104 protein-coding genes, 1 tRNA gene and 1 pseudogene (2 of these 106 running past the window's edge) are annotated in these 115343 nt (G+C 58.0%); 72 read left to right on the top strand and 34 right to left on the bottom strand.

What is annotated here, in order from left to right; translation table 11 throughout:
* From AVCG78_RS14680 to lpdA, 20 genes are all read left to right on the top strand, one after another.
* On the top strand, positions 1-437 hold the 3' end of the coding sequence (locus AVCG78_RS14680) for an NAD(P)H-dependent glycerol-3-phosphate dehydrogenase (RefSeq protein WP_071202979.1). It extends 553 nt beyond the left edge of the window; only the last 437 of its 990 coding nucleotides appear in the window; its start codon lies off the left edge, out of view; it ends in the stop codon at positions 435-437.
* Between the two features lie 18 nt (positions 438-455).
* On the top strand, positions 456-749 hold the full coding sequence (locus AVCG78_RS14675) for a YciI-like protein (protein WP_015917408.1): 294 nt from the start codon (positions 456-458) through the stop codon (positions 747-749).
* Between the two features lie 5 nt (positions 750-754).
* Entirely contained in the window at positions 755-1186 is a 432-nt protein-coding gene (locus AVCG78_RS14670) for an EVE domain-containing protein (RefSeq protein ID WP_071205395.1), read from the top strand.
* A gap of 11 nt (positions 1187-1197) precedes the next feature.
* Positions 1198-1842, top strand: coding sequence for a class I SAM-dependent methyltransferase (locus AVCG78_RS14665; protein ID WP_071205396.1), 645 nt, complete (start codon positions 1198-1200; stop codon positions 1840-1842).
* 119 nt (positions 1843-1961) lie between these two features.
* Positions 1962-2372 (top strand): hypothetical protein, encoded by a 411-nt coding sequence (locus AVCG78_RS14660; protein WP_139191490.1) that lies wholly within the window; start codon positions 1962-1964, stop codon positions 2370-2372.
* Positions 2373-2510: 138 nt separating this feature from the next.
* Positions 2511-2903: a succinate dehydrogenase, cytochrome b556 subunit gene (gene sdhC / locus AVCG78_RS14655; RefSeq protein ID WP_015917404.1), complete on the top strand. Its 393-nt coding sequence runs from the start codon at positions 2511-2513 to the stop codon at positions 2901-2903.
* A gap of 12 nt (positions 2904-2915) precedes the next feature.
* A complete protein-coding gene (gene sdhD, locus AVCG78_RS14650) occupies positions 2916-3296 on the top strand; it encodes a succinate dehydrogenase, hydrophobic membrane anchor protein (protein ID WP_015917403.1) in 381 nt (126 codons plus the stop codon).
* A 6-nt stretch (positions 3297-3302) separates the two neighbouring features.
* The gene (sdhA, locus tag AVCG78_RS14645) at positions 3303-5159 is read left to right on the top strand and encodes a succinate dehydrogenase flavoprotein subunit (protein WP_015917402.1); all 1857 of its coding nucleotides are present in this window, start codon (positions 3303-3305) and stop codon (positions 5157-5159) included.
* 15 nt (positions 5160-5174) lie between these two features.
* Positions 5175-5954, top strand: a complete 780-nt coding sequence (locus AVCG78_RS14640) for a succinate dehydrogenase iron-sulfur subunit (RefSeq protein ID WP_015917401.1) — start codon at positions 5175-5177, stop codon at positions 5952-5954.
* A gap of 390 nt (positions 5955-6344) precedes the next feature.
* A complete protein-coding gene (locus AVCG78_RS14635; protein WP_015917400.1) occupies positions 6345-6857 on the top strand; it encodes a protease inhibitor Inh/omp19 family protein in 513 nt (170 codons plus the stop codon).
* A gap of 81 nt (positions 6858-6938) precedes the next feature.
* A complete protein-coding gene (gene zapE / locus AVCG78_RS14630; protein ID WP_071202973.1) occupies positions 6939-8102 on the top strand; it encodes a cell division protein ZapE in 1164 nt (387 codons plus the stop codon).
* A 179-nt stretch (positions 8103-8281) separates the two neighbouring features.
* Positions 8282-9244, top strand: a complete 963-nt coding sequence (mdh, locus tag AVCG78_RS14625; protein ID WP_174096755.1) for a malate dehydrogenase — start codon at positions 8282-8284, stop codon at positions 9242-9244.
* 123 nt (positions 9245-9367) lie between these two features.
* Complete coding sequence (gene sucC, locus AVCG78_RS14620; protein ID WP_015917397.1) at positions 9368-10564, top strand: ADP-forming succinate--CoA ligase subunit beta; 1197 nt, start codon at positions 9368-9370, stop codon at positions 10562-10564.
* A 4-nt stretch (positions 10565-10568) separates the two neighbouring features.
* Positions 10569-10949: a hypothetical protein gene (locus AVCG78_RS14615; RefSeq protein WP_015917396.1), complete on the top strand. Its 381-nt coding sequence runs from the start codon at positions 10569-10571 to the stop codon at positions 10947-10949.
* Complete coding sequence (gene sucD / locus AVCG78_RS14610; RefSeq protein WP_060718671.1) at positions 10949-11851, top strand: succinate--CoA ligase subunit alpha; 903 nt, start codon at positions 10949-10951, stop codon at positions 11849-11851. Before AVCG78_RS14615 ends, sucD begins: the two co-directional genes overlap by 1 nt.
* Before the next feature lie 172 nt (positions 11852-12023).
* Positions 12024-15020 carry a 2-oxoglutarate dehydrogenase E1 component gene (locus tag AVCG78_RS14605; protein ID WP_071202971.1) on the top strand — a complete coding sequence of 999 codons (2997 nt, stop codon included), beginning with the start codon at positions 12024-12026 and terminating at the stop codon, positions 15018-15020.
* A 57-nt stretch (positions 15021-15077) separates the two neighbouring features.
* On the top strand, positions 15078-16307 hold the full coding sequence (gene odhB, locus AVCG78_RS14600; protein ID WP_087729387.1) for a 2-oxoglutarate dehydrogenase complex dihydrolipoyllysine-residue succinyltransferase: 1230 nt from the start codon (positions 15078-15080) through the stop codon (positions 16305-16307).
* Positions 16308-16419: 112 nt separating this feature from the next.
* The gene (locus tag AVCG78_RS14595; protein WP_071202967.1) at positions 16420-16833 is read left to right on the top strand and encodes an MAPEG family protein; all 414 of its coding nucleotides are present in this window, start codon (positions 16420-16422) and stop codon (positions 16831-16833) included.
* A gap of 33 nt (positions 16834-16866) precedes the next feature.
* Entirely contained in the window at positions 16867-17508 is a 642-nt protein-coding gene (locus AVCG78_RS14590; RefSeq protein ID WP_071202965.1) for a LysE family translocator, read from the top strand.
* A 109-nt stretch (positions 17509-17617) separates the two neighbouring features.
* Positions 17618-19024, top strand: coding sequence for a dihydrolipoyl dehydrogenase (gene lpdA / locus AVCG78_RS14585; RefSeq protein ID WP_071202963.1), 1407 nt, complete (start codon positions 17618-17620; stop codon positions 19022-19024).
* 153 nt (positions 19025-19177) lie between these two features.
* On the opposite strand, the gene AVCG78_RS14580 is transcribed toward lpdA, so the two are convergent.
* Complete coding sequence (locus AVCG78_RS14580; protein ID WP_071205397.1) at positions 19178-20260, bottom strand: TraB/GumN family protein; 1083 nt, start codon at positions 20258-20260, stop codon at positions 19178-19180.
* Positions 20261-20372: 112 nt separating this feature from the next.
* Positions 20373-21308 (bottom strand): tyrosine recombinase XerC, encoded by a 936-nt coding sequence (locus tag AVCG78_RS14575; protein ID WP_071205398.1) that lies wholly within the window; start codon positions 21306-21308, stop codon positions 20373-20375.
* A 344-nt stretch (positions 21309-21652) separates the two neighbouring features.
* Here AVCG78_RS14575 and AVCG78_RS14570 point away from each other — a divergent pair, with 344 nt between their 5' ends.
* From AVCG78_RS14570 to AVCG78_RS14490, 17 genes are all read left to right on the top strand, one after another.
* Positions 21653-23989, top strand: coding sequence for a methyl-accepting chemotaxis protein (locus tag AVCG78_RS14570; RefSeq protein WP_156612369.1), 2337 nt, complete (start codon positions 21653-21655; stop codon positions 23987-23989).
* Positions 23990-24088: 99 nt separating this feature from the next.
* Complete coding sequence (locus AVCG78_RS14565) at positions 24089-26308, top strand: primosomal protein N' (RefSeq protein WP_071202959.1); 2220 nt, start codon at positions 24089-24091, stop codon at positions 26306-26308.
* Positions 26309-26500: 192 nt separating this feature from the next.
* Positions 26501-26896, top strand: coding sequence for an AGROH133_08824 family phage infection protein (locus tag AVCG78_RS14560; RefSeq protein WP_070164324.1), 396 nt, complete (start codon positions 26501-26503; stop codon positions 26894-26896).
* A gap of 251 nt (positions 26897-27147) precedes the next feature.
* Entirely contained in the window at positions 27148-27729 is a 582-nt protein-coding gene (locus AVCG78_RS14555; protein WP_081355237.1) for a F0F1 ATP synthase subunit delta, read from the top strand.
* Positions 27729-29255, top strand: coding sequence for a F0F1 ATP synthase subunit alpha (gene atpA, locus AVCG78_RS14550; RefSeq protein ID WP_015917383.1), 1527 nt, complete (start codon positions 27729-27731; stop codon positions 29253-29255). The genes AVCG78_RS14555 and atpA overlap by 1 nt, the downstream gene beginning before the upstream one ends.
* Before the next feature lie 30 nt (positions 29256-29285).
* Complete coding sequence (locus AVCG78_RS14545) at positions 29286-30167, top strand: F0F1 ATP synthase subunit gamma (RefSeq protein ID WP_015917382.1); 882 nt, start codon at positions 29286-29288, stop codon at positions 30165-30167.
* A 24-nt stretch (positions 30168-30191) separates the two neighbouring features.
* Complete coding sequence (gene atpD / locus AVCG78_RS14540; protein WP_015917381.1) at positions 30192-31649, top strand: F0F1 ATP synthase subunit beta; 1458 nt, start codon at positions 30192-30194, stop codon at positions 31647-31649.
* Between the two features lie 68 nt (positions 31650-31717).
* Entirely contained in the window at positions 31718-32125 is a 408-nt protein-coding gene (locus AVCG78_RS14535) for a F0F1 ATP synthase subunit epsilon (protein ID WP_015917380.1), read from the top strand.
* 820 nt (positions 32126-32945) lie between these two features.
* Positions 32946-33878: an L-lactate dehydrogenase gene (locus AVCG78_RS14530; RefSeq protein WP_071202954.1), complete on the top strand. Its 933-nt coding sequence runs from the start codon at positions 32946-32948 to the stop codon at positions 33876-33878.
* Between the two features lie 133 nt (positions 33879-34011).
* On the top strand, positions 34012-34323 hold the full coding sequence (locus AVCG78_RS14525) for an ArsR/SmtB family transcription factor (RefSeq protein ID WP_139191336.1): 312 nt from the start codon (positions 34012-34014) through the stop codon (positions 34321-34323).
* A 77-nt stretch (positions 34324-34400) separates the two neighbouring features.
* Positions 34401-35336: a LysR family transcriptional regulator gene (locus tag AVCG78_RS14520; RefSeq protein ID WP_071202950.1), complete on the top strand. Its 936-nt coding sequence runs from the start codon at positions 34401-34403 to the stop codon at positions 35334-35336.
* Between the two features lie 92 nt (positions 35337-35428).
* Positions 35429-35908, top strand: coding sequence for a formate dehydrogenase subunit gamma (locus tag AVCG78_RS14515; RefSeq protein WP_071203277.1), 480 nt, complete (start codon positions 35429-35431; stop codon positions 35906-35908).
* An 8-nt stretch (positions 35909-35916) separates the two neighbouring features.
* Positions 35917-37473: a formate dehydrogenase beta subunit gene (locus tag AVCG78_RS14510; protein WP_071203276.1), complete on the top strand. Its 1557-nt coding sequence runs from the start codon at positions 35917-35919 to the stop codon at positions 37471-37473.
* Positions 37474-37478: 5 nt separating this feature from the next.
* Entirely contained in the window at positions 37479-40358 is a 2880-nt protein-coding gene (fdhF, locus tag AVCG78_RS14505) for a formate dehydrogenase subunit alpha (protein WP_071202948.1), read from the top strand.
* Positions 40359-40410: 52 nt separating this feature from the next.
* The gene (gene fdhD / locus AVCG78_RS14500) at positions 40411-41226 is read left to right on the top strand and encodes a formate dehydrogenase accessory sulfurtransferase FdhD (protein ID WP_409065481.1); all 816 of its coding nucleotides are present in this window, start codon (positions 40411-40413) and stop codon (positions 41224-41226) included.
* Positions 41216-41488, top strand: a complete 273-nt coding sequence (locus tag AVCG78_RS14495) for a formate dehydrogenase subunit delta (RefSeq protein WP_071202946.1) — start codon at positions 41216-41218, stop codon at positions 41486-41488. The genes fdhD and AVCG78_RS14495 overlap by 11 nt, the downstream gene beginning before the upstream one ends.
* A gap of 283 nt (positions 41489-41771) precedes the next feature.
* Positions 41772-43430 carry an OFA family MFS transporter gene (locus AVCG78_RS14490; protein ID WP_071203247.1) on the top strand — a complete coding sequence of 553 codons (1659 nt, stop codon included), beginning with the start codon at positions 41772-41774 and terminating at the stop codon, positions 43428-43430.
* Positions 43431-43561: 131 nt separating this feature from the next.
* On the opposite strand, the gene AVCG78_RS14485 is transcribed toward AVCG78_RS14490, so the two are convergent.
* The 5 genes from AVCG78_RS14485 to AVCG78_RS14465 form a co-directional block, all read right to left on the bottom strand.
* Positions 43562-44041 (bottom strand): chemotaxis protein CheW, encoded by a 480-nt coding sequence (locus AVCG78_RS14485; protein WP_015917370.1) that lies wholly within the window; start codon positions 44039-44041, stop codon positions 43562-43564.
* Positions 44042-44154: 113 nt separating this feature from the next.
* Complete coding sequence (locus AVCG78_RS14480) at positions 44155-45834, bottom strand: methyl-accepting chemotaxis protein (RefSeq protein WP_080517008.1); 1680 nt, start codon at positions 45832-45834, stop codon at positions 44155-44157.
* A gap of 718 nt (positions 45835-46552) precedes the next feature.
* The gene (locus tag AVCG78_RS14475) at positions 46553-50767 is read right to left on the bottom strand and encodes a translocation/assembly module TamB domain-containing protein (protein ID WP_071202940.1); all 4215 of its coding nucleotides are present in this window, start codon (positions 50765-50767) and stop codon (positions 46553-46555) included.
* 43 nt (positions 50768-50810) lie between these two features.
* Complete coding sequence (locus AVCG78_RS14470; protein WP_409065480.1) at positions 50811-52763, bottom strand: autotransporter assembly complex protein TamA; 1953 nt, start codon at positions 52761-52763, stop codon at positions 50811-50813.
* A 177-nt stretch (positions 52764-52940) separates the two neighbouring features.
* Positions 52941-53204 carry a glycine zipper domain-containing protein gene (locus AVCG78_RS14465; RefSeq protein WP_015917366.1) on the bottom strand — a complete coding sequence of 88 codons (264 nt, stop codon included), beginning with the start codon at positions 53202-53204 and terminating at the stop codon, positions 52941-52943.
* Positions 53205-53892: 688 nt separating this feature from the next.
* Between AVCG78_RS14465 and hemA the strand changes: the two genes are divergently transcribed.
* On the top strand, positions 53893-55107 hold the full coding sequence (gene hemA / locus AVCG78_RS14460) for a 5-aminolevulinate synthase (protein ID WP_015917365.1): 1215 nt from the start codon (positions 53893-53895) through the stop codon (positions 55105-55107).
* 124 nt (positions 55108-55231) lie between these two features.
* The gene (locus AVCG78_RS14455) at positions 55232-56464 is read left to right on the top strand and encodes a serine hydrolase domain-containing protein (RefSeq protein ID WP_156582682.1); all 1233 of its coding nucleotides are present in this window, start codon (positions 55232-55234) and stop codon (positions 56462-56464) included.
* A gap of 66 nt (positions 56465-56530) precedes the next feature.
* Here AVCG78_RS14455 and dxr read toward each other — a convergent pair whose 3' ends face one another.
* Positions 56531-57724: a 1-deoxy-D-xylulose-5-phosphate reductoisomerase gene (dxr, locus tag AVCG78_RS14450; protein ID WP_015917363.1), complete on the bottom strand. Its 1194-nt coding sequence runs from the start codon at positions 57722-57724 to the stop codon at positions 56531-56533.
* Positions 57725-58470: 746 nt separating this feature from the next.
* Here dxr and AVCG78_RS14445 point away from each other — a divergent pair.
* The 13 genes from AVCG78_RS14445 (at position 58471) to visR (ending at position 71023) form a co-directional block, all read left to right on the top strand.
* A complete protein-coding gene (locus AVCG78_RS14445; protein WP_234665146.1) occupies positions 58471-60105 on the top strand; it encodes a globin-coupled sensor protein in 1635 nt (544 codons plus the stop codon).
* Positions 60106-60241: 136 nt separating this feature from the next.
* Complete coding sequence (locus AVCG78_RS14440) at positions 60242-60538, top strand: STAS domain-containing protein (RefSeq protein WP_071203273.1); 297 nt, start codon at positions 60242-60244, stop codon at positions 60536-60538.
* Entirely contained in the window at positions 60535-60900 is a 366-nt protein-coding gene (cheY1, locus tag AVCG78_RS14435; RefSeq protein ID WP_006726298.1) for a chemotaxis response regulator CheY1, read from the top strand. Before AVCG78_RS14440 ends, cheY1 begins: the two co-directional genes overlap by 4 nt.
* A gap of 15 nt (positions 60901-60915) precedes the next feature.
* Complete coding sequence (locus AVCG78_RS14430) at positions 60916-63165, top strand: chemotaxis protein CheA (protein ID WP_071203240.1); 2250 nt, start codon at positions 60916-60918, stop codon at positions 63163-63165.
* Positions 63166-63169: 4 nt separating this feature from the next.
* Positions 63170-63637 carry a chemotaxis protein CheW gene (locus AVCG78_RS14425; RefSeq protein ID WP_015917359.1) on the top strand — a complete coding sequence of 156 codons (468 nt, stop codon included), beginning with the start codon at positions 63170-63172 and terminating at the stop codon, positions 63635-63637.
* Positions 63634-64542, top strand: coding sequence for a protein-glutamate O-methyltransferase CheR (gene cheR, locus AVCG78_RS14420; protein WP_015917358.1), 909 nt, complete (start codon positions 63634-63636; stop codon positions 64540-64542). The genes AVCG78_RS14425 and cheR overlap by 4 nt, the downstream gene beginning before the upstream one ends.
* Positions 64539-65576 carry a protein-glutamate O-methylesterase CheB gene (gene cheB / locus AVCG78_RS14415; protein ID WP_015917357.1) on the top strand — a complete coding sequence of 346 codons (1038 nt, stop codon included), beginning with the start codon at positions 64539-64541 and terminating at the stop codon, positions 65574-65576. Before cheR ends, cheB begins: the two co-directional genes overlap by 4 nt.
* Positions 65576-65965 carry a response regulator gene (locus AVCG78_RS14410; RefSeq protein WP_015917356.1) on the top strand — a complete coding sequence of 130 codons (390 nt, stop codon included), beginning with the start codon at positions 65576-65578 and terminating at the stop codon, positions 65963-65965. Before cheB ends, AVCG78_RS14410 begins: the two co-directional genes overlap by 1 nt.
* The gene (gene cheD / locus AVCG78_RS14405; protein ID WP_015917355.1) at positions 65962-66516 is read left to right on the top strand and encodes a chemoreceptor glutamine deamidase CheD; all 555 of its coding nucleotides are present in this window, start codon (positions 65962-65964) and stop codon (positions 66514-66516) included. Before AVCG78_RS14410 ends, cheD begins: the two co-directional genes overlap by 4 nt.
* A 334-nt stretch (positions 66517-66850) precedes the next feature.
* On the top strand, positions 66851-67180 hold the full coding sequence (gene cheT / locus AVCG78_RS14400; RefSeq protein WP_049777318.1) for a chemotaxis protein CheT: 330 nt from the start codon (positions 66851-66853) through the stop codon (positions 67178-67180).
* Between the two features lie 278 nt (positions 67181-67458).
* Entirely contained in the window at positions 67459-69147 is a 1689-nt protein-coding gene (gene fliF / locus AVCG78_RS14395) for a flagellar basal-body MS-ring/collar protein FliF (RefSeq protein WP_041697162.1), read from the top strand.
* Positions 69148-69478: 331 nt separating this feature from the next.
* Positions 69479-70132, top strand: coding sequence for a transcriptional regulator VisN (gene visN, locus AVCG78_RS14390; protein WP_234617693.1), 654 nt, complete (start codon positions 69479-69481; stop codon positions 70130-70132).
* 135 nt (positions 70133-70267) lie between these two features.
* Positions 70268-71023, top strand: a complete 756-nt coding sequence (gene visR, locus AVCG78_RS14385; protein ID WP_015917351.1) for a transcriptional regulator VisR — start codon at positions 70268-70270, stop codon at positions 71021-71023.
* An 84-nt stretch (positions 71024-71107) separates the two neighbouring features.
* On the opposite strand, the gene AVCG78_RS14380 is transcribed toward visR, so the two are convergent.
* From AVCG78_RS14380 to AVCG78_RS14370, 3 genes are all read right to left on the bottom strand, one after another.
* Positions 71108-72208, bottom strand: coding sequence for an AI-2E family transporter (locus tag AVCG78_RS14380; protein ID WP_234627075.1), 1101 nt, complete (start codon positions 72206-72208; stop codon positions 71108-71110).
* Positions 72209-72407: 199 nt separating this feature from the next.
* Positions 72408-72484: transfer RNA gene (locus tag AVCG78_RS14375), tRNA-Arg, on the bottom strand.
* Between the two features lie 58 nt (positions 72485-72542).
* Positions 72543-73706 (bottom strand): M20 aminoacylase family protein, encoded by a 1164-nt coding sequence (locus AVCG78_RS14370; protein WP_071202931.1) that lies wholly within the window; start codon positions 73704-73706, stop codon positions 72543-72545.
* 176 nt (positions 73707-73882) lie between these two features.
* Here AVCG78_RS14370 and AVCG78_RS14365 point away from each other — a divergent pair, with 176 nt between their 5' ends.
* The gene (locus AVCG78_RS14365) at positions 73883-74983 is read left to right on the top strand and encodes a D-alanyl-D-alanine carboxypeptidase family protein (RefSeq protein WP_071203271.1); all 1101 of its coding nucleotides are present in this window, start codon (positions 73883-73885) and stop codon (positions 74981-74983) included.
* A gap of 141 nt (positions 74984-75124) precedes the next feature.
* Complete coding sequence (locus AVCG78_RS14360) at positions 75125-76294, top strand: CobW family GTP-binding protein (protein WP_174089725.1); 1170 nt, start codon at positions 75125-75127, stop codon at positions 76292-76294.
* A gap of 24 nt (positions 76295-76318) precedes the next feature.
* On the opposite strand, the gene AVCG78_RS14355 is transcribed toward AVCG78_RS14360, so the two are convergent.
* From AVCG78_RS14355 to AVCG78_RS14335, 5 genes are all read right to left on the bottom strand, one after another.
* Positions 76319-76570, bottom strand: coding sequence for a sulfurtransferase TusA family protein (locus tag AVCG78_RS14355; RefSeq protein WP_071202929.1), 252 nt, complete (start codon positions 76568-76570; stop codon positions 76319-76321).
* A complete protein-coding gene (locus AVCG78_RS14350) occupies positions 76567-77919 on the bottom strand; it encodes a L,D-transpeptidase family protein (protein ID WP_071202927.1) in 1353 nt (450 codons plus the stop codon). The genes AVCG78_RS14355 and AVCG78_RS14350 overlap by 4 nt, the downstream gene beginning before the upstream one ends.
* Positions 77920-78271: 352 nt before the next feature.
* Positions 78272-79225, bottom strand: a complete 954-nt coding sequence (locus tag AVCG78_RS14345) for an acetyl-CoA carboxylase carboxyltransferase subunit alpha (RefSeq protein ID WP_071202925.1) — start codon at positions 79223-79225, stop codon at positions 78272-78274.
* 207 nt (positions 79226-79432) lie between these two features.
* A complete protein-coding gene (locus AVCG78_RS14340; protein WP_071202923.1) occupies positions 79433-80431 on the bottom strand; it encodes a site-specific tyrosine recombinase XerD in 999 nt (332 codons plus the stop codon).
* A 42-nt stretch (positions 80432-80473) separates the two neighbouring features.
* Positions 80474-80626, bottom strand: coding sequence for a hypothetical protein (locus tag AVCG78_RS14335; RefSeq protein ID WP_015917342.1), 153 nt, complete (start codon positions 80624-80626; stop codon positions 80474-80476).
* Between the two features lie 346 nt (positions 80627-80972).
* Here AVCG78_RS14335 and AVCG78_RS14330 point away from each other — a divergent pair, with 346 nt between their 5' ends.
* On the top strand, positions 80973-81566 hold the full coding sequence (locus AVCG78_RS14330; protein ID WP_139191332.1) for a shikimate kinase: 594 nt from the start codon (positions 80973-80975) through the stop codon (positions 81564-81566).
* Entirely contained in the window at positions 81563-82708 is a 1146-nt protein-coding gene (gene aroB, locus AVCG78_RS14325; RefSeq protein ID WP_071203233.1) for a 3-dehydroquinate synthase, read from the top strand. The genes AVCG78_RS14330 and aroB overlap by 4 nt, the downstream gene beginning before the upstream one ends.
* Positions 82709-82710: 2 nt before the next feature.
* Here aroB and AVCG78_RS14320 read toward each other — a convergent pair whose 3' ends face one another.
* Positions 82711-82992, bottom strand: a complete 282-nt coding sequence (locus tag AVCG78_RS14320; RefSeq protein ID WP_071203267.1) for a BolA family protein — start codon at positions 82990-82992, stop codon at positions 82711-82713.
* A 134-nt stretch (positions 82993-83126) separates the two neighbouring features.
* On the opposite strand from AVCG78_RS14320, the gene AVCG78_RS14315 reads away from it, so the two are divergent.
* The 4 genes from AVCG78_RS14315 to AVCG78_RS14300 all read left to right on the top strand — a co-directional run bounded on the left by AVCG78_RS14315 (position 83127) and on the right by AVCG78_RS14300 (position 87770).
* Positions 83127-83753, top strand: a complete 627-nt coding sequence (locus AVCG78_RS14315) for a J domain-containing protein (protein ID WP_041697155.1) — start codon at positions 83127-83129, stop codon at positions 83751-83753.
* 89 nt (positions 83754-83842) lie between these two features.
* Complete coding sequence (gene cobS / locus AVCG78_RS14310) at positions 83843-84835, top strand: cobaltochelatase subunit CobS (protein ID WP_071202919.1); 993 nt, start codon at positions 83843-83845, stop codon at positions 84833-84835.
* A gap of 17 nt (positions 84836-84852) precedes the next feature.
* Complete coding sequence (gene cobT / locus AVCG78_RS14305) at positions 84853-86754, top strand: cobaltochelatase subunit CobT (protein ID WP_071202917.1); 1902 nt, start codon at positions 84853-84855, stop codon at positions 86752-86754.
* Positions 86755-86792: 38 nt separating this feature from the next.
* Positions 86793-87770 carry an esterase-like activity of phytase family protein gene (locus AVCG78_RS14300; RefSeq protein ID WP_409065479.1) on the top strand — a complete coding sequence of 326 codons (978 nt, stop codon included), beginning with the start codon at positions 86793-86795 and terminating at the stop codon, positions 87768-87770.
* An 11-nt stretch (positions 87771-87781) separates the two neighbouring features.
* On the opposite strand, the gene AVCG78_RS14295 is transcribed toward AVCG78_RS14300, so the two are convergent.
* Positions 87782-88414 (bottom strand): queuosine precursor transporter, encoded by a 633-nt coding sequence (locus tag AVCG78_RS14295; protein ID WP_071202913.1) that lies wholly within the window; start codon positions 88412-88414, stop codon positions 87782-87784.
* A 180-nt stretch (positions 88415-88594) separates the two neighbouring features.
* Complete coding sequence (gene rpmB / locus AVCG78_RS14290; protein ID WP_015917333.1) at positions 88595-88885, bottom strand: 50S ribosomal protein L28; 291 nt, start codon at positions 88883-88885, stop codon at positions 88595-88597.
* Positions 88886-89108: 223 nt separating this feature from the next.
* Here rpmB and AVCG78_RS14285 point away from each other — a divergent pair, with 223 nt between their 5' ends.
* On the top strand, positions 89109-89921 hold the full coding sequence (locus AVCG78_RS14285) for a DUF3108 domain-containing protein (RefSeq protein WP_139191330.1): 813 nt from the start codon (positions 89109-89111) through the stop codon (positions 89919-89921).
* A 25-nt stretch (positions 89922-89946) separates the two neighbouring features.
* Complete coding sequence (yddG, locus tag AVCG78_RS14280) at positions 89947-90831, top strand: aromatic amino acid exporter YddG (protein WP_071202912.1); 885 nt, start codon at positions 89947-89949, stop codon at positions 90829-90831.
* 3 nt (positions 90832-90834) lie between these two features.
* On the opposite strand, the gene AVCG78_RS14275 is transcribed toward yddG, so the two are convergent.
* The 3 genes from AVCG78_RS14275 to gloB all read right to left on the bottom strand — a co-directional run bounded on the left by AVCG78_RS14275 (position 90835) and on the right by gloB (position 92724).
* A complete protein-coding gene (locus tag AVCG78_RS14275; protein ID WP_197434944.1) occupies positions 90835-91401 on the bottom strand; it encodes a cytochrome b in 567 nt (188 codons plus the stop codon).
* A gap of 121 nt (positions 91402-91522) precedes the next feature.
* Positions 91523-91954 carry a cupin domain-containing protein gene (locus AVCG78_RS14270; protein WP_071202910.1) on the bottom strand — a complete coding sequence of 144 codons (432 nt, stop codon included), beginning with the start codon at positions 91952-91954 and terminating at the stop codon, positions 91523-91525.
* Positions 91954-92724, bottom strand: a complete 771-nt coding sequence (gloB, locus tag AVCG78_RS14265; protein ID WP_071202908.1) for a hydroxyacylglutathione hydrolase — start codon at positions 92722-92724, stop codon at positions 91954-91956. Before gloB ends, AVCG78_RS14270 begins: the two co-directional genes overlap by 1 nt.
* 137 nt (positions 92725-92861) lie before the next feature.
* On the opposite strand from gloB, the gene AVCG78_RS14260 reads away from it, so the two are divergent.
* The 3 genes from AVCG78_RS14260 to AVCG78_RS14250 all read left to right on the top strand — a co-directional run bounded on the left by AVCG78_RS14260 (position 92862) and on the right by AVCG78_RS14250 (position 95736).
* A complete protein-coding gene (locus AVCG78_RS14260) occupies positions 92862-93623 on the top strand; it encodes a class I SAM-dependent methyltransferase (RefSeq protein WP_015917327.1) in 762 nt (253 codons plus the stop codon).
* Between the two features lie 71 nt (positions 93624-93694).
* Positions 93695-94801, top strand: a complete 1107-nt coding sequence (gene hisC, locus AVCG78_RS14255; RefSeq protein ID WP_071203229.1) for a histidinol-phosphate transaminase — start codon at positions 93695-93697, stop codon at positions 94799-94801.
* A complete protein-coding gene (locus AVCG78_RS14250) occupies positions 94801-95736 on the top strand; it encodes a prephenate/arogenate dehydrogenase family protein (RefSeq protein ID WP_071202903.1) in 936 nt (311 codons plus the stop codon). The genes hisC and AVCG78_RS14250 overlap by 1 nt, the downstream gene beginning before the upstream one ends.
* Positions 95737-95752: 16 nt before the next feature.
* Here the strand turns inward: AVCG78_RS14250 and AVCG78_RS14245 are convergent, their stop codons facing one another.
* Complete coding sequence (locus tag AVCG78_RS14245; RefSeq protein WP_071202902.1) at positions 95753-96712, bottom strand: DUF2125 domain-containing protein; 960 nt, start codon at positions 96710-96712, stop codon at positions 95753-95755.
* A gap of 226 nt (positions 96713-96938) precedes the next feature.
* Between AVCG78_RS14245 and AVCG78_RS14240 the strand changes: the two genes are divergently transcribed.
* A complete protein-coding gene (locus AVCG78_RS14240; RefSeq protein ID WP_015917323.1) occupies positions 96939-97478 on the top strand; it encodes a gamma-glutamylcyclotransferase in 540 nt (179 codons plus the stop codon).
* Here AVCG78_RS14240 and AVCG78_RS14235 read toward each other — a convergent pair.
* The 4 genes from AVCG78_RS14235 to ftsE all read right to left on the bottom strand — a co-directional run bounded on the left by AVCG78_RS14235 (position 97473) and on the right by ftsE (position 100868).
* Positions 97473-98276, bottom strand: coding sequence for a lysophospholipid acyltransferase family protein (locus AVCG78_RS14235; protein ID WP_071202900.1), 804 nt, complete (start codon positions 98274-98276; stop codon positions 97473-97475). The genes AVCG78_RS14240 and AVCG78_RS14235 overlap by 6 nt on opposite strands.
* Positions 98277-98355: 79 nt before the next feature.
* Positions 98356-99066 carry a YdcF family protein gene (locus tag AVCG78_RS14230; RefSeq protein WP_041697142.1) on the bottom strand — a complete coding sequence of 237 codons (711 nt, stop codon included), beginning with the start codon at positions 99064-99066 and terminating at the stop codon, positions 98356-98358.
* Positions 99067-99139: 73 nt separating this feature from the next.
* On the bottom strand, positions 99140-100090 hold the full coding sequence (locus tag AVCG78_RS14225; protein WP_015917320.1) for a cell division protein FtsX: 951 nt from the start codon (positions 100088-100090) through the stop codon (positions 99140-99142).
* Positions 100091-100208: 118 nt separating this feature from the next.
* Positions 100209-100868, bottom strand: a complete 660-nt coding sequence (gene ftsE, locus AVCG78_RS14220; protein WP_041697140.1) for a cell division ATP-binding protein FtsE — start codon at positions 100866-100868, stop codon at positions 100209-100211.
* Between the two features lie 281 nt (positions 100869-101149).
* Here ftsE and AVCG78_RS14215 point away from each other — a divergent pair, with 281 nt between their 5' ends.
* The 3 genes from AVCG78_RS14215 to AVCG78_RS14205 all read left to right on the top strand — a co-directional run bounded on the left by AVCG78_RS14215 (position 101150) and on the right by AVCG78_RS14205 (position 103148).
* Positions 101150-101839, top strand: a complete 690-nt coding sequence (locus AVCG78_RS14215; protein ID WP_071202898.1) for a hypothetical protein — start codon at positions 101150-101152, stop codon at positions 101837-101839.
* A 68-nt stretch (positions 101840-101907) separates the two neighbouring features.
* Positions 101908-102456 carry a hypoxanthine phosphoribosyltransferase gene (hpt, locus tag AVCG78_RS14210; protein WP_015917317.1) on the top strand — a complete coding sequence of 183 codons (549 nt, stop codon included), beginning with the start codon at positions 101908-101910 and terminating at the stop codon, positions 102454-102456.
* Positions 102457-102788: 332 nt separating this feature from the next.
* Complete coding sequence (locus AVCG78_RS14205; RefSeq protein ID WP_015917316.1) at positions 102789-103148, top strand: response regulator; 360 nt, start codon at positions 102789-102791, stop codon at positions 103146-103148.
* A gap of 107 nt (positions 103149-103255) precedes the next feature.
* Here the strand turns inward: AVCG78_RS14205 and AVCG78_RS14200 are convergent, their stop codons facing one another.
* From AVCG78_RS14200 to argH, 4 genes are all read right to left on the bottom strand, one after another.
* The gene (locus AVCG78_RS14200; protein WP_071202896.1) at positions 103256-105964 is read right to left on the bottom strand and encodes a TIGR02302 family protein; all 2709 of its coding nucleotides are present in this window, start codon (positions 105962-105964) and stop codon (positions 103256-103258) included.
* Between the two features lie 188 nt (positions 105965-106152).
* Complete coding sequence (lysA, locus tag AVCG78_RS14195; protein WP_071202894.1) at positions 106153-107424, bottom strand: diaminopimelate decarboxylase; 1272 nt, start codon at positions 107422-107424, stop codon at positions 106153-106155.
* A gap of 10 nt (positions 107425-107434) precedes the next feature.
* Positions 107435-107626 carry an LPS translocon maturation chaperone LptM gene (lptM, locus tag AVCG78_RS14190; RefSeq protein WP_071202892.1) on the bottom strand — a complete coding sequence of 64 codons (192 nt, stop codon included), beginning with the start codon at positions 107624-107626 and terminating at the stop codon, positions 107435-107437.
* Between the two features lie 94 nt (positions 107627-107720).
* Positions 107721-109124, bottom strand: coding sequence for an argininosuccinate lyase (gene argH, locus AVCG78_RS14185; protein WP_071202889.1), 1404 nt, complete (start codon positions 109122-109124; stop codon positions 107721-107723).
* A 24-nt stretch (positions 109125-109148) separates the two neighbouring features.
* On the opposite strand from argH, the gene tlpA reads away from it, so the two are divergent.
* Together tlpA and AVCG78_RS14175 are read left to right on the top strand one after the other, a co-directional pair.
* Positions 109149-109811 (top strand): thiol:disulfide interchange protein TlpA, encoded by a 663-nt coding sequence (gene tlpA / locus AVCG78_RS14180; protein ID WP_071202887.1) that lies wholly within the window; start codon positions 109149-109151, stop codon positions 109809-109811.
* A gap of 31 nt (positions 109812-109842) precedes the next feature.
* Positions 109843-110462 (top strand): annotated as a pseudogene (locus AVCG78_RS14175) (glutathione S-transferase family protein).
* 12 nt (positions 110463-110474) lie between these two features.
* Here the strand turns inward: AVCG78_RS14175 and AVCG78_RS14170 are convergent.
* Positions 110475-111347, bottom strand: coding sequence for a 3-hydroxybutyryl-CoA dehydrogenase (locus tag AVCG78_RS14170; RefSeq protein ID WP_071203225.1), 873 nt, complete (start codon positions 111345-111347; stop codon positions 110475-110477).
* Positions 111348-111806: 459 nt separating this feature from the next.
* Here AVCG78_RS14170 and AVCG78_RS14165 point away from each other — a divergent pair, with 459 nt between their 5' ends.
* Entirely contained in the window at positions 111807-114254 is a 2448-nt protein-coding gene (locus tag AVCG78_RS14165) for a methyl-accepting chemotaxis protein (protein ID WP_174089720.1), read from the top strand.
* Positions 114255-114347: 93 nt separating this feature from the next.
* Here the strand turns inward: AVCG78_RS14165 and AVCG78_RS14160 are convergent, their stop codons facing one another.
* Positions 114348-115277 (bottom strand): electron transfer flavoprotein subunit alpha/FixB family protein, encoded by a 930-nt coding sequence (locus AVCG78_RS14160; protein WP_071202883.1) that lies wholly within the window; start codon positions 115275-115277, stop codon positions 114348-114350.
* Positions 115278-115301: 24 nt separating this feature from the next.
* Positions 115302-115343, bottom strand: the end of a protein-coding gene (locus AVCG78_RS14155; protein WP_071202881.1) for an electron transfer flavoprotein subunit beta/FixA family protein. It continues 708 nt past the right edge of the window; 42 of the gene's 750 nt are visible here — the last part of the coding sequence; the start codon falls outside the window, past its right edge — the gene reads right to left on this strand; its stop codon occupies positions 115302-115304.

The raw sequence follows: 115343 nt of genomic DNA, 5'->3' as shown, positions 1-115343 counted from the left end.
TGCAACTGGGCGGGGCGTTGAAGAATGTGCTGGCGATAGCCTGCGGCATCGTCGAGGGCCGGGGACTGGGCGAATCAGCCCGTGCGGCGTTGATCTCGCGTGGCCTTGCGGAAATGTCGCGGCTGGTCGTCGCCATGGGTGGCAAGGCGGATACGGTGCGCGGCCTGTCGGGCCTTGGCGATCTGGTGTTGACGGCCACCAGCCATCAATCCCGCAACCTGCGCTATGGTATTTCCCTTGCCAAGGGCGAGCAAAGCCAGCTTGGCAGCGGTGGTTTGGTCGAGGGTGCCTTTGCGGCTGCCGTCGCGGCCCGCCTTGCTGAACACCACGCTATCGCCATGCCGATTACCCAGGCCATTGCCGCCATCATCGATGGTGTGCTGGATATCGACCGGGCGGTTGATGCGCTGATGACCCGCCCCATTACCACGGAATAATTTTTGAGGAGACGAGCCATGCTGTTTGCCGTGATCTGCGCCGATAAGCCCAACCATCTTGATCTTCGAATGGCGACCCGCCCGCCGCATGTGGAGTGGCTGAACGGCTTGAATGCCGACGGGGTGTTGAAAATCGGCGGGCCTTTCCTGGATGCCGATGGCAAGCCCTGCGGTTCGATGCTGCTGATCAAGGCCGATGACCTCGCCGCCGCTAAGGCGATCGCTGCTGAGGACCCCTATGCCAAGGCTGGCCTGTTCGAAAGTGTCGAGATCAAGCCCTATAACTGGGTCTTCAACAATCCCGAGGCATGACGCGCATGGCTTTCTGGCTTTACAAATCTGAGCCCTTCAAATGGTCCTGGGCCATGCAGAAGGATGCGGGCGAGGCGGGTACCGAATGGACCGGAGTGCGCAATTATCTGGCCCGCAACAATATGCGGGCGATGCAGATTGGCGACAAGGGACTGTTCTACCACTCCAACGAGGGGTTGGAAGTGGTCGGCATTACCGAGGTTTGCGCGCTCTCCCATCCTGATTCGACCGCTGAAGGCGATGCCCGTTGGGACTGCGTCGACATTCGCGCTGTGCGCGATATGCCAAAGCCGGTGACCCTGAAAGACGTCAAGGCCAATCCGAACCTCGCACAGATGGCGCTGGTGACCTCGATGCGGCTTTCGGTGCAGCCGGTGACCGAGGAGGAATATTTCGAGATCTGCCGGATGGGCGGGCTTGAAAACCCGCCGGTGTGAGCGTTTCCCCTGTGAAGATCGATCCCCGGCGCTTCATTCTCGACAATACCGATCTGATCGCTCCGCCGCATGTGCCGGAAATCCGGCTGCATCTGGCCAGTGAAGTTCATGATCTCTGGCTGAAAACCGAGGACGATCTGGCGGAAATCGGTCTGCCGCCGCCGTTCTGGGCCTTTGCCTGGGCCGGTGGCCAGGGCTTGGCGCGTCATATCCTTGATAATCCGCAGCTTGTGGCGGGCAAGCGTGTGGTGGATTTCGCCAGTGGTTCCGGTCTCGTTGCCATCGCCGCCGCCAAGGCTGGTGCTGTTTCGGTGCTGTGCGTGGACATCGATCCGTTCGTACAGGCGGCAATTGCCCTCAATGCGGCTGAAAACGGGGTGGAACTTGGTTTTTGCGGCAAGGATCTGATCGGCCAGACACTGGATGCCGACCTGCTCCTGGCTGGCGATGTTTTCTACGACAAGAGCTTTGCCGACCGCCTGGTACCCTGGTTTTCAACGCTATGCGGGCAGGGGATCGATATCGTGGTCGGCGATCCAGGTCGAAGCTATTGCCCAACTGATCGGATGCAGGCCTTGGCGACCTATCAGGTCCCGGTCACGCGGATGCTTGAAGACAGCGAGGTGAAGAAAACCACCGTCTGGAAGTTTTGCTGATGGGTCCGCATCGGTCAGGGGCGTATGATGCAAACACCTGCTTCATATGTGCAGGGCGAGGTTTCCAGCTGCGCTTTGATGTCGATGATCTTGGCCTTTGGAGCCAGAGGGGTGGAGTTTTGGCCACTCCTATCGGTGCGCCAGGCAGAAACACCGAAAGTATAAGTGCCACCGGGGGTGCCGATCCCGATGATCGATCCCGCCGCAGAACCGGTATGCGACCTTCTCTGCTGGCCATGGTAAGCGGAACCATCATTTGTGCCGCCCGCATAGGCGGCCTGGGCCAGCAAACATCCGCAGGCCAGGGCCAGGGCGGCTGCTTTTATACGGGTGATTTTACCAGTGGCAGGCAAGGTTTTTTCTCCGGTCCCCATCAAAACGTGGTTAATAAGAGATTAATTCGAACCATGGGAAAATCAAGTCATTCCAGCTATCTGGTCGATTTTCTTAAGAACTGCTGTTTATTGTCGCGCCGTACGTCTTTGGTTGGAGAGGCGCATGATCAGGGACTTGCCAATCGATTAAATTGAAAGCCAGTTTCAAATCCGCCTTGTCCTGCATCAATCGGAGGATTAAAGGTCCAATTTGACGCACTGCACTCCATCAAGGAGCGCCCTATATCCCTTCCATTCCAAAGGTGGAATGCACTTGAACGCCGTGAGGACGAGATGGCGAACGTGACAAAACAACGGCCTTTGTCGCCGCATCTGCAAATCTACAAGCTTGTTCCGACAATGTTGATGTCCATCGTGCATCGCATTACCGGCGGAGCCTTGTATTTTGGGACCGCGCTGGTTGCTTGGTGGCTGATCGCCGCCTCGACGGGAGCGGATTATTACGATTGGGTCTCCTGGTTCATGGGGACGTTCATCGGCAAGATCATCCTGTTCGGCTTCAGCTGGGCGCTGATCCACCACATGCTGGGTGGCATGCGCCATTTCGCATGGGACCTGGGCTATGGTCTGGAGAAACACTTCAACACCAAGCTCGCCAAGGCGACAGCCGTTGCATCCGTCGTCCTGACCGTTCTGGTCTGGGTCGTCGCGTTCATCATCCGCTGAGGGATTTTAATCATGGATATGCGTACACCGCTCGGTAAAGTTCGCGGTCTCGGCTCCGCAAAGGACGGCACGGAACACTTCTGGCGCCAGCGCCTGACGGCCATCGCCAACGTGCCGCTCATGCTGTTCTTCATCATTTTCATGCTGACCCATGCCGGCGCACCCTATGCCGATGTCGTGTCCGCTTTGTCGAACCCTCTCGTGGCTGTTATCATGGGACTGGTCGTGCTTTCCGGCCTGATCCACATGAAGATCGGCATGCAGGAAATCATCGCCGACTATATTCATAACGAAGTTATGAAGATGGGGCTGATGATGCTCAACACATTTTTCGTGGTCATCACGGGTGCGCTCTGTCTTTTCGCCATCCTCAAGATCGCGTTTGTAGGATAATTCATCATGGCAGCGACAAGTTCTTCTTCCAAGGCCGGCCCAACCATCAATGGCCGCAGTTATACCTATGTCGATCACGCTTATGACGTGGTCGTTGTCGGCGCCGGTGGCGCTGGCCTGCGCGCCACGCTCGGCATGGCCGAGCAGGGGTTCAAGACCGCCTGTATCACCAAGGTTTTCCCGACCCGCTCCCACACGGTTGCAGCCCAAGGCGGCATCGCAGCTTCGCTCAACAACATGACGCCAGACTGCTGGCAGTGGCATCTTTACGATACCGTCAAGGGCTCGGACTGGCTGGGCGATGTGGACGCCATGCAATATCTGGCCATGGAAGCGCCAAAGGCGGTCTATGAGCTGGAACATTACGGCGTGCCGTTCTCGCGTAACGAAGAAGGCAAGATCTATCAGCGCCCCTTCGGTGGCCATATGCAGAATTACGGCGAAGGCCCGCCGGTACAGCGCACTTGTGCTGCCGCCGACCGGACCGGCCACGCCATTCTGCATACGCTTTACGGTCAATCCCTGAAGCATAATGCCGAATTCTTCATCGAATATTTCGCCCTCGACCTGATTATGGCCGAGGATGGCCGTTGCACCGGCGTCGTGGCCTGGAACCTCGATGACGGCACGATCCATCGCTTCTCCGCCAAGATGGTGGTGCTGGCGACCGGCGGTTACGGCCGCGCCTATTTCTCTGCAACATCGGCCCATACCTGCACCGGCGATGGCGGCGGGATGATTGCCCGCGCCGGTCTGCCGCTTCAGGACATGGAATTCGTTCAGTTCCACCCGACCGGTATTTACGGTGCTGGCTGTCTGATCACCGAAGGCGCGCGCGGCGAAGGCGGCTATCTGGTCAATTCCGAGGGTGAGCGTTTCATGGAACGCTATGCCCCATCGGCCAAGGATCTTGCCTCGCGTGACGTGGTTTCGCGCTGCATGACTTTGGAAATCCGCGAGGGCCGCGGCGTTGGCAAGAACAAGGACCATATCTACCTGCATCTCGACCATCTCGATCCCGCCGTTCTGCATGAGCGCCTGCCGGGCATTTCCGAGAGCGCCAAGATTTTTGCCGGCGTCGATGTGACCCGCGAACCGATCCCGGTTCTGCCGACCGTTCACTACAATATGGGTGGCATTCCGACCAATTACTGGGGCGAAGTGCTGAACGCCGATGCTGAAAACCCCGAGCGGATCGCACCCGGCCTGATGGCTGTCGGTGAAGCCGGTTGCGCTTCGGTGCATGGCGCCAATCGTCTTGGCTCCAACTCACTGATCGACCTCGTGGTGTTTGGCCGTGCTGCGGCCATCCGTGCCGCCGAGGTCATCGACCGGGTCTCGCCAATTCCGGCGCTGAACGTCGCTGCCTGTGATAAGATCATGGAGCGGTTTGACGCCATCCGCCATTCCAGCGGCTCGACGCCAACAGCCGTGCTGCGTGACAAGATGCAGCGCGCCATGCAGGAAGATGCTGCGGTGTTCCGCACCCAGGAAGCCCTGGAAAGTGGTTGCCGTCGGATCTCGGAAATCTGGAAGGAAATGCCCGACATCAAGGTCACGGACCGGTCGCTGGTGTGGAATTCCGATCTGGTGGAAACCCTGGAACTGCACAATCTGATGGCCAATGCCATTACCACGGTTTATGGCGCAGAAGCCCGCAAGGAAAGCCGTGGTTCGCATGCCCGCGAGGATTTTGTTGACGGCCCTTATGGTGGTCGCGACGACGTCAACTGGCGTAAGCACACACTGGCCTGGGTCAATGAAGCAGGCGATGTGAAGCTGGATTACCGTCCTGTACACACCGAGCTTCTGGCTGATGGGATCGATCCCAAGAAGATCGAGCCCAAGGCCCGCGTTTATTGATGTGAGGATATCGACATGGTTGAACTGACGCTTCCCAAGAATTCTCAGATCAAGCCGGGCAAGGTCTGGCCAAAGCCTTCAGGTGCCAAGAACCTGCGGGAATACCAGATCTATCGCTGGAGCCCCGATGACGACAAAAATCCAAGCCTCGACACCTATTATGTCGATATGGACGATTGCGGTCCGATGGTTCTCGACGGTCTTCTCTATATCAAGAACAAGATCGATCCGACGCTGACGTTCCGCCGGTCCTGTCGTGAGGGCATTTGCGGCTCCTGCGCGATGAATATCGATGGCACCAACACGCTGGCCTGCACCAAGGGGACCGACGAGGTGAAGGGGACCGTGAAGGTCTATCCTCTGCCGCATATGCCTGTGGTCAAGGATCTAGTTCCCGACCTGACCAACTTCTATGCCCAGCACCGCTCCATCGAACCCTGGCTGAAAACGGTGTCTCCGACGCCGGTTAAGGAATGGAAGCAGAGCCATGACGACCGGCAGAAGCTGGACGGCCTTTATGAGTGCATTCTGTGCGCTTGCTGCTCGACGTCTTGCCCGAGCTATTGGTGGAATGGCGACCGCTATCTTGGCCCCGCCGTGCTGCTGCAAGCCTATCGCTGGTTGATCGACAGCCGTGACGAGGCCAAGGGCGAGCGACTGGATAATCTGGAAGATCCCTTCCGGCTCTATCGCTGCCATACGATCATGAATTGCGCGCAAGTCTGTCCAAAGGGCCTCAATCCGGCCAAGGCGATTGCCGAAATCAAGAAAATGATGGTCGAGCGCCGCGTTTGACGCAGGTTGCCCGACGCAGTCAAGCCCAAGGCGAAGATGCTCAGGCATCCTCGCCTTGAAGGCATTCCAAATATCTCAAATGCATTGCTTGCTTGAGATATTTGCAAAAGAAACAGGATGATCCATCTTCAATGTCTCATCATGTGAGTGGCGCGGGCGGGCTGCTGTCGCGGTTGCGACAGTCTCTGGCGGCGCTATTGGCTGCATCTCACGCGGTTTTGTAATGAAAATATCGATCTTCTGGACGCAAACCCGCTATTTGCTTGCCGTTGAAGAGGCTTCTGCCTTGATTTCAAACCAGCTTTGGCGCTAGTTTCCGGGCGTTTGGTGCATGATAGCTGCCGCTGAAAGGCGAAAGCTGACGATGATGAAGCAACCGGGAGTGTTAGGATGAAACTGAAATTTGCGGCGACGGGTTTGATGGTCGTGCTTTCTCTTGCCGGGTGTCAGCGTACGTCAAGCGATTACGGTTCCTCGTCACTGCCGCCTTTGCAGGCGCAACCGGTGCCTCAGGTTCAATCGGGGCAATTGCCGCCTCCAGGTGCAAGCCAGTTTCCGGTCGCTCCCACGTCTAACCAGAGCGCTGCCTTGACACCGAATGCGCCGCCGCCGGGTAGCTCTCTCGATTTCACCAAGGAACAGATGGTTGGCAATTGGCGTGTGGCCAATGGCCAGTCCAGTTGCGACATGTTCCTGACCCTCACCAATCTGGGTGGTGGATCGCGCGGCGGTACGCGCGGTTGCGTCGGCCCCCTGACGACGATGGGCGCCTGGGACGTCGCCAACAAGCAGTTGATGCTGAAGGATCGCGACGGCAATGTGATCGGTACTCTTTACAAGACAGCAGACAATCGCTTCAACGGCTCCACCAGCGCTGGCCAGCCTGTCAGCCTCAGCCGGTAAGGGTGGCTGAGCCGCCTTTCATTCTGAATTCCCGCCCTTTGATGCGATAGGGGCGGGCCTATATCCTCCGCGGAGTTCGACATGCAGCCTGTGCCCGATTATGCCCTCAGCGTCAGCGAGGATCTGAAGGCGCGGACCCTGTCGGGGGAGCTGATGGCCGACCCCGCCCAGATGGCGGTCGCAGCCCGGCTCGATCGCATCCTTCTCCAGTTGAAAGAACGCAAACCAGCGAAGAAGTCCTCGGCGCTTGGCTGGATCTTTGCACGGCATCGCGCGCCCCAAACCAAGATCATGGGGCTTTATGTCCATGGCAGCGTCGGGCGCGGCAAAACCATGCTGATGGACCTGTTCTTTCGCATGGCGCCCGTGGAAAAGAAGCGTCGGGCGCATTTTCACGAATTCATGGCCGATGTGCATAATCGCATTCACATCCATCGGCAGAAACTCAAAAATGGCGAGACAAAACAGGCCGACCCCGTGCCGCCGGTAGCTGAGCAACTGGCTGCTGAAGCCGGGCTTTTGTGCTTCGATGAATTCACCGTTACCGACATTGCCGATGCAATGATCCTGTCGCGGTTGTTTACCGAACTTTTCGCCCGTGGCTGCATTCTGGTGGCGACCTCCAACGTTGAGCCGGACAATCTCTATCTGGATGGGCTGAATCGGGGTCTGTTTGTGCCGTTCATCGGCTTGCTCAAACAATATGTCGAGATCCTCTCGCTCGATTCGCCGACCGATTACCGGCTGGAAAAGGCCGATCAGCTTCCGATCTATCTTTCTCCGGCCGATGCTGTAGCGGATCGGGAAATGGACCGCGCCTGGAAAATGATGACCGCAGGCCGTCTTGAAAAGCCGCTGGATATCGAGATGAAAGGCAGACTTTTGCCGGTGAGGCGAGCCGTTGGAAAAATGGCGCGCTTCACGTTTGCCGAACTTTGCGAGCAGCCGCTGGGTGCCTCCGATTACTTGGCGCTTGCCGACCGGTTTCACACTATTTTCATCGATCATATTCCCTATCTCGGGCCTGAAAAGCGCAATCAGACAAAGCGCTTCATCATCCTGATCGACGCACTCTATGACCATCATGTGCGGGTGCATGCCAGCGCTGCCGCCGAGCCCGAGGCCCTGCTGACAGCGAGAAAAGGAACCGAAGGGTTCGAATTCGACCGGACGGCGTCGCGGCTGTTTGAGATGCGTAGCCGTGAATATCTCGAAGCGCATGCAGCCCGCATTGCGGAAATGTGAAGAATTGATGACTTAATATCTTACCTTTACGTAAGAATTTTATAGTCTAAACGATTGAAAAATATGCTATCATAAATATCGGTTGCGCTTTTTTCCAGGTCGCGCTATGCGAATGGCCCAAAGGCCGGTCACTCTATTGGAGGGCCGACTTGGTTTTGGATCTAAAAGGAAGCACTTCAATGGCGCGCAACAAGATCGCACTTATTGGTTCTGGAATGATCGGTGGTACGCTGGCCCATCTGGCCGGCTTGAAGGAACTGGGCGACATCGTCCTGTTCGATATTGCCGATGGCGTACCGCAGGGTAAGGGTCTCGACATTGCGCAGTCGTCGCCCGTTGAAGGCTTCAATGCCAAGCTGACCGGTTTGAGCGACTACGCCGCCATCGAAGGTGCGGATGTCTGCATCGTCACCGCTGGTGTGCCGCGCAAGCCCGGCATGAGCCGCGACGACCTGCTCGGCATTAACCTCAAGGTCATGGAACAGGTTGGCGCTGGCATCAAAAAATATGCCCCCAACGCCTTCGTGATCTGCATCACCAATCCGCTCGATGCCATGGTCTGGGCGTTGCAGAAGTTCTCCGGCCTTCCGGCCAACAAGGTTGTCGGCATGGCCGGCGTTCTCGACAGCTCGCGTTTCCGCCTGTTCCTGGCTGAGGAATTCAACGTTTCGGTTCAGGACGTCACGGCTTTCGTGCTTGGCGGCCATGGCGACACGATGGTGCCGCTGGCTCGTTACTCCACGGTTGGCGGTATCCCGCTGACCGATCTGGTCAAGATGGGCTGGGTCACCGCTGAACGCCTGGAAGAGATTATCCAGCGCACCCGTGATGGCGGCGCCGAAATCGTCGGCCTGTTGAAGACCGGTTCGGCCTTCTATGCGCCAGCCGCTTCGGCGATCGAAATGGCTGAATCCTACCTCAAGGACAAGAAGCGCGTTCTGCCTTGCGCTGCACACCTGACCGGTCAGTACGGCGTCAAGGACATGTATGTCGGCGTGCCCACGGTGATCGGTGCTGGCGGCGTCGAACGCGTCATCGAGATCGAACTGAACAAGGACGAGGAAGCCGCCTTCCAGAAGTCAGTCGGCGCTGTCGCCGGTCTCTGCGAAGCCTGCATCAATATCGCTCCGGCTCTTAAGTAATCGCCTTTGGCGGCTGCGCCTTCATCTGCGGATGATGGCGCAGCCGCGCATGGTTTTAACGCAGTTCTAAGCCGGGCGGCATGACCGCTGGTTCTGGAATTGCTCCGAACACAGGACCAGACGATGAATATTCATGAATATCAGGCCAAGGCTCTGCTGAAGAGCTTTGGCGCACCGGTTGCCGAAGGTGTGGCAATCTTTTCCGCCGATGAAGCCGAGGCGGCCGCAAAGCAGCTTCCTGGCCCGCTTTATGTCGTCAAGAGCCAGATCCACGCTGGTGGTCGCGGCAAGGGCAAGTTTAAGGAACTCGGCCCTGATGCCAAGGGCGGCGTTCGCCTGGCTTTCTCGATCGACGAAGTGAAGTCGCATGTTGCTGAAATGCTCGGCAACACGCTGGTGACCAACCAGACCGGCCCTGCCGGCAAGCAGGTCAACCGCCTGTATATTGAGGACGGTGCTGATATCGAGCGCGAGCTTTATCTGTCGCTGCTCGTCGACCGCGCTGTTGGTCAGGTTGCTTTCGTGGTCTCCACCGAAGGCGGCATGGACATTGAAACGGTTGCTCACGACACCCCGGAAAAGATCATCAGCGTTGCGATTGATCCAGAAGCTGGTGTAACGGCTGCCAATCTCGAAGCCCTGACTGCGGCTTTGCTGCTCGAAGGCGAAGCCAAGGCTGACGCTGAAAAGCTGTTCCCAATCCTGTACAAAGCCTTTGTCGAAAAGGACATGGCGCTTCTGGAAGTGAACCCGCTGATCGTGATGAAGAACGGTCGTATGCGCGTTCTCGATGCCAAGATGTCCTTCGACGGCAACGCCCTGTTCCGCCACGAAGACGTTGTGGCTCTGCGCGACAAGACGGAAGAAGACGCCAAGGAAATCGAAGCCTCCAAATATGATCTGGCTTACGTTGCCCTCGACGGCAATATCGGCTGCATGGTCAATGGCGCAGGTCTTGCCATGGCAACCATGGACATCATCAAGCTCTATGGCGCTGAGCCGGCAAACTTCCTCGACGTTGGTGGCGGCGCGACCAAGGAAAAGGTCACGGCAGCCTTCAAGATCATCACTGCCGATCCGGCTGTGAAGGGCATTCTGGTCAACATCTTCGGCGGCATCATGAAGTGTGATGTGATTGCCGAAGGCGTTCTGGCTGCCGTCAAGGACGTCGGTCTCACCGTTCCACTCGTCGTTCGCCTCGAAGGCACCAATGTCGAACTGGGCAAGAAAATCATCAACGAATCCGGTCTCAACGTCATTTCGGCGGATGATCTGGACGATGCTGCGCAGAAGATCGTCGCAGCCGTGAAGGCAGCGTGATCTGATGGCTGATACATCCAAGACCGTGAAGCGCCAGCCTTTTGGCCCGAATGAGACAGATATCAATCTGTGCTACTTCGTCTGCTTTGACAGCGAGCTTCCAACCGATGGCGACGTCGCCGAACGCTGGGTGCATTTCAACGATAATGACGATGCGCTCGCCTATTTCGCTGACAAGTCCAAGGACGCGAGCCTCTTTGTCTGGAAGGGCGAACTTGCCATTGCCAAGGGCGACGGCCAGTTCGATTGGTTCTTTACCCAATGGTCCAAGAGCCTTGAGAAGCAGCTGACGCAGAAGCCGGCCAAGGGCATGGGCTATCGCTTTTCCAATGACGCCTTTGAGGCATTTGAACCCCTCGAATTCGAGGAAGAGGAAGCCGAGTAATGTCGATTCTGATCAATAAAGACACCAAGGTTCTCGTACAGGGCCTGACCGGCAAGACCGGCACTTTCCATACCGAACAGGCGCTTGCCTATTACGGCACCAAAATGGTCGGCGGTATTCATCCTTCCAAGGGTGGCAGCAACTGGACCGGCTCCAAGGGTGAAACCCTGCCGATCTTCGCTTCCGTTGCTGAAGGCAAGGACGTCACCGGCGCCAATGCATCGGTGATCTACGTGCCGCCAGCTGGCGCTGCTGCTGCGATCATCGAAGCCATCGAAGCTGAAATTCCGCTGATCGTCTGCATCACGGAAGGCATTCCGGTCGCCGACATGGTCAAGGTCAAGGCTCGCCTCGACAAGTCCAAGTCGCGCCTGATCGGCCCCAACTGCCCAGGCGTGATGACGCCGGAAGAATGCAAGATCGGCATTATGCCGGGCTCGATCTTCCGCAAGGGTTCGGTTGGCGTGTTGTCGCGTTCCGGCACTTTGACCTATGAGGCTGTTTTCCAGACCTCGAATGAAGGCCTTGGCCAGACTTCGGCTGTCGGTATCGGCGGCGACCCGGTCAAGGGCACCGAGTTCATCGACATTCTGGAAATGTACCTCGCTGACGAAGCCACCAAGTCGATCATCATGATCGGTGAAATCGGTGGTTCGGCTGAAGAAGAAGCCGCACAGTTCCTCAAGGACGAAGCCAAGAAGGGCCGCAAGAAGCCGATGGTTGGCTTCATCGCCGGTCGTACGGCTCCTCCCGGTCGCACCATGGGTCACGCAGGCGCTGTGATCTCCGGCGGCAAGGGCGGCGCGGAAGACAAGATCGAAGCCATGGAATCGGCTGGCATTCGGGTTTCGCCCTCGCCAGCCCGCCTTGGCAAGACGCTGGTTGAAGTTCTCAAGGGCTGAGACCACATAGGGATGAGCGGGCAGACGTCTTTATGGCGTCTGCCCGTGCAGGCATTTCAAGTCCAGCCGAGCGCAAGCCTTGACTGGCAGATATTCGACAAACCGAATATTCGGTCGAATAGTTCGGTGATGACCTCAAGTCGGGAGGCGGGCACGAGGCCCGCAAAAAACCATGGCAAGGCAAGAAGCCAACGAGCAGTTTCAGATCACCTCGTTCCTGGACGGATCGAATGCGATCTATATCGAGCAGCTTTATGCGCGTTACGAAGACGATCCGAATTCGGTATCGCCTGAGTGGCAATCCTTCTTCAAGGCGCTGGGCGATAATCCAAGCGACGTGAAAAAGGCGGCCAAGGGAGCCTCCTGGCAGCGGAGCAATTGGCCGCTGACGCCTCGTACCGATCTGGTATCGGCGCTGGATGGCAATTGGGGTCTGGTCGAGAAGGCCATTGAAACCAAGGTCAAGGGCAAGGCAGAAGCCGCAGCCGCAACGTCAGGCAAGCCGGTTTCTGAAACCGACGTATTGCAGGCGACCCGTGATAGCGTGCGCGCCATCATGATGATCCGCGCTTATCGCATGCGCGGTCATTTGCACGCCAAGCTCGACCCGCTGGGCATCGCTACCGCGGTTGAAGATTACAACGAGCTGTCACCATTGTCTTACGGCTTTACCGAAGGCGATTTTGATCGCAAAATCTTCATCGATAACGTTCTGGGGCTGGAATATGCCACCGTGCGTGAGATGATCGAAATTCTTGAGCGCACCTATTGCTCGACGCTCGGTTTCGAATTCATGCACATCTCTAATCCGGAAGAAAAATCCTGGATTCAGGAGCGCATCGAAGGCCCCGATAAAGGCGTGGATTTCACTGTCGAGGGCAAGAAAGCCATTCTGCAAAAGCTGGTTGAGGCTGAAGGCTTCGAGCAGTTCATCGATGTGAAGTACAAGGGCACCAAGCGTTTTGGTCTGGATGGCGGCGAATCGCTGATCCCGGCGCTGGAGCAGATTATCAAGCGCGGTGGTCAGGAAGGTCTCGAAGAGGTCGTGCTCGGCATGGCGCATCGTGGCCGTCTGAACGTGCTGACCAATGTGATGCACAAGCCGCATCGCGCCGTGTTCCACGAGTTCAAGGGCGGTTCGTTCAAGCCTGATGAAGTTGAAGGCTCCGGCGACGTGAAGTACCATCTGGGTGCCTCGTCTGACCGCGAATTCGATGGCAACAAGGTTCACTTGTCGCTGACGGCCAACCCGTCACATCTGGAAATCGTTAACCCCGTGGTGATGGGCAAGGCCCGCGCCAAGCAGGACCAACTGGCCAAAGTCTGGGAAGGCGACGTGATTCCGCTGAAGGAGCGCGCCAAGGTTCTGCCGCTGCTGCTGCATGGTGACGCTGCCTTTGCGGGTCAGGGCGTTGTGGCTGAAATTCTCGGCCTGTCTGGTCTGCGCGGTCACCGCGTGGCTGGCACGATGCATGTGATCATCAACAACCAGATCGGCTTTACTACCAATCCTGGCTTCTCGCGCTCCTCGCCATATCCATCGGATGTGGCCAAGATGATCGAAGCGCCGATCTTCCATGTGAATGGGGATGATCCGGAAGCTGTGGTTTATGCCGCCAAGGTGGCCACCGAATTCCGCATGAAGTTCCACAAGCCTGTGGTTGTAGACATGTTCTGCTACCGTCGCTTTGGCCATAATGAAGGGGATGAGCCTTCGTTCACTCAGCCAAAGATGTACAAGGAAATCCGCGCCCATAAGACGGTTGTTCAGGTCTATGGTGATCGTCTGATTGCTGAAGGCGTGATTACCGAAGGCGATCTTGAAAAGATGAAGGCCGATTGGCGCGCCAATCTTGAGCAGGAATTCGAGGCCGGCCAGTCCTACAAGCCCAACAAGGCTGACTGGCTGGATGGCGTCTGGTCCGGTCTTCGCGCCGCCGACAATGCCGATGAGCAGCGTCGCGGCAAGACAGCCATGCCGATGAAGTCCCTGAAGGAGATCGGTCGCAAGCTGTCGACCATCCCTGATGGGTTCAAGGCGCATCGCACCATCCAGCGCTTCATGGAAAACCGCGCGCAGATGATCGAGACCGGCGAGGGCATCGATTGGGCGATGGCCGAGGCACTGGCTTTTGGTTCGCTGGTTGTCGAAGGTCACAAGATCCGCCTGTCTGGCCAGGATTGCGAGCGCGGCACATTCAGCCAGCGTCATTCGGTACTCTACGATCAGGAAAGCGAAGATCGCTATATTCCGCTGGCCAACCTGGCGCCTAACCAGGCCCGCTACGAAGTCATCAATTCGATGCTGTCGGAAGAGGCTGTGCTTGGCTTTGAATACGGCTATTCGCTGGCCCGCCCGAATGCGCTGACCCTGTGGGAAGCCCAGTTCGGTGACTTCGCCAACGGTGCCCAGGTGGTGTTTGACCAGTTCATCTCGTCGGGTGAACGCAAGTGGTTGCGCATGTCCGGTCTCGTCTGCCTTCTGCCGCATGGCTATGAAGGTCAGGGACCGGAACACTCTTCGGCTCGTCTGGAGCGCTGGCTGCAAATGTGCGCCGAAGACAATATGCAAGTGGCCAATGTCACGACGCCGAGCAATTATTACCATATCCTGCGCCGTCAGGTGAAACGCGACTTCCGTAAGCCGCTGATCCTGATGACGCCGAAGTCGCTGCTGCGCCACAAGCGGGCCCAGTCTACCCTGGCGGAAATGGCAGGTGAAAGCTCGTTCCATCGCCTGCTGTGGGATGATGCCGAGATCATCAAGGACGGTCCGATCAAGCTCCAGAAGGATGCCAAGATCCGCCGCGTGGTGATGTGCAGTGGCAAAGTTTATTATGACCTGCTGGAAGAGCGCGAAAAGCGTGGCATCGATGATGTCTACCTGCTGCGTATCGAACAGCTCTATCCGTTCCCGGCCAAGGCGCTGATCAATGAGCTCAGCCGCTTCCGCAATGCGGAAATGGTCTGGTGCCAGGAAGAGCCGAAGAACATGGGGGCATGGTCCTTCATCGATCCTTACCTGGAATGGGTGCTGGCGCATATCGACGCCAAGTATCAGCGCGTGCGCTATACCGGTCGTCCGGCTGCTGCCTCTCCGGCAACAGGCCTGATGTCCAAGCATCTCGCCCAGCTGCAAGCCTTCCTGGAGGACGCACTCGGCGGCTAATGCTGCCGGGTCCACCCTTTCGCTCGAAATCCATATCGATCAACGGAATTTATCATCATGGCCACTGAAATCCGCGTCCCCACTCTGGGTGAATCCGTCAGCGAAGCCACCGTCGGCACCTGGTTCAAGAAAGTCGGCGATGTCGTCAAGGCGGACGAGCCGCTCGTGGAACTGGAAACCGACAAGGTTACGGTTGAAGTCCCTTGTCCTGCTTCGGGCGTTCTGACCGAAATCGTCGCCCAGAACGGTGAAACGGTTGGTCTCGGCGCTCTGCTCGGCCAGATCGCCGAAGGCGCATCGGCTGGTGCGGCTGCACCTGCTCCTGCTGCTGCCCCGGCGCCTGCTGCTACACCTGCCCAGGCGGCCCCTGCCGCCCCGGCTGCGGGTTCTGCCATGCCGGCAGCGCCTGCTGCGGCCAAGATGCTGGCTGAAAATAATCTCTCCGCCGATCAGGTGGATGGCTCCGGCAAGCGTGGCCAGGTGCTGAAGGGCGACGTGATCGCCGCCGTCGCCAAGGGTGCGTCGGCGCCTGCCGCTGCTCCGGCCCCGGTTGCTGCACCGCGTCCGGTCTCGTCTGCCGACGATGCATCCCGCGAAGAGCGCGTCAAGATGACCCGCCTGCGCCAGACCATCGCCAAGCGCTTGAAGGATGCGCAGAACACGGCTGCCATGCTGACCACCTATAACGAGGTGGACATGTCGGCGGTGATGAGCCTGCGCAACAAATACAAGGACATTTTCGAAAAGAAGCATGGCGTCAAGCTGGGCTTCATGGGCTTCTTCACCAAGGCTGTTACCCACGCCCTGAAGGAACTTCCTGCCGTCAACGCTGAGATCGACGGCACCGATATCATCTACAAGAACTACTGCCATGTCGGCATGGCCGTCGGAACCGACAAGGGCCTGGTCGTTCCTGTGATCCGCGATGCCGACCAGATGTCGATTTCGGAAGTCGAAAAGGATCTCGGTCGTCTTGCCAAGGCTGCCCGCGATGGTTCGCTCTCGATGGCTGACATGCAAGGCGGCACGTTCACCATTACCAATGGCGGCGTCTACGGTTCGCTGATGTCCTCGCCGATCCTCAATGCGCCGCAATCCGGTATCCTGGGCATGCACAAGATCCAGGATCGTCCGGTTGTTGTTGGTGGTCAGATCGTCATCCGCCCGATGATGTATCTGGCACTGTCCTATGACCACCGGATTGTTGACGGCAAGGAAGCCGTGACCTTCCTCGTGCGCGTCAAGGAAAGCCTGGAAGATCCCGAACGTTTGGTTCTCGATCTCTAATACACCGAATGAGATCGTCTTCCGCTGCCAATAGGTGGCGGAAGATGTCAGATACAAAATGCGATGCGGCATTCCATCGGGAATGGTGTGAACCAAAAAGTGGAGCATGAACATGCAACCGACTTTTCTTGCCGCTTCGCCTTTTTTGCCGCTGATTGGTATCAGTGTGCTTCTGTTGATCGTCCACATCATGCTGCAAGGCATGACGGCGACAAAAGAACTCGGAACGAACTGGAATGCCGGGCCGAGGGATAATGACAGGAAACCGACCGGTCAGCTCGCGGGCCGTGCGGCGCGGGCCTCCACGAATTTCAGGGAGACCTATCCCGGGTTCATTGCCCTTGCATTCGGCCTCATTCTGGCTGGTGATCCACATGGGTTCGGCCTGATCGGTGCGTGGGTCTGGCTGGTGTGCAGGATTATCTACATTCCGCTTTATCTGGCGGGAATTCCCTATATCCGGTCGCTGGTATGGGTGGGCTCGATGGCAGGTCTGGTGGCGATGCTGTTGGTCCTGTTGTTTTAAGCGGCTGCTTATGGCGCGGAGTGAGGAAAGTCGATGCATCCCTATCTGTTTGAACTCGCATCCCTGATGGCTATTTTCGCCTTCGCTATCGTCTCTCCCGGTGCTGATCTGGCTATGGTCATGCGCCAATCCCTTGTACATGGACGGCGTGAGGCGATCATCACCAGTTTCGGTGTTGGTTCGTCGCTGATGTTTCATGTGACCTACACCATTCTCGGCCTTGGCCTGATCATTTCCCAGTCGATCTACCTGTTCAATATCGTCAAATGGTGTGGTGTCGCCTATCTGCTTTACATTGGTGTGAAGTCATTGCGGGCGGGTAAATCCGATATGACGGCGCAGCCGACTGTGGAGGCGGGCGATCGAAAACGCCAGTCGATCTCCAAGTCCTTCTTTCTGGGTTTTGCAGCCAATGCCCTCAATCCAAAACCGGTGTTTTTCTTCCTGTCGATCTTCTCCACGGTTGTCAGCATTCACACGCCGATCGCGGTTAAGTTCGGCTATGGCCTAGTGATGGCGACCTGCCTGATCACCTGGTTTGTCGGCGTCAGTATTTTCATGACGACGCCGAAAATGCGTGCGGCCTTTTCACGCGCCAGCCAATGGATCGACCGCATCAGCGGTGCGGTCTTCATTGTGCTTGGTTTGAAGCTTGCGACGGAAAAGGCCAGTTAATGTGAGCGCTTTGCGCTTGTCTCATGCGGGCCTTGGCCCTGTCTGTTCGTGATTTTGCCGGTACCCACAATGATGGGCGGCATAACGTTTGATGTGAAGGAATGATTGAATGGCATATGATCTTGTTGTCATCGGTAGCGGCCCCGGCGGTTATGTCTGCGCGATCAAGGCTGCCCAGCTTGGAATGAAGGTGGCTGTTGTCGAGAAGCGTGCCACCTATGGCGGCACCTGCCTCAATATCGGCTGCATTCCATCGAAAGCCCTGCTGCATGCGTCCGAAATGTTCCACCATGCCGCCCATGGCATGGCTGAGCTCGGTGTGGATGTCAGCGCGCCGGTGCTGAACCTGCCGAAGATGATGGCGCACAAGGATGCGACCGTGAAATCCAATGTCGAAGGCGTGTCCTTCCTGTTCAAGAAGAACAAGATCGACGGTGTCATCGGCACCGGCAAGATCGTGGCTGCCGGCAAGGTCTCCGTCACCAATGATAAGGGTGAAGAACAGATTCTGGACACCAAGAACATCGTCATCGCCACCGGCTCGGATGTGGCTGGCATTCCCGGCGTTGCCGTTGATATCGACGAAAAGATCATTGTCTCTTCCACCGGCGGCATTGCACTCGACAAGGTGCCGGGCAAGATGATCGTGGTTGGCGGCGGCGTGATTGGCCTTGAGCTTGGCTCGGTCTGGGCGCGTCTGGGTGCCAAGGTCACGGTGGTCGAATATCTCGACACTATTCTCGGCGGCATGGACGGCGAAGTCTCCAAGCAGTTCCAGCGCATGCTGGTCAAGCAGGGCATGGAATTCAACCTCGGCGCTAAGGTAACCGCTGTTGAAAAGACCGGTACCGGTGCCAAGGTGACGTTCGAACCTGCCAAGGGCGGCGAAGCCACCGTGCTGGACGCCGATGTCGTGCTGATCGCCACGGGCCGCAAGCCTTACACCACAGGCCTTGGGCTGGAAGACGTTGGTGTTGCCCTCGACAACCGTGGCCGCGTCGAAATCGACAATCACTTCAAGACGAATGTCGCTGGCATTTACGCCATTGGTGACGTGGTCAAGGGTCCAATGCTGGCGCATAAGGCTGAAGATGAAGGTGTCGCACTTGCGGAAATCCTCTCCGGCCAGCATGGCCACGTGAATTACGATGTCATTCCGGGCGTGGTTTACACCCAGCCGGAAGTTGCCTCTGTCGGCAAGACGGAAGAAGAGCTGAAGGCCGCAGGCGTCGCCTACAAGGTCGGCAAGTTCCCATTCACCGCCAATGGCCGCGCTCGCGCCATGCTGGCGACGGACGGTTTCGTCAAGGTTCTCGCTGATAAGGAGACCGACCGTGTCCTCGGCGTTCACATTATCGGCCTTGGGGCTGGTGAAATGATTCATGAAGCGGCTGTGCTGATGGAATTCGGCGGCTCTTCGGAAGATCTTGGCCGCACCTGCCATGCGCATCCCACCATGTCGGAAGCCGTGAAGGAAGCAGCATTGGCCACCTTCGCCAAGCCGATTCACATGTGATCTGCGCTCTTTTTTAGGGCATCGGATCGAAAGTTAAGAACCGGTTCTCGCATAAATCCGATGCTCTAAAAGAAGTGAGAACTCGCAGTTATCATCGTTTTGCAATCTTGAGGCCGTGGCTTGATGTTCAAGCCACGGCTTTTCTCATTTCTTTTATTGCAGGGCTGTCAGGGTGAAGCCCTGAGCGCGCAGCAATTCGACCAGACCTTTTTCGCCCGGCAGATGTAAGGCGCCGACAGCCATGAAGACCTTGCCTTGACTGATAAGCGGACCAGCGCGCTGTGCCATGACTTTGTTGCGGTCGATCACGATCCCCTGATCGAAATCAGCTTGGCCACCTGCCTTATCTGTTTCACCATTCGGGGACACTATTTTCAGCATAGGCATGATTTCCCCGACCTCGCCCTTCAAATAAAGGGAGATCATGGTTTCATTGACGTCATTGATCTTGTCACCAAGCTCGACGGCCTCGATCAGCGATTGTAAGTGAAAAGCCATCGGCAGGTCGTTCATCGCAGCCAATTGTTCAGCATAGGTTTCCAATCCGACCACCCGCTTGCCAGCCTTGGCGGCATTTTCGGCAATCTGCTTGTCGAGGAAGGACTGTCCTTCGGCTTTGCGGGCCTTTTCGCAGGCCGGAAGTGCGACGAAAGCCGCGAGAATCCAGGGCTTCATCCTGTTGACGGCGGTGAGCGACAGACCTCGTTCTTTCAGTCCGGCTTCGAGCGTTGCCGTCTGCTCAGGTGTCAGGCGGCTGGTAATCGTCGTGCCATCGGTAAACATCGACAATTCCGGCTTTGCCAGAAGCGCGAGGGCGGCTTTCTTGTCGTCGAGGACCTCATCGGATTCAACGATAATGGTATCGGCTGCCGCTGCGGCGTCCGGTGCGCCTTTCGGCATTGTCAGCACGCGCGGGTCGGTAACATGCATGGTGCCAAGCAGGAAGGACGGGGCAATGCCTGGCTTTTCGATCTTCCAGAAAATCGCATGGCCATTCGGGACCTTGGCCGCTTCGGCCTCCAGCGCTTGATAGGCTTTCGGGTCCTTTTGCTGCAAATCCGGCAGGAGATCGCGTCCGGTGCAGGAAAGGTCCTCGGCCCTGGCAAAGCTCGATGACACGATAGCCGCAATCAGCAACGTCAGGAACAGCAGTGGCAAGGCCATGATGATGGCCAAGGCACGGTCAGTCCAGCGTGGGTCAGCCCAGCGGGAAACGCTTGTGTTTATCGCTGACATATTCTTGGCTTTAAACATCCTGCCTGCTTTCTAAGGTCCATCTGGGCGTGTCTGTCTGGCACCGCCGGTTCCCTTTTACCGAACCCTATTTTCCAAAATTAAACATTTGGTATCACGCGCGGGGATGCGCCCGGTCATACACATCCAACAGCCGTGCCGAATCCACGCCGGTATAGATCTGGGTGGTGGAAAGGCTGGCATGGCCAAGCAATTCCTGAATGGTGCGCAGGTCGCCGCCACCGCTCAGCAGATGCGTGGCAAAGGAATGGCGCAATGCATGTGGCGTTGCGGTATCCGGCAGGCCGAGTGCCGAGCGCAAGCGCTGCATTTCCCGCTGGATGATGCCTTGCTGCAATTTCCCGCCGCGCGCGCCGCGAAACAGCGGCTCTCCGGCTGGGAGGTGATAGGGGCAGAGGCTTTGATAGGATTCAACCGCTTGCCGCACAATGGGCAAGAGCGGCACGAGCCGGGTCTTGTTGCCCTTGCCGGTCACCCGCAGGGTTGTCGTCGTGGCGACGATATCGGCGGGTGTCAGGTCCAGCGCCTCGGAAATGCGCAGGCCGCAGCCATAGAGCAAAGCAAAAACCGCGGCGTCCCGCGCCGCGATCCAAGGCTCCTCGTTCAATTGTGTTTCCGCGGCCACCACCGTCAAAGCCTGGGCGGCACTGAGCGGCTTCGGCAGCGATTTCGGCTGCTTGGGTGAGCGGATGGCACCGGCACCGGCGGCATTGACTAGGCCTTTGCGCTCCAGATAGCGCAAGAGCGACCGGACACCGGCAAGATGACGACCGAGCGAGCGAGCGCCAGCACCTTCCTTGCGGCGTGACGACAAAAATGCGCGCAGGTCGGAAGGCCGTAACGCCTTGATGTCATCGATTGACGGAGGACCGCCGAAATAACCGGTCAGAAATCCCAGAAACTGACGGGTATCGCGTTCATAGGCGGTCAACGTGTGATCGGCGAGCCGCCTTTGTCCAGACAGGCTCGCAAGCCAGTTCTGGCGTTCCGCCATCAGGTCGGGGGCGGCAATCAACAGCAGTTCTGTCACGGCAGGGCCTTCGTGATTGATAGTCTCATACAATGTGTCTGTCTTGGTCTTAAACAGCCCAGGAATCACACACCAAAGCCATCCTGCCGGAGAGCCATTAGGGAAAGATTAACCGACGCGCCCAGGTCACTGGACTGATGCGACACATGCCAAGGCGTGCATTGAAAATATTAAATATACTCTTAGTTTATGTTGGTTTAACAATCGTCAAAATCGGCTCTATACTTTGGTTTTATACCCTCGATATTGAGGGGATATTTTGAATATATTAATAGTCGAAATATCTAAATATCAGCCAATCTGAAGATCTTGCGGGAAGATCTCGGCTGGCGAAAGAAACCAACATGCAGTTTAAGTCCATACAAATGAAAATTGCCGTGCTTGCAGGTCTTTGCGTCCTGTCTGCCACGGCTGGCCTGGTCGGCTATGGCATTGTCTCCGCCGGGCAGACAAGAGATTTTGTCGGCGATAACGTCACCAAGCTCACCGAAGCCAAAACCCGGGAAGCCCTGTCCACGCTCGCCTCCACCCAGTCGGGCATCATCCGGTCATCGCTGGATGGCGCTTTCGATGCCGCACGGAACCTGGCACGTAGTTTTGAGGTTGCTGCGGGCGACAAGGTCAATGGTACGGCGGTGGAACTGAGGCGCGGGCAGCTTAACGCCATGTTGCTGAACCTGCTCAAGGATAACCCACGTTTCAACGGCACCTATAGCGCCTGGGAACCGAACGCACTTGATGGCAATGACGGCCAGTTCCGCGACCGCCGCGATCTGGGGTCCGATGCGACGGGGCGCTTCCTGCCCTATTGGACCCGGGATGCGGTGGGCAAGATCGCCATTCAACCGCTTGTCGAATATGACAGTGCGGAATTGCATCCGAACGGAGTGATGAAGGGCGGCTGGTATATCGGTCCGCAGCAGGGCGGGGGCGAGAGCATTCTCGATCCATTGCCTTATATCGTTCAGGGCAAGAACGTGTTTCTTGCCACTATGTCTGTGCCAATCATGATTGATGGCAAGTTTCGCGGTGTCGCCGGGGCCGATTTCGATCTCGGCTTCGTGCAGAAGCTGGCAGAGGATGTGCGCGCTTCAATCTATGGCGGCAAGGCAGGCGTTAAGATCGTGAGTTACAAGGGGTTGGTGGTCGCCGATAGCGAGCATCCCGACACAATCGGGCAGCGTTTTGACAAGACGACACCGGCGCTCTCCGGCCTTCTACCGATGATCCAGGGTGGCAAGGCCGACGTTCTTGCCGATGCCGATCAGTTTCAGGCATTTTCCCCAATCGCCATTGGGCGTACCAAGACACCATGGTCGGTGATCGTGTCCGTGCCCAGGCCGGTGGCGATGGCCGAGGCAATCAGCCTGGACCAGGCGCTGAACCAGCGTGGCGGCAGCGATATCATCTTCCAGGCTATCGTCGCCCTGATCATTGCGGCCGGCGGTATCGGCGCCATGTGGTTCGTGGCGCTCAGCATTGCCAAGCCCATCCGGGCCATGACGGCCAGCATGGGCCAACTTGCCGGTGGCGAGACGGATATCACCATTCCTGGCGCGGGCAGGGCCGATGAAATCGGTGCTATGGCCGATGCGGTCGGCGTGTTCCGTGACAATGCAGTCGCTAACCGCCAACTGGAGCAGGATGCGACCGCCAGCCGCCTGACGACGGAAACCGAACGTCGCCGCACCGCAGAAGTCGACAGGTTGCGGGCCGAAGCGATGGCCCAGGCCACGTCCGGCCTCGCCGATGGCCTCAAGCATCTTGCCAATGCCGATCTGACGTTCCGGCTGGACCAGCCCTTCGCGCCGGAATTCGAAAGCCTGCGGGCCGATTTCAACGCGGCCATCACCCAGTTGCGCGAGGCAATGATCGCCGTGACCCAGGCCTCGCAATCGATTGACAACGGTTCACTGGAAATCAGCGGCAGTTCCGATGAACTGTCCAAGCGCACGGAACAGCAGGCTGCATCGCTGGAAGAGACGGCCGCAGCCCTGGACCAGATCACCGCCAATGTCGGCAATTCTTCCAAGCGTGCCGAAGAAGCAAGAACAGTCGCCGTCGAGGCCAATAGCAGTGCGACCAGCTCGGGCCGTGTTGTGGCGGATGCGGTCAATGCCATGCAGCGCATCGAACAATCGTCCAACCAGATCGCCAATATTATCGGGGTGATCGATGAGATTGCTTTCCAGACCAATCTTCTGGCGCTGAACGCTGGCGTGGAAGCGGCGCGCGCGGGCGAGGCTGGCAAGGGTTTTGCCGTTGTCGCTCAGGAAGTCCGTGAGCTTGCCCAGCGCTCTGCCCAGGCGGCCCGCGAAATCAAGGAACTGATCCGCAATTCGACGGTCGAAGTGGACAGAGGCGTGGAACTGGTGCGCAATACCGGCGAATCACTAAAGACCATTGTGGATTATATCGTGACGATCAACCGGCATATGGATGCCATTGCTCTCTCCGCGCGCGAACAGTCTGTCGGGCTGTCCGAAGTCAACACCGCCGTCAACCAGATGGACCAGGTCACCCAGAAAAATGCCGCCATGGTCGAGGAAACCAATGCAGCGAGTGCGGCGCTGGCCTCCGAGGCAACGGTTCTGCTTGATCTGGTTCGGCGGTTTAATCTTCATCCCTCCCATGGAGCCACCGGTTCCCAGCAGCCGACCGGCTTGCGGCGGGTGGGGTGAGCACCCTACTGCCCGCATCCATCCCAGTGTCGGGTGCGGGCGATCACGGCGTAAATTTCCGGTTCCATTTTGTTCTGTTCGGGGGCATGGTCCGGCGCAATGAGCACCGAATCGTCAGATCTGTTTGGTCCGCGCGCCAAGGCCGGTCCTGCCCGCCGCGCCGTCCCCGTCCTGGTGCCCTTGCCGGCACCGGGGCCTTACAGTTACGCCGTTCCCGATGAGATGATGCTGACGCCGGGCGCCATCGTGCAAGTGCCGCTTGGGCCGCGCAAAGTGGTCGGCGTTGTCTGGGATGGCGACGATGATGGGGCCAAGGTCGATCCCGCCAAACTGCGCAGCATCGAAAAGCTGTTCGATTGCCCTCCGCTGGACGTGGGCATGCGCCGGTTCATCGACTGGGTGGCGGCCTATACTCTTTCTCCGCCCGGATTGGTGGCTCGCATGGCCTTGCGTGCGCCTGCCGCTTTCGATCCGGACCCGATGATCGAAGGCTTGCGCTACAGCGGTCATGCCCCGGAAAAACTGACCCCGGCCCGCAGGAAAGTGCTGGAATTGGCCGAGGACGGGCTTTCCTGGACCAAGAGCGGGCTTGCGCATGCGGCAGGGGTCTCGACCTCGGTTGTTGACGGCATGGCAAAGCTCGGCCTGTTCGAAACCGTATTTCTACCGCCTCCACCCTTGGTGGCGCTGCCGGACCCGGATTACGCCGCCCATCGTCTCTCCGGTCCGCAGCTGGGCGCAGCTGAGGTGCTGGTGGAGAGTGTTCGCGATGGCGGGTTTTCGGTGGCGCTGATCGATGGCGTCACAGGGTCCGGCAAGACGGAAGTCTATTTCGAGGCGATTGCCGAAACCCTGCGCCAGGGCCGCCAGGTGCTGATCCTTCTACCGGAAATCGCTCTGACCACCGCTTTTCTGGAGCGGTTTCAGGACCGTTTTGGTGCCAAGCCCGGCGAATGGCATTCCGACCTTGCCACCCGGACGCGGGAAAAAGTCTGGCGCCAAACGGCGACAGGCGACATCCGGGTGGTTGCCGGTGCGCGCTCGGCGCTTTTTCTGCCCTTTGCCGATCTGGGGCTGATCATTGTCGATGAAGAGCATGATCCGGCCTTCAAGCAGGAAGACAGGGTGTTCTACAATGCCAGGGACATGGCGGTGGTGCGGGCGCGGATTGCCAGCATTCCTGCCGTGCTGGTCTCGGCCACGCCGTCCGTTGAAAGTCAGGTCAACAGTTATAGCGGTCGCTACAAGCGCATTCACCTGCCGACCCGTTTTGCCGATGCGGCGATGCCGGATCTGCATCTTGTCGATATGCGCCGCCATCCGCCGGAACGGGGCGGGTTTCTTTCACCTCTCATGCTGCGGGCCATCGGCAAGACGGTGGAAAAGCAGCAACAGGCGTTATTGTTTCTCAATCGGCGGGGCTATGCGCCGCTGACGCTGTGCCGGGTCTGTGGCCATCGTTTCCAATGCCCGCAATGTTCCAGTTGGCTGGTGGAACACCGGTTTCGCGGCCAGATTCAATGCCATCAATGCGGTTATGCCGAGCCGACGCCCAATGCCTGCCCCGAATGCGGGACGCTGGACCATCTCGTTGCCTGCGGGCCGGGCGTGGAGCGGATTGCCGAGGAGGTGGAGCGGCACTTCCCAGACGCTCGCACGCTGGTCTTGTCGTCGGATCTCGGCGGCGTCAAACGGCTCAGGCTGGAACTGGAAGCCATTGCCAAGGGCGAGGCGGATATCGTCATCGGCACGCAATTGGTGGCCAAGGGGCATAATTTCCCGCTGATGACGCTTGTCGGCATTGTCGATGCCGATATCGGTCTTGCCAATGGTGATCCACGCGCCGCTGAGCGAACCTTCCAATTGCTCAGTCAGGTGACGGGTCGGGCGGGGCGTACCGGTTTGAAGAGTCATGGCCTTTTGCAGACCTATCAGCCGCAGCATCCGGTGATGCAAGCCATTGTTTCCGGCGATGCCGATGCCTTTTACGAGCGGGAAATTACCGAGCGGGAGCGGGCGGTGCTGCCGCCTTACGGGCGGCTTGTCTCGATCATCGTGTCGGCGGACAACAGGGCGGATGCCGAAACCCATGCCCGGCAATTGCGCCAGGCCGCCCCTGCTGTCGGCGGCATCGCCATTCTGGGGCCTGCCGAGGCACCGCTGGCGCTGATCCGTGGCCGCCATCGTTTCCGATTGCTCATTCATGGCCGCAAAGCCAGCGACATGCAGGCTTTTGTCGCTGCGATGCTGAGCAATGGCCCGAAAGAGCGTCGCTCCATCCAGGTGCAAGTGGATGTCGATCCGCAGAGCTTTCTTTGATGCCGGGGAATACGACGAGTGATTTCCAATAATCCCTCGTATAAAGGGCATTCAGCGCTTGAGGTGACGACAGCCAGATATTGCGCCTGGATTTGCCTGTGGCATAAGAGCGCAAATACGATTCATCCTCCTGCTTTGCGCCGCATCAAGGCCTGAGACAGGGACGATCACAGAGGACCACCAGAGGCTGCCATGGAATTCTATTTTCCGACCGAAACCGGCGAGCAACTGGCCTTTGCCAGCGCCGCGCTCTTTGCCCTTCTGGGCCTGTTCATTATGTTTGCCCCGGGCATCACCCTTCGGGGGCTCGGCTTGAGCGGGTGGGAGGGCCGCCGGGAAGGGTTGGCCGCGCTACGTCTGGGTGGCGGCATGATGACCGGCCTTGGCGCAAGCGCCGTGATGCTGGCCCAGCCAATGCTCTATCTGGCCTATGGGATCACTCTGGGGGTCGGGCTGTTTGGTTTGATTTTGTCGATCCTGTCGGACCATGGGGGAGCTCGCGGAGCGACCTGGCGCAATTTTCTACTTATAATTGCCGTTACTGTTTTAGGCATTTTGCCTTTCATCTACGTCTTTGGCCTAGTGTGACGCGATTTCGCGCAATCCGCCTCATTAATTTGACGGTGAAGATCACAAAATCGTCAAAAGCGGGTTGCCCTCCTCGTTTATTCCGTTAATACCCGTGTTGCGAGTCCGGGGATCGTATGCTAGACGGACCGCAAATTTGGACGATACAAGCTGCACTGCTTGTGAAGTCCGGGGGAAAACTTAAACGATATCAAACTGGTGTTGCGCCAGCCGGCGCATGCGACAGTTTTGAGTAACATTCAGGGAATTTTGTGCCCGTGGCAGACACATCCCAGCCTATGTCCGGTCAGCCGGTTTCCGCAGTTGCAGAGCGCTATGCGTCGTCGCTTTTCGAGCTGGCGCGCGAGGCGGGTTCTGTGGATGCGGTGGCTGGCGATCTCAATCGTTTCCAGGCGATGATCGACGAGAGCGTTGATCTGCAGCGGCTGGTGACCAGCCCGGCCTTCACCAGCGAGCAGCAGGCTGCTGCCATCGCAGCGTTGTGTGATAAGGCTGAAATTGGCGGCCTCGTCGGCAATTTCCTGAAGCTCGTTACAGCCAATCGTCGCCTGTTTGCCGTTCCCGGCATGATCGCAGCCTTCCGCATGATCGCGGCGCGCCACCGTGGCGAACTGGCTGCTGATGTGACCTCTGCTCATGCGCTGACCCCGGCGCAGGAAACCGAACTGAAGGAGGCGCTGAAGAGCGCGACCGGAAAGACCGTTACGATGTTCGTGACTGTCGACCCGTCTCTCCTGGGTGGTCTGATCGTCAAGATCGGCTCCCGTCAGATAGACACGTCTCTTCGCACCAAACTTTCCACCCTTAAGCTTGCACTGAAAGAGGTTGGCTGATGGATATCCGCGCCGCGGAAATTTCCGCAATTCTGAAAAATCAAATCAAGAACTTTGGCCAGGACGCTGAAGTTTCCGAAGTCGGCCAGGTTCTGTCCGTCGGTGACGGTATTGCCCGCGTCTACGGTCTGGACAATGTTCAGGCCGGTGAAATGGTCGAGTTTCCCGGTGGTATCCGGGGTATGGCGCTGAACCTCGAATCCGACAATGTCGGCGTGGTTATCTTCGGCTCCGACCGCGATATCAAGGAAGGCGACACCGTTAAGCGGACCGGCGCCATCGTTGAAGTTCCTGTTGGTCCTGAGCTGCTGGGTCGAGTTGTTGACGCTCTCGGCAATCCGATTGACGGCAAAGGTCCCATCAACTCGGCAATCCGTTCGCGCGTTGACGTCAAGGCTCCTGGCATTATTCCGCGCAAGGGCGTTCATGAGCCGATGTCGACAGGCATCAAGGCCATCGATGCTCTGATTCCGGTTGGCCGCGGCCAGCGCGAGTTGGTCATTGGCGACCGTCAGACCGGCAAGACCGCCATCATTCTCGACACCTTCCTCAATCAGAAGCCTGCACATGATGCCGGTGGCGATGACAAGATGTTCTGCGTTTACGTGGCTATCGGCCAGAAGCGCTCCACCGTCGCCCAGTTCGTTAAAGTTCTGGAAGAGCGTGGCGCTCTGAAATACTCCATCATCATCGCGGCAACCGCTTCTGATCCTGCTCCTATGCAGTATCTGGCTCCGTTCGCTGGCTGCACGATGGGCGAATATTTCCGCGATAAGGGCCAGCACGCCCTGATCGCTTACGACGACTTGTCCAAGCAGGCTGTTGCTTACCGTCAGATGTCGCTGTTGCTGCGTCGTCCTCCGGGCCGCGAAGCTTATCCTGGTGACGTTTTCTATCTGCATTCGCGTCTGCTTGAGCGTGCTGCCAAGCTCTCCGACGAGCGTGGCGCTGGTTCGCTCACCGCTCTGCCGGTGATTGAAACCCAGGGCAACGACGTGTCGGCCTTCATTCCGACCAACGTGATCTCGATCACTGACGGCCAGATCTTCCTTGAAACCGACCTGTTCTATCAAGGCATTCGTCCGGCTGTGAACGTTGGTTTGTCGGTTTCGCGTGTTGGTTCTGCCGCTCAGATCAAGGCCATGAAGCAGGTTGCTGGCTCGATCAAGGGTGAGCTTGCCCAGTATCGTGAAATGGCCGCCTTCGCCCAGTTCGGTTCCGACCTTGATGCTGCCACGCAGCGCTTGCTGAACCGTGGTGCGCGCCTTACCGAACTTCTGAAGCAGCCGCAGTTCTCCCCGTTGAAGGTGGAAGAGCAGGTTGTTGTGATTTTCGCGGGTGTCAACGGATATCTCGATAAGCTTGCCGTCAGTGATGTCGGTCGATTTGAGCATGGCGTGCTTTCCTATCTCCGGACAGAAGGCAAGGACATCCTCGATGCAATCCGCACGGAGAAGGCTATCAGCGATGACGTCAAGGGCAAGCTCAAGGCTGCTCTCGATACGTTCGCAAAGTCTTTCGCCTAAATCGGACTCGAGCCAAGGACGGATTAACGGATGCCTTCACTAAAGGATCTGAAAAACCGGATCGCCTCCGTCAAGGCGACGCAGAAAATTACCAAAGCGATGAAAATGGTCGCTGCGGCTAAGTTGCGTCGTGCGCAGGAGGCGGCCGAGGCCGCCCGGCCGTATTCGCAGCGCATGGGCGCTGTTCTCGCCAATATCGCTCAGGCGGTTGGCAGCGATGACGGCGTGTCCACGTTGATGACAGGCACCGGCAAGGACGACGTGCATCTGCTCGTCGTCTGCACGGCCGAGCGTGGTCTTTGCGGCGGTTTCAATTCACAGATCTCGCGCTTTGCGCGTGATCATGTGCGCAGCTTGCTGGCAGCGGGCAAGACCGTGAAGATCTATTGCGTCGGCAAGAAGGGCTATGACAGTCTACGTCGGGAATTCGGTGCATTGATCGTCGAGCGGACAGAGTTTCGCGAGGTCAAGCGCGTTGCGTTTGAAAATGCGGATACGGTTGCCCGCAAGGTGATCTCCATGTTCGACAAGGGCGAATTCGACGTCTGCACCTTGTTCTATTCGGAGTTCAAGTCGGTTATAAGCCAGATCCCGACAGCCCGTCAGTTGATTCCAGCGGCTGTTGGCGATGCTCCGGCAGCTTCCAGCAGCGCTGCCGCGATCTATGATTACGAACCGGATGCGGCTTCGATCTTGTCCGACCTGATCCCGCGCAACATTGCGGTGCAGATTTTCCGTGCGCTTCTTGAAAATGCCGCCGGTGAAATGGGCGCTAAAATGAGCGCTATGGACAATGCCACGCGCAACGCCGGTGAGATGATCAACAAGTTGACGCTGAGTTACAATCGCCAGCGGCAGGCCAAGATCACCACCGAACTCATCGAAATCATTGCAGGCGCCGAAGCGCTCTGAGCTTGAACAAAAGAGGGTATGAATATGGCTAGGGCAGCGACCCAGACATCTCCCGCAGCGGGCAAGGTGACCCAGGTCATCGGCGCCGTCGTCGATGTGAAATTCGACGGCGTCTTGCCGCCGATCCTGAATGCGTTGGAAACAGAAAACGGCGGCCATCGTCTGATTCTGGAAGTGGCGCAGCATCTCGGTGAAAATGTAGTGCGGACCATTGCCATGGACTCGACCGAAGGTCTGGTACGTGGTCAACCGGTTTCCGATACCGGCGCTCCGATCTCCGTGCCTGTCGGTGACGAAACGCTCGGACGTATTCTGAACGTCATCGGGGAACCGGTCGACGAACTTGGGCCGGTGACGACGACTGCTCGTCGCGCGATTCACCAGCCTGCTCCTGAGTATGTTGAGCAATCGACTGAATCTCAGATTTTGGTGACCGGCATCAAGGTTGTTGACCTTCTCGCTCCTTACGCCAAGGGCGGTAAGATCGGCCTGTTCGGCGGCGCGGGCGTTGGCAAGACCGTTTTGATCATGGAATTGATCAACAACGTTGCTAAGGCACACGGCGGCTACTCGGTGTTTGCTGGCGTGGGTGAACGTACCCGCGAAGGCAATGACCTGTACCATGAAATGATCGAATCCAAGGTGAACGTCGACCCGCATGAAAACGGTGGCTCTGCTGCTGGTTCCAAGTGCGCCCTCGTTTACGGCCAGATGAACGAGCCTCCAGGTGCGCGTGCGCGCGTAGCCTTGACCGGTCTGACCATCGCTGAAGACTTCCGCGACAAGGGCCAGGACGTTCTGTTCTTCGTGGACAACATCTTCCGCTTCACGCAGGCTGGGTCTGAAGTGTCGGCTCTTCTGGGTCGTATTCCTTCGGCGGTTGGTTATCAGCCAACACTGGCAACCGACATGGGTGCTCTTCAGGAACGCATCACCACCACGAACAAGGGCTCGATTACCTCTGTTCAGGCCATTTACGTTCCCGCCGACGACTTGACCGACCCGGCTCCGGCAACGTCGTTTGCCCACTTGGATGCAACGACGGTTCTGAACCGCTCGATCGCTGAAAAGGGTATTTACCCGGCTGTTGACCCGCTCGACTCCACCTCGCGCATGCTCGACCCGATGGTTGTCGGTGAAGAACATTACGAAGTGGCCCGTAAGGTTCAGTCGACCCTGCAGCGCTACAAGTCGCTCCAGGACATCATCGCCATCCTTGGGATGGACGAACTGTCCGAAGACGACAAGATTGCGGTTGCCCGCGCCCGTAAGATCGAGCGCTTCCTGTCGCAGCCGTTCCACGTTGCCGAAATCTTCACCGGTTCGCCAGGCAAACTGGTGTCGCTGGAAGACACGATCAAGGGCTTCAAGGGACTGGTCAATGGCGACTACGACCATATGCCGGAAGCCGCCTTCTACATGGTCGGCTCAATGGACGAAGCCATCGAAAAGGCAAAGAAGTTGGCAGCTGTTGCTGCCTGATCCATGGATCGAAGAACGCACGGTTTATGACCGTGCGTTCAGTTTCCAGCGTTAGAAAGTAAAAAGCCATGGCTGACAATTTCAATTTCGAATTCGTTTCCCCCGAGCGGTTGCTGATCTCGGAAAAGGTAAGCGAGGTTGTCATTCCGGCGACCGAAGGTGAGATGACCGTCATGGCCCACCATGCGCCGACGATGACGGTGATCAAGCCAGGTGTCGTAACGGTGAAGTTTGCTTCCGGAAAAACCGGCAAATATGTCATTTTTGGTGGCTTTGCTGATATCACACCGGAAAGACTGACTCTGCTGGCGGAAAGTGCCGTACCGGTCGATGAATTGAGCCGCGATACGCTGATGAAGCGGATCGAATTGGCCAAAGCTGAGCTGGACGATACGGAAAATCACGAACACCGGACCAAGCTGGAGCAGTTCTTGAACGCAATGACGCATCTTAACGGCGTCCTGGTTCCAGCCTGATTGACGGCTTCTTCATTTTCGGTTTTCAAGGCGGCCCTCGTGGCCGCTTTTTTTGTGATAACTTCTAAAGCGTGCTCGATTTCATCAAACACCCTTAAAATACTGTAATCTTTTAAGTTTACTGCATAATTTTTTCGTTCAAGCCGGTTGAATTTGGGAAAATATGCGGAAGCAGCCGATGATTTTGAAAATGCTTTCGGTCGTACGGTTTCAATGTGTACTCTTCCCGTATTCAGATTAAAATAAAACACATCGAAAGCTTCACTTTGCGCCATACAGTGTTGGGCAAGGCGAGCCTGTGTTTTGGGTACTGGTGTTTGAGCGTTGTTTTCCAGCTTCTCTTTAGCGCTCGCTGCACAGCGTAATTGCTAGTTCTTAATGGTGCCAATGCTCTCGAAAGCAGGCCGACGACCTTCCTATCCCAAATGATTGCGCTACCATTATTTTTTATGTCCGAAGGGGTCATTCTATCACAAAAATGGCCGGATGCCGCGGTTGACACTCGCCTCACGTAACGTCACTGTCCGCGCTTACTCAGAAGTAATACTCTTCTCAATTGATTTAGACGTGAAGTAAAGCGGTGCAGGTGACGATCGCAGCAGACCTTCATAAGCATGGTGGTATGGGGAAAACATAACGACGTCTGGCATCGCATATCGTACATTTTTGGCCGTTTTGAAATTATGTTATAGTCCATAACAGTGTCTTTGGACCCTCTGGGATTGAAGAAATTTCGAAGCAGATCGCCATGCGGAGATGCACGATGTGGCGTGAATACGGGGTCAGTAACGCGGGTAGTTTCGCGGTCAGGAGTGGGGACATGAAGGTCGGCATAGTGGGAGCGGGCATGGTGGGCAGTGCATCGGCCTATGCATTAACAATGCTTGGCATCGCCTCGGAAATCGTGCTGGTTGATTATAATACGGATCTGGCCCAAGCCCAGGCCGAGGACATATCCCACGCCGTGCCATTCGTTTCTGCAACCCTGGTGCGGGCCGGAAAATATGATGATTTCGTTGGAACGGGCGTGGTTATCATCTCGGCGGGTGTCAGCCAGAAACCGGGTGAAACTCGGCTCGAATTGCTTGGCCGCAATGCGGAAGTATTCCGCCAGGTCGTCGACCAGGTTCTCGCAGCAGCACCGAATGCAATTTTGCTGATCGCTTCCAATCCTGTCGATATCATGACCGATATCGCGACCCGGTTGTCGGGCCTTGCGCCACAAAGAGTGATCGGCTCCGGCACCATACTCGATACCGCACGGTTTCGCAGCCTGCTCGGGCGATATCTGGAGATTTCGCCGCAATCCGTCCATGCCTATGTTCTGGGCGAGCATGGCGATAGCGAAGTGTTGGCCTGGTCGAATGCAATGGTTGGCGCCGTGCCATTGATGTCTTTTGCCAAGCAGGCGGGCAAGCCGGTGACAGACACGGTTCGCAGCGAGATCGACGCCGGTGTGCGCCATGCCGCCGACAAGATTATCAAGGGAAAAGGTGCCACCTATTACGGCATCGGTGCCGGTCTGGCACGGATCGTCAAAGCGATTGCCAGCGATCAGCGTGATGTGCTTTCCGTTTCCAGCGTCACAGCGGAGCTGGCAGGGGTCACGAATGTTGCTGCGTCCGTGCCACGGGTGATTGGCTCGAGCGGAATTCTGATGGATCTTGTGCCTGATCTTGATGAAACAGAGCGGATTGCCTTGGCAAAGAGCGCAAGGATGCTGAAGGATCTCGCGCTGTCTGTGCCATGTTGAGCAGTTTTTGTCCGTCGCTGATCCGCTTCCCTTCATCCGGTGTTCAGCAGTCCGTAGACATTGTCATTCGATGGAACCTATGATCGCTTCTTCAACAGACGCCGAAACGCCGGCGAGCCAATTGGCCAACTTCATGCAGAAAGCAGCAGGCGCCGCTGCTCTTCTGAAGGCCCTGTCCCATGAAAACCGGCTGTTGATTCTGTGTATTCTCAGCGAAGGGGAAAAGACGGTTGGCGAGCTGGAAGTGCTTCTGCAGTTGCAGCAGGCCATTGTTTCACAGCAACTGGCACGGTTGCGGATGGACAATCTGGTGGAAAGCCGCCGGTCCGGGCGCCAGATTTATTATTCGATCACCAATCCGGCGGTGAAGGAACTGGTATCGGTGCTGTACCAGATGTATTGTTCACCGGCGGGCGAGGATACGACATTCGACCTGCGTGATTGATGCGCATGGGACTGCCGACAAAGGACGTGCTTCGGCCTTTCCGATGATTCAAGGCTCGGGCGACAGGCGGTGCAGCGATGATCGACAAGCTGGAATTTTTCATCGCTCTTGCCCGCGCCCAGCATTTCGGTCGTGCTGCGGAAGAATGCGGCATTTCCCAGCCCACGCTGTCAGCGGCGATCCGCCAGCTTGAAGATCAACTGGGTGTCATCCTGGTGCAACGCGGGTCCCGGTTTCAAGGCCTGACGCCCGAGGGACAAAGGGTGCTGGAATGGGCGCGACGGATTGTCGGCGATGCGCGCACCATGCGCGAGGAAATGCGGGCGGCGCGCAACGGTCTGGCTGGACATATTCGCCTGGCGGTGATCCCGACGGCGCTGGCGATGGTGCAGAGGCTGACGGAACCATTTCAGGCGCATCATCCGGCTGTGACGTTCCAGGTGGTGTCGCGCAATTCTCTCCAGGTCCTTAGCCTTTTGGAAAATCTCGAGATCGACGCGGGTATTACCTATCTCGACAATGAACCGCTTGGCCGGGTGACGTCTGTCCCGCTCTATGCCGAGCGTTATCACTTGATTGCGGCGACCGGCACGCCGCTGGCCGACCGGGAAAGTGTGACCTGGCGAGAGGTTTCTGATCTTCGGCTTTGCCTATTGACGGCCGATATGCAGAACCGGCGCATCATTAATCAGCATTTCACCGAGGCGGGAGTGGTGCCTCGACCGACACTGGAATCCAACTCGATGATCGTGTTGTTTTCTCATATCCGGACCGGGCAATGGTCGTCGATCATGCCGCGTAACGTTGCGGAATCCTTCGGTTTTCCAGAGGAAATTCGCATGGTGCCGATTGTCGAGCCGCAGGCCCAGCATCTTGTCGGGCTGGTAGCAACCCATCGTGAACCCTATACGCCGCTGGTTTCGGCGTTATTGCATGAGGCTCGCCGCCTCGCAGCCGCACAAGTCTTTGATAGGTTTTTTCTATCGCGTAACGATACAGCGGTATTGACCTGAGTGACGGGCTGGATTCATTCTCGCAAAACGGGTGAGTGTACCGTCTTGCCGCGCGATGCATGCCGTCGTTGCTGGCCGTTGAGGAGGAAGCGATGAATATGCATGTGGCGGCGGAAGCCGATATGGCCAGGGTGGAGGCGATCATCGATGGCCTCAAGCATCTCGAAGGCCCCCTTTTACCGATCCTGCATGAAATTCAACGCGAATTCGGGTGTGTACCTGATGCCGCCAAACCTGTGATTGCCCGTGCCTTGAACCTGTCGCGGGCTGAAGTCCATGGGGTTGTCAGTTTCTACCATGATTTTCGTGATCATCCCTCTGGTCGCCATGTCCTGAAACTCTGTCGGGCCGAGGCTTGCCAATCCCTGGGTGGCGAGCCTCTTGGCGAAACGATCAAGGCCCGGCTCGGCATCGACTGGCATGAAACCACCGCTGATGGCGCGGTGACGCTGGAGCCGGTCTTCTGTCTTGGTCTCTGTGCTTGCGCGCCCGCCGCCATGCTGGACGGGGAATTGCATGGCCGTTTGGATGAGAACTGTCTTGACGAACTGCTGATGGAGGCCCGTCGATGAACGGGCCGATGAGCATTACCGTTTTCGTTCCCCGGGATGCCGCTGCTCTGGCGGTCGGGGCTGATAAGGTTGCCGCCACTATCAAGCGGGAGGCTGCGGCACGCCATGTCGATGTGACGATCATTCGCAATGGGTCGCGGGGCATGCTTTGGCTGGAAACCCTGGTCGAAGTGCGCACGGACCGCGGTCGGATCGCCTATGGTCCGGTCAAGCCTTCCGATGTCGCGGGCCTGTTCGATGCCGGGTTTTTGACCGGGGCTGCCCATCCGCTCTGTCACGGCCTGACCAGCGATATTCCTTTCCTGAAGAACCAGACGCGGCTGACCTTTTCCCGCTGCGGCATTACCGATCCGCTGTCGCTGGAAGATTATCGGCATTACAAGGGCCTGACCGGCCTCTCAAAGGCGATTTCCATGCCGCCCGCCGACATTGTCGCCCAGGTGACCGAAAGCGGCCTTCGCGGTCGCGGCGGGGCGGGCTTTCCTACCGGCATCAAATGGAAAACCGTGGCGGACGCCAAAGCGGACCAGAAATACATCGTTTGCAATGCCGATGAGGGCGATAGCGGCACCTTTGCCGACCGGATGATTATGGAGGGCGATCCCTTCGTGCTGATCGAAGGCATGGTGATTGCCGGGATCGCTGTCGGTGCCACCAAGGGCTATGTCTATACCCGCTCGGAATATCCGCATGCCATCGTCGTGATGCGTGAAGCCATCGAGATCGCCCGCAAGCAGGGTATTCTCGGAGCTTCCGTGTTAGGCTCTGCTTACGCTTTCGATATGGAGGTCCGGGAAGGGGCCGGCGCCTATGTCTGTGGTGAGGAAACCTCGCTGCTCAACAGCCTGGAAGGCAAGCGCGGTGTGGTGCGGGCCAAGCCGCCGCTTCCGGCGCTGGAGGGGCTGTTCGGTAAGCCAACCGTTGTCAACAACGTCATGTCGCTGGCCTCCGTTCCTGTCATCATGGACCGCGGCGCGCAGTTCTACCGCGACTACGGCGTTGGCCGGTCGCATGGCACCATCCCGATCCAGATTGCTGGCAATGTCAAACACGGTGGCCTTTACGAGACGGCCTTCGGTCTAACGTTGGGCGAGATCATCAACGATATCGGTGGCGGCACCCTCACGGACCGTCCGGTGAAGGCGGTGCAGGTGGGCGGGCCGCTGGGTGCCTATTTCCCGCCCTCGCTGTTCGGTACGGTGTTCGACTATGAAGCCTTTACTGCGGCCGGCGGCTTGATCGGTCATGCCGGGATCGTTGTCTTCGATGACAGCGCCGATATGCTGAAACAGGCGCGGTTTGCCATGGAATTCTGCGCGGTCGAAAGCTGCGGCAAGTGTACGCCCTGTCGGATTGGCTCGACACGCGGCGTCGAAACCGTGGACCGGATTGCAAAGGGCATTGAGCCCGAAAAGAACAAGGTGCTGCTGGAAGATCTCTGCAACACCATGAAATTTGGATCGCTTTGCGCGCTTGGCGGCTTTACGCCCTATCCTGTCATGAGTGCGATGACCCATTTCCCGCAGGATTTTGCGCCTGCCCCCCTGGTTGAAGCGGCGGAGTAAAGACCATGTCTCTGATCCATGAAATTGACTATGGTACCCCGGCTTCGCTTTCCACCGAAACTGTGACGCTGACCATTGATGGCCGTGAGGTGACGGTGGCGGCAGGCACGTCGATCATGCGGGCCTCAATGGAGGCGGGCATTCAGGTGCCGAAGCTGTGCGCTACCGATATGGTGGATGCCTTTGGTTCCTGTCGGCTCTGTCTGGTGGAGGTCGAGGGCCGCAATGGTACCCCGGCCTCCTGCACCACGCCCTGCGCGCCCGGTATCGTCGTTCACACCCAGACGGAGCGGCTTAAAGCTATCCGCAAGGGGGTGATGGAGCTTTATATCTCCGACCATCCCCTGGACTGTCTGACCTGTGCAGCCAATGGCGATTGCGAATTGCAGGACATGGCAGGGGCCGTGGGCCTGCGCGATGTTCGCTACGGCTATGAGGGTGACAACCACGTCAAGACCCGGGCTGGTGAAGGGTTGAATGCCCGCTACATGCCGAAGGACGAAAGCAATCCCTATTTTACCTATGATCCCTCCAAATGCATCGTCTGTTCGCGGTGTGTGCGGGCCTGCGAGGAAGTGCAGGGTACGTTTGCGCTGACCATTGAGGGGCGTGGCTTTGACAGCCGGGTGTCGCCGGGCGCCCATGAGGCGTTTCTGGAATCGGAATGCGTTTCCTGCGGGGCCTGCGTGCAGGCCTGTCCAACCGCGACGCTGACGGAAAAATCCGTCATCGCTATTGGTCAGCCGGAGCATTCGCTGGTGACGACCTGCGCCTATTGCGGCGTTGGCTGTTCCTTCAAAGCGGAAATGCGCGGCGAAGAACTGGTGCGCATGGTGCCGTGGAAAGACGGCAAGGCCAATCGCGGCCATTCCTGCGTCAAGGGCCGGTTTGCCTATGGCTATGCCAGCCACAAGGATCGCATCCTCAATCCGATGGTGCGGGAGAAAATTACCGATCCGTGGCGGGAAGTGACCTGGGAGGAGGCCTTCGCGCATGTGGCCTCCGAGTTCAAGCGGTTGCAATATCAATATGGCCGCGATTCCATCGGCGGCATTACCTCCTCGCGCTGCACCAATGAAGAAACCTATCTGGTGCAGAAGCTGATCCGGGCTGGCTTTGGCAATAACAATGTCGATACCTGCGCCCGCGTCTGTCATTCACCGACCGGTTATGGTCTTGGCCAAGCCTTCGGGACGTCGGCGGGTACGCAGGATTTTGACAGTGTCGAGCATTCCGATGTGGTGCTCGTGATCGGTGCCAATCCGACCGATGGCCATCCGGTGTTCGGGTCGCGGCTGAAAAAGCGGTTGCGCAAGGGCGCGAAGCTGATCGTTATCGATCCGCGCCGTATCGATCTGGTCAAGACGCCGCATGTTGAGGCAGCTTTCCATCTGCCGCTGAAGCCCGGCACCAATGTTGCCGTGCTGACGGCGCTGGCGCATGTGATTGTCACCGAAGGTCTGGCCAACGAGGCCTTTATCCGCGAGCGCTGCGACTGGTCAGAATTTGAGGATTGGGCGGCTTTTGTGGCCGATCCTCAGCATAGCCCGGAAGCAACTGAGGCGTTTACAGGCGTACCTGCTGCTGATCTGCGCGGGGCGGCCAGGCTTTATGCCACCGGCGGCAATGGGGCGATCTATTACGGGTTGGGCGTAACAGAGCATAGCCAGGGCTCGACCACTGTCATGGCGATTGCCAATCTGGCCATGGCGACCGGCAATATCGGCCGTCCGGGTGTCGGGGTAAACCCGCTGCGTGGGCAGAACAATGTGCAGGGCTCCTGCGATATGGGGTCTTTCCCCCATGAGCTGCCGGGCTATCGGCATATTTCCGACGATGCCACCCGCGAGACCTTCGAGAAACTCTGGGGTGTGACGCTGAACAACGAGCCGGGCCTGCGTATTCCCAATATGCTGGATGCGGCGGTGGAAGGCACGTTCAAGGGGCTTTACGTCCAGGGTGAGGATATCTTGCAATCCGACCCGGATACCAAACATGTTTCGGCAGGCTTGGCGGCGATGGAATGCGTTGTTGTCCACGATCTGTTTTTGAATGAAACCGCCAATTACGCGCATGTCTTCCTGCCGGGTTCGACCTTTCTGGAAAAGGACGGTACGTTTACCAATGCCGAGCGGCGCATCAACCGGGTGCGCAAGGTGATGAGCCCCAAGAATGGCTATAGCGACTGGGAAGTGACCCAGAAAATGGCTGAGGCGATGGGGCTAGGCTGGAATTACAGCCATCCGTCCGAGATCATGGCAGAAATTGCCGCGACCACGCCCAGCTTTGCCGGTGTTTCCTATGAGATGCTGGAGGAAAAAGGCTCGGTGCAATGGCCGTGCAATGAAAAGCACCCGGAAGGTTCGCCGATCATGCATGTCGATGGCTTCGTGCGCGGCAAGGGTAAGTTTATCCGCACCGAATATGTGGCGACGGACGAGCGCACCGGCCCGCGCTTCCCGCTGCTGCTGACCACTGGACGCATTCTGTCGCAGTATAATGTCGGCGCGCAGACGCGGCGCACCGAAAACACCGTCTGGCATGGAGAAGACCGGCTCGAAATCCACCCGCATGATGCCGAACAGCGCGGTATCAAGGAAGGAGACTGGATCAAGCTGGCCAGTCGTTCCGGCGACACGACGCTACGTGCGTTGATCACTGACCGCGTCGCGCCGGGCGTGGTCTATACCACCTTCCATCACCCCGATACGCAGGCGAATGTCATCACCACGGATTATTCCGATTGGGCGACCAATTGCCCCGAATATAAGGTGACCGCAGTGCAGGTTTCGCCCTCGAACGGTCCGACCGAATGGCAGCGGGACTATGATGAACTGTCGCGCCAGTCCCGCCGGATTTCCGGCAAGCTGGAAGCGGCGGAATAGAATGGTGGTCAGGGAGGATAACGGGAAGGAGGGTTTTGCTGTCATGCCGGAGATGAAAACCACCTGTCTCGTGCCGCAGGTGCAGTATCGCCAAGGGATGACCAAGGAGGCCCACCGGATCGTGCCGGAGGAAGTGCCGGTGGCCTTTTCCTATGGCGGCTCTACCCACGCCGTGATGATGGCGACGCCCGCCGATCTCGAGGATTTTGCGCTGGGCTTTTCGCTGGCCGAGGGCATTATTACCCGGCTGGATGAGGTTCTCGATATTGAGCCGGTCGAGGCGGGAAGCGGCATCGATGTGCAGGTGACGCTGCTGGATACGACAGCGGACGCCCTGACGACCCGCCGCCGTCGTATGGCGGGGCCGGTTGGTTGCGGTCTCTGCGGCATTGAGTCAATCGAACAGGCCAGCCGGGATGTACCGATCGTCACCGGCGGATTGACGCTGACACCGGCGGATATCCGTGAGGCTATCGATGCGCTCAGCCGGGCGCAGGCGCTTAACCGGCAAACCCATGCGGTGCATGGGGCTGGTTTCTTCGTTCCCGGCGAAGGCCTGCTGGCGATCCGGGAAGATGTGGGGCGTCATAATGCTCTTGATAAATTGGTCGGTGCGGTGTTGAAGGCCGGACGCCGGGGCGAAGACGGCGTGGTGGTCGTCACCAGCCGGTTGTCGGTGGAGATGGTGCAGAAGGCGGCCATGCTGGGTGCGCCGATTCTATTGGCGATTTCTGCTCCAACCGCTCTTGCCATCCGCACGGCGCAGGCGGCGGGCATGACCCTGATCGGCATTGCCCGGGGCGATGATTTTGAAGTCTTTACCCGTCCTGACCGCATAATATCCGGGGTTTCCGCCGATGTCGCATGACCATATTGCTGAAAAACTGATCCGCATGGCAAACCAGATCGCCCAGTTCTTTAACACGCAGCCGGAGCATGAGCGGGTGCAGGGCGTGGCAACCCACATCAACAAGTTCTGGGAACCGCGCATGCGCCGCCAGTTTTTCGAGATGATTGATGCAGGTCGGGACGGATTTGACCCGCTGGTGATCGAGGCAGCGAAACTGATCAAACGTCCGGTGGATAATAGTGCCGATGCCTTTGGAATGGCGGGGCAGGGGACAGTCTGAAAGGCCGACCGAACGGGCGACGGCATAGTGTGCATGGCGCCAAATATTCTAAAGATTTGAACAGGTTGATTAGGGCCATATCTGGCCTTTCGACAGACGCGCTATGTGTGGCGGCGGCGGTTGCGCTGTCCGCTACAGGTAGTGATGGGAATAGACAAGCTAACCAGTGCCGTGATGCATTCACTTTGGTCATGCCATCATGCGCTGGTTTTTTGTTTGAGCAACGACTTCTCCAAATGCGGCTGGGGCCTCCATTTGGATAGAAGCACGAGGAGGGATATTTATGGCAGTTACGAATGCGCCGGGGACAGCGCTGTCATCATCTGCCGGTTTGCTTGATCGGGAACGGATCATTGCAAAACCGGGTTTCAATCGTTGGCTGGTGCCACCAGCAGCGCTTGCCATTCATCTGTGCATCGGCATGGCCTATGGCTTTAGCGTGTTCTGGCTGCCGCTCAGCAAGGCATTGGGTACCGCCGCGCCTGCAAGCTGCGCTGGTCTGTCGCTTGTCGGCGCGCTGTTCACCACCGAGTGTAATTGGCGCGTTGCCGACCTTGGCTGGATCTACACATTGTTCTTCGTGCTGCTTGGCTGTTCCGCAGCGCTTTGGGGCGGTTGGCTGGAGCGGGTTGGTCCGCGTCGTGCCGGTTTTGTTTCGGCCTGCTGCTGGTGCGGTGGCATTCTGGTCGCGGCACTGGGGGTTTTCACCCATCAACTGTGGCTGATGTGGATCGGCGCAGGCGTCATCGGCGGTATCGGGCTTGGCCTTGGCTATATTTCTCCGGTATCTACGTTGATCAAATGGTTTCCCGACCGGCGCGGCATGGCGACTGGTATGGCAATCATGGGCTTTGGCGGCGGGGCGATGATCGGTGCGCCGCTCGCCAATCTGCTGATGGGCGTGTTCCGGTCCGATGCCGGGCCGGGCGTCTGGCAGACTTTCGTGGTTATGGCCGCTATCTATTTTGTCTTCATGATGGGCGGCGCTTTCGGTTACCGCATTCCGCCCGCCGGCTGGCGTCCAGAAGGTTGGACCCCGCCTGTTGCCAAAAGCAGCATGATTACCCATCGCCACGTGCATCTGCGCGATGCCCACAAGACCAAGCAGTTCTGGCTGATCTGGGCCGTGCTCTGCCTGAATGTCTCGGCGGGTATCGGGGTGATCGGCATGGCCTCGCCCATGCTTCAGGAAATTTTTGCCGGCTCACTGATCGGTCTGCCGGACCTGACATTCTCGCAATTGGACACCGCGCAAAAGGCGCAGATCGCCGCCATCGCTGCCGGATTTACCGGGTTGTTGTCGCTCTTCAACATTGGCGGACGGTTTTTCTGGGCGTCGATGTCGGACAAGATCGGGCGCAAGAACACCTACTACTGCTTCTTCCTGCTCGGCATCCTGCTGTATGCGATAGCACCGACTTTGGCGGGTCTAGGCTCCAAGGCCATGTTCGTTCTGGCTTTCGGCGTCATCCTGTCGATGTATGGCGGCGGTTTTGCCACCATTCCGGCCTATCTAGCCGATATTTTCGGAACGCAATTCGTGGGCGCCATTCATGGCCGATTGCTGACCGCCTGGGCAACGGCAGGCATCGTCGGTCCTGTCGTGGTCAACTATATCCGCGAAGCCCAGATTGCTGCCGGGATTTCTCCCGGTCCCGCACTTTATACCGGCACGATGTATATCCTGGCCGGCATGCTGGCGCTCGGCCTTGTCGCCAATGCCTTGATCCGTCCATTGCCGGAGAAATGGTTCATGTCGGATGACGAGGTTGCCGCCCTTCAGGCCAAGACCGCTGCCGCCAGTGCTGGCCCGACCGGCTCGTTCGGCATTGGCAAAGGCGGTTTCGACGCCAAGGCGGCACTCGCCTGGGCCGTTGTCGGCATTCCCTTGCTCTGGGGTGTTTGGGTCACTCTGCGCAGCACGCTTGTGCTGTTTGGCTAACCGATCTCGTCATGCCGCCCTGCTTAAAAGCAGGGCGGCATTTTTGATCCGAGCCATGCAGAAGAGAGCAAAAGCACAAAAACAAAAAAGCGGCCCGATGAGGCCGCTTTTGATATTATCGTTTTATAAGATCAGGCCGCAAGCTCTTCCAGCTCGCTGCCCTTGAACATCTTGGAAAGGTTCAGGAAGCAGATCATGCCGTTTTCATTGGCGATGATGCCTTCGGAAAACGTCTTGTCAAAAGAGGCCGAAACTTCTGGAACCGGCTGAACCTGGCTTGAGGGGATGGTCAGGATGTCGGACACCCGGTCCACCAGCATGCCAATGACCATATTGTGCACTTCGGCGACGACAATGGCGGAGCGCTCATTGGCAACCGTGCTCTTCATGCCGAGCTTGTAGGCAAGATCAATGATCGGAATGACCGAACCGCGCAGGTTCATCACGCCGATCACATCGGCCGGTGCATGCGGAATGGGCGTGGAAGGCGCCCAGCCGCGGATTTCCCGGATTGTGGTGGTCTTGACGCAAAACTCCTGATCATGCAGGCGAAACGCGATGATTTCGAGGTTTTCACCGCCGAAGCTGGTAGGGGTAATAGGTGTTGCCATGATATCCGTCCCGCCTGTCTTTCGCCCTCCGCTTCCTGTAAACAGGTTACCCGCCGGGGCTGTATTGCGATCATTAGTCCGATGTTCGTCCATGCGATGCGTAGCGATTACCGCTAAGCCGCATATTTGTCATGGCTCATCCTAGCGGAAGAATGTTTCTCAAATCTAAATTGTTCGAGCAGGTTGCGCAGGTTTTCGGTTTGTTGGGCAAGGCCATGGCTCGCCGCCGAGCTTTCTTCCACCATGGCGGCATTCTGCTGGGTATTCTGGTCCATGGTGTTGACGGCCTTGTTGATTTCTCTAAGGCCGGTTGCCTGTTCCCGAGTAGCCTCGACAATGGCGCCGATATTACGGTTGACCTCCTGAACTTCCGCCAGGATCGTCGTCAGCGCCTTGCCGGTTTCGCCCACCAGCGATACGCCGGTTTCGACTTGGTTGCTTGACGTAGTGATCAGAAGTTTGATTTCCTTGGCGGCCTTGGCAGAGCGTTGCGCCAGTTCGCGTACTTCCTGGGCAACGACGGCAAAACCCTTGCCGGCCTCGCCCGCGCGGGCGGCTTCAACTCCGGCATTCAGCGCCAGAAGGTTGGTCTGGAAGGCGATATCGTCAATCACGCCGATGATGTTTGAAATCTCATTGGAAGAGTTTTCAATCTGGCCCATGGCGTCAATGGCGTTGCGAACCACCTGGCTTGAGGCTTCAGCCTGGGCCTTAGTGCGAGCAACGAGATTGGCGGCTTCGGCGGCCCGTTTTGCGCTGTCGGTGACCGTCTGGGTTACTTCCTCAAGGGCTGCGGCGGTTTCCTCGACAGAGGCAGCCTGCTGCTCGGTGCGGCGGGAAAGATCGTCAGAAGCGGATTTGATCTGGTTGGTTCCAGCGGCGATTGCATTGGCGTTCATGGCCACGGTTCGCATCGCGGTTGTCAGTTTTTCCATGGCATTGTTCAGGTCCAGCCGGATCTGGTCGAGGCCTGACACAAAAGGCCGCTCCAGCGTCACCGTCAGGTCGCCATCCGAAAGAGCCTGCAAAGCGTGCCCGATTTCCTGCACGCACCGCACCCGGTCAGTGACATCGGTGGCGAATTTCACCACCTTGATCACCTTGCCGTCGGCATCGAAGATCGGGTTATAGGAGGCTTGAATCCATGCCACTTTACCGCCCTTGCCGATGCGCTTGAACTCTTCTGCGATGAACTCGCCATTGCTGAGTTTTTCCCAGAACAGTTTGTAGTCTCGGCTCGCGGTGTAAGAGGGTTCGCAGAACATCGAATGATGCTTGCCCTGGATTTCCGCCAGGCTATATCCCAGCACTCTCAGGAAGTTTTCGTTGGCAGAAAGAATCTCTCCGGTCTTGGTAAATTCAATGACTGCCTGAGCGCGTGAAATCGCGGCCATCTTGCCGCGGTCTTCGAGGGTCTGCAACTGTGCGGTGGTGACATCGGCTGCGATCTTTACCACCTTGTAGGGCTTGCCTCGGCTGTTGCAGACGGGATTATAGGAGCCGTTGATCCAGACCTCCTGGCCTGCCTTGTTGATCCGCTTGAAGGTGGCCGTTTCGGATTGCCCGCCTGACAGCTTTTGCCAGAAGGCCTTATATTGCGCAGAGGACACATAGGAAGGATCACAAAACAGCGCGTGCTTGCGCCCTTTGAGTTCTTCGGGCCGATATCCCATCAACCGACAGAACACGTCGTTGGCGGTGATGATCGTGCCTTCGAGATCGAACTCAATGACGGCCTGAGATTTTGCAAGCGCCGACAGAATGTTTTCTGCATCTGAACCGAAACCCAGCATCGTTCTTCCTCTGTGTCCTGTAGCACGCGTATCCTGTTGGGGCATTCCCTGATGACGCGGTGGTGCTCGTAGTCGTGGTGTTTGTATTTCTCGAACCATACCAAGGGTTTGAAGATGTGAATCGCATCCTCACCTTGGGAAATTGAACGTTGAATACGAATGTCAATTTCAATGACTGTTCGTAGAATTCTTCAGTGAGATCGATTTTTTAGATCCAAGAGCCTATGCATAAAGCCAACTGTGTTGGCTCGTGCGACGTCAAGTGCGGAGCGCATTCTCACATCCTTTGTTGTGTGATCAACGACCTTGCCTTAAGCCCTATATTCATACGGGTATTTTGTTAAGAAATAGCTATTCAAGCATCCTTTGAAATGTATCGATAGCTCCCGTCTTTCCAGGGACGTTACGGACACCGGAGGTCGGGGCTTATCAAGCTGAATTCTACCGACAATCCGCTGTACAATTCCTTAAATCCTCGCCGGATTTAAAGAGAAAAGGATTCGGAGCATGAAAAAATATTGAGTTGGGATTTATGCGTGTGATAAAGCGCTGGCGATGCACGGTTTTGTTTTTCCATAATTCCCTGATCTCAGCTTGATTTAAGAAATTACGCAGGAAATTTAAGGTGTTATGCATCGCACACTTATAAATTACGAGGCTGTAGAGCGAGTGGATCGCGCCTTGACACCTGTCGGAGACGTTGTGTGTCTAACAAACTCTAGTATTCTTTCTCATAGAACACACCGCCGCCGCTCGATCCACTGGCGCCAGCCTCGCCTTTCAGCTTGAAGCCACGGCCGACATCCAGGTTGATCACGGCCTTGCTGCCGCTGCTGCCCTGCTGGAATTCGAGATAAGTTTTGTCGTTCAGATATTTTCCGGCGCTGAACTGGGTATTGCCCTTGGAATCGGTGCTGATGTCGAGATCGTCGACGCCAACAGCGCTGCGAAGACTGTTGAACAGGGATGTCGAATTGCCACCGCCCAACTGACCGACGGCATCCGCCAATTGAGCAATTTGCAGCGGCGACAGTTTCGCCATCGACTGGCCGAAAATAAGCTGGGCGAGGACCTCGTCCTGCGGCAGGGCGGGGGCGGATGAAAAGCTGATATCCGGGTCGGTCGCCACGCCGGATACCTTGGCTGTCAGCGTCGTGCTGCCTGATGTGCTGGTAGCCTCGAAGTCGACGACTGGGATAAGGCCACCGCTAAAGGTAATTTTGCCTGAGCTGAAATCCAGCCGCTTGGTGAGAATGACCATCCGGCCCCGACGCATGGTGAAGCCACCCGAGACTTGCGGTGCTGCGATACTGCCCTTGATGGTCACGGTTCCGTTCAGTTCGGCGTCGATTCCGCGTCCGCGCACGAAGATTTGCGAGGGTGCCGCGATTTGCAGATCGAGCAGAATCGGCGAGCTACTGCCATCCCCCGTTTTCTCTGGATTGAGAATTGCCGTTTGGCGGCGCACGTCGGCCGGAGCGTTCTTGTGCTTGATGTCGAGTTGGGCAATCGATCCCGGCAGCCGGGACGGAATGGTGATTGAGGTCTTGTCCAGTGTCAGCTTGCCGGACAGGGTCGGTCCATCCAGCAAGGGGCCTTTCAACCCCATGCTGCCGTTGACGGTCGCGGTGACCAAGGTACCATCGATGTAGATGGCGTTGTCGAGCTTGATTGTCAGGTCGCTGGGCAATCCCTGACCCTTCAGGTCGATCGTGCCGGTCGCCGACACTCTGCCTCCGGCGGAAATCCTGCCGGTGACGGAGTTGATCCGGGCCTGATCGCCGGTCAAGGCAATGTCCACGGCCAATTGCTCAAGAGCGATATTGTGTTTCACATCAATCAGCCGGGCCTTGGCCGTGCTGATGGTACCGGATAACGCCGGGGAGGACAGGGTGCCGCCAATGCGGATATCGCCATTGGCATTGCCTTCTGCCGTCAATCCTTGCTTGGTCAACAGGCCCTGCAATGCGGTGAGCGGCAGATTAGCCTTGAAGGCCATGTTGATGGGTTTGTCGCCTGCTAGCGTCAGCGAGCCGCCGCCTGTGACATTCAGACCGCCGCCACCGGTGACGCGGCTGTCCACGGAGAGGCGATTGTCCGCAAAGGTGCCGGACGCGGTAATCGCCAGAGGTGGCAGGCCAGCGGACTGCATCTGCGTGACGCTGGCATCGTCGAGGCGCAGGTCATAAGCGATCTTCGGCGCAGATGTGCTGCCGGTGGCGGTGATCTTGCCGGAGAGTGTGCCGGTCGCGCCCAGATTGGCCGAAAATGTATTGGCAAGCGAGGCGGGGAGCGCGTTGATCTGCGCTGTCATATCCAGAGCCGCGCCTGCCTTGCCAGCGACCGTGATTGTGCCGCTGCCGGCCTTGATGGTCAGCGTCTCGATTGTCGCCGTGCCATTTTCCACGGTGATATCAGTGGGCCGGGCTAGCGTTATGGCGATGCCGCGTGGGCTGACGGCAAAATCCTGAAGCGCAATGCCGATGCTATTGCCATCCTGCTGCACCAGTGCTTTTCCGGTCAAAGGTGCATTGTCATATCGTCCTGAAAGGTCGATATCGGTGCGGGTTCCTCTCCGGTCGAACTGAAGCGCCAGCTGTTCCACAAGAGCAGAGCCATTGGAGATCCGGTCCGCCTTCACCATGCCCTGCAAGGCCAGCGACTGGAGGTCGTTGGTGGTCACATCGACCGACGGCTGCGCGATTGTTGTCGAACCCTGGCGAATGGCGGTGCCCTCGGCCTTGATCCGGGCGGCAATCTTGCCATTGGCCTCATCCAGTCTGATGGAGCCTTTCAGATCGCCCGATGCGGTCTGTCCGCCAAGGGCGGCCAGCAGGCCGAGATCGGGAAAGTCAAAATCGACAGAACCGCTGGGAAGCAGCGCACGGGAAAAGTTCAAGGCGCCGTTCAAGCTGTTGTCACCCACCGTCAAGCTCAGATCCGGCAGTGCGATGACGCCGTCTTTGGAGGTGAGGTTGAGATTGGACCGAACCGGCTTGCCATCCAGCGCGCCTTGCGCGGTCAGCGTTGCAGAGGGCGCGCCGCGTGTCAGGTCGGCTTTCGCCGCCATGGAAAAGCCAGTGAGGGCGCGGCCAGCAAGCTTTGCGGCATCGATGGTGATCGTGCCATTGGTCTGCAAGGCATTGATGGGACCATTGGCCTCAAGCTCGAACGCGGCCTTGCCCGATGCATTGGCCTGCAAGATGCTGAGATCGGTGATCATCCCCGATAGTGTGGTGGCCAGCTGCTGCCTGACAAAAGACAGTTTGCCCGAAGCGTTCAGCAGCCGTGTTTCCAGCGTAAAACCGGGAATGACAATCCCATCACCTGCGGAATAGCGTGCCTCGCCGGAAAGCTTCACCATATTGCTTTGCTCGGTGCCACCAGGCGTTCCCACTAGCTTTTCCGTCACGGCTTGTGGCAGCGCTTCAGGCCGCGCAAACAGTGTATATTGTGCCTCCACGGCCTTGCTGGCGATGGTATAGGCAGCCGTCACGCTGCCGCCAAGCGCCGGGCTTTCGATGGTGAGCGGTTGGGCGGCAATCTGCTGAGGGCTGACCGCAATCGGTGCCTTGAGGGTCAGGGGTGCCTTTACGGCGCGCGCCAGCGTCGAGTCCGTCAGCTGCGCTTGCTGTACGGTCAGTGTGGTATCGATGCTGCCGGAACGGGTGGTCAGGTTGAAAGCAGGCGCACTTGCTTTAAGGGCGATATCGCCAAACGTGCCCTGCGGCAGTGTCAGGCTCTCCAGCGCCGTGGTGGTTTCAAGTTTTGCCGCTTCGGCTGCCCCGGTCAGGCTAAATGTCAAGCCGGAGACTTGGGCGGCGAGGGTGCCATCGTCCAGCGGCCAACGGATCGCGGCAGGGCCATTCTTGCCGGTCAGTGTCGCGTGAAGGGAATTTTCGCCTTTCGGCGTATAGGTGCCGCTGGCGGCAAGCGACAGGCTGCCGGTCTCGACGCTGCCTTTTTCCACGCTCAAGGCACCGTCATCGGAAAGACGTGCGGCAATGTCGATCATCGTCTTGCCGGCAAACAGGTCGCGGAGATTGGCGGGCAACAGGCTATCGAAGGCACCGGCACCATTGACAGCCACGTGCCGACCGTCCGCAGCCAGTCTATGGGTGGCGGTTATATCCAATCGCGGTGTACCGTCGAGCGTTGCCGTCAGCGAGCCTTTCCAGTCGTTGATCGGACCGCCGCCCTTGACCGTGATCGCAAGCGCCGGATCATCTGGCAATTGCAGCAGGTTGGCGAGGATTCCGCCCTTCGGCTCCTGCAAGGTGGCGTCGACGTCCAGCCGGTTCTGCTGCGGCGCGTAGGCGAGCTGGGCCGACAGGTTTGCCTGCGGCAGATCTGCCCGGCTCACCGTCAACTGCGAGGTGATGGATTGCGGGTTCGCTTCACTGCCTCGTTCAGCCTCGACATTGCCGTCCAAAGCCAGTTTGGCCGCAGTGCCGAGCAGCGGTTGCTCCAGCCGGATGTCCGGTACAGACACCCGCTCGACCCTGACATCCACCGGCAGGCTGAAACCGTTGCTGCTGGAGGTTTCTGTTGTGGTCTCCACTGTCGGCAAGGGCTTGCGGGCCAATGTCAAGGAGGCGGCCTTGATCTGCGAGGCCTCGAAACGGCGTGACATCAGCGCCAGCGGCGACCAGTCGATGGAGAGATCCTGAATTCGGCCATAAGCACCGTTCGCGTCGGAAACAGTGATTGTGTCCACCCGCAAATGCCCGTCCAGCAGGCCGCTGATCCCGTCCACGGCGATGATCCGGTTTGGCTTCGACACCAGCGAGGCGACGAAATCGCCGATGAACCGGCTGCCGAATTGCGTTGTGCCGACCAGCGTCAGCGCCACGACCAGCATCGCGGCCAGCACCAGCAAACCATAGGCGAGAATGCGGCCAAGGCCTGAGAATAGGGTTTTGAGTGCGCTCACTGTCTGTTCCGACCTTCTTCTGTCCCGAACGGCTGCTTCTGCGTCAGAAACTTTGTCCAATACCGACATATATGCCGTATTTGTCGCCGTCGGGATAGGGATTGAGCGGTACGGCCACATCCAGACGGATCGGGCCGAACGGCGTTGCATAGCGCAGGCCGATGCCCGCGCCTGCCTTGATATCGGAGAAATCAGGCACATGCCCGCTGGACACGGTCCCGACATCGAAGAACGGCACCAGGCCAATCGTTTCGGTAATGCCGATGCGCGTTTCCAGCGAGGCGGTCATGTAAGACAGACCGCCGGTGGCGTCATCCGCGCTGTTTCTGGGCGAAATGCTTTGATAGCCATAGCCGCGCACCGAACCACCGCCGCCAGCGAAGAACCGTCTCGTTGCCGGAATATCGGCAAGCCCGCCGGTGCCAAACAAGGTCCCCACCGCCAATTTGCCCGCCAGCACGACACGGTCCTCCGCGCCAAGTCCGTAATAGCCTGAAATCGACCCTTCGAAATTGGAAAATACAGTGCTGCCGAGGAATTCATAGCTTGGCGCGGCGCTGAGCGTGGCGCGGTAGCCGGTGGTCGGGTTCATTTTGTTGTCTCGGGTATCGCGCACATAATCGAGAGGCACGGAAAAGGTCAGGTAGTCGTTTCGGCCAAAGGCATCATCGATCCGGGCATATTCCAGCGCGGTGGCCGCCGAGACTGTGTCATAGTCAGTCAACTCATAGGAATAGCCGAGTTTGCCGGTGATGGTGTCGGCATCATAGGAATCGGTGCTGAGTGTTGCGGCCTTGATCGAGGCTTCCAGTGTGCCTGATGGCAGCAGAAAACCTGGCTTGGTAAAGGTGATGCCAGCGGAATAATCGAAATCCGTTGCATCGGTTTTCTCGCCGATGCCGCTGACCGTGCCTTCGATCCGCAGAGATTCGGCCTGGCCAAACAGGTTGCGGTGGCCCCAATAGCCCTGCAATCCCGCACCGTCGATGGTGTCATAGGTTGCCCCCGCCCCGAAATAGCGGAATTTGCCTTCCGAGACAGTGATATTGAGCGGAATGGCGCCCTGTGAGTTGAGTTTATCGGCTTGGGTGACGGTCACGCTGGAGAACACGTTAAGCTTGCGCAAGCGGTCGGATGCTTTGCGCAGATCTTCCGGCGAATAGGGCTGACCGGCATTGAGCCTTGAATATTTCTGTACGAAACCAGGATCGACGGCCTTGGTGCCGGAGACTGCAACCGGACCCAGGGGCGCGACTGGCCCGGCGGACACACCAATAGTCACATCCACCCGGTTACTTTGATGGTCCGCGACCACCTGCCGGTCGGAAATGCGGGCGAGAGGGCGGCTTTGCGCCTTCAGATCATCGGCCATCTTGTTAGCGGCCTTGATAATCGCCAGGGAACCGGCGGGCTTGCCTGCCACAAGATCATAGGCCGTTGGGTCAAGCTTTGCGGCATCGCCGGTCAACGTTACCTTGCCGAGGGTAAAGAGCGGGCCGGGTTCGACCTCTATTTTAACCGGCACGGGTTTCGTGTGGGGGAATTCGGGATTGGGGGGCAGGCTATCCAGGGGTGTGCCATTGACCGTCATGGTAATGACGCCGCCATAATAGGAGTGTTCGTAAAGTGTCGCCAGGAGCCGCTCCCGTTCCTCGCGGGCCTTGATAACCACGCCAAGATCGCCGGAGACCGGCTTGTCCTTCTCCTGTATCAGCTGCGAGCTTTTTTCCAGCGCGTCTTTCAGATCGCCGGAAGCATCTTTCTCATCGCGATCGCCGGACGCTTCTTTCGACTGTAAATCGACAGAATACCGCACGGGATCAACGACATCCGTTTTGCCTTCATCGCGGCCCCAAAGGGTTATCCCGAAAATCTTGAAGGCATAGGCATCAACTGGAAACGACAAAGCCGCCGCACCCACGACGACACATGCCAGAGCGGTGCCTGACTTCCGAAACGCTTTACTGACATTCGGCAATGTCACCCTACTCGGTATAAACAGTGTCTGAAGTCCTCAATCTGGCGAGAGCAAAACCATCCCACACCCCTTGCTCCGAAATCGCTATTCCCATCTGCGATTATAGCCGAAACAGTTCCTCGGTGAACTCTTCCGGTAATGTATGGCCACCGCCGGATCGGGCCGAGAACGGCTGGATCCGGCGGTGGCTGGATGTCAGTAGCCGCGTGGGCAGTTGTCGACGTAGCGACGACCGTAGCGGTCACGATAGTAGCACTGGCCCGGCTGCTCGTTGACGCGTCCGATGATGGCGCCTGCTACGCCGCCCACGGCAGCACCAACCGCCGCACCGCGGACATTGCCAGTGGCGACGCCGCCGATGATGGCACCCGATGCGGCGCCAATGCCGGCGCCCTTTTCGGTTTCCGTGCAACCGGCGACGGCCAAGCCTGCCAGAATGAGTATAATTGCCTTTTTCATGTCCATCTCCGTATTGGATTTATCCGGATACCCAGGTCTCGCCGATCGTTCTTTATCCTGGCCAGATTTGGGTCTGCCGGCGCGTCCGCCCCTGCGCTGATATTTTGTTATGCAGCATTATTTGTCGTCTTTTGACGCATTTCCTGCCGATTGTTGTCCATTGCTGGAATCCCAACATTGCAAAAACATATAGCGAGAGCGGCGAATGTCCACCGGAAACGCTCTGTTTTTTAAGGTGTCTCTCAAAGAGATTGTCAGCATGGACGATTTTTTTCAGGGTAGGCGACTTGCAACAATGATCAATGAAGAAATCCGCTCGTATTCCGGTTGTGAATGCCGCTAAATTGCAATTTGGCGCATAGCCGAGGAGGATGGTTGGTAACCCATATTAAAGTTATTTTGTTTTAGTTTATTCTATAATAAATGTCTGCTGTGTTCAGGTTCACTCTTGCTCTGCGCGCCGTCAAGCTTGACACAGATCAAGTCTGTTTGGATCCGTATCGGCTACTGAACGAGCATGCGGCCTGTCGCGATAGGAGAGATCGATCGTCGGACCGCGATGGTGGCAGTGGTTATCGGACCCCGCATCAGCGCCGGTGCCTTTTGTCGCAGTTTAGAATCACTTTAAGGGGTTGACCGCTGCCCCGAACGATCTCAAAAGAGATCCAGGAAGATTGGAGCAGGCGCAATGGATTTTGAAGCGTTTTTCAAGAGCGAACTGGATGGCCTGCACGAAGAAGGCCGTTACCGGGTTTTTGCCGATCTTGAGCGCCAGCGCGGCAATTTTCCACGGGCTACCCGCTACACGGAAAACGGTCAGCATGACGTGACCGTCTGGTGTTCGAACGACTACCTGGGCATGGGCCAGAACGAACAGGTCGTCGAGGCGATGAAAAACGCCATCGATCACTGTGGCGCGGGTGCTGGAGGCACCCGCAATATTTCCGGCACCAATCACTATCATGTTCTGCTGGAGCAGGAACTCGCCGACTTGCATGGCAAGGAACAGGCCCTGATCTTCACGTCAGGCTATATTTCCAACTGGGCGACGCTCGGTACGTTGGGGCAGAAGATCCCCGGCCTGATTATTTTTTCCGATGCCCTGAACCATGCCTCGATGATTGAGGGCATCCGCTATGCGAAATGCGAACGGGTCATCTGGAAGCATAACGACGTCAAGGATCTGGAAGCCAAGCTGAAGGCCGCCGATCCCAAGGCGCCGAAGCTGATCGCCTTTGAGAGCGTCTATTCGATGGATGGCGATATCGCGCCGATCAGGGAAATCTGCGATCTGGCCGATCGCTACGGCGCCATGACCTATCTGGACGAAGTGCATGCGGTCGGCATGTATGGGCCGCGCGGCGGCGGTGTTGCCGAGCGTGAAGGCATCATGGACCGGCTGACAATCATCGAAGGCACGCTTGGCAAGGCGTTTGGGGTGATGGGTGGCTATATTACCGCTTCAACCGCCTTGTGCGATTTCATCCGTTCATTTGCGTCAGGTTTTATTTTCACCACGGCTTTGCCGCCTTCTCTGGCTGCTGGCGCAGTCGCCTCGATCCGGCATCTGAAATCCAGCCAGATCGAGCGTTTCGCCCATCAGGAACGGGTACGTCGGCTGCGGTCGCTTCTGGATGCGCGCGGCATTCCTCATATGCCCAATCCCAGCCATATCGTGCCGGTCCTGGTTGGCGATGCCGCCAAATGCAAGTGGATCTCCGATATCCTGCTCGACAATTTCAATATCTATGTGCAGCCGATCAATTACCCGACGGTGCCGAAGAAAACCGAGCGCCTGCGCATCACGCCCACGCCGTTGCATAGCGATGCCGATGTCGATCATCTGGTCGGAGCCCTACATCAGCTCTGGTCGAGATGTGCGCTGGCGCGGGCTGTCGCCTGATTTTTCCATTTCACTCTTGCGCAGGTTGTGCGGGTCATGGTCACATGGCCCGCATTTTGTTTTAGGGTTTGCCAGGGAAAAGTGGAATCCGGTTTTCCCTGGCAAACTCTAGGGGAGGGATAGGATGTCGATTGTCGAGCGGGTCAACCGCGTGCTGGAAGAGGCTGTGTCAAGCGAGGCTCTGGTTGGGGCGGTGGTCATGGTGTTCAGGCATGGACAGCCCCTGCTGCGGCGGGCCATTGGCCATGCTGATCGGGAAGCGCGTATTCCAGTGCAGCTTGATACGATTTTTCGCTTCGCATCCGTTACAAAACCATTTGTCGCGGTCACGGCGCTCGCTCTGATCGACAAGGGCTTGCTGGGGCTTGACGATCTGGTGGCCGATCATCTTCCCTGGTTCCGGCCAAAGACGCCAGCCGGCACGTTTGCCGCCATCACGGTGCGTCATCTGCTCACCCACACATCTGGTCTGACCTATGATCCGGCGCTGCAAAGGTTGCCGCGCGAGCGCGCGATCAATCTCGGTCTTCTCGATACGGATCTGACGGTTGAGGAAAATTTCAGCCGCCATAATGCCATTCCGCTGGCTTTTGCCCCTGGCGAGCGTTGGGGCTATTCGGTGAGCACTGATCTGCTCGGCGCTGTGGTGGCCAAAGTGCATGGCGAGAGGCGGGCGGGAGAGCAGGGCGAAGATGACGGGGCAGCAGCCCCGGTTCCAGGCACAACAAGCACGACGGCATTCGACCGGTATTTCGGCTCTATCGAAGGCAGAAACCTGCTGGAGGCGGCGGTGGTCGAGCATGTCTGCGAACCCATGCGCCTGACGGATGCCCGGTTTCGTGTCACGGATATGGCGCGGCTGGCGGTTCCGTATCGGGACGGCGAACACAGGGCCGAGCGCATGGAAGACCAATGGCGGTCAACCGGTGTATCGGGCGAAGGACCGGCTTTTTCCCCCTCGCGAATTTTCAATCCGCGGGCCTTTCAGTCCGGGGGCGGGGGGATGGCAGGCACGGCGCTGGATGTGCTGACGCTGCTCGAAACCATTCGTACTGGTGGGGGTGGACTGATGTCACCCGAGCTTGCGCAAATGTGTCTCTCCAACCAGATCGGCGATCTCCCCATGGGGCTTCCCGGCAAGCGCTTCAGCTTTCTCGGTGCTGTCATCACCGATTCCGCCGCAGCGGCCACGGCCCTGCCGCCGGGCGCGGTGCAGTGGGGTGGTGTCTATGGCAATACGTGGTTCATCGTTCCCGAGGCCGGTTTGACCGTGGTCAGCCTGAGCAATACGGCATTGGAAGGCTGTGACGGTGCGTATGTGGAGCGCTTGCGTGCTGCGGTATGCGCGACTGGATAATTCCTGAAGCCGGAATCGGCTCAAGAAAAACTATACTGCAGATTTAAAGTGTTGCAGCATTCTGGATTATCGCGTGCGGCCTTGGTTCAGGATGACCTCCTGGGCTCGGCGTCGTGCCTGTGCATCGGCGGCAAAGACATCGGCAATCACGGTCGCCGGTGCCAAGCCCGATAGATGATCCATGACATCCTCGACCACATCAGCCATGGCGAGAAAACCGATCTTTTCCTCGACAAAAGCCTCAAAGGCACATTCTTCGGCGGCGTTCAGCACGGCGCCCTGCAAGCCGCCGCGCTCAAGCGCTGTACGGGCGAGACGGATGGCCGGAAAACGGTCCAGGTCCGGCGCTTCGAAATCCAGCCGCGCCAGCTTGGTGAAATCCAAGCGGTCCACATCCAGCGCCGCGCGTTTCGGATAGCTCAGCGCATAACCGATGGCGGTGCGCATATCCGGTACGCCAAGCTGGGCCAGCACGGAGCCGTCACTATAGCCCACCATGGAGTGGATGATCGACTGAGGATGGACGATAACCTCGATCTGGTCGGGTGTCAGATCGAACAGGTGCTTGGCCTCGATCATCTCCAGCGCCTTGTTGAACATCGAGGCGCTGCCAATCGACACCTTCAGTCCCATGGACCAATTCGGATGGGCGCGGGCGGTTTGAACACTGACATCAGCCATCTGTTGGCGGGTGAAGGTGCGAAACGGCCCGCCAGAAGCCGTCAGCACGATCCGCTCCAGCGTGTCACGGTGATTTTCGTCCAGGCATTGGAAAATTGCCGAATGCTCACTATCGACGGGGATAATCTTGCCGCCGCCCTTACGCACCGTCTCGATGAACAATTCGCCAGCCGAAACGAGGCATTCCTTATTGGCCAGCGCTATATCGGCGCCGCGTGCGGCAGCTGTCAAGGTTGGCTGCAAACCGGCGGTCCCGACAATGGCGGCCATCACCCAGTCCGCCTCAAGGCATGCTGCTTCCTGTAGCCCGCTGCTGCCGGCTGCAACATCGATGCCGCTGCCCGATAACAGGTCTTTCAAGGCAATATATTGATTTTCATCAGAGGTAACTGCCAGCCTTGCGCCTGTCACCAGTGCCTGCTCCGCCAGAAGAGCGACATTGCCGTGCCCTGTCAGGGCCATGATGTCGAAGCGATCGCGTCCGCCCATTTGTCTGATCACGTCAAGCGTGTTGGTTCCGATAGAGCCGGTCGACCCCAGAATGGTGAGGCGGCGGGGCTGGGACGTGGCGGTATTCATAGATATATCCGGCAATTGCACCTGTTCCCCATGCGTCTACAGGGGAATGGGCAAGGCGGCAAGCTTCAAGCCAATGGCGTTCCCTGATGGACCATGGAAGGCGCCTCTGAAGGCTTCAGATGATTTGCTATGTCACAGGCAGTCGACCAATCCTTACAAGGATATGGACCAGACATCTGGGAAATTTTTCGAGTGGAAACGACAAAAACCAGCAGTTTTACTAGGTAAGACTGCTCTTCATGCGCGGGTTAAACGCATGGTATGTCAGAATGTCGGCTTTGTCGCGACCGCTAACTTGCCTCGCTCATTCAGCGATACAACCACTATCGTGCTTGCTGCAATCAGCGCAGCCCCTATTCCTAGAACAATCATTGCTCACCTCTTCGACCTTCATGCCGCTTGGTGCCACATTAACACAACTTAACCTTGCTCCAAGCTTGATTTCACGTTTACGCCTTCACAAATCGATTCAAATTTTAAGAATTTGGCAGTAAAGTTGAGCAGCGAATAAACATTAACCTCCAATCAACGAATTAACCATAAAGATTGTAGGACACGGAGGAATGGGCGCGTTGCGCGTCCCACTCGGCATGATGCCAGTCCCACCGTACCGGTTTCGATCCGGTATCTCCAGTACAGAGCGGTTCTCCAGGTTATGCGGCGTATAGCGCATCCATGCGGACGATTTAACAGGTGATGGCGGTCAGTTCCTGGTTCGACAGGGCCGACCCCGCGGGGATTGGCAATTGGTTCAGCACGCTGAGGCAGAACGGACGGGTGGATCGCAGGCTGGCAGCTTGCGGGACCGGCTGAATTTTGCCGGACTGGACCAGGATGCTTGCAGTCTTTTGCGTCGCCACCGGGTTGGGCTGGAGACTGACGTGGAAACGGGTCTGCGCGCGTTTTTTCGCAAGTTGCAGATGGCACCCGATGCGGCCCGCCAGTTTACCGGCGAGCGGCAGATCGACCGCCTCCATGATCTCTATGTTTCCCATTGGGACGTGATGACCGACGCGCGTTTCGATGCGCTCTATGCCGAGCGTGTCAAAGTGCTGGCTGATAGCCAAAGCCGGATGGGGCTTGATCCCCGTTGGCAGATTGCCGGCCATGCCGTTGTTCTGGAGGGTCTGGTCAGTTCCGTCTTCGCCGATCTTGCCAATCGCGGTTTCATGCCGTCCTCGCGCAAGCGGGCAGCCGAATTGCAGGCGCTGGTCAGCGCGCTCATTCGCCTGGTCATGGTGGATGTGGAGATTGCCGTTTCCCTGCGCTTCAACGAATTGCGCCTCAAGCATCATCGCGACATGGCCGACCTGCGGCGTAAGGAGCGCGCCAGCGTCACGGATCTGTTCCAAGGCGCATTCACGGCGCTGTCGCAGGGCGATCTGTCCAGCCGGCTGAACAGTGATGTCCCCGAGGAATATCAGGATCTCGTGTCGAGTTTCAATGGCGCGATGGAGAGCATTTGCGCTGCGGTTTCCGTGATGGACGCTAGCCGCCGCACGGCGGAGGACGTCAGCGCTGCCCTTGGCGAGCAAGGATCCGCGCTGGGTGTGCGGGCCGATGAGGCCGCAGCGGGCCTTGATGCGGCAAGTGCCAGTCTGCGGCGGGTAACCGAAACAGTCAGCCATAACGCGGCGCAGTCGAAACTCACCGAGCAGGCTGTCGAGATGACCGTCAAGGCGGTCGAAGCGAGCGGCGAGGTGGTTGGTAAGGCCATTGCCGCCATGGCGGATATCGAAACTTCCGCTGAGCAGATCGGCCATATTATCGGCTCTATCGATGAAATTGCCTTCCAGACCAACCTTCTGGCCTTGAACGCCGGCATCGAGGCGGCTCGCGCCGGTGATTCGGGTCGGGGCTTTGCCGTCGTTGCCCAGGAAGTACGGGCTTTGGCCCAGCGGTCCGCCGACAGTGCGCGTGAAATCAAGGCCCTGGTTGCGGCCACCAAGCATCAGGTCGAGGCCGGGGTGGAGATGGTCAATCGCACCCAGGATGCGATTTCCAGCATCGTGACGCAGGTGGTCGATATCAATCGGTCGGTCTCGGTGATGGCTGGCGAGACGGCCAAGCAGGCCGCAGCCCTGGATAGCGTCGCTTGCGTGCTCGAAGCCCAGGGCGAAACATCGCGTGCAAGCGCACAGTTGTCACGTCAGGCTGCGGATGACAGTGCCGATCTGCATACGGTGATCGTCGAGCTTGGCAAGACCGTGCGGCAATTCACCATTGAGCGCACGCACTATCGGGGCAGCCAGACCAATCCGTCGAACGGTTATCCGGTGTCATCAGCGCAAACGGCAGAGCTGCCCATGGCGGCTTTTTCCGAGGACTTCGGGGGGCACGATTTTTTAGTGCCGATTCGGGCAGGAGGCCTTTCGATGTGAGCGGTTTATTTACCTACCTCTTATACAACGGAGGAAGGTTCGGGATGAAAACGGCTTTTCGTGCCGGAGAAGCGCTTAGGTTTTGAACTCTCACACCCTTATGGGGCGGTCGATAGAAACGGTAGGGAAACAGTCTATGGCGAGCAAGAAAGGCGCATCGGCGCAGCTTAAGCTGGCATCGGTGCTCGACTTGAATGAAGCGTCTCAGCTCAAGGACAAGCTTCTGTCCATGCGGGGAGGAGCAGTTGAAATCGACGCATCCGGTGTCGAGCGGATGGGAGCACTTTGCGCCCAGGTGCTCGTCTCGGGCGCGAAAACCTGGGAAGAAGACCAGAAAACCTTCTCGATAAAGAAGGCGTCAGACGCTTTCACCAAAACCATACAGCTCTTGGGCTTGAACAACGATCAACTGATCGCGGAGATCCGGCAATGAAGAAAAAAGTATTAACCGTGGATGACTCTAGAACCATCCGCAACATGCTTCTCGTGACCCTCAACAATGCGGGTTTCGAGACCATCCAGGCCGAAGACGGCGTCGAAGGTCTTGAAGTGCTTGAAGAGTGCAATCCCGACGTGATCGTCACCGATATCAACATGCCGCGCCTTGACGGTTTTGGTTTTATCGAGGGCGTACGCCGCAATGAAAAATACCGTGCCGTTCCGATTCTCGTTCTGACGACCGAAAGCGATGCTGAGAAGAAGAACCGTGCGCGCCAGGCTGGCGCTACCGGCTGGATCGTCAAGCCATTCGATCCGACGAAACTGATCGATGCGATTGAACGTGTAACCGCCTAACGGGGTCTGACTTCGATGGATATGAACGAAATCAAAGAGATCTTTTTCCAGGAATGCGAGGAACAGCTCGCGGAACTGGAATCCGGTCTTCTGAAAATGAACGATGGGGATCGTGACCCGGAGACGGTGAATGCTGTTTTCCGAGCTGTTCATTCCATCAAAGGAGGCGCAGGCGCGTTCGGTCTCGACGATCTCGTTGCCTTCGCTCACGTTTTTGAGACGACCCTTGATTGCGTTCGATCCAATAAGCTGGAACCGGGCATTGAAGTCATGAAGGTCATGCTCAAGTCGGCCGACGTGCTCGCCGACCTGACCAATGCTTCTCGTGACGGCGGCAGCGTCGATCCGTCCCGTTCAAGCGGCCTTGTCAAGGAATTGGAAGCGCTTGCCAAGGGTGAAGTGCCTTCGTCATCCGCCACAGCGGCAGCGCCTGCTCCAAAGGCGGCTGCCAAGCCTGCACCTGCGCCAGCAGCCACGGATGATAGCGGCTTTGCACCCGTTCCATTCTCCTTTGACGATTTTGCCGACGAAGAGCCTCCCATTGTGTCTCCTCCGCTTGAAGTGACCTTCAAGCCGCGCCGGGATCTCTATGCCAAGGGCAATGACGCCACGCTTTTGCTGCGTGATCTGTCGCGCATCGGCGAAGTCAGCCTGAACTGCAATGTAAGCGCCGTTCCGACGCTGGAATCCATGGATCCTGAGGAGGCCTACTTCTCCTGGAAAATCCTGGTGAAGAGCGAAAAAGGCGAAGAAGGCGTTCGGACTGTTTTCGAGTTTGCCGAATGGGATTGCGAACTGGAAATCAAGGAACAGGAAGCGACTGTTGCTGAAGGGAGCGATGAGCTGCCGATGGTACCGGTGCCGTTCGATCTGTCCGCGCTGGACGACGATAGCGGCGTTGAAGAAGTTGACGATAGCGCCGTCGACTTGATCGCCGAGGCCGTGGAAGCCGCCGATACGGCAACCAAAGTGGTCAGTGCCGTCAGGGAGAAGAGAGAATCTCCAGCCGCTGCTGCCGCCGCTGCCGCTGCGCAAAACCAGTCCGCAGCTTCTGCTGCCGGGCAAACGATCCGCGTCGATCTCGATCGCGTCGACCGCCTGATCAACCTGGTGGGCGAGCTTGTCATCAACCAGGCCATGCTGTCGCAGAGCGTCATCGAAAATGACACCAACGGCACGTCGTCGATCAATATGGGCCTCGAAGAGCTGCAACAGCTCACCCGCGAGATCCAGGATTCGGTCATGGCGATCCGTGCTCAGCCGGTCAAGCCGGTGTTCCAGCGCATGTCGCGTATCGTGCGCGAAGTTGCTGATATGGTTGGCAAATCGATCCGTCTGGTCACCGAAGGTGAGAACACCGAAGTGGACAAGACGGTCATCGACAAGCTGGCCGAACCGCTGACCCACATGATCCGCAATGCCGTTGACCATGGTATCGAAACCCCCGAAAAGCGTAGTGCCGCCGGCAAGAACCCGGAAGGCACGGTCAAGCTGACGGCAAAGCACCGGTCTGGTCGTATCGTGATCGAACTGGTCGACGATGGCGCCGGTATCAACCGCGAACGGGTCCGCCAGAAGGCAATCGACAACGATATCATCGCTGCCGACGCCAATCTGTCCGACGAGGAAATCGACAATCTGATTTTCATGCCGGGCTTTTCGACAGCGGACAAGATTTCCGACATTTCCGGCCGTGGCGTTGGCATGGACGTGGTCAAGCGGTCCATCCAGGCCTTGGGCGGGCGCATCTCCATCAGCTCGCGCCCCGGTCAGGGCTCGACTTTCACCATGAGCTTGCCGCTGACACTGGCGGTTCTGGATGGCATGGTCGTTACCGTTGCTGGCCAAACGCTTGTCGTTCCTTTGACGGCCATCGTTGAAACCTTGCAGCCAGAAGCCCAGAATATCCATTCCTTCGGGGCCAACCAGCGGCTGATTTCGATCCGCAACAGCTTCTGCCCATTGGTGGATGTCGGTCGGATCCTGAATTTCCGGTCAGCCCAGGCCAACCCGATCGATGGTGTTGCTCTGCTGGTTGAATCGGAAGGTGGCGGTCAGCGCGCCTTGATGGTTGATGCCATTCAGGGTCAGCGCCAGGTGGTCATCAAGAGCCTCGAGGCTAACTATACGCATGTGCCCGGCATCGCCGCGGCAACCATTCTGGGCGATGGCCGCGTGGCTCTGATCCTGGATGTGGATGCTGTCGTCGCTGCCTCGCGCGGTCAGTCTCTCAAGCAGGAAATGTCGTTAGCCGTCGCAGGATAGTTCTATGTCGAATGCGGTCAAAAATCTGGTTCAGGGAAATCGCGAGTTGATCGCGTTTCGCATCGGTGATCAGGAGTTTTGCGTCAACATCATGCAGGTGCGGGAAATCCGTGGATGGACCCCCGCAACGCCGTTGCCGCAGTCTCCTCATTACGTGATGGGCGTGATCAACCTGCGCGGCGCCGTCTTGCCGATCGTCGATCTGGCGATCCGGCTCGGGCTGAAGCGGACAGAACCGACAGTCCGGCATGTGATTATCGTGGTCCAGACCAGGACCAAGGTCGTCGGCCTGCTGGTGGATGCCGTGTCCGACGTACTGAGCGTGACAGATGAGACAATCCAACCGACACCTGAGGTCTCGTCTGATCTCGAGCGTCAATACGCAAGAGGCATCCTCGCCATTGACAAACGGATGATCTGTTTGATTGAGCTGGCGGGCCTTTTCTCTGAAACTGAAAGCGAAGCGGCATGACATCGACCTTTTCTGCGCATAGCCGGCAATCGGACGACGAGATCATGGCCAGTGGCGAATACCCGTTGACCCGTCGCGATCTCAACGAAATTGCTGCGATGATCTATGCCGATGCCGGGATTGCGTTGAACGATTCCAAGGCTTCCCTTGTCTATTCGAGACTGTCGAAGCATATTCGCAATCTTGGATTGCGTGGCTTTCGGGAGTATTGCGCGCTCGTATCGTCCCAGGAGGGGGCCGGGGCGCGTCGTGAAATGTTGTCGCATCTGACAACGAATTTCACCCGGTTCTTTCGTGAGAACCATCACTTCGATCATTTGCGCACCGAGGTTCTGCCGGGGTTGATCAACCGCGCCAAGGCTGGCGGTCGCGTGCGGATCTGGTCTGCCGCCTGTTCCGATGGGCAGGAGCCCTATTCCATCGCCCTGACGGTCCTGTCCTTGATGCCGAATGCCGCCGATTACGATTTCAGGATATTGGCAACGGATATCGATCCGAAGATCCTGGCGCTGGCCCGGGCCGGAGCCTATGACGAAACGGCGCTGGAAACCGTGAGCCCGGCCATGCGAAAGCAATGGTTCCGCGATGTCGATGTCGGTGGACGCCGGAAATTCCAGGTCGATGACCGGGTCAAGAAGCTGATCACCTTCAACGAGCTGAACCTGATGGCGCAATGGCCGATCAAAGGACCGTTCGACGTGATCTTCTGCCGCAATGTGGTGATCTATTTCGATGAGCCCACCCAGGTGAAGATTTGGTCGCGGTTTGCCGGGCTTCTGCCGGAAGGTGGTCATCTTTATATCGGCCACTCCGAGCGGGTGTCTGGCGATCCGAAGAACCTGTTCGATAATATCGGTATCACCACCTACAAATATACCGGCAAGACCGGAGGGCGCAAAGCATGATATCAGCCGCTCGCGTTCTTGTCGTCGATGACAGCCCAACCATGCGGGGACTGATCACCGCCGTTCTCAATTCCGATCCGGAAGTCAGCGTCATTGGCCAGGCCAAGGATGCCATGGAGGCACGTGCCGCCATCAAGCAGCTGAACCCGGATGTGGTGACGCTCGATATTGAAATGCCAAACATGAATGGTTTGGAGTTTCTCGAAAAGATCATGCGGCTGCGGCCGATGCCTGTCATCATGGTTTCGACCATGACCCATCGCGGCGCTGAAGCGACGCTGGCTGCCTTGGAAATTGGCGCATTCGACTGTGTCGGCAAGCCGATGCCGGGTGAGGCTCGTCCGTTCGGCGATCTTGCCGAGAAGGTCAAGGCGGCGGCCCGCTCCCAGCGCCGGCAGATCATGCAGGCGGCGCCTGTTGCCACGCCTGCGGCCGATTTTCGGGTGGGTCGCAAGATCGTGGCGATCGGTTCCTCGACAGGGGGTGTCGAAGCGCTGATTGCCGTGTTGCAGAAATTTCCACCTAATTGCCCGCCGACGGTGATTACCCAACACATGCCGCCGACGTTCACCAAGAGTTTTGCGGAGCGGCTGAACCGGCTCTGCGCTCCGGTGGTAGAGGAAGCAACTGACGGTGCCAGATTGCAGATCGGCAAGATCTACCTGGCCCCTGGTGGAGAACGGCATCTGCAAGTGGTGAACGCATCCGCTCCCAGTTGCCGTTTGCTGGACACGCCCCCGGTCAATGGACACCGGCCATCGGTCGATGTTCTCTTTGATTCGGTGGCGGAATTGGCTGGACGCAATGCTGTTGGCGTCATACTGACAGGTATGGGACGCGATGGAGCGTCTGGATTGCTCAAAATGCGAAGTGCAGGCGCACGGACCATAGGGCAGAACGAAAAGACCTGTGTGGTCTATGGCATGCCTCGCGTTGCCCATGAACTGGGTGCCGTCGAGCATCAATTGCCGCTTGGCTCAATCGGCGAAGAAATTCTCAAACTCACGGCCGCACGGAAAGAAGGTTATGAATAATGTCAATAGCTGAAAAAATTAAGGTCCTGATAGTGGACGACCAGGTGACCAGCCGCTTGCTTTTAAGTGATGCGCTGACTCAGCTGGGTTTCAAGCAGATCACGGCTGCCGGTGACGGTGAGCAGGGGATGAAGATCATGGCGCAACAGCCCCATCATCTGGTGATCTCTGACTTTAACATGCCGAAGATGGACGGTCTCGGCCTTCTCCAGGCTGTTCGCGCCAATCCGGCGACCAAGAAGGCGGCCTTCATCATTCTGACTGCCCAAGGGGACAGGGCGCTGGTGCAGAAGGCGGCCCAATTGGGTGCCAATAACGTCCTCGCCAAGCCGTTTACCATCGAAAAGATGAAGGCGGCCATTGAAGCTGTTTTCGGAGCATTAAAATGAGTGACGAAGCTGCGGCTCGCAGGGTCCATATTATTCAAGGTGAATACAAGGTTGTCAGCGACCCGAATGTGGTGCTTTCAACTATCCTGGGTTCCTGCGTGGCTGCATGCATACGTGATCCCATTGCCGGTGTCGGCGGTATGAACCATTTCCTCCTGCCGGGCTCTGCCAATCCCGGCATGGGAGGCGGGGATGCCACGCGCTATGGCGTCCATCTGATGGAATTGCTGATCAACGGCCTCTTGAAGAAGGGCGCGCGGCGCGATCGTCTGGAAGCCAAGATTTTCGGAGGCGCCAAGACGATTGCGACGTTCTCGAATGTCGGCGAACAGAATGCTGCCTTTGCTGCGCAGTTTCTGAAAGATGAAGGCATCAAGGTGGTTGGTTCTTCCACGGGCGGTGAGCATGGCCGCAAGCTGGAATTCTGGCCGATCAGCGGTCGTGCCCGCCAGTATCCTCTGACAGGAGCGGAAACGCAAAAAACCGTGGCCATGGAACAGCGGCCGGTCAAAGTGCAAAAGCCGGTGGAAAGCTCGATCGAGTTTTTTTAACGGTTCCGTTCTTTCACAGGCAATCCATATTGATCAAAGTTGCGTAACGATTTTGAAGGACAATCTAAGGTATGTGATGCGGCTGACGGCACGATGTATTCGAGCAAGGCTGGCATGAAATGAATGACCATCCGAACCCTGTTTGCGGTTTCGGATGAGCGGAACGGACAACCCCTCGCTCGTTTATGCAAGCTCAGGGCGGGACTGAACAAAAAGCATAAATGGAGCGTGCCGCACGGCTTTTGCCCGTGGTGGGTTCCAGGAGAACAGAACTGCGAAGCCTGAGTCAGTATTGGAGGCCACGAGCGTGGAAGAATCACTACCTGAAATTCTGATGCGTGTTGTGACGGAACTTCACGACGTTGCCTATCTGATCGAGCGGGTCGAGCCGCAATTGCTGGAACTGGGTGGCTCAAAGGCGTTGGAATCGGCTGAAACGCTGAAAGTCTTGCAAGGTATCGATCTCGCCGTGCAGAAATCGCGCGGGTTGGCTGAATTTATCGATACCATTACGGCGGATGTGTCTGACGACTGGAAAGTGGACATGACGACGGCGCTCAGCCTCGTCAAGCTGGCGGAAATGCAGAAGGCACTGGGCGATGGTTTGCGTCATGGCCATTCGCAGCCTCTCAGCAAAGCTGCGGGCGATTTCGATTTTTTCTGATCTCTGCAAGCCCCGAGAGAGCATTTCCAGCAAAAGTGCGAGGCGGTTTGCCCCCGCAAATGCCTAGAAATGAAGAGAAAGAATTTTTGTAATTCCATAAATACATAGATACTAAAGTGTTCAGGTCGCTCCTTTCCGGGGCGATCTTCGTTTTGGGACGTCCGTTTCCGCACACCGGGCTTCCTTCGCAGGCATCAGGAAACGCTCGCACAAGCTTCGCGTCCTAGGGTGACACTAGGCCAAAAGCCGTAACCTCATGTTTGACGGTGCGAGACAGAATGAATCTGTTCAATCAACTACTCCAGGTCTTCAAGAACCTTTCGTCCTTGGGACCGACTAAACTATGGACCCTTGCGGGTGTTGGCGTCGTTTCGGTGGCGCTGGTTATCGGTGCGGCGTTTTTTATCAATAAGCCTGCCTTTGAGACCCTTTACGTTGGCCTCGAAGCGACAGACGTCAATCAAATCAGTATTGCGCTGGCTGAAGCGGGCGTCGGTTTCCAGACTGGCGCCGATGGCAAGAGCATTCAGGTCCAGGCCGGAATGACCGGCAAGGCCCGTTTGTTGCTGGCCGAACGCGGCCTGCCCAATAGCACCAATGCTGGCTACGAACTGTTCGATAATGTCGGCTCCCTGGGTCTGACATCCTTCATGCAGGAAGTGACCCGGGTGCGCGCCCTTGAGGGCGAGATTGCCAGGACGATCCAGCAGATCAACGGTATTGCGGCAGCCCGCGTGCATATCGTCATGCCGGATGTCGGGAATTTCCGGCGCGGCGCGCAGAAGCCAACGGCCTCGGTGATGATCAGAGCCGGCTCCGATGCAGGCCGCAAATCTGCGGCTTCGATCCGCCATCTGGTGGCTTCGGCTGTGCCGGGTCTTGAAATCGATGATGTCACCATTCTGGATTCGACCGGCCAGTTGCTGGCATCGGGCGATGAGACGGGCGGGGCTGCAAACCGGAATCTCGGCGTTGCCCAGTCGGTTCAACAGGAAATCGAATCAAATATCGACAAGGCGCTCGCACCTTTCCTCGGTATGGACAATTTCCGCTCCAGCGTCACGGCGCAGTTGAATACCGACCAGCAGCAGATTCAGGAAACGGTCTACGATCCCGAATCCAAGGTCGAACGCTCGACCCGCACCACCAAGGAAGCGCAGAAGTCGCAGCAGCGGCAATCCGATACCGCAGCGACTGTGGAGCAGAATATTCCGCAGGCCGCTCCGCAAGCGGGCGGTGCTGGTCCTGAATCGTCCGACCAGCAGGACAAGAAGGAAGAGCAGACCAACTACGAAATCAACAGCAAGACGATTGCCACCGTCAAGAACGGCTATACGCTGGACAAGCTTTCCGTGGCCGTTGTGGTCAACAAGCAGCGCATCGCCACCATGGTCGGCGAGCCGGTCGATCAGGCCAAGATCGATGCCTATCTGGCAGAAATGCAGAAAATCGTCAAATCGGCTGCTGGGCTCGATGACAAGCGTGGCGACGTGGTGACGCTGACGGCGATGGACTTCCTGGAGAATCAGCTGCTGAGCGAGGCACCAACCGGACCCGGTGTGATGGAAATCCTCAGCCGCAACATGGCGGGTATTATTAACTCGCTTGCCTTCCTCGCCGTTGCCTTCCTTGTTGTCTGGATGGGCATTCGTCCGATGGTACGCTCGATGGGCGGCGGTGGAACTGCGGCGCTTGAGGGTGGCAGCGACGCTGTTGCCGGACTGGAACTGCCCGACTTCTCGCCCGGTCTTGATGCCGGTGCCGGCGGCGGCCTGATGGATGGCTTTGGTTCCGATTTCGGCTTCGATAGCGCCGATGACGTCCTTGCCCTCGACAATGACCCGAATGGCGGCTTCAACCGTCGCGTCAAGGAAGGCCCGGAACGGCGCCTGGCGCGTATGGTGGAAATCTCGGAAGAGCGCGCTGCCAAGATCCTGCGCAAATGGGCGGTCGAGAACGCAGCCTGATCCTTCAATCACGGGCAATAACAGTGCTGCGCCAGCGAAAGTCGGCGCAGCATTTTTGTATGGTGCGGATAAGCCACACCTTCTGTGCTAATCCCCGTAGCGTTTAGAAGTTATTTACATACAATAACAACATGGTGATTCGGCATGTTTCGAATGACGCGCCTAACCACGGAATGGGCGGCTTCCGTGGCAAAGCATAGTGAGAGGTGGCCGTTTCGTCCCTTGAAAGGGGAGCCTTATGAGTGTCGAACTCCTTGAGCCTGGGGGCTATCAAGGGATCCGTAGCCAGAAGACGGCGAACAGGCCTGAAGGGCCCAGGTTGCGTGATGCGATGATCAGGCAGCTTTCCTCGGCAGCGTCCTCAGGAAAGCTTCGGGTGGCAATGCATATCCTGACGGATTATGCCGGAGCCTCGCACTATCTCCTGGCGCGATACGACCTTATTCAGGAACATGGGCTGGATTTCGTGGTGACGGCCGACTGGCCGTTCGATCTGGCGCGTGGGGTTGCCACGGAATTGTCGGCTGCCTGTTCGCGGGCCACCGAGCTTGAAAAATGCCTGGGTCTGCTGCAAGCCAAATTCGTGCTCCTGCCTGACGACCTGGAACTGCCCTTAGGGGCCAGCCGTCAATATTGCTCAGTGATGTTCAATGTCGGTCGTACACGGCTGGCGCTGGTCATGCTTCTTCCGGACGGATTCGTAATCTCGCCGGACCGGTTACGGGACGTGGGTTTGTTGGCAGCCTATTGCGTTAGCCTGTCGACGGGACGGTCGCAGAAAGCAGATCGTGATTTTGAGCTGACGGAACGCGAATTGGAATGCCTGTTTTGGATTGCTGAAGGCAAGACAAGCGATGAAATAGCCACGATTCTGGGTATTTCCCGCAATACAATCAATAATTACATCACCAGTGTGATGCGCAAGACAGCTACGAAAACTCGCTCTGAAGCGATTGCCTACGCGGTTCGCAACAATCTGGTCTAAGCGCCGACTGCCCTTCAAGGTGACGGTTGGCATTCTAATTCAGGATATCTCAAGTCTTTGATGTCTTGAGACATCCACAACCACTTCAAGATGGAGATGCGTTCGCATCTTCAAGCGTTGGTATGAAAGGCAGCCATGGCGTTTAATGCAGACATGTCGAGCGGCAGGACAGGATCGGCGGCAGATCTGAAAGCCCGGCTGGCTGCGAACCGGGGCGATATTTTTCCTCGGCTGATTGCCATGCAGAAGGCGATCAACGCCCGCAGCTTCGCGGTGTTTCGAGTGGCGGGTTCAGGCCTGCCGCGCAAACGCATGTTGCAATGCGAATGTGAGAGCTGGGCGGCTAGCGGCATGGTCGGCAGCTATAGCGACGCATTTGTGTCCTGCTACGGCGACCTTCTGCTGAGCCATATCGACGATTTGCTGCTGCCTTTGATGTGGAATGCCAAGGACAACGCCACATTCTGTATCAGCAGTGAGTTTGGGGCTTTCGTATCGCGCCTGCCTGCTGGCAATCTGCCGTTTTCGGGTGTTGCCTTTCCTGTCCGGCTGGGCGCTGTCGGCAATGGCTATGTCATCTTCGCATTAAACGGATCTGAGGATCTCGATAGCGATGTGATGATCGACATGCATAATCGCAGCTGCAAGCTGATGATGGATATTCTATCCCTGAGCGAGCGAAAAGTAGCGCCCTCCGAGGCGTTGAGTGACCGGGAAATCGCCTGCCTGCAATTGGCGGGCGACGGGCGGATCAGCGAAGAAATTGCCGAAAATCTCGGCCTCTCGGTCCATACCGTCAATGCTTACCTGGGCTCGGCGACGATCAAGCTTGATTCGGTCAACCGTATACAAGCAATCGCCAAGGCTATCAGGCTCGGCTATATCAACTGAGTTTCTAAATAGATTTCCCTGTCGGCTTCTTTGCCTGGCAGACATTCCCGAACCGGTTTGGCAGAAAGCGCTACCGAAGCGCGATCACTCTGGCTGTTTGGCTTCCAGGAGCCATTCGCGCCAGATGGCCACCAGGATCGCCATCAGCACCGGGCCGACGAACAGGCCGAGCATGCCCATGGTCTTGACGCCGCCGATCAGGCCGAAAAATGTTGGCAGGAAGGGGAGTTTGATTGGTCCGCCCACCAGTCTCGGCCGCAATGTCTTGTCGACAATGAAAAGCTCCACGGTTCCCCAGGCAAGTAATCCGACCCCTGCAATGGTCGATCCGCTGGCAACCAGATAGATCGAGACCAGGGTGAAGGACAGCGGCGCCCCACCGGGAATGAGCGCCATGAAGCCGGTGATGATGCCCAGCGTCACAGGGGAAGGCACACCGGCGATCCAATAGGCGAGGCCAAGCACGATGCCTTCGCCGACCGCAATGATCGTCATGCCGGTCACCGTGGAACTGATGGTCAGCGGAACCAGACGAGATACCCGTTCCCAGCGCCCGGGCAGGATGCGTTCGCCGACGATATCCACCTGTGCGACAATACGCTCCCCGTCGCGATAGACGAAAAACAAGGCGATCAGCATGAAGAGCAGGGTGAGAAAGCTATGGAAGGCGGAGGAGCCGACCACCAGCAGGCCACGATAAATCGTGCCGATATTGGCACCGCTGATCAGTTGCACCAATTCGCCAAGCGCGCCGGGATGGCCGACATATTGATCCCAATGCTCGGAAAGCCAGGCTCCGGCCAGAGGAACCTGGATTAACCATTGCGGGACCGGCGCGCCGACTTCATTGGCCCTCAAGGCCCAGACGCCCCAGCTTTTCACCTCATCGACGGCATAGATCCCCGCCAGCGAGATGGGGACGACAATGAAGGAGACCACAAGAATGATGGCAATCGTCGCACCTATTGTCCTATTGCCACGGGCGAGGCCCAGGATCCGCCGATAGATCGGCCAGCTTGCAAAGCCGATCACCATGGCGGCCAGCAAGGGCACGATGAAACCGTAGAAAAAATAGGCGCTAGCCATCAAGACGGCCAGCAGCAGCCAGCGCGCCGCCGAGGTTGGGGCAACCAGCGCATAGCGCTCTGCGGCAGCTCGCCGTACAGGAACGGCGGGCGGTGTCACGACGCTATCGTTTTTCGCAGTTCTCACGGTCACCAGTACACTCCGAAGTCCAAAAGCCTCTCTGAAGCATGATAACTTCAGCATGAGCCGACGCAGGTCCGCGCCCGGTCGACCGATAGTAGTTCCTAATTCCAAAAAGCTTGTGAAAATATGGCGGCCGCACTGCAAAATATCGTTTATTTCGCTTTTGGCTTTAAAATGGTGATTCCGACGCGATTCGAACGCGTGACCCTCAGATTAGGAATCTGATGCTCTATCCTGCTGAGCTACGGAACCACTGCCTATCTCCATACAAAAACCCGTTCGTGAAGCCAAGCCTTTTCCTTGCGATATCTCAATCCGCCAGCCGCTGTTCGGCAAGCCTGACCCAGTAGGAAATGCCGTAGGCGATGGCTTCGTCGTTGAAATCATAGGCCGGGTTGTGAAGGCCCGCCGTATTGCCATTGCCGATCATGATATAGGCGCCGGGTCTGGCCTTCAACATGAAGGCGAAGTCTTCGCCTGCCATGGAGGGATCGACGTCGGTGTTAACATTGCCTTCGCCGACGATATCGATGGCGGCGCGGGCGGCATTGTCGGTTTCCTCAGGATGATTGGCCGTGACCGGGCAGGGGCGTTCATAGATCACATCTGCTTCTGCCCCATGGGCGCTGGCGATGCCAGCGACGATTTCGCGGATCCGGCGTTCTGCCATGTCCTGCGTTTCGTCGTCATGGGTGCGAACGGTACCGGTCAGTTCCGCCTGCTCGGGAATGATGTTGTGGGTCGTTCCTGCCTGAAAGCGAGTGACGGAGACGACGACCGAGCGCACCGGATTGGCGCTGCGCGCCGCGATCAATTGCAGATTGGTGACGATCTGGGCGCCGATGGCAATCGGATCGATGGCACGGTGCGGTTCGGCAGCATGGCCGCCACGGCCCTTGATGGTGATGAAGAATTTGTCTGGCGCGGCCATGATCCCGCCCTTGCGGATCGCGAAGGTGCCAACCGGCATGCCGGGCATATTATGCATGCCATAGACTTCGGCGATGTCGAAGCGCTCCATTAGGCCGTCTTCCACCATGGCAAGCGCGCCTGCTCCGCCTTCTTCGGCGGGCTGGAAAATAACGGCGACGGAGCCATTGAAATTACGGTTTTCCGCCAGATATTTCGCGGCACCCAGCAGCATGGCGGTATGGCCATCATGGCCACAGGCATGCATGCGGCCATCGGTTTTCGATGCCCAGGCTTTGCCGGTGATTTCCTGAAGGGGCAGCGCATCCATGTCGGCGCGAAGGCCGATCACCCGGCTGCCATCGCCGCGTCCCTTGATCAGGCCAACGACGCCGGTGCGTCCTAAACCCGTGACCACCTCGTCGACGCCGAATTCCTTCAGTTTTTCTGTGACAAAGGCAGCCGTCTCATGGACGTCATAGAGAATTTCCGGATTCTGGTGCAGATGATGGCGCCATTGCCGGACATCGGCTTCCAGTTCTGCGGCGCGGTTCAAGATTGGCATCGGTTTTCCTGATCACATGCGTTTGAACCGGGCAGGTCCGGCTCATTTATCACTCGGTTGCAATTGACGTTGCTGATGGGCTTTGCCATTGGTTCGACATATAGGACATATGGTTGCCCGATGCGAGAGACATTCAGGGTGGTCTGTCCAGTTTCCGGAAGGAGAAGTCATTGTCCGTGCTGCCTCGCCAGATCCGGCGCGCCTTTGTTGCCGTTGCCTTGTGTGCCGCCATGCTGCCGTCTACGGTCGCCGCCAACCCCGTGCTGGTGGTGGATGTCAACTCCCTGACGGTGCTGGAGCATCAGGATAGTTTCAAGAAATGGTATCCGGCCTCGCTGACCAAGCTGATGACGGCCTATACGACATTCAGGGCGCTGAGAGCTGGCGAAGTGCGCCTGGACAGCGTGGTTACACTCAGTGCCTTTGCAGCGTCGCAAGCGCCGAGTAAAATGTTCTTCAAGCCCGGCTCGAAAATGACGCTGGACGATGCCCTGAAGATGATGCTGGTGAAATCTGCCAATGACATCGCCGTGGCCGTGGCAGAAAATGTCGGCGGCAGCCAGGCGGCGTTTGTTGCCCGGATGAATGCCGAGGCCGCCCGGCTCGGCATGACATCCAGCCATTTCGTCAATCCGAATGGATTGCCAGCTCCCGGCCAATATTCCACGGCCCGCGATCTTGCGGTGCTGGCCGTGACCATTCGTCGCGAATTTCCTGAATATGCGGGCTATTTCAAGATCGAAGCGATTGATACCGGCAAAAAGGTCTATCCCAATGTCAACATGCTGGTCGGCCGTTTCGATGGGGTCGATGGCATGAAGACCGGTTATATCTGTGCCTCCGGTTTCAATCAGATCACCTCTGCGACCCGCAATGGCCGTACGCTGATCACCGTGGTGATGGGCGCTGACAGCCTGGCGGCACGCGCCGATATTTCTGCCAATCTGCTCCAGAAATATTTTGATCGACCCAATGCTCAGGGATCCCGCCTTTCGGCGCTAGGGCCTGACAGCGTTGACGGTTTGAACGCGGTGAATGACGTGTCCGCCGAAATGTGCTCCACGGAGGCACGCAAGCGGCGTAGCGAAACCCGGGACGAGACCGGCCGGATGAAGCTGCAATCGCCCTATATCCATGAAATGTCCGCGCCGCCGGTGCCAGTCTTTGCTGGCCTCATCCCCGGCAGTGAGCCGCCGGATCCGCCACCGGCTGCTTCGGGTGCCAAACAGCAGCAGATGGGCGAAGTTCCGCGCCCCACGCCGCGCCCGCAAATGTAATGCGGGGCGCCATTGATAATGGCAGTCCGTTTTTTCTTTTCGAATAACTCAAGCCTTTAATAGATTTGTAAAATTCGAAATTCTTCCAAGGCGAGGATGCGTGAGCATCTCCCAGCCTTCGTATAAGAAGAGGTCATGACCATGGTTGCCCTTGCCGACCGCATTCCTATTTCGATTCTGACCGGCTTTCTCGGTGCAGGAAAATCCACGCTGCTCAACCGGCTGCTGAAGGATCCCGCCATGCGCGACGCGGCGGTGATCATCAATGAATTCGGTGAAGTGGGGATCGATCATCTCTTGGTCGAAGCCTCCAGCGATTCCATCGTTCAGCTTTCGGATGGGTGCTTGTGCTGCACGGTGCGTGGTGAATTGATCGATACGCTGGCCGAACTTGTCGATGCCTTGCAGACCGGGCGGATCAAGACCTTGTCGCGGGTGGTGATCGAAACCACCGGATTGGCGGATCCCGCGCCAGTGATGCAGTCGGTGATGGGACATCCTGTTTTGTCTCAATCGTTTCAGCTGGAAGGGCTGGTCACCGTGATCGATGCCGTTAATGGCGAGAGGACGCTGGACAGTTACAGCGAAGCTGTCCGGCAGGTGGCGGTGGCCGACCGGCTGGTGATGACCAAGGCGAGCCTTGCTGATGAAGGTGCCGTCGCAAGGTTGAAGAGCCGGATTGCCGGACTGAACCCACGGGCGGTTGTTGTCGATGCGGAAACATCGGCAGCTGGTGAAGCGGTGATCCTGAACAATGGTCTTTACGATACGACGACAAAAATGCCGGACGTGGCGCGGTGGTTGCAGGAAGAGCAGCACGCGGAGGATCATCGTCACCACGACCACGACCACGACCACGACCACGACCACGACCACGACCACGACCACGACCATCATCATGCCCACCATCACCATGACGATGTCACACGTCACGGCGCCACGATCCGCTCCTTTTCCATTCTTCACGAAGATCCGGTCGATCCGGCGGCGCTCCATATGTTCATCGACCTGCTACGGTCGGCTCATGGTGAAAAAATGCTGCGGATGAAGGCGGTGGTCGGGCTGAAAGACGATCCCGAGCGGCCTGTCGTCATTCATGGTGTGCAATCGATCTTTCATCCGCCGCATCGGCTGGCAGCCTGGCCTGATCCCTCCGACCGCCGGAGCCGGCTGGTGATGATTACAGATGGGCTGGACGAAGCCTATGTGCGGGACCTGTTTGATGCTTTCACAGGTAAAGTGGCGATAGACCGGCCGGATCGGAAGGCTCTGGAAGACAATCCGCTGGCAGTGCCGGGCATGACCTTCTGATCGGCGGTTATCTCGGACGCTGCTTTATCGGGTGGGCATCTGATCAGGCTTGCCGATCACAAAGCGGTGACCGGTCGCGGATGTCTCACTGGACAGCAGGATATATCCATCTTCCCGGCAGAAATGCGGAATATCGATGATCGCCAGGGGATCGGTGGTTTCGACAATGAGCCGGCTACCGACCGCCATTCCCGACAGACGTTTTCGCGATTTTAGCACGGGAAGCGGGCATTTCAGCCCTTTGAGGTCCAGGATGTCTTCGGGCTCCGGGGTCACCGGGCGGCCCAGAATTTCCAGAAGGGTTTTGCCGCTGGTTCAGAGGCGGCATCCATGGCCACCATGCTGGCTTGCGGCGGCGGTGGCGCGACCGGGTTCGGCACGGGAACCGGGCCGGTGGCCGGGAGGGCGACGGTTGCCGTCTGCGTTGGGTCGATGTTGGCCGGAGCACCAGAACTCACAGCACCAGCACTCGGAGTGCCAGAGCTCACAGTGCTTGCTGTCTGCGGATCGCTTGGCGCGCCATAGCGACCGGTCTTGGCGGAATTGTCCAGCGATGCGAACAGCGGGGTGGCTGTCGCTGCGGTTTTGCGTGGGCTGATGACCGGATTGGCGGGATCGGCGACCTCGGACAATTTCAACAGTTTGCCAGCCTTCAGCGCCGAGCCTGTCGGCGCATAGGCCAGGTCGCGGCCTTTCTTCAAGTCGGCAACCAGAGCCTTGCGTTCGGCTTCGCTTGGATCGTACCAGACCTTGTCCTCATACTTCTTCATGGCCTTGGCATAGTCGCGGCTATAGGCCGAATTATAGGAGGCAAGCGCCGCAGACAGTTGCGGTGGTGTGCTCATTGGTGGGCAGGCACCAGCCGGGTTCAGGCTTTTGCCTGCTTCGACTTGCTGGTTGAAGACATATTTCTTGTCGCAAACCCCAACCTGCGGCGGTTGCTTGGTGACTTCGAACTGGTCGTAGCCAGCCTTCAGCATCTGCCAGAAAGGCATGTGGGTGCTGTAGCGATGCCGGGCCATGTTTTCGGCGGTCATGCGGAACGGAAAGGCTTGCAATTGTACGGTCTGCTGGCCACCGCGAAAGGCATCGCGGGCAAAGGCATAGATTTCCAGAATCTGGGCATCCGTCATCGAATAGCAGCCGGAGGACGAGCAGGCCCCATGGATCATCAGATTGGTGCCGTTGCGATTGTTGACGGCATCATACTTGTTGGGAAAGCCGGTATTGATCGCCAGGTAATATTTTGAATAAGGATTGAGATTGGCGGGCGTCAGGGCGTAGAAACCCTCCGGCGCCTGCCGGTCGCCTTCCTTCTCTTTCGGTCCCAGTTTCCCGGACCACGCACAAATCTGGTAGTCGGCGATTTTCTCGAAACGCCCGTCGGTCTTGGCCTTCCAGATTTCCAGAACGCCTTCTTCCTTGAAAATACGGATGGCAATCGGCGAGTTGCGCTCCATGCCCTTCGCCTTCAGCGAGGCGAGGATTTCAGGTGGCAGCGGCTGCTCTACCTTGTTGGACACATTGGCCGGCATCTTCTTTTCGCTGACGCTATCCAAGGTATCGTTGCACCCTGCCAGAAGCAGGGCGGTGGCGATCAGCAGGGCGGCGTTTGAAATGCGCATTGTCGAGCTCAACTGGGTCTCATTGGGGCGAAGGCATTCTTTCAGGACAAGGATGCGTGAGCATGTCCTTATCATGGGACGACGAAGTATTGATCATCCAGGCGGGACCATATCAAGTCGGAGCCTGTCGATCCAGTCTCGATCCTTGCCCGAATATGGTTTCTAAAGTGTGAACGGGCACTGATTGCCCATTCCACGCTTTGCCTTAATTGCCAAGGCTTTTGTCGTTCACAACACCTATACCGACAGTCCTTGGTTATGACTGTCGGTATAAGGCCCGATTGAAACATTTATGGGGCAAATCACCGGCTGCATCGCAAGGCGATGCAAAAGGAGTTGTACTCTGGGCGTTTTACAGATTACGGCCGATATCGAGGAATTTCTGGCGCCGCGCCGCGCGCAGCTCTGCCCCGCTTTGGCCCGACATATCCTTCAGCGCCGCCGCGATGGTTTCTCCCGTGCGGTCTATCACCGTTTCGGGATTGCGATGGGCGCCGCCAACCGGTTCGGGAATGATGTCGTCGATAATGCCGAAACCCTTCAGGTCTTCCGCGGTGATCTTCATATTGGTAGCGGCTTCCTTGGCGCGCGTGCTGTCACGCCATAGAATCGAGGCCGCACCCTCAGGCGAAATCACCGAATAGATGGCGTGTTGCAGCATATAGACGCGGTTGCCGGTGGCAATGGCAATGGCGCCGCCGGAGCCGCCTTCGCCGATGACGACGGATATCAACGGGGCTTTCAGGTTAAGGCACATTTCCGTCGAGCGGGCGATGGCTTCGGCCTGGCCGCGCTCTTCCGCACCGACACCGGGATAGGCGCCAGCGGTATCGACCAGCGAAATCACCGGCAGACCAAAACGGTCGGCCATTTCCATGACGCGGATCGCCTTGCGATACCCTTCAGGCCGGGGGCTGCCGAAATTGTGCTTCAGACGTGATTTGGTGTCGCTGCCTTTTTCCTGGCCGATAATCGCCACCGGGACGCCCCGGAACCGGGCGAGGCCAGCCTGGATGGCTGCGTCCTCGGCAAATTTGCGGTCGCCAGCCAGCGGCGTGAAATCGGTAAACAGGCGCGATGCGTAATCGACGAAATGCGGACGCTGCGGATGGCGGGCGACCTGGGTTTTTTGCCAGGCATTCAGCTTGGAATAAATCTCTTCCATGGCTTCGCGCACGCGGACTTCCAGACGACCGATCTCTTCCGAGGTGTCGATGCTTTCATCCTCGCTCTTTAGCTTCTTCAACTCGTGAATCTTGCCTTCGAGGTCGGAAATAGGCTTTTCGAAATCGAGATAGTTGATCATCAGGTCCGTTCCGATCCGTTACTCTATCCTGCTTTACGATGTTGGCTGAGCGGCGGCCATCGTAATCTCTGACTATATGCCTGATCTCACCACCCATCCTTGATGGTGTGAAACCGTAAATGTCTTCGCAATGCTTGGCCGCATGTCTGTCTTGCAAACAATTTGCGTGCCAACCAAAGGGGCTTAGCACATCGCCTAGCCGGGCTTCTAATCGTGGTTTTTCCTATGTTTTGCAAGAGGGTGATGTGTCTCAACCAGAATCTGGAGCCTTTCTTCGAGCACATGCGTGTAGATTTGCGTCGTCGAAATGTCGCTATGTCCCAGTAATTCCTGCACAACACGCAGATCCGCGCCGTTTTCGAGCAAATGGCTGGCAAAAGCATGCCTGAGCACATGTGGCGACACCGCATCGCCGCTGAGACCGGCGCGAATGGCCAGATCTTTCAATTCCCGCGCGAAAACCTGCCTGGGCAGATAGCCTTCACGGCTGGCGGCTGAAAACAGGAAGCCAATGCCCGATGATTTTCCCAGTTTCGACTCTGTTTGTTTCGACGCTGTTTTTTTCGATGGTGGTTTTTCTGCCTGTTCGATTTCCTTGGCCTGCGCATAAACCTGCATTGCGGCGATGGCCGAGCGCGACAGCGGTACCAGCCGCTCCTTGTTGCCCTTGCCGCGGATCACCAGAAACCGGCCCTCCTGCGCAAGCACATTGGCCGGAAGCGAGACCAGTTCGCTGACACGCATGCCCGTCGCATAGAGAAGCTCCAGCAGCGCCAGGCGCCGCAGCCTTTGCAGGCGGTCGGGGCCTTCCAACGCCGCCTCGGCCTGGGCCAGGGATAGAAGCCTGTCGACATCGGCAATCGACAGGGTCTTGGGCAGAGGCCGACCCTTTTTCGGGGTATCGAGGATCGAAGTCGGATCGTCGCCGCGCAGTCCCTCGGCATAGAGAAACTTGTAGAATTGCCGAAGCGCCGACAGACGGCGGGCCTGGGACGAGGCTTCGAAACCGCGATGGCCAAGATCGGCCAGATAGGCGGAGAGGTCGTCGCTGGTGGCGGCCATGACGCTGACTTTGCGCGTGGCCAGAAAGCCATGCAAATCTTCCAGATCCCGTTCATAGGAAGAGAGTGTGTTGCCCGCCGCACCGCGCTCGGCACTCATCATCTCAAGGAAAGCTTCGATTCGGGCGTGGCCGAGATCAACCATGGATGCTGTCGTTTCTATTGTTTGGTGTCTGTGCCATGACCGTCATGGCTGCTGCGGCTTGATTTGCGCGGCGGGAATGGTTGCGGTGATCTCCCGCTGGCCTGGTTCCACGAAGATGACCAGAGCCCACATCGCCGCATAGATCATGGCCGCCACAGTGGCAATGACGAACAGGAAGCGGAACAAGGTGGGCATGATGACGGCCTCCTGCCTTAAAAGGCATGGTGTACAGTGCCGTGCTTCCCAGAAGAAGCAGTCGAGTTTGCTGTAACACTTTGGGTTCTCTGGGTGTCGTTTATATCTTCGGGAAAGAACAGTTTTGCTTTTCCCTCAGTGCAACACACATCAGCAATATCGGCTGGAGCCGTTCCTGTTTCAAGATGGAACGTGCCAGGTTTTGCCTGATAACACCCTAAACCCCTGGCAGTTAAGGGAGGCCACGGGCCATGCAGATGATTGTTTCTTGCTGGCATGTGCGGCAAGTGCTTGACGTGGCCCCGGCATTTGTCAATAGGGTGGTAAACCTGTTGCGAAAAGGCTGATGACCCACTCGATGCCCCATGCTGTTCTACCTCTTGCTGAGCGTGCCCGCTCGGTGCTCGGGCGTCGAAACCTGATTTTCGTCGGCCTGATGGGGGCTGGAAAATCCGCGATCGGGCGTCTCGTGGCCCAGCAATTGAATCTGCCGTTCATCGATACCGATACCGAGATCGAGCGGGTCTCGCGCATGACGATCAGCGAATTGTTCGCAGCCTATGGCGAGACGGAATTCCGGGCGCTGGAAACCCGGGTGATCCGGCGGCTGCTGAGGTCCGGGCCGAAAGTGGTCTCGACCGGCGGCGGCGCCTTCATCAATGACCGGACCCGCAGGCAGATCGAGCGTGGTGGTATTTCCATCTGGCTGAAAGCCGATCTGGATGTGCTGTGGGAGCGGGTCAACAAGCGCGATCATCGCCCGCTGTTGAAAACCGAACACCCGAAACAGACGCTGGAAAAGCTGATGCTGGAGCGCTACCCGATCTACCAGCGTGCCGATATTACCGTATTGTCGCGCGATGGGCGCAAGGAAGCCATCTCCGCTGAGGTGATGGATGCGGTGATCGCCTATATCAGCAAAGGCAGGAGCAAGCGATGAGCACAGATCAGGCATCCGAACGCCCCGAATCCTCAGAGCGCCTAGTCCATGTACCTCTTGGTGAGCGCGCCTATGATATCCTGATCGGCAAGGGCCTGATCGGGCGGGCGGGCGGCGAGATTTCTACCCGTATCAAGGGCCGCAAGGCGGCCATCGTCACCGATGAGAATGTCGGGGCGCTTTACCACGGCGCGCTGATGGACAGCCTGGAGGCGGACGGTTTTGAAGCGGTGTCGCTGACCCTGCCTGCCGGTGAAAAGACCAAGAGCTTTGAGCACCTGACCAAGGTTTGCGACGTGCTGCTGGAAGCGCGTATCGAGCGCAATGATGTGGTGATCGCTCTTGGCGGCGGCGTCATCGGCGATCTTACCGGCTTTGCGGCGGGCATCGTCCGGCGCGGGGTGCGGTTCGTGCAGATCCCGACCTCGCTTCTGTCGCAGGTCGATAGTTCCGTCGGCGGCAAGACCGGCATCAATGCAAGGCAGGGCAAGAATCTGGTTGGCATTTTCAATCAGCCGGATCTGGTTCTGGCCGATACTGCCGTGCTGAATACGTTGAGCGAACGGGAATTTCGTGCCGGCTATGCCGAAGTGGCGAAATATGGCCTGATCGACAAGCCGGAGTTTTTCGATTGGCTGGAGCGCAACTGGCGCGAGGTGTTTGCCGGTGGAGCGGCCCGCACGCAGGCGATTGCGCTGTCCTGCCAGGCCAAGGCCGATGTGGTCGTGGCTGATGAGCGTGAACATGGCCGCCGAGCCCTGCTCAATCTCGGTCACACCTTCGGCCATGCGCTGGAAGCGGCCACGGGCTATGATAGCCGCCGTCTCGTGCATGGTGAAGGCGTTGCCATCGGCATGGTGATGGCCCATGAATTCTCGGCCCGGCTCAATCTAGCCAGCCCCGACGATGCCAAGCGGGTTGAGAGCCATTTGAAAGAGGTTGGCCTGCCCACCCGGATCGCTGAGATTCCCGGCGATATGCCGCCCGCCGAAGAGTTGATGAAGGCTATTGCCCAAGACAAGAAGGTCAAGGGCGGTCAATTGACCTTCATTCTCACCCGCGGTATCGGACAGTCTTTCGTCGCCGACGATGTGCCGTCCTCGGAAGTGCTGGGCTTTCTACAAGACAATCTGCCCGGCTGATCTCACCAGCGCGTTGCCTCGCCGGGCGCTGATGGTTCGATGGCCAACGCATGCAGCCCGGCATCCAGTTCAGGCTTTAGCAGGTCGGTGACAGCCCGGTGCCGGGCCAGGCGGCTGAGGCCGGTAAAACGGCCTGAGATGATGCGCACCCGCATATGGGTTTCGCCGGTGCCGGTCATATCCGGTTGATGGCCGGCATGGTGGTGGCTTTCATCGATCACCAGCAGGCGCTCGGGCTGGAAGGCCTGTGTCAATTTCTGCTCTATCGTCTGGCGAAGTGACATCTGGTGGCTCTGCATGCGGTGGCGTCCAATTCTGCTGACCAATTCGGGCGTTTAGAGAAAAGCCTCCAAATGGCCAAGAACAATATGATTTGTCAATTCTTGTTGTGAGATGGGGAAAGCCTCATAATTTGCCAATGAAACTCGACTCAAAATATTTCGACAAGATCAGAACGCGCCGCAAGAAGGATGCGGAACCGGAGCCGCCTGTCACCACGTGCCAGTGGGACGGCTGCGAGCGGCCGGGCGTGCACCGGGCACCGGTGGGTCGCAATGCCGAAGGCAAGTTTTTCCTGTTCTGCTTCGAGCATGTGAAGGAATACAACAAGGGATACAATTACTTCTCCGGTCTGTCCGACAGCGAAATTGCCCGCTACCAGAAGGAGGCGATCACCGGTCATCGCCCGACCTGGACGGTTGGCGTCAACAAGGCGGCCAAGGGATCACCCATTCACTCCACCCAGCGCTCCGGTTCGGCCACGGCGCAGGCGCGGATGAGAGATCCTTTCGGCTTTGTCTCGCAAGGGCGCGGCAATGCGTCGCGGTTCGAGCCGCAGGCGCGAAAGTTGAAGACGCTGGAAGCAAAAGCCTTCGATGCCCTGGGCTTGACGGGCGCTGCCACCGCCCAAGATATCAAGAGGCGCTATAAAGAGCTTGTCAAAAAACATCATCCAGATGCAAATGGCGGAGACAGAGGTTCTGAAGAGCGTTTTCGGGCTGTTATTCAGGCCTATCAATTGTTAAAGCAGGCAGGTTTCTGTTAATCGAAGACTATATCCGATTGCGTATGCGACCTGATTGTATGCGACCTTGATTGTATGCGCTGGGAGATGCCGCCCGGCTTGGAGAGACGATGAGCAAAATTGACCTTGATATCGCCAACCTGCCCGACACGACAGTTTCCGTCCGGGAGGTGTTCGGCATCGACAGCGACATTCGCGTGCCTGCCTATTCGAAGGGCGATTCCTATGTGCCGGATCTCGATCCCGACTATCTGTTCGATCGGGAAACCACGCTGGCCATCCTTGCCGGTTTTGCTCACAACCGCCGCGTCATGGTGTCCGGTTTTCACGGCACGGGCAAATCCACCCATATCGAGCAGGTCGCTGCCCGGCTGAATTGGCCCTGCGTGCGCGTCAACCTCGATAGCCATGTCAGCCGTATCGACCTGGTCGGCAAGGACGCCATCGTCCTGAAGGACGGCAAGCAGATCACCGAATTCAAGGATGGCATTCTGCCCTGGGCCTATCAACACAATGTGGCGCTGGTGTTCGACGAATACGATGCCGGACGCCCGGACGTGATGTTCGTTATCCAGCGGGTGCTGGAATCCTCTGGCCGCCTGACCCTGCTCGACCAGAGCCGCGTTATCCGCCCACATCCCGCTTTCCGGCTGTTTGCGACGGCCAATACGGTTGGACTTGGCGACACCACTGGTCTTTACCACGGCACTCAGCAGATCAATCAGGCGCAGATGGACCGCTGGTCGATCGTCACCACGCTGAACTATCTGCCGCATCAAAAGGAAGTCGATATCGTCCTGGCCAAGGTCAAGGGCTTTGCCGCCACTCAGAACGGCCCCGATAATGTGGCCAAGATGGTGCGTCTGGCCGATCTCACTCGGTCTGCCTTCATCAATGGCGATCTTTCGACCGTCATGAGCCCGCGTACCGTGATCACCTGGGCCGAAAATGCCGAGATCTTCGGTGATATCGGCTTTGCCTTCCGCGTCACCTTCCTCAACAAATGTGACGAACTGGAGCGGACCCTGGTGGCCGAGCAATACCAGCGCGCCTTTGGCATTGAACTCAAGGAAAGTGCTGCCAATATCGTTCTTGGCGCCTGAAAAGAGACTTAAGGAACATGGCAGGTCGCGGCGATAATTCCCAGGCGAAACCCGGCACGGCGGTCGATACCGAACCGTTGCGCCGGGCGATTACCGGCTGCGTGCGGTCGATTGCCGGCGATCCAAGCGTTGAAGTGGCTTTTGCCAATGATCGTCCGGGCATTGCCGGTGAGCGGATTCGCCTGCCGGAAATTTCCAAGCGTCCCACCGCCCATGAACTGGCGGTGACGCGGGGTCTTGGTGATTCCATGGCGCTTCGGCTCGCCTGCCACGACCAGAAAGTTCATGCCTCGATGGCACCGGAGGGGCAGGATGCCCGTTCGGTGTTTGATGCGGTCGAACAGGCCCGGGTGGAATCGATCGGTGCCTTGAGGATGACCGGCGTTGCCGCCAATCTGAAATCGATGACCTCGGAAAAATATGCCAAGGCTAATTTTTCCGGCATCGAGCGGCGCGAGGATGCGCCACTGTCAGAAGCCGTGGCGATGATGGTCCGTGAGGCGCTGACCGGTCAGAAGCCACCGGAAAGTGCCGGTAAGGTGCTGGATCTCTGGCGCTCCTTCATTGAGGAAAAGGCCAGCAGTGATTTTTCCAATCTGGCCAATGTGATCGAGGACCAGCAGGCCTTTGCCCGCGTCGTGCGGCATATGCTGTCTTCGATGGAAATGGCCGAGGATTTCGGCGAGGACCCGGAACAGGCCGAGCAGGAAGAGACATCCGAAGAAGACCAGCAGCGCAGCGGCGAGGAAGAGCAGGAAAATTCCGAGCAGGAAGCTGGCTCTGAAAGCGCGCCCGCTGATGAAAGCGAATCTGCCGAAGAGCAGATGGACGATGGCGAGATGGACGGCGCCGAAATTTCCGATGACGATATGTCAGAGGAAGGCGACGAGGACAGCGAGACTCCCGGTGAAATGCGTCGTCCGGCCAGCCCGTTCGACGATTTCAATGAAAAAGTCGATTACAAGATGTTTACCGAGGCCTTCGATGAAGAGACCTCGGCGGAAGAGCTGTGCGACGAAGCCGAACTGGATCGGTTGCGCGCCTTTCTCGACAAGCAGCTTGCCCATCTCCAAGGCGCGGTCGGTCGGCTGGCCAACCGCTTGCAGCGCCGGTTGATGGCGCAACAGAACCGGTCCTGGGATTTCGATCTGGAAGAGGGCTATCTCGATCCGGCCCGGTTGACCCGGCTGATCATCGATCCGATGCAGCCGCTGTCGTTTAAGCGGGAAAAGGACACCCAGTTCCGCGATACGGTGGTGACGCTGGTGATCGACAATTCCGGCTCGATGCGCGGACGACCGATTACGGTTGCCGCCACCTGCGCCGATATCCTGGCCCGCACATTGGAGCGCTGCGGCGTCAAGGTGGAAATCCTTGGCTTTACCACCAAGGCCTGGAAGGGCGGCCAGAGCCGCGAGCAATGGTTGGCCAGCGGCAAGCCGCCGACGCCGGGCCGCCTCAACGACTTGCGCCATATCGTCTATAAATCGGCGGATGCGCCGTGGCGGCGGGCACGGCGCAATCTCGGCCTGATGATGCGCGAAGGCCTGCTCAAGGAAAATATCGACGGTGAAGCGCTGATCTGGGCGCATAACCGGCTGTTGGCGCGGCGTGAGCAGCGCAAGATCATGATGATGATTTCCGATGGTGCGCCGGTGGACGATTCGACCTTGTCGGTCAATCCCGGTAATTATCTGGAACGGCATTTGCGCGCTGTGATCGAGCAGATCGAGACCCGGTCTCCGGTCGAATTGCTGGCGATCGGCATCGGCCATGACGTCACCCGCTACTATCGCCGGGCCGTGACCATTGTCGATGCGGATGAATTGGCAGGGGCGATGACCGAGCAATTGGCTGGCCTCTTCGAAGACAAGCCCACTAAGGGTGCCCGTGGCGGTTCGTTCCGCCGCGCTAGCTGAGTGCGTGTGATCTGTTGCTAATCACCTCTCGCAAAGCCTTGGCTGCCTTCTGCTGCGGCTCCGCACTGCTTTTGGCAGCATCTCAGGCCGTGGGTGAGTCTGCTGCGGTGAGTAGCCGCAAAATTGAATATTTCAATCCGGCCTCGAACCAGACCGTGTTCGGCAAACTGGAATTTCTCGGTGGGCTGGACCTGACATCTTCAGACAGTTTGTTTGGCGCATGGTCTTCGATCCGGTTTCGACCGGATGGCAAGCGTTTCATTGGCGTGCTGGACACAGGCCACTGGATTTCCGGCGAAATCAAACGAGATGAAAAGGGTCGCCTTTCCGGCATTGATGGGGTCTCTCTGGCTCCGATGCTGGACCGCGAAGGCCGCAGCAATGCACCGAAACGGGCGATGGATGCCGAGAGCCTGGCGATCCGTGGCGACAAGATCTATGTCGGCTTTGAGCAACGCCATCGGATCGATCAATACCCACTCGACGGATTTGAAACGGCCAAGCCGGGAAAAAGCCTGCCTTTGCCTTTCCCCAAGACGGTCCTAAAGAGCAATCGCAGCCTGGAAATGCTGACAGCATCGCCTGCGCAAGGGCCGCTTGCCGGTGGCCTGGTAACGATCACCGAGGAGAGTCTGGACGCCAAGGGTAATCTCTATGCTGGCGTGGTCGATGGTCCGCATCCGGGCGGCTTCAAGCTGGTGCGCCGTGACGATTTTGACGTGACGGACGGCGCATGGCTGCCGGATGGCGATCTGCTGCTCTTGGAGCGGCGATTCCGGTTTCCAAGCGGGCTGGGGATGCGCATCGTGCGCGTCAAGGGCGACAGCATCAAGCCGGGCGCGCTGGGGGATGGGGAGATCCTGCTCGAGGCCGATCAAACCTTTCAGATCGACAATATGGAAGGCCTGGATGTGGTAGACATGGGCAATGGGGATCTTCGCCTGATCCTGGTCTCTGACGACAACCACTTCATGTTGCAACGGACGCTGATGCTGGAGTTCCGGCTGCTACCGTAAGGCAGCAGGTGTCAAGCCCGCGCAACTTGGTAGGGCTTCAGCCTGTTCATCAATGCCCCATAGGGCAAAAGCATGATCAGGCCGACCAGCATTTTCACGGTAAAATCACCGATGGCCCATGAGATCCAGCGCGGGATTTCAGGGGAAAACGCGCCAAGCAACGGCGCTGAGCTGATAGCAAAATCATCATTCGGGCCGATGAAGCCAAAGACCGGCGCAAAGGACAGCGAGAAGAAAATCACCGTATCGAGTACCGAGCCAAGCAGCGAACCGGCCAGCGGCGCTTTCCACCAGTCCTGCTGACGCAGCCGGTTGAAGACGCTGATGTCAAGCAATTGCCCGACCAGATAGGCGGTGCCTGAGGCAATGGCGATGCGTGGCTGCCCGGTGACGAAGGACAGCGCCACGCCCACCAGAAAGCCCACGAACACCACTTTGCGGGCCGTGGAGGGGCCGAACTGGCGATTGGTGAGGTCGGTGACCAAAAAGGCGACCGGATAGGTGAAGGCACCATAGGTCAAGAGGTCGCCGAGCTGCACGCCCGCCAATTGCCCCGACAGCGGAAACTGCACAAGGATGTTGGAGGCGACCACAACCAGGGTCATGAGTAGGCTGTAGACGAAGATGTGCCGTGTGATCCGCATTTTTTTATCCTGGGAGATGCCACCAGCTATAGCTCAGCCCACATGCGGACTGGCCATAACAAGAAAGGGTCGATATTTGCCGCTATGCCAAAGACTTTGGCAAGAACGGCGCAAGCGAAAAGGCTCGAACGTTTTACCGTTCAAGCCCATTCGTTATGTCAATGCTGTGGCTGCCTGATATCAGGCGGCGACTGCGGTCTTCTTGACGATCTGGCGGCGCAGCAGACGAGCGCGCATGCTCAGTTCGGTTTCATTTGCCTTCAACAGGAAGGCATCCAGGCCACCGCGATGCTCGACGGAACGAAGAGCAGCAGCAGAGACGCGCAGACGGTAGCGCTGGCCGAGGGCATCGGAAATCAGCGTAACGTCGCACAGGTTCGGAAGGAACTTGCGGCGGGTCTTGTTGTTGGCATGGCTTACATTATTACCCGACTGGACGCCCTTGCCGGTCAATTCGCAACTGCGGGACATGATGCACCTATTCTTATTGGCAGTCAGAGAGCTTTCCGGGCAATAACCCAGGGCGCAATCCAACGCGGTCTGATTGGAAAGTTGCGGTTCTATAGTCAGCTGAAGCCGCCCCGTCAAGACAAACCTTGGCAAAAGGGCGGATTTATCGACGCTTCGGCTATGGTCTTGCCATAGTGAACGTCATAAATGAAGGGGTAACAGACATTGGAGCCATGGTGTCGCAATGGGTTTTAAGCTTGTTCGTAAACTGTCTTTTCTGCTGGTCGCGCTTGGCGCTCTGCTGGTCGCGCTTGGCGCTCCGCTGGTCTGCGCCAGCGGCTCTGCCTTTGCAGGGGAGACCTATCGCAATGAATACCGCGTCACCCTGCTTGGCCTGCCTGTCGCCCGTGCGACCTTCGTTACCGAGGTGACACGCCCCGGCTACACCATTACTGGCACGATTTCGTCGGCGGGCATTGCCAATGTCTTCACCAGTCTCGATGCAAAGACCAAGGTGACGGGGCAGGTGGCTGATGACAAGCATTTGCAGGCCAGCAATTACAATCTGGTCTATACGCGAGGCAAGCGGACGCGGGTCTATGACGTGCGTTATGCGGGCGGCAATGTCGTCTCCACGACAATCACCCCTCAACCGAACCGCAACAACGACCGCTGGATACCGGTGAGTGCCAGCGATCTGCGTTCCGTGCTCGATCCGGTCGGCGGCCTGACCCTGCCCGACGATGGCAAGATCTGCTCTCGGACCCTGCCGATTTTCGATGGTGAAAGCCGGTTGGATCTGGTGATGTCGCCAAAGGGCAAGAACAAGTTTACCGCGGGCAATGTTTCGGGCGAGGCGATTGTCTGCTCCGTGCGCTATGTGCCGAAATCCGGCTTTAACAAGGGCCGCAGCGATATCGAATATCTGCGCAGTGCCAACGATATGGAAATCTGGTTTGCCAAGACCGGAACCATGACCTTATATGCCCCTGTTTATGCGCGGGTGCCAACGCGGGTGGGAACGCTGTCGATCACAGCGACCCGGTTTGGAGCCTGATCAGCGGTAAAATTATGAGGGGCGGATGAAGGTTCGGGCAACGCTGATCGGGTTTTCAGCCATCTTGATGTGGTCTTTTCTGGCGCTGTTTACGGCAGCGTCCGGAACCATGCCGCCCTTCCAGCTCTCGGCCATCTGCTTTGCCATCGGCAGTCTTCCCGGCATTGCCACCTTCATTGTCCGACCGGAGCGGCTTAAATTGCTGAAACAACCGGCCAAGGTCTGGTTGGTCGGGATTGCCGGCCTGTTCGGCTATCATTTCCTCTACTTCACGGCGCTGAGAAATGCCCCTGCCGTGGAAGCCGGGTTGATTGCCTATCTCTGGCCGCTGTTGATCGTGTTTGGATCAGCGCTGCTGCCGGGGGAGCGGCTGCGCTGGTATCATATGGCGGGCGCGATTGCCGGGCTATGCGGCACCGTGCTGATCATCGGCAAAAACGGCCTGTCCTTTGATCCGGCCTATGCGATGGGCTATGGCGCGGCCCTGCTCTGCGCCTTGACCTGGTCCAGCTACTCGCTGGTCACGCGCCGGTTCGATGCGGTCTCCACCGATGTGGTGACCGGCTTCTGCCTCGCCACGGCACTGTTGTCGCTGCTCTGCCACCTCTGGCTCGAAACGTCCGTTTGGCCGGATAGCGCCAGCCAGTGGCTTGCTGTGGCGGGTCTTGGGCTGTTGCCGGTCGGAGCAGCCTTCTATGCCTGGGATTACGGGGTCAAGAATGGCGATATCCAGATCCTGGGGGCAGCGTCCTATGCCGCCCCGTTGCTATCGACGCTGGTGCTGCTGGTTTTTGGTTTTGGTGAGGCAAACCTGCGCATTCTTGGTGCCTGTGTGCTGATCACGGGTGGCGCGGTCCTGGCTGCAAGCGGCATGTTCCGCCGCAAGACAGCCATCGAAGATGCGGCTTGACGGTTACCTGCCGGGCATCATCTTCATCAACACGCCATCCTTCAGCACGGTATGATGGAAAATCGCCGCAAGGGCATGAATCGTGGCCGCGCCGATGATGACCCAGGCGAGGAGAGAATGCATGTCGCCGAGCAGATGGCGATAATCTGGCGATACGCCGATGAGATCGGGAATGGAAAACAGCCCAAAGAAATCAACCGGTTTGCCCTGCGACCAGCGCCATAGAAAGCCGAGGGAAATCTGCGCGGCAAGCCCGAAATAGAGCAGATAATGCACAGCCTTCGCCATCAACCCCAAAACGCCTTTTTCTTCCTCTGGTAGAGTTTTAAGACTGGCGATCCGCCAGACAAGCCGCAGTATAAACACTGCGAACAGTGTGATTCCGGCACCATAATGCAGTGCCTTGAGGCCATTGCGCAGCGCACCGCCTTTTTCCGTAAATTCCCAGATTTCCGCCGAGAGAAACAGGGTGAGCACCAACAACGCTGTTGCCCAATGCAGCCAGATCATGCTGCTATTGTAACGCGTGCCGCGCGATTCGATCGCATTCAGAGGTGTATTCATCGTCATGTCGCCACTCCAAAAAAATCGGATTTTGCAGCGCAACAAATCGGTTCATGCTGACATGGGCCTGAAGTACATGGGGGCCTGAAGCACATGGGGACCCGAAGCATAACAGTATGCCAGGTTATCAAAGAGGCTGACCTGGTTCCCAGCCCGGCGGGGCCATTTCGAAAGCGTCGAAAGTAAAGCCCGGTGCGACGGTGCAGCCAACCAGAGTGTACTCCCCAAGGCTTTCCGCCGCCTGCCAGCTAAGCGCTGGGATGATGGCTTGGGGTCGCTCGCCGCGCACAAGGTCTCTACCAAGAACCAGGGTTTCCACGGATTGACCGTCATTCGAACGGTAAAGCGCCAGCGGTGCGCCAGCATAATAATGCCAGATTTCAGCCGCGTCCTTGACCCGGTGCCAATGGGAGCGCTGGCCTGCTTGCAGCAGATAGTAGATGGCGGTGGAATGGCCGCGCGCTCCGCCTTTGCTGTCGCGGAAGGTTTCACAGTACCAGCCACCTTCCGGGTGGGGCTGCATGACCAGCGCGGCAATGATCTCATCGGCATCGGCCATCAGAAATTGTCCTTGCGCTTGCGGATCTCGGCAAACACCTCTTCATTGGTCCTGCTTTCCATCACCAGGTTGCGGCGGATTTTTGGATCGGCCACTCGCAGGAACGGATTGGTTTCCTTTTCCATAGACATGGTGGTGGGAATGGTAAATTGCCCTTGCGCGCGCATCGCCTCGATGTCGCGGGCGCGGGCTTGCAGCCGCTCATTGTCCGGGTCGATGGTCAGGGCGAAACGGGCGTTGGACAGTGTGTATTCGTGGCCGAAATAAATAGCGGTTTCATCCGGCAGCACGGCCAGCTTTTGCAGGGAATGCCACATGTCGGCAGCCGGCCGTTCGAACAGCCGTCCGCAGCCGAGCGCAAACAGCGTATCGGCGGCAAACAGCAGTTTGGCGTCTGGAAAATGATAGCAGACATGGCCTGCCGTGTGGCCCGGCGTTTCGATCACCTGGACCCGGTGCGGTCCGAATAAAAACTCTTCCCCGTCATACGCAGACCGGTCCAGACCTGGAATGGCGACCGCTTCGTTGACCGGGCCGATGATTTCACAGCCATATCTTTGCTTCAGCGCCAGGTTGGCCTCGACATGGTCGTTATGGTGATGGGTGGTGAAGATATGGCTGATCTGCCAGCCGCGTTTTTCGGCAGCGGCCACGATTGGGCCTTCCTCCGGCGCGTCGATGGATGCGGTCAGGCCGGTCTCAGAGCAATGGACCAGCACACCGTAATTGTCGGTGCGGCACGGGAAGATTTCGATATCCGGGCTTTTCATCGGGGTGACCCTTTGGCTTTGCAGTGGCGATGACTTTGCAGTGGCGATGGCTGGGCAGTGGCGATTGCAGGGCGATTTGAGGAGAATCTAGTGCCTGGGGCCTTGATGTCCAACAGCCTGCTGCTAACAATTGTGCCATGCATGTGGATATAGTCGATCTTCGTCAGTTCTATCACACCATGCTTGGCCATGCTGCCGAGCAATCCATTACCATGGCGCTGTCGTCGCTCTGGGCGCGGCTGCCGGAGGAGCGGCTGGTGGGGCTGGGTTATTCAGTGCCGTACCTGGATCGGTTTCGGGCCGATACCGAGCGCACATTCGCCTTCATGCCTGCCGGACAAGGCGCGGTGAACTGGCCGCCGGGTGAGCTTTCGGCCACGTCGCTGGTGTTCGATGAGGAATTGCCGCTGCCCGACAGTTCCATCGACCGGGTTTTGATGGTCCATTCCCTGGAATTTGCCGAGAATCCGCGCGAGACGCTCAAGGAAATCTGGCGGGTTCTGGCACCGGGTGGGCGGTTGGTCATGGTTGTGCCCAATCGTCGCGGGGTCTGGGCGCGGATGGAGCATACGCCTTTTGGCTCCGGCCGCCCCTATTCTCGGGGCCAGTTGACGGCGCTGCTGCGCGAGACCAATTTTACCCCCGGAGCCAGCACCGAGGCATTGTTTTTCCCTCCATCGAAGCTCAGAACCATGTTGAAAATGCATAGTGCCTTCGAGCGCTTCGGTCGCATGCTGTCACCGGCTTTTGCCGGCGTTATTGTTGTCGAGGCGCAAAAGCGGCTCTATCAGGGCCTGCCCGTTGCCATGCGCGCGTCGCGCCGGGTATTTGCTCCGGTTTTGAGCCCGCAGGGCGTGCCAACCACACGCCAGACCCTCTTGCCGCCCTCGACAAAATAGAGGTTCCGGGCTACTTGCGTAAATTGTTTGAACCGGATCAGGTTCAAGGTCAGAATCAGGAAATCGCGTCAATGAGCAGCACCATGAACCAGCCCGTTCCACGCCCGGGGATCCTCGATATTGCCGCCTATGTTCCCGGCAAGGAACATGCCCCTGGCGTTGCGAAAGTGTTCAAGCTGTCATCAAATGAAACGCCGCTGGGACCAAGCCCGAAGGCCATCGAGGCCTTTAAGGCGGGTGCTGCCAATCTGGAGCTTTATCCCGATGGTCAGGCCGTGAAGCTGCGGGAGGCGATTGCGGACGCACACGGGCTGAACCCGGCCAATATTCTCTGCGGCAATGGTTCGGACGAGCTGCTCGGCCTGCTCTGCCATGTCTATCTGGGCACGGGCGACGAGGCTGTTATCACCGAGCATGGTTTCCTGGTCTACCGTATTCAGATCATGGCGGCAGGTGCCACGCCGGTCACGGTCAAGGAGCAGGATTGCCGCGTCGATGTCGATGCCATTCTTGCGGCAGTGACGGACAAGACGCGGATGGTGTTCATCGCCAATCCTGGCAACCCGACGGGGACCTATGTGCCGGGTGCCGATATTCGCCGTCTGGTCGCTGGTCTGCCGAAACATGTGCTGCTGGTGCTGGATGCGGCCTATGCCGAATATGTTCGTCGTAACGATTACGAAGCCGGGCTGGAAATCGTTTCTGAAAACCGCAATGTGGTGATGACCCGCACTTTCTCTAAAATCCACGGGCTGGCAGCGCTGCGGATCGGCTGGATGTATGGTCCGGCTGCCATTCTCGATGCCCTGAACCGGGTGCGCGGACCGTTCAACATGAATGCCCCGGCGATTTCGGCGGGGGCTGCTGCCATTCTTGACCGTGATTTTGCCGATAAGGCTGTGGATTTCAATCTCGAGTGGCTGGACCGGTTGACGGAAACCTTCGAGGGGATCGGCTTGAAGGTCACGCCGTCGGTCACCAATTTCCTGCTCATCCATTTTCCCGATGTTGATGGCAAGCGGGCGCCGGAGGCGGATGACTTCCTGACCAGCCGTGGGTACATCCTGCGGGCGGTCAAGGGCTATGGCTTTGCCAATTCCCTGCGCATGTCAATCGGCACGCCGGAGGCCAATCTTGGCGTGATGGATGCCCTGACCGAATTTATGAGCAAACGGTGATGGCCAGCATTCAGTTTGACCGGATTGCACTGATCGGCATCGGCCTGATCGGCTCTTCCATTGCCCGTGACGTGCGTGCGCTTGGCCTGGCGCGTGAGATCGTCGTCTCAACCCGCTCAGTGGATACTTTGCGGCGGGCCGAGGAATTGCAGCTTGGGGATCGCTATACGACGTCGGCTGCCGAGGCGGTTGCAGGGGCCGATCTGGTGATCGTTTCTGTACCGGTCGGGGCGTCCGAAGCGGTGGCCATCCAGATTGCGTCGCATCTTGCGCCGGGAGCTATCGTCACAGACGTGGGGTCCACCAAAGCCTCTGTCATTGCGCAAATGGCGCCGCATATGCCGGATCATGTGCATTTCATTCCGGGTCATCCGCTGGCTGGTACGGAGAAATCCGGCCCCGATGCCGGTTTTGTCGGGTTGTTCAATGGACGCTGGTGCATTTTCACACCGCTGGAGAATACGGATCAGCAGGCGATTGACCGGCTCAAGCGTTTTTGGGAAGCACTGGGCTCGCGCGTCGATGAAATGGACCCGCTGCACCATGACAAGGTATTGGCGATCGTTTCGCACCTTCCGCATATCATCGCCTATAATATCGTCGGCACTGCGGATGATCTCGAAGCCGTGACGGAATCGGAAGTCATCAAATATTCCGCCTCCGGTTTTCGCGATTTTACCCGTCTGGCGGCGTCCGATCCCACCATGTGGCGCGATGTCTGCCTGCACAACAAGGACGCCATTCTGGAAATGCTGGCGCGGTTTTCAGAAGACCTCGCCTATCTGCAACGGGCGATCCGTTGGGGGGAGGGCGATAAACTGTTCGAACTGTTCACCCGCACCCGCACCATACGCCGCTCGATCATCGATGCGGGCCAGGATGTGGACGTGCCGGATTTCGGCCGTCATGGGCTGGATGGCAAGACGAACGCATAGGTCGTTCGTCGCCGGTTCAGATGGGTGGGATATTGCCAAGCGGGATGAAGCCCAGCACCACGACGCCATTGGTGATCTGAAGGGTCACCTGGCCCTGGTTCTGGCCGAGGAAGACCGCTTTCAACCCCTTGGCAGCCATCCGGGCGATGTCCTTGGTTTCGGGATAGGCGGCAATCACCAGGTCGCGCCAGGCATCGACCTTGCCGATTTCCAGCTTGAGCGTGCCATTGGCAAGGCCGGCGTTATCTATGGAAATCGGTCCACTGGCGGTGATCGTCCTGCCTTGGCCCATATCGATTTGCAGATTGCGGATGTCGCCGCTTAGACCCCGCAATTCTATGGGTTCAGGATGTTCGATATCGAGGGCGCGGGCCTGGCCGAGTAATTTCACATCCAACTGTGCGGCCATGGGCGGCAGATCGGGGTTACGGTCGTCCTGGCCAAAATCCATGCCGGTCAGGCGGGCGGTTCCCACGAGGTCCTCGCCATCGCGTTGCAGCCGCGTTCGGCTCTCAGCGGCGTCGATCCTCAGAACCCGGCCGGAGAGCGCATCGGTCAGGTTGGCCTGCAATTTCTGGATCACGCTTGCTGACGAATCGACGCCGTTCATGCCCAGTGACAAGGTGGAGCGAAAGCTGTCCCACTGAAAAGCACCGGCAAGCCCGGTGGAGGTTTGCAGAATGGCAGGCCCGTCGATTTCCCATTTGATTCTGCCGGGCCGGAAAATTTCGGCCGATGACCGGAAAGCGCCTGATGAGCCGGTAATACCGTTGCGGCTGTCGTTGACCGATACTTTGGTGCAATTCAATCCGATATGCAGCGGAAAACCACTCATCCGCATTCCCGGGCAATCGAGGGCAGAGGCCAGCGGATTATCGCCGTCAAAGGCATGTTCGAGTTTCGTCGTGGCGTAATTGGCAGCGGCGAACCAGCCTGCGGTGTAGAGGATACCGAGCAGGACAAGGACAATGCCCACCAAGAGAACTGGCGATCTCTTCCGTGGTCTCTTCGTCCGGCTGGACATGGCCATGCGCTTCTCCAATTGTCTTCCATTTTGCCCAGCGGTCACTGAAGCGACTTTTGAGTCATCAGAGCCCAGCACCGGTTATCAGTGCAAAGACTGCTGTAAAAATTCATTTCTGCTGGATAATTTCAACCCGAACCTATCAGAATTCGAGAATGAGACAGCAGGAGCGAGCATTATGACGTGCGATATGGACGAATTTTGGGTGTTTGGCTACGGATCTTTGATGTGGAATCCCGGCTTTGTCCATGAAGAACGGCAGGGTGCCAGGGCCCACGGGTTTCGCCGCTCCCTTTGTGTTCGATCTTTCGTGCATCGTGGCACCGAACAGACGCCCGGTCTGGTTCTGGGGCTGGATCGCGGCGGTTCCTGCCACGGTGTGGCGTTTCGCGTCAGTCCATCGGCATGGACGCAAACGCTGGACTATTTGCGAGCGCGGGAACTGGTGACGATGGTCTATCAGGAAAGAACGTTGCGCTTGCAATTGTCTGATGGACGGCGGGTGCTTGGCGTTGGTTATGTGGTGGACCGAAACCACCGTCAATATGCGGGAGCGATTACCGTTGAGGAGGCGGTACAGGTTACCGCGCAGGCCAGCGGCCAGTCGGGTGATAACCGGGCCTATGTCGAGAATACCGTGGAACACCTGCGCAGCATAGGCATCCGTGATCATTGGCTGGAACACGTGGTCAAGGGACTGAACAAACCGACGCTATGACGGGTTCTTGGCCTGTTCCTGCGCTCTCATGGTTTCAAGACGGTGTTTGGCGGTCGGCGGCATGGGGAGACCCGGATTGGTCTGGGCGGCCTCCAGCAGCAGTGCATCGCTGGCCGTCTCCAGCTGGCGGGTCAATGTTTCAAAAAATGCATCGGGCTTCATTCCCGGCTGGATGGGGGGAAGGATACGAATCTTGTAATGCCCGGGATAGCGCATCAGGCTGCGCCGCGGCCAGAACAGACCGGCATGCATGGCAACCGGCACGACCGGCACTTTGAGATCGCGGTAAAGCCGGGCGATGCCAAATTTATATTCAGGGTCGGCGCCGGGCGGGCGTCTTGTCCCCTCGGGATAGATGACCAATTGGCGGCCGTTGCGCACTTCCACGGCGGCACGTTGCATGACCTTGACCATTTCTTTACCCCGTCCACCGCGATTGACCGGGATCATGTTCTGCTTGGCGGCATACCAGCCGAAGAACGGTATCCACATCAATTCCCGCTTGAGGATATAGACCGGATCGTCCAGCCAGGGCAGAAGCGCATAGGTATCCCAGAAGGATTGGTGCTTCGGCGCGAGGATGTAGCCGGAGTGCGGGATATTCTCCAGGCCTTCAATTTCGAATGTCGTGCCGACCACGGTTTTCATCAGCCAATGACTGAATCGCGCCCATGTCTTGGGGACGGAATAGGCTGTTTTGCGCGGCAAGATGAAATAGATCGGCGCGGCCAAGACCATCCAGAGGATCAGGCAGGCATAGAACAGCACGTTGAAAACATGGGACCGCAAAGCAAGCATGAAGATATTCCGCCGACAGATGGCCCTGCCTATACGAATTTTCCAATAAGAGGAAGATGGTTCGGCATCGCAGGTCCGACTAGCTTTGGGAGGATTGCTGCGATGCATTGCCAGGCGTGCGAAGCCCCTGCCAATTGTCCCAGCCGCCGAGATCGCGGGTATAGGCAATGAGGATCTTGGCGTATTCCGACATCAGCGTACGCAGCGCATTGGGATCGGCATACCAGGCCCTGGTGCGCAAATCGGCGGTGACGACTGGATAGGGAATAAACTGGGTTTCATGATCTGTACGGCGCAATTCCATCAAGCTGCGGCGCATATGGTAATTGCTGGTGACGACCAGAACCGAGGAAAAGCCCTTGTCGTGGATCCACTGGGCGGTTTCATTGGCATTGCCGATGGTGTCGATGGCGCGGTAGCCCATGTCCACACAGCAGGCAAACAGATCGGGCGAGGCTTGCGTCATTTTGCGGATCGTCGCGGGCGAAGTCGATGGATGGACCCCTGAGATCAACAGTCGCCGTCCCGATCCCTTGCGCAGCAGGTCGACAGCCTGGTCGATGCGCTGATAGCCACCCGTCAGCACGACAATGGCATCAGCCTTGGGCTCAGCAGGCGGCATCATCGCTGTGACGTCATCGGCAAAATGCAGGAAGCCAGCGACAAGACAGGCCATCAACAGGAGAATGGCGTAGCCTCCATAGCGAAGCAGGCGGCGCAGCGGTGCCTGCCGATGGAATAGTTTGGCGGTCCGGCTGCCTCGATCCTTATCAGGGTCTGCTTGGCGCATTATCATTGCTCGTGGGTAATGGGACTGCATCGAGGATGCTGGTGCATCCTCGCATCGAGGACGTATAAAAAGATCATTCGGGTGGCAACCCGCCACTGCGGCTAGGGTCCGACCTGATCTGGTCGATTTCATAGATGGCGCGCATCACAGTCAACCTGGCCGTGACCGTTGTCAGCAGAGCAATAACGATCATCGTGGCGAAAATACCGAGATAGCCGGTAAAGCCGATTTCGAACCGGCCAAACATGGCGGTGGCCTGATCGGCTTGCGGTGTGGCGAGCGTATTGTCCTGCCAGATACTGGCCAGCGCGAACAGGCCGGCTGCGGCAAGCCCGCCAGCTGCGGAGCCCTTCAGGCTGATCTTCAGAAAATGCTTCTGAAACTCCCGCGCCACGAACAGGCTTTCGGCACCGACGAAATGCAGGACCTCGATAATATGCCGATTGCCGGACAAGGCGCCGCGCGTTGCAAAAATCACCGTCAGCACCATGGCGGTAAACACCAGGATCAGCAGGCCAAAGCCAATCAGCACCGTGGTGCGGGCCATTGATACCAGGCGGTCCACCCAGGTGCGGTGATCATCAAGCGAGGCCTGGGGGATCTGCGAGGTCAAAAGATCCCGCATGGCGGCGAAGTCAGGCGGATTGTTCTCGTCAATGGTGATAATGACCAGCCGGGGCACCGGGAGGTCGTTGATATCCAGTCCGGTGCCGAGCCAGGGTTCCAGCAGACGGGCCGTTGCGGCCTCATCGACGATCTGTCCGGTTTTGGTGCCGACGAAGGTCAGCGCCAGGTCCTTGGCTTTCGTCAAGGCCTCATCCATGTTGACAGTGTCGTCCGGCTTGATCTGGATCGTCACCTCACGGGAGATCTGGCTTTGCCAGCTCGCCGCCGTTCCGCGTATCATCGACACCGCGCCAAGCGTCAGACAGGCGAGGAACGCCATAATAGCGATCACCACCATCAGCGCATTGCCCTGGATGTTGGAGGGTGGCAGGATGGGGCCGGTGGGGCGCACCTGCATCTCCACCCGCCTTTGTGCCTTGGCCCGCTCCGGCGCTGGGCTCTTGGCCGGTGGCGGGGTCTTGGCCAGTGGTGGGCTCAGGGGTATTTTTTTCGGCTGCGGCGGCGGGGATTTGCGGTCATTCATAAATATCGAGCCGCCCTTCAGTCAGGATCATCCGCCGCGCATCGACCTGATCCATCAGGGTCAGGTCATGGGTGGCGATCACCACGGCGGTGCCCAGCCGGTTCAACTCCAGAAACAGGCTGAGCAGACGGCGCGCCATGGGGGGATCGACATTGCCGGTCGGCTCGTCGGCCAGCAGCACTTCGGGCCGGTCGATCAGGGCTCTGGCAATCGCAACGCGCTGCTTTTCCCCGCCCGACAGGATGGGCGGCAACACGTTGATGCGCTCGCCCAGCCCCACCCATTTCAACAGTTCCAGCACATCCTGCTTATAGCTCGCCTCGTCCTTGCCGCGAACCCGCAGCGGCAATGCGACATTTTCATAGGTCGTCAGGTGGTCGAGCAATTGGAAATCCTGGAAGACGATGCCGACCCGGCGGCGCAGCAAAGGCAATTCATCGCGTGGAATCTGGGTAATATCACGACCGAAACTGCGAATCAGGCCACGCGTCGGTTTCAGCGACATGAACAGCAGGCGTAAAAGCGTGGTCTTGCCAGCCCCCGACGGCCCGGTCAGGAACTGGAAGGAGCGCTTTGGGATGTCAAAGGTCAGGTCGCGGAGGATTTCAGGCCCCATCCCATATCGCAGGCCGACATTTTCGAAATGGATCAATGGATAAACCCGGGCTTGAGCCTGTTGACGACTGCTCAGTTCTTAACGGTTCCGGTTACCATTTGGTAAACGCCGCGATGTTACGGCGCCAATCCGGCGATTTTTTACAAATCATTAACCATTCGAATTTACGACTTGAAAGGATAGGTTTCAATGCCCCTTCGTATTCTATCGCATCTGGCTGGTGCGAAGCTTTCGATCAAGGGTGCTTCATCTGTTTAAATCAAGCCGGGATCGGGGTCACATTTTCCGATATCCGGACTTGCTCTGGCGAGGGTTCCATGAACGCATTCCGTTTTCGGCCTAAATATGTCGAACCCGATATCGATCTCCTGCCGCCCGAGCGGCCCTATCGGCCCATGCCGCGTCCCGGCTTCCGGCTGGCGGAAGATGTAAGCGATGCGAAATTTGTCACGGTCGGTGATCCCGTCGGCGCGCTTCGCAGCCGAATCCAGGCGGAAATGAAGACCCCATACCGGCCACAGGCGCCAGCACCGCAGGGCGTGCTGCATTCTATCGTCAATCATGTTGTCGGGCATGTCGTCCGGTTGGAAAATCGCCTTGGGCAGCTATCGGAACGGTCTTTCACCTCGTTGATTGCAGCCCTTGCCGTGCTGATGTTTTTCAGCGCCGGTGGCTTTTGCCTGATTGGCGGCACGGAGGCGGTCCCGGCCAGAAACCCGCTCGACATAACCCATGTCAGCCTGACCCCGCAAACTGCTGGCGGCATGCCGGTCCTGCTGGTCAACGCGATTGTTGAGAATCATGCCGCGACGACGCAGGCTCTGCCGGATATAAGGGCGGATCTCTATTCGGAGGGTCGCCTCATTGCCTCCACGCTGATTACCCCGCCCGCACCGGAAATCGGTGTCGGCCATAGCCGTGGCATTGCGGCCCGGCTGCGCCATCCCGGTGGAAAAAAACCGGAACTCAAGCTTTCCTTTGCACCTAAGGATGCCTCGCAATCCTGATTGTGCTATCGGCAGGGTGAAAGAAAACCCTGTCGCCTGAAGATCGGCAGCGAAATCCTGGAGACTCCATGCCTGTCGTTCGCGGAAAAAATATCGAACCTTTGTTCACAGCCGAACAGATCGCCGCCCGCAATATCGAGATCGCCAAGGCGATTGTCGATGGTCCTTCCGAGGATCTTCTGGTGATTTCGATCTTGAAAGGCTCGTTTATTTTCGCCGCTGATCTGATCCGGGCGCTGCATCATGTCGGCATTGCGCCGGAGGTGGAATTCATCACCCTGTCCAGCTACGGCACCGGCACCGTGTCGCAGGGGGTCAAGATCCTCAAGGATATCGACAGCGATGTCCGTGGCCGCAATGTTTTGCTGATCGACGACATCCTGGAATCGGGACGGACCCTGCTGTTTGCCCGCACGTTGATGTATGAACGCGGTGCTGCCAATGTCAGCATTGCCGTGCTGCTCGACAAGAAGGTCAAGCGCAAGGAAGTGTGCGAGGCCGATTATGTCGGTTTCGAATGCCCGGATTATTTTGTTGTCGGTTACGGCATGGATGTCGCTCACGCTTTCCGAGAATTGCCATTTGTCGGTGTTGTTACCGGCGATGCAGCGTCATAATCTGAGATAAAAGATATTTATTACAAATGTTTACGGTGTGAATGCCTTATTGCGGCGGACGTCCTGAAGCGGGACGTGGCCGCGCTCAACAGGTAGAAACTATTAACCATCCTCTCGTCTTGGCTGCCGGTTGTTTACCTCTCGCAAAGGAAAAACTGGTGATTTGCTTCAGTAATGACAGCGCCACCCATCCTCTATGATTCGGGGAGGGCGCTGTAGCGGCGGGGATGCGTGAGCATCCTCATGCCCTGGTACAACATGCCGCATGATGACAACCGTTGATCGCGTTTGGTCGAATGGTGATGTGGCAGGCTTCAAGATGGGAATGCGATATGGCCAAGATACTGATTACCGAAGACGAGGATGCCCTGCGGTCCTTCGTTGCCCGGGCGTTGCGGCTCGACGGACATGAAACCCATGAGGCGGCAGACGGCGCCGAGGGTCTCGAAATGCTGGCTACCAGCAATTTCGATCTGCTGCTGTCGGATATCCGCATGCCGGTCATGGACGGTATCGAACTGGCGCATCGCGCCCATTCGGATTTTCCGGGCCTGAAAATTCTGCTGATGACCGGCTATGCCGAACAGCGCGAACGGGCCGACGACCTGCTCGAAAAAATCATTGATGTCGTGCCAAAGCCCTTTGCGCTTCCCGATATCCGCAAGGCCGTTGCACAGGCTTTGACAGCCTGACGGTATTCGGTTGGTCTCGCGACGTTCGCCTGGAACGGATTGCAGGTCCATCCGGTCATTTGTTTTGATGGACTTGAAGGGCGCGAGCGCCCCTCCTCGCCCTTCCATTACATGTCCAGCAACCGTTCCAGATAGCGGCGCTCTACTTCGGGGCTTGCATTATTGCCCAGCTTGTTGCGGATCGCATCAAGGATTTCGCGGGCGCGCTGCACGTCGATTTCGTCGGGGACTTTGACCCGTTCGCCAAAATCCGGCCCGGTGGTTGACCGTGGCCGCCCCAGCGGGTCGCGACCGCCCTGATTGCCTTCCGCCATGCCTTGCCCCTGGCCCTGACCTTGCCCCTGGCCTTGCTGCATGGCCTGCATCATCTGGTTCATCATATCACGCGCCCCTTGGCGCAGGGCTTCCAACGCCCGGCCCTGGCCCTGCACCGCCCGGTCACCCTGGCTTTTGCCGAGTGCTTCGCCCGCGCCTTGCATTTCCCGGCCTGCCTGGCCGAAATTTTCTCCTGGTTTGATACCAAGCTTGCCAAGTCCGTCCTGGACGCCCTTCAACTGCTTGCCAAGCGCATCCTGCTGCTGGCGCAATTGTTTGAGCGCTTCCCGCAATTGCTCGGCGGTCATCTGATCCGGTGATGAGGGATTTTTTCCGGCGCTGTCTTTATTCTGGTTCTGGTCCGGGTTTTGGCCCTGTTGCTGGTTTTGATCGCCATCGGGCGTTGGTTCAGCCTGAGGATTGTCCTGGCTCATGCCGTCACCGTCTTCCGGCTGAAGGTCATCGCCCATCTGTGACCGGCTCTGTAATTCCTGATCCAGTTTGAAAGTCTGGTCCATCAGCTTCTGCTGGTCCTGCATGATCTGGCCGAGCTTGTCGATCTGCTTGCGCGCTTCGCTGGTCTGCTGTTGCTGCTGCGGATTGGAGCGCTGTGGACGTCCGGCCTGGAGATTGTTCATCATCCGTTGCATCTCCTGCAACATCTGGCGGGCGGCATCCTTGTTGCCGGAACGGGCCAGGTTCTCGATCTGGTTCATCATGTTTTCCAGATCGCGCTGGGTCAGCATTTTCTGGGCGCTCTGCTGGTTCTGCTGGCCGTTTTGCGGCTGCTGGCGCTCTGCAAGAGCCTTCATATAGTCCTGCATTGCCTGACGGACCTCGTCCATCAGCTTTTTGATCTCGGCATCGGGCGCATTGCGTTCCAGTGCCTCCGACAGCTTTTGCTGCGCTTCGCTCAGCTTGCGTTCCGCCAGTGACACATCGCCATCGTCGATGCCGAGCGCGATTTCCCAGAGATAATCCGCCGTGTCCTTCAAGGCTTCGGTCGTGCTGGCCATCTGCATACGGGCATGGGCCGAGGAAATCAGCAGGTAATGGGAAAGCTGCGGAATGGTTTCATCGGCGCGCAGCGTCAGTGCTTCGTTGAGCGCTACGGCGCGGGGCATCCGCCGCGTGTCCAGCGCAAAGACCTGACGCTGTTCGGCCACGGCGGCGGCCAGCGGTTCGGAAAAATTGCGGCCGGGCAGGATCATCTCATGGGCTGGGCTGCGTCCCTCCTGGCCCAATCCGTCCTTGGCAATCAAGGTGATGCGGACCTTCTTTCCAGCCAGCGGATGTTCGGTGAGGTTGCGGCTCGACATGCTTTTGATGTCGCGGGCATTGCGGCTCGGCAGGTCCAGCTTGAACTCAGGCAGGGGATAGAGCGGGCTGGCCTGCGGGTCGGCATCCACAGGGACGATTTCGGCGCGCGCTTCCAGCAGGCCATAATCGTCGCGGGCGGTAAAGCCGATTTCCAGCGCTCCGTTGACCGCACGTTTCGGAATGCCGTCAAAGGCGATGGTTGGGCCATGGTCGGGAATGACCTTCAGCGGCCATTGCCGGGTGCCGAGTTCCAGCGTGCCGCTTTCACCCAATGTCAGGGTTAGCGTACGGGCGTTGTTGTCAGTCTGAGCTGGTGTTGGTGTGGCTGACGAGACGGCAGGCGAGGAGCCGGGCGTGTTTTCCTGGTCGGCCTTGACCGCTTGGAAAGCGACTGCCGCTGCCCCAGATGCCGGTTTGAAGTCTGCCTGTTCGTCTCCGGTGCTGCCGGTCAACCGAACAGTGACCACTGATTGGGTGGGAACGGCGATATCCTGGGTGCCATCGCCATTGCGTCCTGTGAGGAAAACAGGGGGGCGGCCCGTATAGCCCGGCGGGGTAATCCAGGCATCGATGCGCAGGGTAGGGGCGTTGTCGTCCCTGTCTTGCAGCAGAAAGGCATCGGTGAGACGGCCAGCGCCATTCGAGCCGGAATAGGCAAAGGCCACCGCCAAAAGAAGAGCGGGCAAGGCGCGCAGGCCGAAGCGGTCAAAGCGGGCGATATCAGGCTTTGGCCGTCCGGCATCGAGCGTGGCGATCCGGGTCGCCATGCGCCGTTGGTGCTCATGCCAGAGGGCGCGGGCAAAAGGCGTGTCGAAGGCCGGTTCCTCACCCTGCACACCGATGGGTTGATGCGGCAGATGATTGCGTTCTTCCAGTAGCCGGTCCGCTTCGCCAATGTGCGGCCAGCGCAGACGGGCCATGGGCAAAAGCAAGGCGAGAAAGCCGAAAACCAACAGGAAAACCAGCGGCCAGCGCAGATAGCTGGGTGCCTCGCGAAAAAAGCCGAGCCAAGCCAGCGACAGGAAAATGGCGGCAATCGAGGCTGGAAGCAGCAGCAGGGGTAGTAACCGCTCACAAAACAGCACGAGCCTTGCCGTCCAGCGGTTCACGGCCAGCCTGCGGGCCAGCTTTTGATCGCTGTTTAGAGCACCTTGGCTCTTTTTCGTGCCGGAAGCGGTCATGGGCAGTCTCCGGTTTCCTGTCATCTCAACGCTTATACTGCGTATCGCAACTCATACGGTTTACGACAGCGTTGACATGTTAGGATAGCATTGTTTGTGGCGAAGACGAGGGGCAGGCCCGGTACAGGGGTGGTTTTTTCAGCCATCCGGCTAAATTGTGAACGCTATCTCCTGAAAAGACAGCCTGCTCAGGATGCCAGCCAATCGGGCAGGCTGTCCAACCGGATCATGTCATCATAGCTCGGCCTTGGCCGGACCACGTGGAATTGGTCGCCCTTGACGAGCACTTCGGGCACCAGTCGTCTCGTATTATACGTGCTCGATTGAACAGCGCCATAAGCCCCTGCCGAGCCGATGGCGATCAGGTCGCCGGGCCTTGGCATGCTCATTTCGCGGTCGAGCGCCAGATAATCGCCGGTCTCGCAGACCGGCCCGACCACATCGGCGCGGATGCGCGGGGCGCTGGCCGCAGACAGCAGCACCGGACGAAGCTCGTGATGGGCGTCATAGAGCGTCGGGCGGATCAGGTCGTTCATGGCGGCATCGACGATGACGAAAGTCTTGTTGCCGCCGTCCTTCACATAGATCACTTCGGTCACGAGAATACCGGCATTGCCGACGATCAGCCGGCCCGGCTCGGCGACGATCCGGCAGTCGAGTGAAGCCAATTGCTGCTTGACGATTGCGGCGTAGGCCGCCGGGTCGGGCGGCGGATTGTTGTCGTCTTTGTAGGGAATGCCAAGTCCACCGCCGACATCGACGTGGTCGATGACATGGCCTTCGGCCCGCAGCGTGGTCACCAGGTCGCGTAACAGCTTGAAGGCCTCGGCAAACGGCTGGAGATCGGTGATCTGGCTGCCGATATGCATGTCGATACCGGTGACCTTGATACCTTCCAGGCTGGCGGCGCGGGCATAGACGGCGCGAGCGCGTTCATAGGAAATGCCGAATTTGTTTTCTTTCCGACCGGTGGAAATCTTCGCATGGGTGCCAGCATCAACATCGGGGTTGATGCGGAAGGAGACATGCGCCGTTTTACCGGCTTTCAGCGCTCTTTGATTGAGGACGTCCAGTTCCGGTTCGGATTCGACATTGAAACAGTAAATCCCGACCTCCAACCCAAGATCCATTTCCGACGGGGTCTTGCCGACGCCGGAAAACAGGATGCGGTTGGGGGGAATGCCAGCTGCCAGCGCCCGGCGCAATTCGCCTTCGGAGACCACATCGACGCCCGCTCCCAATTGCCCAAGGGTTTTCAGCACCGCCTGGTTGGAATTGGCTTTGACCGCGTAGCAAACCATGGACTCGACGCCGTCGAAGGCCGCGGAAAACACCCGGTAGTGGCGCTCCAGCGTTGCTGTGGAGTAGCAATAGAAGGGGGTGCCGACCGCCTTGGCGATCTCTGGAACGGACACATCCTCGGCATGGAGAATGCCGTCGCGATACTGGAAATGGTTCACGGTGCGCCTATCACAGAAGCGGATCGAGGAAGAATTTCTTCTCCGGCGCCTTGGCCTGGGTTGGCGCGTCCGCCTTGTTCTGCTGGGCAACCGGCGTGCTAGGCCTGTCCAGATCGCCCTTGCGGCCGCAGCCGGTGACCAGAATGCTGGCGGCACCGAGCAGGGCGGCAGAAATCATCAGTCTTTGATAGGAAACAGCCATAATATCCTGTCCAACGTGGTGGTGGGCCTATGTCTAGCCAAAAATCGGGCTCTATGCATCCCGATTTTTGTGATGGATCGATCGGGTTTGGCGATCAGTTACGGCTACGCCACCATTTGATCTGCTTGCGCACCTCGTCCGGTGCCGTGCCGCCATAGCTTTTGCGGCTGGCAACCGAGGCTTCCACCGTCAGGACCGAATAGATATCGGCGGTGATGGCGGTATGAATGGCTTGCAAGTCCTCAAGCGGCAGATCGGCAAGATCGCAGCCTTTTTCCTCCGCCAGGGCGACAACCCGGCCCGTGACATGATGGGCGTCGCGGAAGGGAAGCCCTGCCTCGCGCACCAGCCAGTCAGCCAGATCGGTGGCCGTGGAAAAGCCGGAACCGGCTGCGGCCTTCATCCGGTCTGCCCGCACAGTCATGTCGCGGATCATCCCGGTCATGGCGGCCAGCGCCAGTTCCAGGCTCTCGGCAGCGTCGAAGACCTGTTCCTTGTCTTCCTGCATGTCCTTGGAATAGGCGAGCGGCAGGCCCTTCATAATGGTCAAAAGTGCAATCAGCGAGCCGTTTATCCGGCCCGTCTTGGCGCGCACCAGTTCGGCGGCGTCCGGGTTCTTCTTCTGCGGCATGATTGATGAGCCGGTCGAAAAGGCATCCGAGAGCCGGATAAAGCCGAATTGCGGTGTTGACCAGATGACGATTTCTTCTGCCAAACGCGACAGATGCACCGCCGAAATGGCGGCAATCGACAGGAATTCCAGCGCGAAATCGCGGTCCGACACGGTATCGATGGAATTGCGGGTCGGCTCGCGAAAACCGAGCGCCTTTGCGGTCATGTGGCGGTCGATGGTATAGCCGGTGCCGGCAAGGGCAGCCGCGCCGATTGGGCTTTCATCCAGATGTTCGATGGCGTGGCGCACCCGCTGGCGGTCCCGGCCAAACATTTCCACATAGGCCATGCAGTGATGCCCGAAGGTGACCGGCTGCGCGGTCTGCAAATGGGTAAAGCCGGGCATGACCGTCTCGGCATGTTCCTCGGCACGGTCGAGAAAGGCGGCGATCAGGTCTGTCAGCAGGCTTTCGGCTTTTTGCAGCTCTTCCTTGACCCAGAGGCGAAAATCCAGCGCCACCTGGTCATTGCGCGAGCGGGCGGTGTGCAGGCGACCGGCGGCGGGACCAATCAGGTCGGCCAGACGCGCCTCGATATTCATGTGAATGTCTTCAAGCTTGCGGGAGAAGGTGAATTGTCCCGCTTCGATCTCTGACAAAATCGTGTTCAGACCGGTGACGATCTTGTCTTTGTCTTCGCCGGAAATAATGCCTTGATGAGCCAACATGGTGGCGTGGGCAATCGAACCGCGGATATCCTGGGCATAGAGCTTCTTGTCGAAACCGATTGAGGCGTTTATCTCCTCCATGATGGCCGCCGGGCCGGAGGCAAAGCGGCCGCCCCACATCTGGTTGGAGGATGTCGTGTCTTTGGTGTCCTCGGCCATGCTCAATAGATCCTGGAGACGTCGATGACGAAAAAAAGACCGCTGGGACTTCCTTCCGCCAAGCTGATTGCGTTTGCGGCGATTGCCGGTGTGTTGGCCGGCGCGGTTGCGGTATACGTGAAGGAGACGGGGTCTGGCAATGGCTCTGAAATCGCTGCCGCCCAAGGGTGTGAGACGGCAGCACAGGCGATCAAGACGCTTGACCCGCTGATCAAGGGCCAGGTTGCGGCTGTGGTGGCGGCCAATCCGCCGCGCCCCATTACCGGCCTCAGCTTCAAGGATGCCAACGGCGTCGAAAAGAGCCTCCAGGATTTTAAGGGCAAGCCGCTACTGGTCAACCTCTGGGCGACCTGGTGCCTGCCGTGCCGGGAGGAAATGCCCGCCCTCAATCGCCTGCAACAGGCCAAGGGCGGCGAGACATTCGAGGTTGTGGCGATCAATATCGACAGCGGCAGCGACGAAAAGCCGAAAGCCTTTCTTAGCGACAACGGCATCGATCATCTCGGCTTTTACCGCGACAGCTCCATGGGCGTCTTCAATGCGCTGAAAAAGCAGGGCCTGGCGTTCGGCCTGCCGGTGACGCTGGTGATCGATGGCAAGGGATGCCTGCTCGGCTCCATGAATGGTCCTGCCGTATGGGACAGCGAGGATGCCAAAACCCTGATCGATAAAATAATGTCTCTTTGAAAAGGCCAGTGATATGGAAAAGGCGAGTGACATGTTGAAAATCTGGGGTCGGGCAAATTCGACCAACGTCAAGAAGATCTTATGGGTCGTTGAAGAGTTGGATCTTGTTTATCAGAGGATAGACGCAGGCGGCGCATTCGGCGTCGTCAACGATCCCGCGTTTCGTGTCATGAACCCCAACGGGCTGGTGCCTGTTCTGGAAGACGGCGATGTGGTGCTGTGGGAATCCAACACTATTCTCCGGTATCTCGCGGCTCGGTATGGTGATGCTGGGTTCAATCCGGTTGATCCGGTCGCCCGCGCCCAGGCGGAAAAGTGGATGGACTGGGTGACATCGACCATTGCCACACCCTTCCGGGATGTGTTCTGGGGTATGATCAGAACACCGGCAGCAGACCGCGATATGGCGAAATCGAAGCGGCGGCCAAGGTTGTGGCCGGGCATCTTTCTGTCGTCGATACGGTGTTGGCCAAACAGGATTATCTGTCCGGCGAGACATTCGGTGTTGGCGATATTCCGCTTGGATGCTTCATCTATGCCTGGTTTGAAATGCCGATTGACCGTCCGGATCACCCGCATCTCGCCGCATGGTATGAGCGGCTGAAAAGCCGCCCCGCCTATCAAAACGCGGTGATGAAGCCGCTGAGCTAAATGCCCGTGGATTTACCGCGTCGGAACCGGAATTTCGCCGCGGTAATCGTAGAAGCCTCGGCCGGACTTGCGGCCAAGCCATCCCGCTTCCACATATTTGACCAGCAGAGGGCAGGGGCGATATTTGCTGTCAGCCAGGCCATCATGCAGAACCTGCATGATCGACAGGCAGGTATCGAGACCGATGAAATCGGCGAGCTGCAACGGTCCCATCGGATGATTGGCGCCGAGCTTCATGGCCGTATCGATGGCCTCGACCGACCCGACGCCTTCATAGAGCGTGTAGATCGCCTCGTTGATCATCGGCAGCAGGATGCGGTTGACGATGAAGGCGGGAAAATCTTCGGCGACGGTAATGGTCTTGTCCAGCGACCGCACGAAGTCCTTGGCGGTCTCGAAGGTCTTTTCACCCGTGGCAATGCCGCGCACCAGCTCCACCAGTTTCATCACCGGCACCGGGTTCATGAAATGGATGCCCATGAAACGTTCAGGGCGATCCGTGGATGCTGCAAGCCGGGTGATGGACAGCGAAGACGTATTGGTGGCCAGCAGCGCTTCGGGCTTCAGCACCGGGCAGATCTGGCCGAAAATCTTGCGCTTGACGCTTTCATCCTCGGTGGCGGCCTCAATCACCAGATCCACCTGGGCCAGATCCTGCACGTCGGTGACGCCGGAAATGCGGGCAAGTGCTGCCTTGCGCTCGCTATCCTCCATCTTGCCATTGGCAACCTGGCGGGCCATGTTGCCGTTGATGGTGGCAAGCCCGGCTTCAATCCGTTCCTTGCTCAGGTCGTAAAGCGTGACATCGTAACCGGAAAGCGACGAGACATAGGCAATGCCGCAGCCCATCTGTCCCGCGCCGACAATTCCAACATTCTTGATCATCACGTCTCCCATCCCTGCCTTCGGGCTGCAAAAGCGCCCGTTTCCCATCTCGCTGCCGGGCCTTAAGCCTTGCAAACCGTGGCGCGCGCAGATTGTGCCTACGGCTCATCCGGCGTGTCATGGTCGACAGTGATAAAGCCATGTATCGCTGTTTTCCAGCCCTGATCGCAGCCCGTTGCTTTATTCCTGTCGCCGCGTGGCTTCAGCCCCGGGATTGTCCCGCTCTTGTTGGCGGAGCAACCAGCGCTATCCCCAGCGCTTTAGGGTTATTTTAAGCCGCAACGATTAAAGTCACCGAAAGGGTGGCGGGGCTTTTTCAGGTAACGCCATAAGGATGACTATGGCGCTCTGACGCATTCACTTCGTTCATGCTGTCACACGCTCACATTTTTTATGCATCGATTTTTCAAACTTGGCAGAAGCCACCGTTTGGATCGATGCACCAGGGGGAGAAATCGCATGCGCATTGCGCGTAAGTTGCCATTGTTTGTCTGTTTGATCACGATTCTGTCGATCGGAGCAGCCAGTTGGGCCACTTTGATTCAAAGCTCCACCCTGGTCAAAAAAGAAGTGATGCAGAAGCTGGAGGCGACGGCTGACGGTCGCCGCAACGAGGCCAGGCTTTATTTCGAAAATCTGGTCACCAATCTGCGGGCTTTTTCCAGCGTCGCCACGACGGGTGAGGCCCTTTACAAGTTCAAGGCGGACTGGCGCTATCTGGGCGAAAAGCCGCGCGAAGCGCTGGTAGATCGCTACATCACTCAGAATCCCAATCCGGCCGGGCAGCGATTGCAGTTGGAGTCGGCCCGTATCGATACCTATGACAGCAACCATGCCAAATTCCATCCGTTGCTGCGCATGGCTTTGCAGCAATACGGCTATGCGGATGTGTTCCTGATCGATCCGAAGGGCAATATCGTCTATTCGGTGCAGAAAAACGATGAATATGCCGGCAATATCGCCGATCCCATGCTGAAAGACGGTCCTTTGGCCCAGGCCTATGCCCAGGTCGCAAAGAGCGACGACCGGCAATTCTATGCGCTGTCCGATTTCACCCTGTATGGTCCGTCGCGTCAGTCTGTGGCCTTCCTGTCGATGCCGCTGTTCATGGGCGACATCAAGATGGGCGTGCTGGTTGTTGCCATTCCCTCGGAACGGCTGACCGCGATGTTTTCCAACCGCACAGGGCTTGGCGATACAGGTGAGACCATTCTCCTCGATTCCAATAGCGTGATGGTCAATGATTCCGCGCTAACAGGTGAAAAGGATTCTCTCGTCACCAAGGTTGCCGCACCGATGCTGGCCGATGTTTTGAAGGGTGCCAAGGCGAGCGGTCAGATCGATGGCTATCGCAATATGGTGAGCTATGCGGCGGCCATTCCCCTGTCTTTTGCCGGTCATAACTGGGCTGTCGTCGCGCTGATGAGCGAAAATGAGGCACTGGCCAATGTCGCGCAGCTGCGCAATATTGTGCTGCTGATTGCCGCCGGTCTGCTGGTTCTGGCGATCACTGGCGCGGTTCTGTTTTCCCGCTCGCTGACCGGGCCTATCAACCAACTGGTCGACAGCATGAAGCGGCTCGCCGATGGCGATACCGGCGTGACGCTTGTCGGTGAGAACCGGGCCGATGAAATCGGCGATATGGTACGGTCCGTGGCGATCTTCCGCGACGCGGCCATCGAGAAAACACGGCTGCAATCCGCCGCCGAACAGGATCGGCAGACATCGGAGGCCGAGCGTCTGGCCCGTGAAGCTGCCCGCAACGAGGAAACGGCACGGCTTCAGCAGGCCGTCGATATTCTCGGTGCCGGTCTGCAACGGCTTGCTGCCGGGGACTTGACGACCACTATCGAGACGCCGTTCATGGAAGGCCTTGACCGGCTTCGCACCGACTTCAACGATTCGATCCGGCGGCTGGCCTCGACAGTGCGCCAACTGTCCGGCAGTACAGGTTCGATCAATGGCACCGCGACGGGAATGGTCGCGGCAACACACGACCTGTCGCGGCGCTCCGAGCAGCAGGCAGCGGCCATTGAGCAGACATCCGCCGTGATCAACCAGATCATGGAGGCCATCCGCACCTCCACGGAGCGGGCCGAAAATGCGAGACGCATGGTGGCAGATGCCAAGACGTCAACAGAACGCTCAGGAGCAATTGTCGGGTCTGCAATCGACGCCATGGGACGGATCGAAGAAGCGTCGCTGGCGATTTCGCAGATCATCAATGTGATTGATGAGATTGCCTTCCAGACCAATCTCCTGGCGTTGAACGCAGGTGTGGAAGCGGCCCGTGCGGGCGAAGCAGGCAAGGGCTTTGCAGTCGTCGCCCAGGAAGTTCGTGAATTGGCGCAGCGTTCCGCCGGTGCCGCCAAGGAAATCAAGGAACTGATCAGCAAGTCCGGCGAGGCGGTGAAAAGCGGTGTCGGGTTGGTGCGCAATACCGGCGACGCGCTGGGCGATATTGCCGGTCAGGTCGTGCATATCAACGAGGAAATCTCGTTCATCGCCACGGCTGTCGGCGAACAATCGGAAAGCGTGCGGGAAATTTCCACGGCGATCCGCCAGATGGAGGAAACGACCCAGCAGAATTCGCAGATGGCCGACCGTACCAATTCCGATATGTCGCGTCTGACCAGCGATGCCGCGGCGCTGTCCAATCTGGTGTCGCAGTTCAGGGTGATGGATGGTGAGATCGTTCCCAACCCGGCAGCCTCTTCCTATCGTCCTGCGGCTTCGCAGCGTCCGTCTGCCCCCAATGCCCGTCAGGCCGTCAGGCCAGCCGATCCGGCCAGCAGTCGTCCTTCTGCTTCGCCCGCCCGCGCCTTGATGGGCAAGCTGGCAGCTGGGTTGAAGACTGGCGGCGGCACACCTGCCCCAAGCGGTGGTAATAATTGGGAAGAGTTCTGAGCACTCTCTACTTTCCAGAGTAATCCCTGAAAAGCAAAAAGGCCGCGGAGATGCGGCCTTTTCCTTGTCTAGATTTCGTTGATCAAGGCGCGATCAAAGCGCCTTTTCAAATTCCGGCAGGGCGTCGAACAGGTCGGCGACCAGGCCATAATCGGCGACCTGGAAGATCGGGGCTTCCTCGTCCTTGTTGATGGCGACGATTACCTTGCTGTCCTTCATGCCGGCGAGATGCTGGATCGCACCGGAAATGCCGCAGGCGATGTAGAGCTGCGGTGCGACGACCTTGCCGGTCTGGCCAACCTGCCAGTCGTTCGGCGCATAGCCTGCATCGACGGCGGCGCGCGAGGCACCGACGGCGGCCCCCAGCTTGTCGGCCAGCGGTAGAATGACTTCCTTGAACTTCTCCGAGGAGCCAAGCGCCCGCCCGCCCGAGATAATGATCTTGGCGGAGGTCAGTTCCGGGCGCTCCGACGACGACAGTGCATCCGAGACGAAGCTGGACAGGCCAGGATTGGCAACCGCTGCCACGGCCTCGACCGCAGCCGAGCCATCGGCAGCAGCGGCAGCAAAGGAGGCGGTGCGCACGGTGATGACCTTCTTGGTATCGCTCGACTGAACCGTCTGGATGGCATTGCCGGCATAGATCGGCCGCTTGAAGGTGTCGGCGGAGATCACTTCGATGATTTCCGAGATCTGGGCGACATCAAGCAGGGCTGCGACCCGCGGCGCGACATTCTTGCCAACGGACGTGGCGGCGGTGATGATCGTATCGTAGGCGGGTGCCAGCGACACGATCAAGGCTGCCAGCGGTTCGGCCAGCTGGTTGCCAAGCTCGGCGCTGTCGGCCAGCAGCACTTTCGAGACGCCGGACAATTTGGCGGCGGCATCTGCGGCGGATTTAGCACCCGCACCTGCGACGAGAACATGGATATCGTCGCCAATCTTGGCTGCTGCCGTCAGGGTCTTGGCGGTCTGTTCGGAAATGGTTGCGTTATCGTGATCTGCCAGAAGAAGAATGGCCATTTTTCTATATCTCCCAATCCGAAATCAAAGCACGCCGGCTTCGTTTTTAAGCTTGTCGACCAGTTC

Source organism: Gillisella vitis (assembly GCF_021559775.1).
GTDB classification, from domain to species: domain Bacteria; phylum Pseudomonadota; class Alphaproteobacteria; order Rhizobiales; family Rhizobiaceae; genus Allorhizobium; species Allorhizobium ampelinum.
This window is presented reverse-complemented; position numbering and strand designations above follow the sequence as displayed.

Bases quoted from the DNA above. Each gene is read 5' to 3' on its own strand.
- AVCG78_RS14675 (WP_015917408.1), top strand. From the start codon at position 456: ATGCTGTTTGCCGTGATCTGCGCCGATAAGCCCAACCATCTTGATCTT.
- AVCG78_RS14670 (WP_071205395.1), top strand. From the start codon at position 755: ATGGCTTTCTGGCTTTACAAATCTGAGCCCTTCAAATGGTCCTGGGCC.
- sdhC (WP_015917404.1), top strand. From the start codon at position 2,511: ATGGCGAACGTGACAAAACAACGGCCTTTGTCGCCGCATCTGCAAATC.
- sdhD (WP_015917403.1), top strand. From the start codon at position 2,916: ATGGATATGCGTACACCGCTCGGTAAAGTTCGCGGTCTCGGCTCCGCA.
- sdhA (WP_015917402.1), top strand. From the start codon at position 3,303: ATGGCAGCGACAAGTTCTTCTTCCAAGGCCGGCCCAACCATCAATGGC.
- AVCG78_RS14640 (WP_015917401.1), top strand. From the start codon at position 5,175: ATGGTTGAACTGACGCTTCCCAAGAATTCTCAGATCAAGCCGGGCAAG.
- AVCG78_RS14635 (WP_015917400.1), top strand. From the start codon at position 6,345: ATGAAACTGAAATTTGCGGCGACGGGTTTGATGGTCGTGCTTTCTCTT.
- zapE (WP_071202973.1), top strand. From the start codon at position 6,939: ATGCAGCCTGTGCCCGATTATGCCCTCAGCGTCAGCGAGGATCTGAAG.
- mdh (WP_174096755.1), top strand. From the start codon at position 8,282: ATGGCGCGCAACAAGATCGCACTTATTGGTTCTGGAATGATCGGTGGT.
- sucC (WP_015917397.1), top strand. From the start codon at position 9,368: ATGAATATTCATGAATATCAGGCCAAGGCTCTGCTGAAGAGCTTTGGC.
- AVCG78_RS14615 (WP_015917396.1), top strand. From the start codon at position 10,569: ATGGCTGATACATCCAAGACCGTGAAGCGCCAGCCTTTTGGCCCGAAT.
- sucD (WP_060718671.1), top strand. From the start codon at position 10,949: ATGTCGATTCTGATCAATAAAGACACCAAGGTTCTCGTACAGGGCCTG.
- AVCG78_RS14605 (WP_071202971.1), top strand. From the start codon at position 12,024: ATGGCAAGGCAAGAAGCCAACGAGCAGTTTCAGATCACCTCGTTCCTG.
- odhB (WP_087729387.1), top strand. From the start codon at position 15,078: ATGGCCACTGAAATCCGCGTCCCCACTCTGGGTGAATCCGTCAGCGAA.
- AVCG78_RS14595 (WP_071202967.1), top strand. From the start codon at position 16,420: ATGCAACCGACTTTTCTTGCCGCTTCGCCTTTTTTGCCGCTGATTGGT.
- AVCG78_RS14590 (WP_071202965.1), top strand. From the start codon at position 16,867: ATGCATCCCTATCTGTTTGAACTCGCATCCCTGATGGCTATTTTCGCC.
- lpdA (WP_071202963.1), top strand. From the start codon at position 17,618: ATGGCATATGATCTTGTTGTCATCGGTAGCGGCCCCGGCGGTTATGTC.
- AVCG78_RS14580 (WP_071205397.1), bottom strand. From the start codon at position 20,260: ATGTCAGCGATAAACACAAGCGTTTCCCGCTGGGCTGACCCACGCTGG.
- AVCG78_RS14570 (WP_156612369.1), top strand. From the start codon at position 21,653: ATGCAGTTTAAGTCCATACAAATGAAAATTGCCGTGCTTGCAGGTCTT.
- AVCG78_RS14565 (WP_071202959.1), top strand. From the start codon at position 24,089: ATGAGCACCGAATCGTCAGATCTGTTTGGTCCGCGCGCCAAGGCCGGT.
- AVCG78_RS14560 (WP_070164324.1), top strand. From the start codon at position 26,501: ATGGAATTCTATTTTCCGACCGAAACCGGCGAGCAACTGGCCTTTGCC.
- atpA (WP_015917383.1), top strand. From the start codon at position 27,729: ATGGATATCCGCGCCGCGGAAATTTCCGCAATTCTGAAAAATCAAATC.
- AVCG78_RS14545 (WP_015917382.1), top strand. From the start codon at position 29,286: ATGCCTTCACTAAAGGATCTGAAAAACCGGATCGCCTCCGTCAAGGCG.
- atpD (WP_015917381.1), top strand. From the start codon at position 30,192: ATGGCTAGGGCAGCGACCCAGACATCTCCCGCAGCGGGCAAGGTGACC.
- AVCG78_RS14535 (WP_015917380.1), top strand. From the start codon at position 31,718: ATGGCTGACAATTTCAATTTCGAATTCGTTTCCCCCGAGCGGTTGCTG.
- AVCG78_RS14530 (WP_071202954.1), top strand. From the start codon at position 32,946: ATGAAGGTCGGCATAGTGGGAGCGGGCATGGTGGGCAGTGCATCGGCC.
- AVCG78_RS14525 (WP_139191336.1), top strand. From the start codon at position 34,012: ATGCAGAAAGCAGCAGGCGCCGCTGCTCTTCTGAAGGCCCTGTCCCAT.
- AVCG78_RS14520 (WP_071202950.1), top strand. From the start codon at position 34,401: ATGATCGACAAGCTGGAATTTTTCATCGCTCTTGCCCGCGCCCAGCAT.
- AVCG78_RS14515 (WP_071203277.1), top strand. From the start codon at position 35,429: ATGAATATGCATGTGGCGGCGGAAGCCGATATGGCCAGGGTGGAGGCG.
- AVCG78_RS14510 (WP_071203276.1), top strand. From the start codon at position 35,917: ATGAGCATTACCGTTTTCGTTCCCCGGGATGCCGCTGCTCTGGCGGTC.
- fdhF (WP_071202948.1), top strand. From the start codon at position 37,479: ATGTCTCTGATCCATGAAATTGACTATGGTACCCCGGCTTCGCTTTCC.
- fdhD (WP_409065481.1), top strand. From the start codon at position 40,411: ATGAAAACCACCTGTCTCGTGCCGCAGGTGCAGTATCGCCAAGGGATG.
- AVCG78_RS14495 (WP_071202946.1), top strand. From the start codon at position 41,216: ATGTCGCATGACCATATTGCTGAAAAACTGATCCGCATGGCAAACCAG.
- AVCG78_RS14490 (WP_071203247.1), top strand. From the start codon at position 41,772: ATGGCAGTTACGAATGCGCCGGGGACAGCGCTGTCATCATCTGCCGGT.
- AVCG78_RS14485 (WP_015917370.1), bottom strand. From the start codon at position 44,041: ATGGCAACACCTATTACCCCTACCAGCTTCGGCGGTGAAAACCTCGAA.
- AVCG78_RS14480 (WP_080517008.1), bottom strand. From the start codon at position 45,834: ATGCTGGGTTTCGGTTCAGATGCAGAAAACATTCTGTCGGCGCTTGCA.
- AVCG78_RS14465 (WP_015917366.1), bottom strand. From the start codon at position 53,204: ATGAAAAAGGCAATTATACTCATTCTGGCAGGCTTGGCCGTCGCCGGT.
- hemA (WP_015917365.1), top strand. From the start codon at position 53,893: ATGGATTTTGAAGCGTTTTTCAAGAGCGAACTGGATGGCCTGCACGAA.
- AVCG78_RS14455 (WP_156582682.1), top strand. From the start codon at position 55,232: ATGTCGATTGTCGAGCGGGTCAACCGCGTGCTGGAAGAGGCTGTGTCA.
- dxr (WP_015917363.1), bottom strand. From the start codon at position 57,724: ATGAATACCGCCACGTCCCAGCCCCGCCGCCTCACCATTCTGGGGTCG.
- AVCG78_RS14440 (WP_071203273.1), top strand. From the start codon at position 60,242: ATGGCGAGCAAGAAAGGCGCATCGGCGCAGCTTAAGCTGGCATCGGTG.
- cheY1 (WP_006726298.1), top strand. From the start codon at position 60,535: ATGAAGAAAAAAGTATTAACCGTGGATGACTCTAGAACCATCCGCAAC.
- AVCG78_RS14430 (WP_071203240.1), top strand. From the start codon at position 60,916: ATGGATATGAACGAAATCAAAGAGATCTTTTTCCAGGAATGCGAGGAA.
- AVCG78_RS14425 (WP_015917359.1), top strand. From the start codon at position 63,170: ATGTCGAATGCGGTCAAAAATCTGGTTCAGGGAAATCGCGAGTTGATC.
- cheR (WP_015917358.1), top strand. From the start codon at position 63,634: ATGACATCGACCTTTTCTGCGCATAGCCGGCAATCGGACGACGAGATC.
- cheB (WP_015917357.1), top strand. From the start codon at position 64,539: ATGATATCAGCCGCTCGCGTTCTTGTCGTCGATGACAGCCCAACCATG.
- AVCG78_RS14410 (WP_015917356.1), top strand. From the start codon at position 65,576: ATGTCAATAGCTGAAAAAATTAAGGTCCTGATAGTGGACGACCAGGTG.
- cheD (WP_015917355.1), top strand. From the start codon at position 65,962: ATGAGTGACGAAGCTGCGGCTCGCAGGGTCCATATTATTCAAGGTGAA.
- cheT (WP_049777318.1), top strand. From the start codon at position 66,851: ATGCGTGTTGTGACGGAACTTCACGACGTTGCCTATCTGATCGAGCGG.
- fliF (WP_041697162.1), top strand. From the start codon at position 67,459: ATGAATCTGTTCAATCAACTACTCCAGGTCTTCAAGAACCTTTCGTCC.
- visN (WP_234617693.1), top strand. From the start codon at position 69,479: ATGATCAGGCAGCTTTCCTCGGCAGCGTCCTCAGGAAAGCTTCGGGTG.
- visR (WP_015917351.1), top strand. From the start codon at position 70,268: ATGGCGTTTAATGCAGACATGTCGAGCGGCAGGACAGGATCGGCGGCA.
- AVCG78_RS14370 (WP_071202931.1), bottom strand. From the start codon at position 73,706: ATGCCAATCTTGAACCGCGCCGCAGAACTGGAAGCCGATGTCCGGCAA.
- AVCG78_RS14360 (WP_174089725.1), top strand. From the start codon at position 75,125: ATGGTTGCCCTTGCCGACCGCATTCCTATTTCGATTCTGACCGGCTTT.
- AVCG78_RS14350 (WP_071202927.1), bottom strand. From the start codon at position 77,919: ATGCGCATTTCAAACGCCGCCCTGCTGATCGCCACCGCCCTGCTTCTG.
- AVCG78_RS14345 (WP_071202925.1), bottom strand. From the start codon at position 79,225: ATGATCAACTATCTCGATTTCGAAAAGCCTATTTCCGACCTCGAAGGC.
- AVCG78_RS14340 (WP_071202923.1), bottom strand. From the start codon at position 80,431: ATGGTTGATCTCGGCCACGCCCGAATCGAAGCTTTCCTTGAGATGATG.
- AVCG78_RS14335 (WP_015917342.1), bottom strand. From the start codon at position 80,626: ATGCCCACCTTGTTCCGCTTCCTGTTCGTCATTGCCACTGTGGCGGCC.
- AVCG78_RS14330 (WP_139191332.1), top strand. From the start codon at position 80,973: ATGACCCACTCGATGCCCCATGCTGTTCTACCTCTTGCTGAGCGTGCC.
- aroB (WP_071203233.1), top strand. From the start codon at position 81,563: ATGAGCACAGATCAGGCATCCGAACGCCCCGAATCCTCAGAGCGCCTA.
- AVCG78_RS14320 (WP_071203267.1), bottom strand. From the start codon at position 82,992: ATGTCACTTCGCCAGACGATAGAGCAGAAATTGACACAGGCCTTCCAG.
- AVCG78_RS14315 (WP_041697155.1), top strand. From the start codon at position 83,127: ATGAAACTCGACTCAAAATATTTCGACAAGATCAGAACGCGCCGCAAG.
- cobS (WP_071202919.1), top strand. From the start codon at position 83,843: ATGAGCAAAATTGACCTTGATATCGCCAACCTGCCCGACACGACAGTT.
- cobT (WP_071202917.1), top strand. From the start codon at position 84,853: ATGGCAGGTCGCGGCGATAATTCCCAGGCGAAACCCGGCACGGCGGTC.
- AVCG78_RS14295 (WP_071202913.1), bottom strand. From the start codon at position 88,414: ATGCGGATCACACGGCACATCTTCGTCTACAGCCTACTCATGACCCTG.
- rpmB (WP_015917333.1), bottom strand. From the start codon at position 88,885: ATGTCCCGCAGTTGCGAATTGACCGGCAAGGGCGTCCAGTCGGGTAAT.
- AVCG78_RS14285 (WP_139191330.1), top strand. From the start codon at position 89,109: ATGGGTTTTAAGCTTGTTCGTAAACTGTCTTTTCTGCTGGTCGCGCTT.
- yddG (WP_071202912.1), top strand. From the start codon at position 89,947: ATGAAGGTTCGGGCAACGCTGATCGGGTTTTCAGCCATCTTGATGTGG.
- AVCG78_RS14275 (WP_197434944.1), bottom strand. From the start codon at position 91,401: ATGACGATGAATACACCTCTGAATGCGATCGAATCGCGCGGCACGCGT.
- AVCG78_RS14270 (WP_071202910.1), bottom strand. From the start codon at position 91,954: ATGGCCGATGCCGATGAGATCATTGCCGCGCTGGTCATGCAGCCCCAC.
- gloB (WP_071202908.1), bottom strand. From the start codon at position 92,724: ATGAAAAGCCCGGATATCGAAATCTTCCCGTGCCGCACCGACAATTAC.
- AVCG78_RS14260 (WP_015917327.1), top strand. From the start codon at position 92,862: ATGCATGTGGATATAGTCGATCTTCGTCAGTTCTATCACACCATGCTT.
- hisC (WP_071203229.1), top strand. From the start codon at position 93,695: ATGAGCAGCACCATGAACCAGCCCGTTCCACGCCCGGGGATCCTCGAT.
- AVCG78_RS14250 (WP_071202903.1), top strand. From the start codon at position 94,801: ATGGCCAGCATTCAGTTTGACCGGATTGCACTGATCGGCATCGGCCTG.
- AVCG78_RS14240 (WP_015917323.1), top strand. From the start codon at position 96,939: ATGACGTGCGATATGGACGAATTTTGGGTGTTTGGCTACGGATCTTTG.
- AVCG78_RS14235 (WP_071202900.1), bottom strand. From the start codon at position 98,276: ATGCTTGCTTTGCGGTCCCATGTTTTCAACGTGCTGTTCTATGCCTGC.
- AVCG78_RS14230 (WP_041697142.1), bottom strand. From the start codon at position 99,066: ATGCGCCAAGCAGACCCTGATAAGGATCGAGGCAGCCGGACCGCCAAA.
- AVCG78_RS14225 (WP_015917320.1), bottom strand. From the start codon at position 100,090: ATGCAGGTGCGCCCCACCGGCCCCATCCTGCCACCCTCCAACATCCAG.
- AVCG78_RS14215 (WP_071202898.1), top strand. From the start codon at position 101,150: ATGAACGCATTCCGTTTTCGGCCTAAATATGTCGAACCCGATATCGAT.
- hpt (WP_015917317.1), top strand. From the start codon at position 101,908: ATGCCTGTCGTTCGCGGAAAAAATATCGAACCTTTGTTCACAGCCGAA.
- AVCG78_RS14205 (WP_015917316.1), top strand. From the start codon at position 102,789: ATGGCCAAGATACTGATTACCGAAGACGAGGATGCCCTGCGGTCCTTC.
- AVCG78_RS14200 (WP_071202896.1), bottom strand. From the start codon at position 105,964: ATGACCGCTTCCGGCACGAAAAAGAGCCAAGGTGCTCTAAACAGCGAT.
- lptM (WP_071202892.1), bottom strand. From the start codon at position 107,626: ATGGCTGTTTCCTATCAAAGACTGATGATTTCTGCCGCCCTGCTCGGT.
- argH (WP_071202889.1), bottom strand. From the start codon at position 109,124: ATGGCCGAGGACACCAAAGACACGACATCCTCCAACCAGATGTGGGGC.
- tlpA (WP_071202887.1), top strand. From the start codon at position 109,149: ATGACGAAAAAAAGACCGCTGGGACTTCCTTCCGCCAAGCTGATTGCG.
- AVCG78_RS14170 (WP_071203225.1), bottom strand. From the start codon at position 111,347: ATGATCAAGAATGTTGGAATTGTCGGCGCGGGACAGATGGGCTGCGGC.
- AVCG78_RS14165 (WP_174089720.1), top strand. From the start codon at position 111,807: ATGCGCATTGCGCGTAAGTTGCCATTGTTTGTCTGTTTGATCACGATT.
- AVCG78_RS14160 (WP_071202883.1), bottom strand. From the start codon at position 115,277: ATGGCCATTCTTCTTCTGGCAGATCACGATAACGCAACCATTTCCGAA.